The sequence below is a fragment of the Rhizorhabdus sp. P4_G5 genome (assembly GCF_056401065.1).
On record NZ_JBFUKB010000003.1, the window covers coordinates 52,747 to 166,356 of the forward strand.

Sequence of the window (113,610 nt, forward strand, 5' to 3'; positions counted from 1 at the left end):
CGGTCGATCTTCTCCGCGCGCAGATCGGTGATCTGCTCGTGGAGCAGCGCCGATCGCTCGCGCACCGCCTCGAGCTCCTCGGCCATGCGCGCGAAGCGGTCGGCGGCCTCGCGCAGGTGGATGCGGTCCTCATCCTCTATCCACCCATATTCGAGCTGCGACATCGCCTCGAGAGCCTGCCGCTGCGGCACGATGAAGCGTCGATAGCTGATCGCGGTCGAGCGCGCCTTGGCGATGTTCCGGCGCAGCGCGAAGCCGTCGGCCGACAACGCCAGCTCGCAGTCGTCGACCTGATCGCCGAGATCGGCGACAACCGGATCGAGCTGGTGGCTGATCTGGACCGCAAGCGCCGCGATGAAGTCGCCGGGATCGAGGAACTCGCCGTGCTCCATCCGCTCGCGGAGATTCTCGAGCCCGGCCATATGGCGATAGGTGACGGACACGACCCGGCCGCGTTCGGCCCAGATGCGGATCGAAACCAGTTCGTCGCCCTCGTCCTCGGCGCTCAGCCGCGGTCCGCGAAGATTGATGATCACGCCCTCGTGCAGCGGCTGGCAGCGCGGCCGGGTTTCGGCGGTGGTCAGGTTGAAGCGGGCGGTCGGCGGCAGCGCGTGGGCTTCGTCGTCGAGCCAGCGCATCGCCTCCTCGTCCCGTCCGTCGAGATGGGCCCAGCAGAAATGCCCATTGTGGCGCTCGCCGATCGTCCAGCTCGTCGTCGTCATGCGATCTCCAGGTCGATCGAGAGGCCCGGGCCAGGCTTGGCCGGCGCAGTCGCGCAACACGCGCGCAGCGCATCGGCGCGGGCACGGTCGAGGATCGCGGATGGCACGTCGGCGCGGTGGAAGATCCGGTCGGCCTGGCCGAGCAGCCTTGCCTGACCGAGGGTGAGATCGTCGGGATCGGTCGAGTGCAGGCGGATGATAACGAGCCGATCCTGCGCCGGGTCCCGCTCGCCGCCTGCCCAGGCATCCACTGCGCTTTCGCTACTGTCGCGCAAGGGATCGAGCGGGCCGCCCTCGACCAGGCCTGCATCGATCGCGCGGCGCCGCGCGTCGGCATCGGGCCAGCGCGCGCGGATCCGGCTGCGGGCGGCGAACAGCCGGTCGGCGAGCGCTCCGAGCCTGGCGGGCAGCATGGTTTCAAGCCGCTGGCGCAGCGCCTTGGCGAGTCCCGCCGATCGGCCGCCGGTGCCGATCGCGACGAGCACCGGATCGCGGTCTATGATCGCGGGGAGGGTGAAGTCGCACAAGGCCGGCCGATCCGCGACGTTGACCAGCAGCCCGCGCGCCCGTAGCCGGGCCGCTGCCGCGGCGGCTTCATCATCATCATCATCGAGCGCGACGAAAGCGATCCGGGCATCGCCGTCGTCCTCGGCCACCGGAACGGCGCCCGCCCGCTCGATGATCCGGCGCTTGGCCGCCGCCATGTCGCCATCGCCGATCAGAATCACCGGTCGCTCGGCCATGTTCAGAAAGATCGGCAGGCTGTGCATCGACCGTCTTGTCGCGCGCGCCGTGGCTTTTGCCAAGCCGGATCGCATGTGCGACATGCCTGCCCGAAGCGAGGAGAAAGCCGTGATTTCGAAACGCAAGCTGGGCCCGTTCCTGGTCAATCCGATCGGCCTTGGCTGCATGGTGCTGAGCCAGGGCTATGGCGACATCCCGGCGGCCGACTATGCCGAGCGCTTGCTCAACCAGGCTATCGATATCGGCTATGACTTTCTCGATACCGCCGCGATCTATGGCAATGGCCATAACGAGTCCCTGCTTGGCCGGGCGCTGAAGGGCCGGCGCGGGGAATTCACGCTCGCATCCAAGGCCGGCTTCAGCCTGGAACCTGGGGTCCGGGCCATCGACGGATCGCCGCAGTCGATCGCGCGCACGCTCGAGCGGAGTCTGGAGCTGCTCGGCTGCGAGCATATCGATCTCTATTATCTTCACCGTCCGGATCCCAAGGTGCCGATCGAAGAGTCGGTGGGGGCGCTGGTCCGCGCCGTCGAGGCCGGGAAAATCGGCGCGATCGGCCTGTCGGAGGTTTCGGCGGACCAGCTGCGGCGCGCGCACGCCGTCCATCCCATCGCCGCCCTCCAGACAGAATATTCGCTGTGGACCCGCAATCCCGAGATCGCCGTACTCGACGCATGCCGGGAACTGGGGACCGCCTTCGTCGCCTTCTCGCCGGTGGGCCGTGGCTTCCTGGGTGGCGCGCTCGGGGCAGGCCATGTCTTCGGCGCGAATGACATGCGCCCGGCGATGCCGCGGTTCCAGGAGCCGCATTATGATCGCAACCTCGCCTTGCTGGAGCGATTCCGCACCGCCGCCAGGACGATCGGCTGCACCCCGGCCCAGCTCGCCATCGCCTGGCTGCTACATCGCGACCCCGACCTGATCACGATCCCGGGCACCAAGAACATCGCCTATATGGAAGAGAATCTGGGCGCGGCCGATGTCCGCCTCACATCCGCTCAGATGGCCGACCTCGACACCATGATCAATCAGCGAACGGTATCGGGCGGTCGCTACGGAGCTATGATGCAGGCGACCGTAACAACCGAGGAGTTCGCCTGAACTGGCGCAGGCGAACGCCGGCGCCCGGGTTAATCAAGGTTCTTGATGAACGCGCGGATCGAGTCCGCGATCTCGGGCCGTTCCAGCGCGAGTGCGATGTTCGCCTGTATGAAGCCGGCATTGTCGCCGCAATCATGGCGATCGCCATCGAAGGTCAGCGCGTGGAAGGGCTGGACGCCGATCAGCTTGGCCATGGCGTCGGTCAGCTGGATCTCTCCGCCCGCGCCGCGTTCGCCCTTGTCGAGCAGATCGAAGATCTCGGGCTGGAGGATATAGCGGCCGACGCAGGCCAGGCGCGACGGGGCAGTCCCCGCCGCCGGCTTCTCGATCATGCGCTTCACCTCGGTGACGGGGCCCTCGGTCGTGCCGGGATCGACGATGCCATAGCGATGGGTATGGTCTTCGGGCACTTCGACGACGGCGATGACATTGCCGCCCTTGGCCTCATAGGTCTGCGCCATCTGTCGCAGGCAAGGCGATCCCGGATTCCATAGCAGCTCGTCCGGCAGCAGCACCGCGAACGGTTCGTCGCCGACCAGGTCTCGCGCGCAGCCGACGGCATGGCCGAGGCCGAGCATCTGCTGCTGACGCACGAATGCCGCCTTGCCGGGAGCCAGGCGGGTCTTCTGCATCATCTCGAAAATGGCGGTCTTGTTCTTGATGCTGAGATCATGCTCGACCTCGAAGGCGCTGTCGAAATAATCCTCGATCGCATATTTGTTGCGGCCGGTGACGAAGATCATCTGCTCGATGCCGGCCGCGCGTGCCTCGTCGACGGCATATTGGATCAGCGGCCGGTCAACGACCGGCAGCATCTCCTTGGGAACGGCCTTGGTAGCGGGAAGGAAACGGGTGCCGAAACCGGCGACGGGAAAAATGGCCTTACGGACGGGCTTCATGCGGTCTCCCTTTAGCGACTTCGATGCAGGCGGCGCTGCCGGAGCAAAAATCGCCTGGAGCGATTCAGATCCATGGCGGCAGCTTGTCGCCTGCTATCAGCACCTCGATCGGCTGCCTCTCCCTGACCACCGCCCACTGGTCGCCATGGACCAGGACTTCGGGGGTCAGCGCCCTCGAATTATAGGTGTTGGCCATCGTCGCGCCATAGGCACCCGCCGTCATGAAGGTGACGAGGTCGCCCGGTTCGACATGGTTCATAACCCGCTTCTTGGCGAATGTATCGCCGCTTTCACAGATGGGGCCGACGATGTTGGCCGTCATAGTGCCACCATTGGGCGTAACCCCGCGGATGTCGTGCCAGGCGTCGTATAGGCTGGGCCGCATCAGGTCGTTCATCGCGGCATCGACGATGACGAAGGGATCGGTGACGCCCTGCTTGACGCGAATCACGCGGCTGAGCAGCACGCCCGCATTGCCGACGATGACACGGCCGGGCTCGAACAGCAGCCGCACCTTCCAGCCGCGCGTCACCTCGCCCACCATCGCACCATAGGTTGCGGGCAGCGGCGGGATCGGCTTGGCGGGATCATAGGGCACGCCCAGCCCGCCGCCCAGATCGGCGGTGGCGATGGCATGGCCGGCGGCGCGCAGCTCGGCGATCAGCGCGCCGATCTTCTCGAAGGCGGCACGCGATGGGCCGAGATCGGTCAGCTGGCTGCCGATATGGACGGCCACGCCACGAATCTCCAGGCCCGGCAGCTCGGCCGCGCGGGCATAGGCTCGGAGCGCGCGATCATAGGCGACGCCGAATTTGTCCTCCGAGCCGCCGGTCGAGATCTTGGCATGGGTGCCGGCGACGACATTTGGGTTGATGCGGAAGGCGATCGGCGCCTTCACCCCCATCGCCGTCGCGACCTCGGACAGCATCTCGGCTTCGGGTTCGGACTCGATGTTGAACTGGAAGATGCCTTCGCCAAGCGCGAGCCGCATCTCTTCAGCGGTCTTGCCGACGCCCGAGAACACGATCCTGCCTGCCGGCACGCCGGCGGCGCGGGCGCGCAGCAGTTCCCCGCTCGACACGACATCGGCGCCGAGCCCGGCGCGCGCCATCGTCGCGAGAACCGCGCGGTTTGGATTGGCCTTTACCGCAAAGGCGATGAGCGGCCCCTCGGGGCCGGACTCCACCTCGGCCAACGCTGCCTTGAAGACCGCGACGTGGCGCTCGATCGTCGCCGTCGAATATACGTAGACGGGCGTACCGACGGCATCGGCGATCGCCGGCAGGGGCACGTCTTCGGCGTGGAGGACGCCGTCCTTGATGTTGAAATGGTCCATGGGAGTCCTGTTATTCCCGTCATCCCAGCCAAAGCCGGGATCTCAGGAGAGCATGGCAAGGCCTGATGCGGTCGCTGACGGCCGCGATCACCCCGGAGGCGGCAGGTTGAAGCGATCGTCCGGGCGTTCCTCCGAGCGGCGCAGCACGTCGTCGCTGCGGCCGGGGCGCGTCTCGACCGGCGGCGTCAGCAGCTGGTCGACGCTCGGCTGCGCGGCCGCGGTCGCCGGTTTGGGCGGCAATGCCTGGCCACCGGCGGGGTGCAGCGCATCGCGCTTGCCGCAGGCGGCCAAGCTGAGCAGCGCCAGCGCGGCGAGGATCGTGCGGGTCTTCATTCGCGGTCCAATCCCAATGCCGCCCGGGCCTCGGCTATGCGCGCGCGGACCTGTTCGGGGGCGGTACCGCCATGGCTCGCGCGGCTTGCCACCGATGCGTCGACCGACAGCGCCGCATATACGCGGTCGTCGATCCGGGCGTCTATCGCCCGCAGCGCCTCGATCGGCAATTTGTCGAGCGCCAGCCCTTCGCGCTCGGCCAGCTTCACCGCGGTCCCGGTGATGTGGTGCGCCTCACGGAAGGGGATGTCGGCGACCCGCACCAGCCAGTCGGCCAGGTCGGTCGCGGTCGAGAAGCCCGCTTCGGCGGCGGCGCGCAGCCGCGGCACGACGAACTCGCAGGTCTCGATCATTCCGGTCATCGCCGCGATCGACAGCGCGAGCAGGTCGTGCGCTTCGAACACCGGCGGTTTGTCGTCCTGCATGTCCTTCGAATAGGCGAGCGGCAGGCCCTTCATCGTCATCACCAGCGCCGTCATGCAGCCGGCGATGCGGCCGGAATGGCCGCGCACGAGCTCGGCTGCGTCGGGATTGCGCTTCTGCGGCATGATCGACGAGCCGGTCGAGTAGCTGTCGGGCAGCTTGACGAAGCCATAGGGCTGGCTGGCCCAGATGATGAACTCCTCGGCCAGCCGTGACAGGTGCAGGCTCAGCTGGGTTGCCGCCATCAGGTAATCGAGCGCGAAATCGCGGTCGGACACCGAATCGAGCGAATTGGCGGTGGGGCCGTCGAAGCCGAGCGCCTTGGCCGTCATCTCGCGGTCGATCGGAAAGCCGGTACCGGCCAGCGCGGCCGCGCCGAGCGGCGAGCGATTGAGCCGCGCGCGGGCATCGGCGAAGCGGCTGCGGTCGCGCGACACCATCTCATAATAGGCCATCAAATGGTGGCCGAGGGTGACGGGCTGGGCAACCTGCAGATGGGTGAAGCCCGGCATCACGCTGGCGGTATGCTCGCCGGCGCGGGTGACCAGCGCCGCCTGCAGCGCGGCTAGCCCGGCGTCGACCGCGTCGATGGCGTCGCGCACCCACAGCTTGAAGTCGGTCGCCACCTGGTCGTTGCGCGAACGCGCGGTGTGAAGCCGGCCGGCGGGCGCGCCGATCAGTTCTGCAAGCCGCCCCTCGGTCGCCATGTGGATGTCTTCGAGGGCCAGGTCGACCGGCACGCCCTCGGTGCGATATTCCTCGGCGATCCTGTCCAGCCCGCCGGAGATTGCGGCGGCATCGGCTTCGCTGACGATCTTCTGTCGGGCGAGCATGGCGACATGCGCCTTTGACCCGGCGATGTCCTGCTGCCAAAGCCGCTTGTCGAAGGGTATCGAAGCGTTAATCTCGCGCATCACCGCGGCGGGCCCTTCAGCGAAGCGCCCTCCCCACATCTTGTTGGAGTTATCCGTGCGGCCGTTGATCGCCTGTCTCCTCGCATTGGCGCTGGCCGCCTGCGATAGTAAACCGCAAAGCCCCCCGCAAGGCGGGGTGCCCGCTGAATCGGTCGGCAGGGTCGATATATCGCAGCGCGGCAAGGAAATGCCCGCGATTCCGTTCAGCGCCCCCGGCGGCGGACCGGCGACTCTCACCCAGTTTCGCGGCAAGCCGCTGATGGTCAACCTCTGGGCGACCTGGTGCGCGCCGTGCATTGCGGAGATGCCGGCGCTCGATGTGATCGCCGCGAAGGAGGCGGACCGCTTTCGCCTGATCACGGTCAGCCAGGACCTGGAGGGCGCCAAGGTGATCGCGCCCTTCTTCCAGAAAAAGGGGTTCAAGGCGCTTTCGCAATATGCCGACCAGCAGAATGTGCTGATGACCGCGTTCGGTACCGAAACCTTGCCGACGACGATATTCTTCGATGCCCGGGGCAAGGAGCTGTGGCGGGTCTATGGCGCGATGGACTGGAACGGCGCGCCGGCGAAGAAGCTGATCGATGATGGCGTGGGAGCGGGACGCTGAAGGGCCGCCGCTATTGCGTCGTTGTCCCGCGGGTGGCCGCTTGGGCCGACAACCAGGCTTCGGCGCTATCCACCGAGAGGAATGATTTCATCCGATCGTCAGATGTCAATCGATCGGTTTGCATCTTCGCCAGCATCGAGCCCAGCACGATCGCATAGCGATCATCGGGGCCTTCGAGCACTTCATCGGGTGATTTGAAGCGGCTCATGGTGGCAGTCGGCTGTACCAGAGACTCGCGCGCATCGACGAGAAACCGGAAGGATCCGAACCTGCGGCGAGCCGTGGAGGCGTTGGCGACCAGCTCTGCGGTGAGCCTGTCGGCCTCTTCGACCGACAGGATGCCCGAGATTGCCATACATACGAGCCGCTTTTGCTCGTCGGTTCTAAATGCGAACATTCGCCCTCTCCTTGCTTAAGGCTTAGGCCGGAAAGATTTACATAATGCTTACGCCATCGGCCGTTTGCGTCGGCGGCTCCGGTGTCGGCCCGCCGGCTCGCCCGGCTGCCAGACATCAAGAAGCGGTTGAATAACGATTCCACCACGCCATCTTGTCGTCATGAGCCAGCGTCAACCCAGCCTCTATATCCCGCATGGCGGCGGTCCCTGTTTTTTCATGGACGATCCCGCCGGACTCTGGACCCGGATGGCGGCGTTCCTGCGCGGCCTGCCGGGGCTGCTGCCGGAACGGCCCAAGGCGATCCTGATCGTCTCGGGGCATTGGGAAACCGACGGCTTCCGGTTCACCGCCGCCACGCGGCCTTCGCTGATCTTCGATTATAGTGGCTTTCCGCCGCACACCTATGAACTGCGCTACGATGTGCCCGGCGATCCGGCGCTGGCCGAGCGCGCGGCGGGGTTGCTGCGGGCGGGAGGATATGACTCGGCCATCGATCCGGACCGCGGCCTCGATCATGGCGTGTTCGTGCCGCTGAAGGTCGCCTTCCCGGAAGCCGACGTGCCCGTGGTGGAGATGTCGCTCGACATGCGGCTTGATCCTGTCCTCGCCTATCGCGCCGGGCGTGCGCTCCGGCCGCTGCGCGATGAGGGGGTACTGATCCTGGGCGCGGGCATGAGTTTTCACAACCTGTCGGCGTATCGCCGCGCCGAAGCGGCCGAGCCGTCGCTGGTCTTCGACGACTGGCTGAGCGCTGTCGTCGAGGGCGCGCCGGCCGATCGCGAGGCAGGCCTTGGCGGGTGGGTCAATGCTCCGGCGGCGCGCCTCGCCCACCCGCGCGAGGAGCATCTGCTGCCGCTGATGGTCGCGGCCGGCGCGTCGGACGGCCCCGGCCAGCGTGTCTATGGGGATATGGTCGCGGACACGATGATCTCAGGATTCCGCTTCGATTGACGGCAGGTGAAATGGCTCGTTGAGCCGTTCGCGCCGCTTCTGTTGCCGCCGGCGCCAAAGCAGCCAGAGCAGGAAGCAGGTCCCGGGGATCGGAAAGGCGATCATCAGCTCGGTCTTGTAGGGCGCGAGCGCGGCCAGCATATGATCCACCGCCGGACCGAACATGAAGCCGATGGTGGTGAACACCGCCGACCAGAGGATGCAGGCCAGCGCATTGAGCGCGGCGAAGCGCCGGAGCGGAATAGAGGTCAGCCCGATCGCGATGGGGCTCACCGTGCGCAATCCGTAGAGGAAGCGGAAGATCAGGATATAGGCGGTGGGATAGCGCTCGATGAAGCCGACCGCCCGCGCGAAGGCGGGCTTCTGGCGGGCATGGGTGACGAAGGGCCGGTCCCTGAAGCGGCGGCCGACCTGGAAGAACAGCTCGTCGGCGAAGAAGGCGCCGAAGGCGGTGGCGAGGAATGCGGCCCAGGCCGGAAAGATGCCGCGATGCGCCATCACCCCGCCGGCGATCGCGGCGGTTTCGCCTTCGAAGCCCGCGCCCAGCGCGATGGCCCAGGGGCCGATGTCCTGCACGAGCTGACCGAAACCCATATGTCCGTAATGCCCGATGCGAGGGAGGTGCTGCGCCTGAAGCGCGAGCCGACATAGCGGCTCCGGCCGGCCACGTCATCCCGGCGCGGGCCCGCCTGTCGATGAAGCGCCTAGAGCATGATCGTTTGACGTGGAAGCGCGTTGCGCTTCCGCCGAAAGCGTGAATCATGCTCTGTCAAAGGTCTGGTGAGCTTTAGAGTGATTTCGAGGCAGATGGAGTCATCTGCCGGCTCGGAAATCACGGAAAACGGACAAAATCTAGACTCGATCCGGTTCAATCTGAATTGGATCGAGTCTAGCCCGGCTCGCGCTGGTTGAAGACCGACCAGCCGGTTGCCACTGCGAGGCGTTCCAGCGCCAGCGACCCCAGTGTGGAATTGCCGCGGTCGTTCAGCCCCGGCGACCAGACGGCGATCGAGGCGACGCCGGGCACCACCGTCAATATTCCGCCGCCGACGCCCGACTTGCCCGGAATGCCGACGCGGAAGGCGAACTCGCCCGAGCCGTCATAATGGCCGCACAGCATCATCAGCGCGTTGATCCGGCGCGCGCGCATCGGCGACACGACGTTGAAGCCCGTATCGGGATGCTGGCCTTCGAGCATCAGGTAGCGGCCGGCCATCGCCAGCTGCTTGCAATTCATCGCCAGCGCGCATTGGTGAAAATAGACGCCCAGCACCTGATCGACCGGATGGTGGAGATTGCCGAAGGCCCGCATGTAATTGGCGAGCGCGGCGTTGCGGAAGCCGGTGTCGGCTTCGCCCTGCGCCACTTCATTGTCGATGGTGATGCTGTCGTCACCACTGACCTCACGCATGAAGCGCAATATCTCGGCGATGGCTTCCTTGGGCTCGTGCCCGGCCAGCACCACGTCCGACACGACGATCGCGCCGGCGTTGATGAAGGGATTGCGCGGAATGCCATGCTCGGCCTCGAGCTGGACGATCGAATTGAAGGCGTTGCCCGACGGCTCGCGGCCGACCCGCTTCCACAGCGCGTCGCCGACCTTGCCCAGCGCCATCGTCAGCGCGAACACCTTCGATACCGACTGGATCGAGAAGGACATGTCGGCGTCGCCGGCCGCATGCATTCTGCCATCATGGGTGGCGATGGCGATCCCGAAATGCTTGGGATCGACCCGGGCGAGGCCGGGAATATAGTCGGCGACCTTGCCGCGATCCTCATGGGCCGCCATTTCATCGGCGATGCGACGGACGAGCGCATCCAGATCGGGAGCGACCGTCAGCGGCATGTCAGTCCCTCCCCCCCGGTGGAAACAGCTATTCTCGTGGCGCCGCGGCGTCAGACCCGCATCGGCATGAGGACGTAGAGCGCGGACGCCTTGTCGTTTTCGCGGATCAGCGTCGGCGCTGCGGCGTCGGCCAAATGGACCTCGACCGTGTCGCCTTCGATCTGCCCGAGGATATCGAGCAGGTAGCGCGCGTTGAAGCCGATCTCGAAGCCCGTGGCGCTATAGTCGCCGGAGACTTCCTCGGCGGCGGTGCCGTTTTCGGGGCTGGTCACCGACAGCGTGATCTTGTCTCGGTCGAGCGCCATCTTGACGGCGCGGGTCTTCTCCGACGCGATCGTGGCGACGCGGTCGACGCCCTCCATGAAGCTCTTCGGATCGAGCTTGAGCAGCTTGTCGTTGGCGGTCGGGATCACCCGGTTATAATCGGGAAAGGTGCCGTCGATCAGCTTGGAGGTCAGGATCGCGGTGCCGAGGCCGAAGCGGATCTTGGTCGACGACAGCGAGATGTCGACCGAGCCGTCGACCTCGTCGAGCAGCTTGCGCAGCTCGCCCACGCATTTCCGCGGGATGATGATGTCGGGCATCCCCTCCGCGCCGTCGGGGCGGGCGATGGTGACGCGGGCGAGGCGGTGCCCATCGGTGGCCGCTGCCTTGAGCACCGGCGCGACGCCGTCGTCCTGGACGTGGAAGAAGATGCCGTTGAGATAATAGCGGGTCTCTTCGGTCGAGATCGCGAAGCGCGTCTTGTCGATCAGCTGCTTGAGCGTCTCGGCGGGCAGCTCGAACTTCGTCGGCAGCTCGCCTTCGGCGATCATCGGGAAATCGTCCTTCGGCAGCGTCTGCAGGTTGAACCGCGCGCGGCCGGCGACGACCAACATCTTGCCATCGGCGGCGGACAGCTGGACCTGGCTGCCCTCCGGCAGCTTGCGGGCGATGTCGAACAGCGTGTGCGCCGATACGGTGATCGCGCCCGGCTGGTCGATCGCGGCCGCCACCACCTCGACGATCTGCAGATCGAGGTCGGTCGCCATCAGCCTGAGCGTGCCTTCGGCGGTCGCCTCGATCAGGACGTTGGACAGGATGGGAATCGTATTGCGGCGTTCGACCACCGACTGGACATGCCCCAGGCTTTTCAGAAGCGTCGCGCGTTCGATCGTTGCCTTCATGGATTGCCCCGGCATCCCCGCTGTTCAAATGGAACCCGGTTATAGCGCGGCTTTGCCGCCTCGCCAGTGCAAAGGTGCGATTGGCCGGGGATAAATCCCGTTCGTCCGCGCCGCTGGCGCCGCAGACACGAAAAAGGGCCGGATCTCCCGCGATCCGGCCCTTCCTCGGCGGCTCGCGCCTCCGATCAGAAGCGGAAGCCGAAGCCGCCGACGACCTGGTTGCGCGAGAAGCCATTCTCATAGTTGGAATAGCGATATTCGGCCTTCACGAAGGCGTTGGTGCCGAGCGCATATTCCGCACCTGCGCCGACGCGGACGCCGTCGAGGTTGGTCTTGCCCAAGGTGGTGCGGGTGGTGCCGTCATTGGCGGTCAGCTTGGCCTGGGCGTTGGTATAGCCGGCCTTTGCGTAAAGCAGCGTCTTGCCGCCAACGACAGTGCCGATGCGGCCGCCGACATAGAGGTCGCGGCCCGCCTTGGCGCAGATGCGCGGATCCGCGACGGTCGTGGAACCGGCGCAGGTGCGAACGTCCGAATCCGAAGCTTCCGCCTCGACGCCGACCAGGCCCATCCCTGTCTGGAAATCATAGCCGGCACCCAATCCATAGTGGACGCCGTCATCATGCCCGTTGTTGGACACGCGGTCCCAGCCGGCAAGGCCTTCGACGCGGGCTCCGGTGAAGGGCGCCTTGTCCTGGGCAAGGGCGGGGGCTGCTGCGCTGGCCGCGAAGAGGGCGGCGACAACGATGCTACGCATTGTATAACTCCATCTATAACCTCGTCCCCGGAAAGATGTTGGGGACGTGGGGGGCCTAGTGCACGAACCCGAAGGCGGTTGCATGAACCTCACATAAACAACGAAAAATGTTGCATTTCTGCCACTTTCGAAAGGTTGGGGTTGACAAGAATCGGGGTCCGGATTTGGGGGCTGCTTTGCCTGCCGCTGCTCGTTTCGGCCGCGCCGCCGGGCCGGGTCGCGCTAGGAATTTTTTCCGGCTGGGGCGCCTTTCGCGACGCCGAGCCGCCGCGCTGCTATGCGATCGCGGCCCCCGAACGGCGCGGTGGCGGCCACTGGCAGAGCTTCGCCTCGGTCGCAATCTGGCCGCGCCAGCACGTCAACGGGCAGGTCCATTTCCGCCTGCGCGAGCCGCGGGCGCGCAACAGCCCGATCCGCCTGATCTTCGGCGACAGGAGCTTCCCGCTGGTGGCGGCAAGCCTCGATGCCTGGGCGCCCGACCCGCGCGCCGACGCCGCGATCATCGCGGCGATGCGCAGCGGGACGTCGATGCGGGTGGCGTGGGTGTCGAAGGAAGGCCGCGACCGATCCGACGGCTACCTGCTCAAGGGCGTCGCGACCGCGATCGACGCGGCGGCGATTGGCTGCGCGCGGCGCTGAACTTCCTCTCCCGCGGGCGGAGGGTTGAAGGTCACTCCCGCATCGCCACCGCCGCCAGCGCATCGGCCTCGATCAGCAGCACGTCGTCGGCCAGCCCCTGCGCCACCGTCTCGCGGCCGATCAGCACCAGCACCGGCACCGCCAGCGGGGAGACGCGATCGAGCTTCACATGTACGATCTTTTCCGCCGCGCGCTCGATCAGCGCGCCGAGCCGCCCGACATCGGTCATCTTGGCGCGGGCATCGGCCCAGGCGGCATCGAGCAGCAGATGGTCGGGCTCGTAGCGGCGCAGCACGTCGTAGATAAGGTCGGTCGAGAAGGTGACCTGCCGGCCCGACTTCTTCTTGCCGGGATGCTGGCGCTCGACCAGCCCCCCGATCACCGCCACCTCGCGGAAGGCGCGCTTGAGCAGCGCCGAGCGCTCGACCCAGTCGACGAACTCCTCCTCCAATATGTCCGCGGAGAACAGGCCGGCAGGATCGGCGACAGGTTCGAGCGAATAGGTGGCGATCGCATAGTCGCTCGACACGAAGCCGAGCGGCGACAGGCCCATGCTCTCCATCCGGCGGGTCAGCAGCATGCCGAGCGACTGGTGCGCGTTCCAGCCCTCGAAGCTGTAGATCACCATATAATGCCGCTTTTCGTGCGGGAAGGTCTCGACCAGCAGCTCGTCGGGAGCGGGCAGGCGCGAGCGACGGCCCTGCACTTCGAGCCATTCGCGGACATCGTCGGGGAATCGCGGCCATTGCGATGGATCGTGGAGGTAGGCACGCACCCTATCGGCGAGATGGGTCGAGATCGGCATCCGGGCGCCGCCATAGGTAGGGATGCGCGCGGGCTTCGACGTGGCGCGGACGATCAGGTCGGTGAGGTCGATCTTCAGCACCTCGAGCGCCAGGCCCATGAAGAAGAAACAGTCGCCGGGCGACAGGGTGACGCCGAACCCCTCCTCGACCTTGCCGAGCGAGCGGCCGTTCTTGAAGCGGACGTCGAGCATCGGCGCCTCGACGATGATGCCGGCGTTGAGCCGGTGCTGGTGTGCGAAATTGGGGTGGCTGATCCGCCACAGCCCGTCGGGCGTGCGGGTCAGCCGGCGATATTTGTCGTAGGCCTTAAGCGCATAGCCGCCATTGGCGATATAGGTGAGGACCCGGTCGAACTGATCCTGGCCCAGGATTGCATAGGGCGCGGCGCGGTTGACCTCGGCGAGCATGTCCTCCGCTCGGAACGGTCCGGCGCAGGCTACCGCCATCACATGCTGGGCGAGCACGTCGAGGCTGCCGGCGCGGAACGGCTCATTGTCGAGATCGCCCGCCTCGATCGCGTCGAGGGCGGCCCGACCCTCGAGATACTCGAAGCGGTTGCCGGGCACGATCACCGCCTCGCTCGGTTCGTCGAGCCGGTGGTTGGCGCGGCCGATCCGCTGCAGCAGCCGCGACGCGCCCTTGGGCGCGCCCATCTGGATGACGAGATCGACATCGCCCCAGTCGACGCCGAGATCGAGGCTGGCGGTGGCGACCAGTGCGCGCAGCCGTCCCTCCGCCATCGCCGCCTCGACCTTGCGGCGCGCCTCCTTCGACAGCGAGCCATGGTGGATGCCGATCGGCAGCCCCATCGCATTGGCCTTCCACAGGTCCTGGAAGATCAGCTCGGCGAGGCTGCGGGTGTTGCAGAAGATGATCGTCGTCTTGTGGGTCTCGATCTCGGCCATCACCTGCTCGGCGGCATAGCGCCCGGAATGGCCGGCCCAGGGGATGCGCCCTTCCGGGATGAGGATGTCAATCCGGGGCGGGGCGCCGGGCTCGCCCTCGACCAGCGCTACCTGCTCATAATCGCCATCGCCCGACAGCCAGCCGCGATAGGCATCGACATCGGCGATGGTGGCGGAGAGCGCGACCCGGCGCATGTCGGGCGCCAGCGTCGAGATCCGGGCGATCGCCAGCGCGAGCAGGTCGCCGCGCTTGGTCGTGGCGAAGGCGTGGACCTCGTCGATCACGATCGTCTTCAAGGTCGCGAACAGCGCCGCGCTCTCCGGATAGGAGAGCAGCAGGCTCAGCGATTCGGGGGTCGTCAGCAGGATCTGCGGCGGCTTTACCCGCTGCCGCGCCTTGCGGTCGGCGGGCGTGTCGCCGGTGCGGGTCTCGACCCGGATATCGAGCCCCATCTCCTCGATCGGCGTCAGCAGGTTGCGCTGGACGTCGACCGCGAGCGCCTTGAGCGGCGAGACATAGAGGCTGTGCAGCCCTTCCTGTGGAGTTTCGATCAGCTCCGCGAGCGTGGGCAGGAAACCGGCGAGCGTCTTGCCCGATCCGGTCGGCGCGACGAGCAGCGCATCACGGCCTTCCCTGGCGGCGGCGAGCATGTCGAGCTGATGCCGGCGCGGGCCCCAGCCTTTCGCGGCAAACCAGTTTTCCAGCGGCTGGGGCAGATCAGCCATGCGTACCCATCAAGTCCGTCACCCTGAACTTGTTTCAGGGTCCACTCTTCCGCTTGGCGAATCGCTCTCGCCGATGAGTGGATGCTGAAACGAGTTCAGCATGACGGCATAAAGAGGCGGGATGGGCTCAATGCCCCGCCTGCGGGCCGCGTTCCAAGCCAGATGCCGCGAGCTGCTCGTCGATCATCGCGAGCAGCCGGTCGAGCGCCGGCTGGTCCTTCGCCTCGGCGCGGGCGACGAGCACGTCCTGGGTGTTCGAGGCGCGCAGCAGCCACCAGCCATCGGGCGTGTTGACCCGCGCGCCGTCGGTGCGATCGACGGTCGCGCCGCTGGCTTCGAGGCGTTCGAGCACCTCGTCGATCACCTTGAACTTGCGGCTCTCGTCGACCTGGAAGCGCAGCTCGGGCGTGTTGACGAGCTTCGGCATCTTGTCCTTGAGCGCTGTCAGCGATCCGCCGAGCTGGCTCACCGCCTCGATCAGGCGCACCGCCGAATAGAGCGCGTCGTCGAAGCCGTACCAGCGATGCTTGAAGAAGATATGGCCGGACATCTCGCCGGCCAGCGGACTGCCGGTCTCGGCCATCTTGACCTTGATCAGGCTGTGTCCGGTCTTCCACATGCAGGGCGTGCCGCCCAGCTCGGCAACGCGGTCGAACAGCGCCTGGCTGGCCTTCACGTCGGCGATGATCGTGCCGCCGGGCACGTCCTGCAGCACCGGTTCGGCTAGGATCGAGAGGATCTGGTCGCCCCACACCACCCGGCCCTGCCCGTCGACCGCGCCGATCCGGTCGGCGTCGCCGTCGAAGGCGATGCCGAAGTCGAGGCCCTTGTCGGCGACGAGCTTCTTCAGGTCCGCGAGATTCTTTTCCTCGGTCGGATCGGGATGATGGTTCGGGAAGCGGCCGTCGATCTCGGCATAGAGGACATGGTGATCGCCGGGAATGCGGCGGACCAGCTTCTCCAGGATGCGCCCGCCCGCGCCATTGCCATTGTCCCAGCCGATCCTGAACGCGCTGCCGCTGAAATCCTGCACCAGCCGGTCGACATAGAGATCCTCGACAAAGGCGTCGCTGACCGTGCCTTCGCCCTCTTCCCAGTCGCGGTCGGCCGCCATCTGCCCGATCGACTGGATCTGCCCGGCGAAGAAGGGCTTGTGGTGGAGCACCATCTTGAAACCGTTATAGTCGGCCGGGTTGTGGCTGCCGGTGATCTGGATGCCGCCGTCGACCTCGAGCGTCGCTTCGGCGAAATAGAGCATGGGGGTGGGGCCGAGGCCGATGCGGACGACGTCCACGCCGCTCTCGGTCAGTCCGCGCACCAGTTCGTCGCGCAGCGCCTCGGACGAGACCCGCCCGTCCCAGCCGACCGCGACGCGGGTGCCGCCGGCGCGGCGGACATGGCTGGCGAAGCCGCGGCCGATCGCATAGGCATCGGCGGTTCCCAGCGTCGTCCCCACGATCCCGCGAATGTCATATTCGCGCAGCGAGGTCGGGTCGAAGCGATGGGTCAAATTGGCCTCCATATAGGGAAAAAGGGCGAGCCGAGTGGCGGCGGCTCAACGTGGATAGCGCTTCGCCAGTTCCGCCAGCAAGATGTCGCGTGCCGCGTTGACCCGTCCGGCGAGGTCGGCCGAGCCGCCCTGGTCGGGATGGACCCGCGTTACCAGCCGCCGATGCGCGGCGCGAATGCTGTCGGCATCCGCCCCGTCCGACAGGCCGAGCACCCGGCGGGCCTCGTCCGGGTCCATCGCGCGCGACGAGAGCGGGCGAGCCTGGCTGCGCGCGACCAACCATATCGCCGGCAGGAACAGCAGGATCGCCAGCCACGGATCGCCCTTGGCCAGCAATCCGAGCCCGGCAAGCGCCGAGGCGCCGGCGAACAGTTGATTGCGATCGAGCCCGCGCCCCCAGGTCCACCAGGCGACCGCGCCGGCCACCAGCAGCGCGAGGATCACCCGGCGGCTGCCTGATGCTGCGGCCATTGCGACAGCGCAAGGCCGGATACCATCTCGCGCAGCTCCTGCCGCGCCGCGACATGGGCGATGCCGGCATCGCCGCCGATCGCCTTGAGATCGAGCAGCGTCAACCCCTTCGGGAAAAGCTCGCGGTAGATGACGCGTTCGGACAGGCCCGGGATCACCCGGAAGCCGACCCGTTTGGCAAGATCCTGCATCGCGTCCGCAACGCGGCGCATGTTGCGCGCCTCGAGATGCTGGAGACGGTTGCGCAGCAGCACCCAGTCGACGGTGCCGCCATCGACCCGGCCGCGCGCCTTGCGGGCCTCCCACACCAGTTCGGCATAGAAGCTGGGGCGGCGCACCTTGAAGGTTTCGGGATCGACCTGGCCGATCAGGTCGAGGTCGACGAAGCTGTCGTTGATCGGCGTGACCAGCGTGTCGGCGCGCTCGATCGCGGCGCGGGCATGTTCGTCGTCGCGACCCGGCGTGTCGATCACCACGATGTCGTGGTCGGCCGAGAAGCCGGCGATCATGTCGAGCAGGACGTGGCCGCGCGCCGAATCGAAGGTTTCGAAGCTCGGTGTCGCGAGCGCGGTGCCGGTGCGGCGCTCGGTCGCGATCCGGTTTTCGAAATAGCGGCTCAGCGTGCGCTGGCGGGTGTCGAGGTCGATCGCGGCAACCCGCTTGCCGGCGGCGGCGAGCGCCACCGCGACATGCACCGAGGTGGTCGATTTCCCCGATCCGCCCTTTTCGTTGGCGAAGACGATCAGATGGGCATTTGGCAAAGCTACTATCCCTTTACCGCACCGCGCTTGATCCCGCGGCCGGCCTTGTCCAAGGAGCGGTCTCACACCGCGTTCGACGTTAGCGGCACATATTCAAACGGGGTCTATAGTCGGTGGAAATCGTTCGGAACATAGCCGATCTCCGCTCCGCCACCGCAAAATTGCGGATAAGTGGCAAAGTCGCGCTGGTTCCCACCATGGGGGCGCTGCACGCCGGCCATATCGCGCTGGTCGACGCGGCGCGCGCGCGCGGATTCCAGGTGGTGGCGTCGATCTTCGTCAATCCCACCCAGTTCGCCCCGACCGAGGATCTCGATGCCTATCCCCGGCGCGAGACCGCCGACGCCGCGCTGCTCGAAGCGGCCAGCGCCGCTGTGCTGTGGGCGCCCGATGTCGTCACCATGTATCCGGCCGGCTTTGCGACCAGCATCGGCGTCGGCGGCGTCAGCGATCGTTGGGATGGCGCCGCCCGGCCGGGGCATTTCGCCGGGGTGGCGACGGTGGTGACCAAGCTGTTCCAGCAGGTGCAGCCGGATGCGGCCTTCTTTGGCGAGAAGGATTTCCAGCAGCTTGCGGTGATCCGGCGCTTCACCGCCGATCTCGACATGCCGATCGAGATCGTCGGCGTGCCCACCCAGCGCGACGATGACGGCCTCGCCCTCTCCTCGCGCAACGCCTATCTCACCCCCGATGAGCGCATCGCCGCACGCGCCCTGCCGCGTGCGCTGGGAGAAGCCGCGGCGGCGATCGAACGCGGCGGCGATGTCGGGACGGTGCTTGCGACGGCCGTCGCCCGCCTGGCAGATGCTGGTTTCGACCCGATCGACTATGTCGCGCTGGTCGACGCAACGACGCTCGAACCGGTCGAACAGCTCAAAGCGCCGGCGCGGCTGCTCGCCGCCGCGAAGCTCGGCCGGACGCGGCTGATCGATAACCTCGCGGTACGTCCAGCCTAGACCTTGATCGGTCCAGGCTGAATCAGCCTGAACCGTGAATCAAGGTCTAAACCATAGATGAGAGCCTGATTCACGCTCTCGACGGAAGCGCGATGCGCTTCCATCTCAAACGATCAGGCTCTAGCTCTCCGGGCACGGCGAGGGAGGAATGAGGAACATCCCTAAAGCTCGTCCTCATCGCGCCGTTAACCCTTGTGGGACGTGGACCGCAGCAAGGATCGCCACGCTCCCAGGTTGATGGGAGCGAGGTATGACTCACAGTCTCAAGTCGCAGCAGTTCCTCACCGAATCCCGCTTGCGGGACGCGATGTCGGGCGACATCGATGCCTGCTTCGAGCTGGGCGTCTCCTTCTCGGCGGGTGCCGACGGTTGCCCGCTCGATCTGATCGCAGCCCATAAATGGTTCAACATCGCGGCCGTTGGCGGCAACAGCCGTGCGATGGAATGCCGCGCCGAGATCGCCGAGGACATGACCGCGCGCGAGATCATCGAGGCGCAGCGCCAGGCGCGGGCGATGCTGGGCTTCGCGAACCGGCTGGCCGCCTGAGGGACCTCAGCCCAGCGCGGCCCTGAGCTGCTCCCGGTCCACCGCGCCCTCCCAGCGCGCGACCACCACCGTCGCCACCGCATTGCCGACGAAATTGGTCAGGCTGCGGCATTCCGACATGAAGCGGTCGATCCCGAGGATCAGGGCCATGCCCGCCACCGGCACCGAGGGGACGATCGACAGCGTTGCCGCCAGGGTGATGAAGCCCGCGCCGGTCACCCCGGCCGCGCCCTTGGACGAGATCATCGCCAGCAGCAGCAGGCTGATCTGCTCGCCCAGCGACAGGTGGACGTCGCAGGCCTGGGCGATGAACAGCGCCGCCAGCGTCATGTAGATATTGGTGCCGTCCAGGTTGAACGAATAGCCGGTCGGCACCACCAGTCCGACCACCGGCTTGTCGCAGCCCGCCCGCTCCATCTTGGCGATCAGGTTGGGCAGAGCGCTTTCCGACGAGGAGGTGCCGAGCACCAGCAGCAGCTCGTCCTTCAGATAGGCGATCAGCCTGAAGATCGAGAATCCGGCCGCCCAGGACACCAGCCCCAGCACGACCAGCACGAAGAACAGCGAGGTCAGGTAGAAGCAGAGGATCAGCCCGCCGAGATTGGCGAGCGCGCCGACCCCGAATTTGCCGATGGTGAAGGCCATCGCCCCGAACGCGCCGATCGGCGCCGCCTTCATCAGGATCGCGACCAGCCGGAACACCACCGCGGTCAGCCGCTCGAGCAGGTCGAGCAGCGGTGCGCCGCGTTCGCCGCTCAGCGACAGGGCGATGCCGAACAGGATCGCGACGAACAGCACCTGCAGGATCTCGCCCTCGGTCAAGGCCGAGACCAGCGTGGTCGGGATGATGTTGGTGAGGAATCCGATCAGCGTCTGGTCGTGCGCCTTCTCGGCATATTCGGTGACATGGCTCGCATCGAGCGCGGCGGGCGCGATGTGCATGCCGGCGCCCGGCTGCACGACGTTGGCGACCACCAGCCCGACGATCAGCGCGAAAGTCGACATGACCAGGAAATAGCCGAAGGTCTTGGCCGCTACCCGGCCGAGATCGCCGAGCTGCCGCAGGCCGGCGATGCCGGTGACCACCGTCAGGAAGATCACCGGCGCGATGATCATCTTGACCAGTTTGATGAAGGCGTCGCCCAGCGGCTTCAGCTGCGCGCCGATATCGGGGGCAAGCCAGCCGAGCAGCACGCCCAGCGCGATCGCGGTGAGCACCTGGGCATAGAGCGAGCGCCAGAACGGCGGATGGACCGGGAGCGCGGTCTCGCTGTCGACGATCATGGAAATCCTCCCCCCTGTCGGTCGAGAATGCGCGAATTCCTCCTCCCTGCCAAGGACGAGACGCTACATCTCGTAGCGCAGCGCCACCCAGAGCGTCCGGGGCGTGGCGCGCTCGACGGTGCCGTCGGCGCCAACCGTTGCCTCGACCCGCTTGTCGGCGAGATTTTCGCCCCGCACCTCGGCGGTCAGCCCGATGCCGAGCGGCGCCGAAGCCACGGCGTCGAAGGTCAGCGCATCATCGAGGATGCGGCTATTCTGGTCGTCTTCATATTGGCGGCCGATATAACGCAGCGTGCCGCCGATCCGGGCGAAGCCCGGGCGGTTCCATTCGATCGAGGCGCTGCCCTGGTCGCGCGGGGTCTGCGCCGGGCGCAGCCCGTCGAGCGCCAGCGCCGCGCCGCTCGCCCGGACGCGGGGGGCGATATGCAAGTAGCTCGCCTGCAGCCGCCACTCGCCGAGCATGGCCTGGCCATCGATCTCCACGCCGCGGCTGCGGACCGCGTCGACATTCTGGCGTCTGCGGGTGTTGGGCGCGATCGTGACGTTGGAGATCGCATCGTCGAGCCGGTTCGAGAAGAGCGTGGCCGCCAGCCGCCAGCCGGGCAGCGGCTGATATTCGAGGCCGCCCTCGATGCCCTTGATCCGTTCGGGATCGAGCAGCGGATTGGCGATCGTCGAGTCGCTGCCGGCCCGGAATGGCCGGTAGAGTTCGTTGAGCGTCGGCAGCCGCCAGCCGGTATAGGCGGCGGCCCGCACCGTGATTGCGCCGCGCGGTTTCCAGGCAATGCCGGCGCGGCCGGTCGCCTCGCTGCCCGAGCGGTCGGGATAGGCGGCGCTGTTGGCCGCGACCAGCGCACCGGTCGCGCGGCTGACCTCGGTCCGCCGGCCATCGCGCAGCTGCCAATGGTCGATCCGGCCGCTCGCGGTCAGGGTCAGCGTGTCGAGCGGGAGGACCGCGGCTTCGGCAAAGGCGCCGTAGATCGTCTGGCTGCCGCCGGCGAGCCGGTTGACATTGGTCGAGAACACCCGCTCCTCGGTGCGGCCGCTGACATGGCGGACGTCGCCGCCCAGCCGCAGCGTCCTGCCCGCGCCGATCGCGGGCCGAACCTCGAGCCGCGCGCCGACGCCGTTCGCCGGGACATTATATTGGTCGAGCGATTCGCTGACCGTCGCCCGGCCCGCGCCGATGCTGGCGAAACCGCTGGAAAACTCGCGGTGCTGCAGCCAGGCGGTCGCTTCCCAGCCCCATGCGCCATGGCCGACCAGCCGCAGCGAACTGTCGACGGCCAGGTTGGAATTGCCGGTGAAGGGCACGCCCCGGTCGCGCCGGTCGAGCAGGAAGGAGCCGTTCGCCTGCAGCTCGGTCTCGCTGTTGACCGGGATCACCGCGCGCGCGGCCAGCCGGCTCTGCCTGTAGCGGGCGGCGCGGTCGATCGGCCCGCGATCCTCGGCGACCACGGGGATGAAGCCGTCCCCGCGCGCATAGCCGCCCGACAGCATCGCGAAGCCGCCGCCGAGCTTCGCCGTCACGGTGCCGTCGGCGTCGATCGACTCGCGGCTGCCATAGGCGACCCCGGCGCTCAGCGGCGGCGCCTCCTCGGCGGAGATGCTCGCCAGCTCGATCGTCCCGGCCAGCGCGCCGGGGCCATGGACGCCGCTGCCGCCGCCACGCATCACCCGGACATGGCCGATCCGCGCCGGATCCAGCGCAGCCCAGCTTACCCAGCCGCCGAACGGATCGATCACCGGCACCCCGTCGAGCAGGATCAAGGCGCGGGTCGAGGCATTGCCGCCGAGCCCGCGCAGGGTGGCGCCCTGGCTCGTCGGATGTGCTGAGCGCGCGTCGGAGCGGCGGAACTGCTGGAAGCCCGCGGCATCGCGCAGGATATCCTCCATGCGGCCGCTCGCGGACATTTCGAGCCGGCTGCGATCGATGCTGATCACGTCATAGGCCGCGTCGCCGGGCGATGCGGGGAGACCCTGGCCGGTGACGACGATCTCGTCGCTGTCTGCGGCCAATGCGGGCGTAAGGGACAAGGCGGCACACGCCGCCGTCAAACTTGCTCGGATAAACTGGCGCACGATCATCCACCCCGCTGTGATCGCGGGCGCTCATCACCCAATAGCGGTGGCGTCAATCGAAAATTGCAGTCGACGGTCAGGCCGCCACTTCGAAACGCTGCGCATAACGCGACGCGATCCGCGCCACCGGCATCATCACGAACACGTCGATGGTGTTGAACGCATGGTCGATATAGGCGCCGTCGCCAAGTTCGGCACCGACGCGCAGATAGGCCTTGATCAGCGGCGGCAGGCGGCGGAGCGCGTGCCGTGGGTCATAGCCGCCGATCGGCAGGCTCGCGAGCGGGATGGCATCGGCGCCGATCGCCTCGGCTCGCACGTCGAACGGCGCGAGATGGTCATGCGCGAGCAACGACAGGCCGGCAGCATGTTCGGCCGGATCTGTGCCCGGGAAGCTGCCGCAGCCGAACATATAGCCGATTCGATGGGCCTGGAGATAATCGGCGATGCCGCGCCACAGCAGCTGGATCGTGCCGGCGTCGCGATAGCGGGCATCGACGCAGGAGCGGCCCAGTTCGAGCAGTTCGACCCCTTCGCGGCGCGCATGGCCCAGCACCCGGGACAGGTCGAATTCCCGCGCCGAATAGAAACCGTCATGCGCCTCCGCCACCGTCTGGCGGAGCAGCCGATATGTGCCGACCACCGGGCTGAAGCGGCGGGCATGATCCTCGACCAGCAGGTGATCGCACAGCATGTCATAGGGATCGACGTCGCGCCCTTCGCCGCCGTCGTGGCCGCCGGCCCCCAGGTCACGGAAGAAGATATCGTGGCGCAGCCGCTGCGCCGCAACCACGTCGGCCTCGCCCGCCGCCAATCTTACCGTGAGCCTGCGCTCGCGAATTTCGATCGATTCCGACATGCCCGTCCCCTTGGTGCAACAATGGCACCCGCAAATAATGCGGCGATGCGACATGGCGGCTACCGCCTCGCGATGCTTTTGCTACAAGGGCGTTCGAGAGCCGTGACGGGCACGAACCGAATGTCACGCGCGCGGGGCAGCGACGGAAAAGGGAAAGATTGGTGACTTTACCCAGCGAGAAGCTGCTCCTGTTCGGCGCGACCGGCGATCTTTCGCAGCGCATGCTCCTTCCTTCGCTCTACGGCCTCGCAGCGGAGGGGCTGTTGCCGGCCGATCTCGCGATCGTCGCCACGGCGCGCAGCAGCCATGACGATGCCGCCTTCCGCACCTTCACGGAGACGGCGCTGCGACGCTTCGTGCCCGCGGAACGGCTGCAGGAGGACACGCTGTCCAGCTTCATCGCCCGGCTCAGCTATGTGCCGGTGGACGCCTCGAACGAGGCGGACTTCGTGGCGCTCGCCCAGGCGGTGGGATCGACCGAGAAGGGCCTGTCGATCTTCCTGTCGACCGCGCCCTCGCTGTTCGGGGCGACGATCAACGGCCTCGCCAAGGCCGGGCTGGCCGGTGGCGGCGTCCGCATCGGCCTCGAGAAGCCGCTGGGCTACGACATGGCGTCAAGCCGGCTGATCAACGACGCGGTCGCCGCGGTCTTCCCGGAGGAGCGGATCTTCCGGATCGATCATTATCTCGGCAAGGAAACCGTCCAGAACCTGCTCGCGCTGCGCTTCGCCAACAGCCTGTTCGAGCCGCTGTGGCAGGAAGGCGGTATCGAGCATGTCCAGATCACCGTCTCCGAGACGGTCGGGCTGGAAGGCCGGGTGGGCTTCTACGACGGCGCCGGGGCGATCCGGGACATGGTCCAGAATCACATGCTCCAGCTCGTCGCCATGGTGGCGATGGAGCCGCCTGCCCAGTTCAACGCGACCGCGGTGCGCGACGAGAAGGTCAAGGTGCTGCGCTCGCTGCGCCCGATCGATCGCAAGACCGCGGCGACCCATAGCGTGATCGGCCAATATGGCCCCGGCGCGATGGCGGGCGGCGCGGTGCCCGGCTATGTCGACGAGCTCGGCAAGCCATCGGACACCGAGACTTTCGTCGCGATCAAGGCCAATATCGACAATTGGCGCTGGAAGGGCGTGCCCTTCTACCTGCGCACCGGCAAGCGGCTGCCGAGCCGTCAGTCGGAGATCTTCATCCAGTTCAAAGGGGTGCCGCACTCGATCTTCGATCCGCGCGGCGCGGTGCTGCAACCCAACAAGCTGATCATCCGTTTGCAGCCCGACGAGAATGTCCGGCTGTTGCTGATGTCCAAGGAGCCGGGCCTGGACCGCGACGGAATAAGGCTGAGGGAAGTGCCGCTGGATATCTCGATGCCCAACGCCTTCGCCGACACCCGCCGCCGCATCGCCTATGAGCGGCTGCTGCTCGATCTGGTCGAGGGCGACCAGACGCTGTTCGTGCGGCGCGACGAGGTCGAGGCACAGTGGGAATGGGTCGATGCCATTCGCGATGGCTGGGCGGCCAACGGGCTGAAACCGCGCCCTTATACCGCCGGCACCTGGGGGCCATCGGCGGCGATCGCGCTCACGGAGCGCGACGGCGTGACATGGCACGACTAGAGCGACGGGGAAAACCAATGAGGATCCAGGAATGATCGAAGCCGAATGGTGGGACTATGACGATGCGGCCGAGCTTGCCGATGCGGTGGCGGGCGATGTCGGCTTCATCATCGAATCGGCGCTCGACGCGCGCGGCCAGGCGCTGATCGCGCTGCCCGGCGGCAAGACCCCGGGGCCGATCTTCGAGAAACTCGCCAAGGCCAAGATCGACTGGAAGCGGGTGACGATCATCCCGACCGACGACCGGCTGGTGGCGATGACCGATCCATTGTCCAACGCCGCGCTGATCGCGAAGGCGTTCCTGCCCAAGGGCGCGCGGGTGCTGCCGATCACCACCGACAAGGCCGCCGATCACCGCATGGCCGGCAAGGCGGCCGACGCCCGTCTGCAGGAACTGCACTGGCCGCCCGATCTGGTCTGGCTCGGCGTCGGTGCCGATGGCCACACCGCGTCGATCTTCCCGGGCCCCGATCTCGATGAGGCGCTCAATGGCCCGAAGGTGCGCCGCGCGGTCGGCGTGCTGCCCGATCCCCTGCCTGCCGAAGCCCCGGTCGCGCGCGTGACGCTGACCAAGGCGGCGATACTGTCGGCGCGCACGCTGATGCTGGTGCTCACCGGTTCCGAGAAGCGCAGGCTGCTCGAACGCGCGATCAAGGACGGCGCGTCGTCGACGATCCCGGTCGGGCGAGTGCTGGCGGATGCCGAGCAGGCGATCGATATTCACTGGAGCGAATGATCGTGCCGACCGTAACTCCGTTCGTGTCGAGCCCTTCGACTGCCTGCAAGGCAGGCGCTCAGGATGAACTTCATCCAGATGGATGAAGTCGAGACACCCCTCCGAGCGGCAGCGAGGAGCCTTCGCTTTGCTCAGGCGGGTCCCTCGACTTCGCTCGGGACGAACGGGCGTTGGGTACGGCCCTAAGCGAAGGAGTGGGGAATGGCCTTGGATCATGCCGTCGAGGCCGTCACCGCCCGCATCGTCGAGCGGTCCAGCGCCAGCAGGCGGGCTTATCTCGAGCTGATCGCGCGCGAACGCGACAGCGGGGTCGACCGCCCCACCCTGTCCTGCGGCAATCTTGCCCATGGCTTTGCTGCGGCGGGTGAGGACAAGTCGGCGATCCGAGACGGCAAGGCGATGAACATCGGGATCGTCACCGCCTATAATGACATGCTGTCGGCGCATCAGCCCTATGGCCGCTACCCCGAGCAGATGAAGCTCTATGCGCGCGAGATCGGCGCCACCGCGCAGGTAGCCGGCGGCGTGCCGGCGATGTGCGACGGCGTCACCCAGGGCCAGCGCGGCATGGAGCTGTCGCTGTTCAGCCGCGACACGATCGCGCTGTCGACCGCGGTCGGCCTGAGCCATGGCATGTTCGAGGCGGCGGCGCTGCTCGGCATCTGCGACAAGATCGTCCCCGGCCTGCTGATCGGCGCGCTGCGTTTCGGCCATCTGCCGACGATCCTGATCCCCGCCGGGCCGATGCCGTCGGGCCTCGCCAACAAGGAAAAGGTCCGCGTCCGCCAGCTCTATGCCGAGGGCAAGGTCGGCCGTACCGAGCTGCTCGAGGCCGAGTCCGCCTCCTATCATGGCGCGGGCACCTGCACCTTCTACGGCACCGCCAATTCGAACCAGATGATGATGGAGGTGATGGGCCTGCACATTCCGGGCGCGGCGTTCGTCAATCCCGGTACCAAGCTGCGTCAGGAGCTGACCCGCGCGGCGGTCCATCGGCTCGCGCAGATCGGCTGGGACGGCAATGACTATCGGCCGCTCGGCCTCTGCGTCGACGAGAAGGCGATCGTCAACGCCGCGGTCGGCCTGCTCGCGACTGGCGGTTCGACCAATCATGTCATCCACCTGCCCGCGATAGCCCGCGCGGCGGGCATCGTCATCGACTGGGAGGATATCGACCGGCTCTCCGCCGCCGTCCCGCTGATCGCGCGGGTCTATCCCAATGGCTCGGGCGACGTGAACCATTTCCAGGCGGCGGGCGGCATGGCCTATGTGATCGCCACCCTGCTCGACGGCGGGCTGCTGCACCGCGATATCCTGACCGTGTCAGGCGGCGACCTGGGCGAATATGCCAAGGATCCCAAGCTCGATGGCGACGGCCTGGTCTGGGAGGACGCGCCCGCCGCCCCGCTCGACGAGACGATGCTGCGGCCGGTCTCGAACCCGTTCCAGCCCGACGGCGGGATGCGCCTCGTCCAGGGCAATCTCGGCCGCGGCACGCTGAAGACCAGCGCCGTCGACAGGGAGCGCTGGACCATCGAGGCGCCGGTGCGGGTGTTCGACGACCAGGACAAGGTCAACGCCGCGTTCAAGGCCGGCGAGCTCGAGCGGGACGTGATCGTCGTCGTCCGCTTCCAGGGCCCGCAGGCGAACGGCATGCCCGAGCTGCACAAGCTCACCCCCGCGCTCGGCGTGCTGCAGGATCGCGGCTTCAAGGTGGCGCTGCTCACCGACGGGCGCATGTCGGGTGCGAGCGGCAAGGTGCCCGCCGCGATTCACGTCACGCCCGAGGCGCTCGCCGGCGGCGCTATCGCCAAGCTGCGCGATGGCGACATGGTGCGGCTGTGCGGCGTCAGCGGGACGATCGATGCGCTGGTCGATGCGGCGGAGTGGGCGGCCCGCGCGCCGGCCGCCTCGCCAGCCGCCCATGTCGGCACCGGCCGTGAGCTGTTCGCCTTCATGCGCCACGGCGCCGATACCGCCGAGCGTGGCGGATCGGCGATGCTGGCGGCGGCGGGACTGTGAGCGCCATGAGGCTGGAACTGACGAGCCATAAATTCGCGCGTCATCCTGAACTTGTTTCAGGATCCACCCTGTCACGGGCAAGCGCTGCGAGGATGATGGGTGGATGCTGAAACAAGTTCAGCATGACGGCAGAGTATATCGGCCGCGCGCCACCGGCCCGGTCGCATGAGGATCGTCGCAGTCGATCTCGGCGGCACTCATGCGCGCTTCGCCATCGCCGAGCTGCATGCGGACCGCCGGCCCACGCTCGGCGCGCCGCGCAAATACCGGACCGCTGACCATCCCGGTCTTGCCGCGGCCTGGGCCGCCTTCGCACGCGACGAGGGCGGGTTGCTGCCGCAGGTGGCCAGCATTGCCATCGCCGCCCCCGTCGACAGCGAACTGATCCGCTTCACCAACAACAGCTGGGTGATTCACCCCGCCACCCTTGCGCGCGAGCTCGGTGTCGAGCGGCTCAGCCTGCTCAACGATTTCGCCGCGATGGCGGCGGCGGTGGGCGTACTGGAGCCTGCCGAGCTGGCTTATGTCGGCGGTCCACAAGGCCCGCTGCCGGACCAAGGCGTGACGACCGTCATCGGTCCCGGTACCGGCCTTGGCGTCGCCCAGCTGCTGCGGCGGGATGGCCGGAATATCGTCCTCGCCACCGAAGGCGGACATATCGATTTTGCGGCGCTCGACGCTTTCGAGGAAAGGCTGCTCGGCCGGCTGCGCGAGCGCCATCGCCGGGTGTCGGTCGAGCGGGTCGTGTCCGGCCCGGCACTCGCCGATATCCGGGCGACGCTGGCGATGATCGGCAACCAGGCGATCGTGCCGATGGACGACGCCAGCTTGTGGCAGGCAGCCTGTGACGGCACCGACCCGCTCGCGGCGCAGGCGCTCGATCGGCTCGTCATGACGTTCGGCGCGGTGGCGGGCGATCTCGCGCTCGCGCAGGGCGCGAACGCAGTGGTCATTATCGGCGGTCTCGCCAATCGCTTCGGCGCGCGGCTCCGTGGGCCGCTGTTCAACGACCGCTTTCGTGCCAAGGGCCGCTTCGAACGGCGCATGGCCGAGTTCCCGATCCGCCTCGCCTGCCATGCCGAAGCCGGTTTGCTGGGCGCCGCTGCCGCATTTCAGGAGGAACAACGCCCATGAATGTCGAGCAGGTGATGACCCTCGCGCCGGTGATCCCGGTGCTGGTGGTCCATGACGCAGGCCATGCGCGGCCGATCGCCGAAGCGCTCGTGGCCGGCGGGCTACCGGCGCTGGAGGTGACGCTGCGCACCCCGGCCGCGCTCGACGTCATCCGCGAGATGGCGAAGGTAGAGGGCGCCGTGGTCGGCGCGGGCACGGTGCTCAACCCCGACGACCTCAAGGCGAGCGTCGATGCCGGCGCCCGTTTCATCGTCTCGCCGGGGCTGACCGAACCGCTGGTGCGCGCCGCGCAGGATGCCGGCATTGCGATCCTGCCGGGCACCGCCAATGCCAGCGACATCATGCGCGGCCTCGACATGGGGCTGACCCATTTCAAATTTTTTCCCGCCGCCGCCAATGGCGGCATCCCGGCGCTCAAGGCGATTGCCGCCCCGCTGTACAAGGCGCGCTTCTGCCCGACCGGCGGCATCAGCGAAGCGACGGCGCCCGAGTGGCTGGCGCTCGATGCCGTGCTGTGCGTCGGGGGAAGCTGGATCGTGCCGGCCGGGGAACCCGACGTCGCGGAGATAAGGAAAAGGGCGGCCGCAGCGGCAAGACTGCCGCGCTGACCGCCCTCAAGATGGAACCATTACTGGTTCCTGCATGATATCCAAGTCGCCAGGCGATTCGGCCTGGCCGGGAAATGCTTTAGTTCAGCTTCCACGTCAGCGGCACGACCAGCGACGCGGAGCCGCCCGGGGGAAGCGGGAAAGAACCGACCCGCTTGGCGACGGCCAGCGCCTCGCGATCGAGCACCGCCGATCCCGACGGTTCGACCAGGGAAACCGCGGCGATCGATCCATCGGTGGTGATCTCGAGCTTGATCTTTGCGGTGCCCTCGTCGCCGCGCATCTGTGCCGCGGCCGGATAGCTCTGCTTTGATGCCAGGAGCTGGCGGACCTTCAGGGTCCAGTCTGGCGTGGCCGCCGCATAGCATGCGCTCGCGGACAACAGCGTTGCGGCCAGGCCAAGCACCAGATTGCGCAGGGGATTCGTCACGGATTTACTCCTTGTTTCTACGGACGTTGAAATAGATGATTCGGGTTTCGACGCGGATAACGGCTGTGGTTAACGGCGGGCGGGCTTCAGAATTCCGCCCAGTCGTCCTCGTCGGCCTTGAGCGCGAGCGCGCCGTGGACCGCAGGCGCTGCAGCGTGGCGGGCACGCGGCGCCGGCGCATCGACGGGCCCCGCGGCATGGGCCGGCTGGTCCGCGCTGGTGCGGAAGGCGGACACCCGCTCGGCGAGACGCTGTGCCTCGGCCGACAGGCTTTGCACGCTGGCATTGGTCTCTTCGACCATCGCCGCATTCTGCTGGGTGACGCTGTCCATGGAGTTCACGCCGCCGCTGATTTCGGTCAGGCCCGAGGCTTGCTGCTCATTGGCTGCGGCGATGGCGGATACGAGATCGGTGACCTGCGCAAATTCCGCCACGATATCGCTCAGCGCCGATCCCGAGCGCTCGACGAGCTGCACGCCGGTGACGACCTGTTGGCTCGACGTCGCGATCAGGGCCCGGATCTTGCCCGCGGCTTCGGTGCAGCGCTGCGCCAGGACGCGGACTTCGGTGGCGACGACGGCAAAGCCGGCGCCTGCCTGGCCGGCGCGTGCCGCCTCGACCCCGGCGTTCAGCGCCAGCAAATTGGTCTGGAAGGCGAGATTGTCGATCGTCGAGACGATTTCTTCCATCTCCCGGCTCGATGTCTCGATGGTCTTCATCGCCGCGATCGCCTGGCCGGCGGTGCTGCCCATGGCTTCGGCGGATGACCGCGCAGCCGCGACCTTCTCGCTGGTTTCGCGGGCATTGCCAGCGGTCAGCCGGACGGTGCCCATGAACTGCTCGAGCGCAGACGCCGTGCAGGCCAGCGAATTGGCCTGGCGCTCGGTACGCTGCGACAGGTCCTGCGCTGCCTTGGCGATTTCCCCGGTGCCCGAACGGATCGTGCCGAAGCCGTCGACGATCTCGGTGATCGTCGAGGACAGGCGATCCAGTGCGTCGTTGAAGTCGCGATGGAGCTGGCCTAGCGGCCCTTCGGCATCATCGGGGACACGGACGGTGAGGTCGCCATGCGCGACGGCGGCAAGCCCGGCGCCGATCGCTTCGACCGTGCGCTGGGTGGCCTGGCTGCGCGCCTGGTCTTCGGTGGCGCGCTGCTGATCGGCGAGCGCGCGCTCCTGCTCTGCGGCGAACAGCGCCTTGAAGCCGTCGAGCGCCCGGGCGAGGCTGCCGATTTCATCGTGGCGGCGCATCGCCGGGATCGCAACCGAAAGATCGCCGTTGGACAGTGCCCTGACCGCATTGCCCATCCTCGACAGCGGCCGGGCGATACCCAGCAGCAGCATTGCCATCAGCAGCACCGCGATGAACAGCGCGGCGCCGATCGAACGGATGACGAGGAGGCGGGTCTTCGCATAGATCTCGCTGGCGGCGTGCGATGCCTGCTGGCCGCCCTTTTCGTTCAGGTCGACGAGCGCGAGGATATTGTCTTCGACCGCATAGAATCGATCGAGGCTGTCGCCGCGGAACATCGCGACGGCACCGGCCGAATCGCCGGCCTGGCTCAGCTGGACCATCTGCTGGTTGGCGGCCAGATAGTCCTGCCAGCTCGACTTGAGGGCGGCGAACGCGGCCTGCTGGTCGGCGTCCTTGGCATAGGCGGCATAGTCGGCCAGCATGGCCTTGATCGCCGTGTCGGCATTTCTGAGCTGGATGCCGGCCTTGCGCCGTCCCGCGTCATCCTCCGACATCACCTCCAGCCCCTGGCTGATGCGATATTGCGAGGTATAGGCGTGGATATCGCCGACGAGCTTGGTGGCCGGAAGCCATTGCGTGCGCATCTTGCTCGAAAGGTCGTTGACCTCGCCGATCTTGAGCACGGCGACACTGCCGAGACCTGCAATCATGCCCAGCATGGTCAGGAAGGCCAGGGCCATTTTCCCGCCGATACCGAATTTCGCCATCAAAGAACCCACCGCTCGCTCCTCCCAGTCCAGGAAGATACCTCAACCTGGAAATGATGGCGGAGCTTAGCCGTGAAATGGTTAATTCATTGTCGCCTGCCGGAGAGGCATGGGCGATTTACCGCCGCAAGCTGCGACTGCGTCGGAACTGATTGAATTCAGGATAAACTTTCAAGGCCGACACGACGCCGGCGGCGTCCCACGCCGGGGCCGCAACCCGCCGCAGGCGCGGCGGGAGCAATCGATTCGGCCGGCATCGGCGCGCCGGCCGAATCGGCTCATTCGAACTCGAGAATCACCGCATCGACGGCGAGGCTGTCGCCCGGCTTGGCCGCAACCGACTTGACCACGCCGGCCTTCTCGGCGCGCAGGATATTCTCCATCTTCATCGCCTCGACCACGGCCAGCGGCTGGCCGGCCTCGACCTTGGCGCCCTCCGTGGCATGGATCGCGGTCACCAGCCCCGGCATCGGGCAGAGCAGGAAGCGCGACATGTCCGGCGGGATCTTCTCGATCATGTGGTGCGACAGGGTCGCGACCAGCGGCGTCAGCACGCGCAGGTTATGGCTCGCGCCGCGCGTCGTGAAGCGCCAGCCGGTGCGCTTGCGCTCGACGCGCAGCGACAGTTCCTCGCCATCGACCAACGCCTCGACCAGGCGCTGGCCCGGAACATAGGGCGCATCGACGACCACGGCGGTTCCATCGACCAGCACCGAATCCCCGGAGAGTTCGATCTGGCGCTCGATGCCGTCGAGCGTCACCACCCAGCGGCTCGAGGGCTCGGCAGGGCCGTTCAGCCGGCCTTCGATCTGCGCCCCGCGCGCCGCATCGACGCTCGCAAGCACGCCCGCGATCGCGGCAAGCTGCAGGCTCAGCGTCTCGCTGGCCGGAGCGCCGGAGAAACCGTCGGGATATTCCTCGGCGATGAAGCCGGTGGTGATGTTGCCGCTGCGGAAGCGCGGGTGCTGCATCAGCGCTGACAGGAAGTCGATATTATGGCCGATGCCCTCGATCTCGAACCGGTCGAGCGCGCTGACCTGCTTGTCGATCGCGTCCTCGCGGGTCGCGCCGTAGCTGATCAGCTTGGCGATCATCGGATCGTAGAACATCGAGATCTCGGAGCCTTCATAGACTCCGTCGTCGACCCGGACATTGTCGACCTGCGCGGGCGGGCGATAGCGCACCAGGCGGCCGGTCGACGGCAGGAAGCCGCGATAGGGATCCTCGGCATAGACCCGGTTCTCGACCGCCCAGCCTTGGAGCTTCACCTGCTCCTGGGTGAGGGCGAGCTTCTCGCCATAGGCGACGCGGATCATCTGCTCGACCAGATCGAGCCCGGTGATGCACTCGGTGACCGGATGCTCGACCTGGAGGCGGGTGTTCATCTCGAGGAAGTAGAAGCCCTCGCCGCTGGTGTCGGCGCCGCTGACGATCAGCTCGACGGTGCCTGCGCTGTAATAGCCCACCGCGCGCGCCAGCGCGACGGCCTGCTCGCCCATCGCCTTGCGCATCTTGGGGGTGACGAAGGGCGACGGGGCCTCCTCGACCACCTTCTGATGGCGGCGCTGGATCGAGCATTCGCGCTCGTGCAGGTAGAGGATGTTGCCATGCTTGTCGCCGAGCACCTGGATCTCGATGTGGCGCGGGCTCTCGATGAATTTCTCGATGAAGACGCGGTCGTCGCCGAAGCTGCTGAGCCCCTCGCGCTTCACGCTCTCGAAATTCTCGCGGACGTCCTTCTCGCTATAGGCAAGGCGCATGCCCTTGCCGCCGCCGCCGGCCGACGCCTTCATCATCACCGGATAGCCGATGCCGTTGGCGATCTCGACGGCATGGTCGGTCGAGTCGATCTCGCCGACATAGCCGGGGACGACGTTGACGCCGGCCGCCTTGGCGAGCTTCTTCGATTCGATCTTGTCGCCCATCGCCGCGATCGCGCCGATCGGCGGGCCGATGAAGGCGATGCCGGCATCCTCGAGCGCCTGGGCGAAGCTGGTCCGCTCCGACAGGAAACCATAGCCGGGATGCACCGCCTCGGCGCCGGTGTCCTTGCACGCCTGGATGATCCTGTCGGCGATCAGGTAGGATTCCGACGCGGGCGGCGGCCCGATATGGACGGCTTCGTCCGCCATCTCGACATGCGGCGCCCGCGCATCGGCGTCCGAATAGACCGCAACGGTCTTTATGCCCATGCGCCGGGCCGTCTTGATCACGCGGCATGCGATTTCGCCGCGATTGGCGATCAGGATCTTCTTGAACATCTCGTCCCTTTGTCAGTCTTTTGCCGTCATCCTGAACCTGTTTCAGGATCCACCGGGACCGCCGAGCGCGCTCCCGTGGATAAGTGGATGCTGAAACAAGTCCAGCATGACGGGTGAAGTGATTACTCCGCCGCCAGAGCTTCCGGCGTGCTATTGATCGAACCCCTGAGCCCCAGCTTGGCGAACAGCCGCGAATCGGCATCGCTGCCCTGGTTGCCGGTGGTCAGCAGCCGGTCGCCGGTGAAGATCGAATTGGCGCCGGCGAGGAAGCAGAGCGCCTGGGTGGCCTCGCTCATGCTCTCGCGCCCCGCCGAAAGCCGCACGACCGAGCCCGGCATCGTGATCCGCGCGACGGCAACGGTGCGGACGAACTCGATATCGTCGATCCGCGCCTCGGGCAGGCCCTCCAGCATGTCGCCGAGCGGCGTGCCCTTGACCGGCACCAGCGCATTGATCGGCACGCTGCCCGGATGTTCGGGCAAGGTGGCCAGCGCATGGAGGAAGCCGACGCGGTCGGCGCGGTCCTCGCCCATTCCGACGATCCCCCCCGAGCAGACGTTGATCCCCGCCTTGCGGACGCGCTCCAGCGTGTTCAGGCGGTCGTCGAAGGTGCGGGTGGTGACGACCTTGTCATAATATTCCGGCGAGCTGTCGATATTGTGGTTGTAATAGTCGAGCCCGGCCTCGGCGAGCTTCTCGGTCTGCTCGTCGCTGAGCATGCCCAGCGTCATGCAGGTCTCCAGGCCCATCGCCTTGACGCCCTCGACCATCGAGACGATCGCGTCCATGTCGCGGTCCTTGGGGGAGCGCCAGGCGGCCCCCATGCAGAAGCGCTCGGAGCCCGATGCCTTGGCCTCGCGCGCCGCCGCCAGCACCTCCTCGACCTGCATCAGCTTGGTCGCCTGGAGGTCGGTGTCGTTGCCCGCCGCCTGGCTGCAATAGCCGCAATTCTCCGCACAGCCGCCGGTCTTGATCGACAGCAGGGTCGACAGCTGGACGGCGTTGGCGTCGTGATATTCGCGGTGTGAGGCCTGCGCCTGCCAGAGAAGGTCGTTGAACGGCAGTTCGAACAGCGCCGCGATCTCGCTGCGGGTCCAGTCGTGACGGATCATTCCGCGGCCTCCTCGAAGCCTTCGGGCGGCTGGTTGTGCCCGAGGAGCCTGAGCACCTCGGTCGCCGCGCCGACGAGGTTGGTGCCGGGGCCGAAGATGCCCTGCACGCCCGCGTCGCGCAGGAACTGGTAGTCCTGCGCCGGGATCACGCCCCCGGCGATGACCTTGATGTCGGTGCGGCCGGCCTCCTTGAGGTGGCCGATCAGCTCGGGGATCAGCGTCTTGTGCCCGGCGGCCAGGCTCGACGCGCCGACCACGTCGACATCGGCCTTGATCGCGAGCTCGGCGGCTTCCTTCGGAGTCTGGAACAGCGGCCCGGCCACCACCTCGAAGCCCAGGTCGCCGAACGCCGACGAGACGAGATTCGCGCCGCGGTCATGGCCGTCCTGACCCATCTTGGCGACCAGCATGCGCGGCTTGCGGCCCTTGCGGCGCTCGATCGCGGACACGCCCTCGATCAGGCCGGTCCAGCGCGCATCGTCGCCATAGGCGCCGCCATAAACCCCCTTCACCGGGGTTGGATTGGTGCCGTAGCGGCCGAACACCTGCTCCATCGCCGACGAGATCTCGCCCAGCGTGGCGCGGGCGCGCGCGCAGTCCACCGCCAGCGCGAGCAGGTTCTCGCTGCCTTTGGCGCCTTGGGTCAGCGCGGCGAGCGCCGCCTGGCATCTGGCCTCGTCACGGCCGGCCTTGACCTTGGCGATGCGGGCGACCTGCGATTCCCTTACCGCGACATTGTCGACGTCGAGGATGTCGATCGGGTCTTCCTGCGCGAGCTTGTACTTGTTGACCCCGACGATGACTTCATCGACCCGGTCGATCCGCGCCGCCTTGGCGGCCGAGGCCTCCTCGATCATTGCCTTGGGCCAGCCGGCGGCGACGGCCTTGGCCATGCCGCCCTCGGATTCGACCTTCTCGATGATCTCCCAGGCCTTGTCGACCAGCTCCTGGGTCAGCGCCTCGACATAATAGGAGCCGCCGAGCGGATCGACCACCTTGGTCATCCCGGTCTCTTCCTGGATGACGATCTGGGTATTGCGCGCGATCCGGGCCGAGAAATCGGTCGGCAGTGCGATCGCTTCGTCGAGCGCGTTGGTGTGGAGCGACTGGGTGCCGCCCAGCATCGCCGCCATCGCCTCGATCGTGGTGCGCATAACGTTGTTGTACGGATCCTGCTCGGTCAGCGACACGCCAGAGGTCTGGCAATGGGTGCGCAGCATCTTCGAGCGCTCGTCCTTCGCGCCCAGCTTCGTCATCACCCGATGCCACAGCACGCGCGCGGCGCGCAGCTTGGCGATCTCCATGAAGAAATTCATGCCGATCGCGAAGAAGAAGCTCAGCCGGCCCGCGAAGGCGTCGATGTCGAGCCCCGAGGCTACGCCATATTTCACATATTCCATGCCGTCGGCGATGGTGAAGGCGAGCTCCTGGACCTGCGTCGCCCCGGCTTCCTGCATGTGATAGCCCGAGATCGAGATCGAGTTGAACTTGGGCATGTTCTGCGAGGTGAAGGCGAAGATGTCCGAGATGATCCGCATGCTCGGCTCGGGCGGATAGATATAGGTGTTGCGGACCATGAACTCCTTGAGGATGTCGTTCTGGATGGTCCCGTCGAGCTGGGCCTGCGAAACGCCCTGCTCCTCGCCCGCGACGATGAAGAAGGCCAGGATCGGGATCACGGCGCCGTTCATCGTCATCGACACCGACATCTGGTCGAGCGGGATGCCGTCGAACAGGATCTTCATGTCGTCGATCGTATCGATCGCGACGCCGGCCTTGCCGACATCGCCCGTCACCCGCGGATGATCGCTGTCATAGCCGCGGTGGGTGGCGAGGTCGAAGGCGACCGACAGGCCCTTCTGGCCGGCCTTGAGGTTGCGATGATAGAAGGCGTTGGAGGCCTCGGCAGTCGAGAAGCCGGCATATTGGCGGATCGTCCAGGGACGCCCGGCGTACATCGATGCGCGCACGCCGCGGGTGAACGGCGCGAAACCCGGCAGGCCGGGATTGATGTCGGCCACGTCCTCGGCGGTGTAGAGCGGCTTGACGGCGATACCTTCCGGCGTGTTCCACGTCAGGTCCTTGCCCTTGACCTCCTTGGTGGCGGCCGCTTCCCATTTTGCCAGGTCCGGCGTCTTGTCGCTCATCGAAGCTTCCTCAGTGATTCGCGCCAGCCTTAGGCGTTTCCATGATCTCGGTCAGCACGCCGCCCATGTCCTTGGGGTGGACGAAGAAGATCGGCGTGCCATGCGCTCCGATGCGGGGCTCGCCCAGCACTTTCGCCCCCTTGGATTCGAACCAGGCCTTGGCGGCATGGATGTCGGGCACTTCATAGCAGAGATGATGCTGGCCACCCGCCGGGTTCTTGGCGAGAAAGCCGTGGATCGGCGAAGCTTCGCCCAGCGGCTCGATCAGTTCGATCTGGCTGTTGGGCGTGTCGACGAAGCACACCTTCACGCCCTGCGCGGGCAGGTCGAATGGTGCGCGGATCACCTCCGCGCCCATGACGTCGCGATAGAAGGCGATGCTCTCCTCGATCGAGGGCGTCGCGACCCCGACATGATTGAGGCGGCCCAGCTTCATCAGACCCGCTCCACCACCATCGCGATGCCCTGGCCACCACCGATGCACATCGTGATCAGGCCGTAGCGGCCGCCGGTGCGCTGCAGCTCATAAATGGCCTTGACCATCAGGATCGCGCCGGTCGCGCCGACCGGGTGGCCGAGCGCCACGCCAGAGCCGTTCGGGTTGAGCTTCTCGCGATCGAAGCCGAGCGTCTTGGCGACCGCGAGCGCCTGCGCCGCGAACGCCTCGTTCGCCTCGATGACGTCCATGTCATCGAGCTTCAGGCCCGCGCGCTTGAGCGCGACGGGGACCGCCTTGATCGGGCCTTCGCCCATATATTCGGGCTCGACGCCGGCATGGCCCCAGGCGATGATTTTCGCCATCGGCTTGAGGCCGCGCTTCTCGACTTCGCTGCCTGTCGCCAGCACGACCGCGGCCGCGCCGTCATTGATGCCCGAGGCATTGGCGGCGGTGACGGTGCCATCCTTCTTGAAGGCCGGCTTCATCTTGGCGAGGGTTTCGCCGTTGGTGTCGGCGCGCGGATGCTCGTCGGTATCGAACACGGTCACGCCCTTGCGGGTCTTGATCTCGATCGGAAGGATCTGCGCCTTGAAGCGGCCCTCCGCGATCGCGCGGCTAGCGCGCTGATGGCCCTCGAGGGCAAGCGCATCCTGCTCTTCGCGGGTGATCTGGTGGCGCTCGGCGCAATTTTCGGCGGTGATGCCCATATGATAGCCGCCCGAGGCGTCCTGCAGTCCCTGGACGAGCGCATCGGTCAGGACATTGTCGCCCATCTTGGTGCCCCAGCGGATGCCATGGTCATGATAGGGCACGTTCGACATCGACTCCGCGCCGCCCGCGACGGTGATGGATGCTTCGCCAAGCTGCATCATCTGCGCCGCCGATACGATCGCCTGCACACCCGAGCCGCACAGCCGGTTGAGCGTGAAGGCGGGCACCTCGAAGGGGATGCCGGCATTGAGCGCGATGGTGCGCGAGAGCATGCCATCCTTGGCGCTGGTCGGCATTACCTGCCCGATGACGACGTGCTGCACGTCGGTCGGCGCGACGCCGGCGCGGCCGATGGCCTCCGCCACCACCTTGGTGCCGAGATCCGACGGGAAGAAGCTCTTGAGCGATCCGCCGAAGTCCCCGATCGCGGTGCGAACGCCGCTGACGATATAGATTTCTTCCATCTTCACTCCCTCTCCCGCTGGCGGGGGAGGTTCGGGGAGAGGAGCCGAGCGTTAGCCAGGCTGTCCATCCGATCCGGTCCGCGGCGGCAAAAATTAAAAAAACCTCTCCCTGGCCTCTCCCGCAAGCGGGAGAGGCCGGAAGTCACAACGGTATATTATCGTGCTTCTTCCATGGATTTTCGAGGCTCTTGTTGCGGAGCTTGCGAAGGCCCAGGGCGATCCGCCGCCGTGTCGAATGCGGCATGATCACTTCGTCGATGAATCCCTTCGAGGCGGCGACGAACGGATTGGCGAAGCGATCCTCATATTCCTTGGTGCGCGCGGCGATCTTGTCCTTGTCGCCGATATCCTTGCGGAAGATGATCTCGACCGCGCCCTTGGCGCCCATCACCGCGATCTCCGCGGTCGGCCAGGCATAGTTTAGGTCGCCGCGCAGATGCTTGGAGGCCATGACGTCATAGGCGCCGCCATAGGCCTTGCGGGTGATCACGGTGATCTTCGGGACGGTGGCCTCGCCATAGGCGAACAGCAGCTTGGCGCCATGCTTGATGATGCCGTTATGCTCCTGCGATGTGCCGGGCAGGAAGCCGGGCACGTCGACGAAGGTGATGATCGGGATATCGAAGGCGTCGCAGAAGCGCACGAACCGCGCAGCCTTCTTCGAGGAGTTGATGTCGAGGCAGCCGGCCAGCACCATTGGCTGATTGGCGACGATCCCCACCGGCCGGCCCTCGATGCGGCCGAAGCCGATCACGATATTGGCGGCATGATTGGGCTGGACCTCGAAGAAATCGCCTTCGTCGACGACCTTGTTGATCAGCTCCTTGATGTCATAGGGCTTGGCCGCGCTGTCGGGGATCAGCGTGTCGAGGCTGGCGTCGAGCCGGTCCCACGGATCGTCGGTCGGACGCACCGGCAGCTCGTGGCGGTTCGACAGCGGCAGGAAATCGACGAAATCGCGAACCGAAAGCAGCGCCTCGATGTCGTTCTCGAAGGCGTTGTCGGCCACCGAGGTCTTGGTGGTGTGGGTCACGGCGCCGCCGAGGTCCTCCTGGGTCACCACCTCGTTGGTGACCGTCTTGACCACGTCGGGGCCGGTCACGAACATGAAGCTGCTGTCCTTCACCATGAAGATGAAGTCGGTCATCGCCGGTGAATAGACCGCGCCGCCCGCGCAGGGGCCCATGATCACGCTGATCTGCGGAATCACCCCGGAGGCGAGGATGTTGCGCTGGAACACCTCGGCATAGCCGGCAAGGCTGGCGACGCCCTCCTGGATGCGGGCGCCGCCCGAATCGTTGAGGCCGATCACCGGGGCGCCGACCTTCATCGCCATGTCCATGACCTTGCAGATCTTCTGGGCATGCCGCTCGCTCAGCGCGCCGCCATAGACCGTGAAGTCCTGGCTGAACAGGAACACCAGCCGGCCGTTGATCGTGCCCGATCCGGTGACGACGCCGTCGCCCGGGATATGCTCCTGCTCCATGCCGAAATCGGTGCAATTATGCTCGACATACATGTCGAGCTCCTCGAACGAGCCTTCGTCGAGCAGCACCTGGACGCGCTCGCGCGCGGTCAGCTTGCCCTTCTTGTGCTGCGCGTCGATGCGCTTGCTGCCGCCGCCCAGCCGCGCGGCCGTGCGTTTTTCTTCGAGCTTCTGCAGGATCGCCAGCATTTTGGGCACTCTGCTCCCTTGGATGATTCTGCGCGCCCCCTTTCCAAGCTTTGCGGGATAACGCAAATGTGAAATTGCGGAATTGCGAAATGGAGATTTGCAAATAGCCTCGGCGCAGGCCTCTTCACCAGCCCTCAGTGCTGTGCCAAGCTATTTGCGGATTAAGATCTGCATTTTGCAAAATGAGAGCTGAAGATGGCGAGGCGCACCGGAACCAGATTATTCGCGGGGCACGAGCTGAAGGCTCTTCGCCAGCGTGCCGGGCTCGGTCAGGCCGCGATGGCGCAGCGTGTCGGGCTGTCGGTATCCTATCTCTCACAGCTCGAAAATGACGACCGGCCGGTCACGCCGGCGGTGACCGAATCCTTTGCCCGCGCCTTCCCGATCGACTGGAATGGCGCGCAGGCCGACGATGCCGACCGGCGGCTGGCCGCGCTGCGCGAGGCCTTTGCCGATCCGCTGTTCGCGGCGGCGGGCCTGGGCGGGCCGGCGCTACATCGCGCGGTGGAGCAGCAGCCGCTTTTCGCCGACCATTTCGTCCGGCTGCATGATGCCTATCGCCGCATCGAGGGCCGGTTGCAGATGGTCGATGACCGGATCGCGATCGGCGTGCCCGGCGATGACCGGCTGCCCTGGGAAGAAGTGCGCGACTGGTTCCACGAGGAGGGCAATTATGTCGACAGCATCGACCGCGCCGCGGAGACGCTGGCGCAGGAACTTGACGCCGAGCCGTTGACCGAGGGCCTGATCGCGCATGTGCTGAAGGAGCGCCACGGCGTCGATGTTCTCGTAGCGAGCGACGATGGCGGCATGCTGCGCCGATTCGACCGCGCGCGCGGGCTGCTGACGATCGGTACCGCCCAGCCGCCCGAGACCCGGCGCTTCATGATGGCGCACCAGCTCGCCCTGCTCGAATTCCGCTGGCAGATCGCCGTCGTGGCCGGCAAGGCGCAGCTGCGCGCGGCCGAGGCGCACCCGCTGCTCTCGGTCGGCCTCGCCAATTATGCGGCCGGCGCGCTGCTGATGCCCTATGGCCGGTTCCGCGAAACCGCGCGGGCGATGCGCCACGACATCGACCGGCTGTGCCAGCGCTTCGGAGTCAGCTTCGAACAGGCTTGCCATCGGCTGTCGACCTTGCAGCGCCCGGCCGAGCGCGGCGTGCCCTTTTTCTTCTGCCGGGTGGACATGGCCGGCAACATCACCAAGCGCCACTCCGCGACGCGGCTGCAGTTCGCGCGCTTCGGCGGCGCCTGCCCGCTATGGATCGTGCATGAGGCGGTGGCGATTCCCGACCGGATCCTGGTCCAGATGGCGGAGATGCCCGACGGCGCGCGCTATGTCTCGATGGCCAAGGGCCTGGTGAAGCCTTCGGGCTCTTTCACCCGCGCGCCGCGTCGCTTCGCCGTAGCGCTCGGCTGCGAGGTCGAGCACGCCCGCGACTTCATCTATGCCGACGCGCTGGACATCGCCAATGTCGAGGCGGCGATGCCGATCGGCATTTCCTGCCGGCTCTGCCCACGCCAGCATTGCGACCAGCGCGCCTTCCCGCCGGCCGGCCGTGAGATCACCGTCGATGCGGATCGTCGCGACGTGGTGCCCTACCGGGTGGGCTAGGGTCTGTTCCACTTAGACTCGATCCAGTTCAGATTGAACCGGATCGAGTCTGGATTTTGTCAGTTTTCCGTGATTTCCGAGCCGGCAGATGACTCCATCCGCCTCGAAATCACTCTAGGCTGAACCGCTCATCCCGAGTAGCCGTTGAGCGAAGTCGAAATGGCGTATCGAAGGACTGTCCTTCGATACGGGTCTTCGCCAAGCTCAGCCCCTACTCAGGATGAGCGGGTGACGATTCGATCTGAACGGGGTCGAGCCCAGCGTTGTTTCAGTGCTCGAACGCGGGGCGCGGATGCGCCCGCCGGCGCCTGACGTTAAAAGCTCGGTACCGGCGTTTCTCCCGAATAGTCGTAGAAGCCCTTGCCGCTCTTGCGGCCGAGCCAGCCGGCTTCGACCATCTTGAGCAGGATCGGCGCGGGGCGGTATTTCGGATCGCCGAAGTCACCCTGAAAGACGCGCAGCACCTCGAGGATGGTATCGAGGCCGATCATGTCGCACAGCGTCAGCGGGCCCATCGGATGGCCGGCGCCGAGCTTCAGGCCGGCGTCGATGTCGGGGATCGACGCAAGCCGTTCGCCGGCGGCGAAACATGCCTCGTTGAGCAGGGGCACCAGGATACGGTTGACCACGAAACCGGGGCTGTCGACGGCGATGATCGTCGTCTTGCCGGTACGCCGGCCGAACTCCTGCGCCGCGGTGATCGAGCTGTCGCTCGTCGCGAGCCCCTTGATCAGTTCGAGCAGCGGCATCAGCGGCACGGGATTGAAGAAGTGCATGCCGATGAAGCGCGCCGGATCGGGCGCCGCCTGGGCGAGCCGCGTGATCGAGATCGACGAGGTGTTGGTGGCGAGGATCGCGGTGGGGCTCAGCACCTTGCCGATGCTATCGAAGATCGTCCGCTTGACTGCTTCACGCTCGGTCGCGGCCTCGATGATCAGGTCGGCCGCCCGCATCGGCTCGAGATCGGCGACCGGCACCAGCAGATCCACGGCGCGATCGCGCTTCTCGGCTTCCAGCTTGCCGCGCTCGACCGCCTTGTCGAGCATCTTGACGATTCCGGCCTTGCCCTTGGCGGCGACGTCGAGCGACACGTCCGACAGGAGCACCTTCATGCCGGCCTGCGCGGCGATCTGGGCGATTCCGGCTCCCATCTGTCCCGCGCCGACCACTCCGATGATGTCCATATGCTGCCTCCGCCATGATGCTTCGCCGCCTGTTATCGGGCGGACGCCTCCGCCGCAATCGGCATGTCCCATTCGGAGAGGACGGCGGGATCCTGCTCCACGGGCCGCCGTCTCGCCCGTTCGTCGCCGAAGCCGGACGGGTCGAGTCGCGACAGCGCCCAGATGGCGGCGCCCCGCACGATCGGCGCGGGATCGTCGAGCAGGCGCCGGATCGCCGGCAGCAGCGCCGGCAGCGTGCTGTTGCCCGCGGCGATGGCGGCGTTGCGGACCATCCGGTCCCGGCCAATCCGCTTGATCGGTGAACCTGCGAAGATCGCGCGGAAGCTGGCATCGTCGAGGCGGAGCAGGTCGGCAAGCTCGGGAGCGGCCAGTTCGGCGCGGCCGGCAAAGGCCCGGTTCGCGGCGGCATGTTCGGCGAATTTGTTCCAGGGGCAGACGGCGAGGCAATCGTCGCAGCCATAGATGCGATTGCCGATAGGCGCGCGGAATTCCGGCGGAATCGGGCCGCGATGCTCGATGGTGAGATAGGAGATGCAGCGGCGCGCATCGACGACATAGGGGCTGGGGAAGGCGTCGGTCGGGCAAGCGGCCTGGCAGGCATTGCAGCTGCCGCAGCGATCGTCATGCGCCTCGTCGGGCGGCAGGTCGAGCGTCGTCATGATCGCGCCGAGGAACAGCCAGTTGCCGAAGTCGCGCGAGACGACATTGCTGTGCTTGCCCTGCCAGCCGAGTCCCGCCGCCGTCGCGAGCGGCTTCTCCATCACCGGCGCGGTATCGACGAACACCTTCAATTCGCCGCCGCCGCGCTCGATCAACCAGCGCGCGAGCGCCTTGAGCGCCTTCTTCACGATATCGTGATAGTCGGCCCCCTGCGCATAGGCCGAGATTCGCCCGATGCCAGGCTCGCCGGCGAGCCGCATCGGGTCCTCGCGCGGGGCGTAGCTCATGCCGAGCATGATCAGGCTGGCGGCTTCGGGCCACAGCGCCTGCGGCCGGCCGCGCTGCCCCTTGCGCGCTTCCATCCAGTCCATCGAACCATGTGCGCCCGACGCCAGCCAGGCATCCAGCCGGGCCGCGCTCTCCGGGGCGGCATCGGCGCGCGCAAAGCCGCAGGCGGCAAAGCCAAGTGCCAGCGCCTCGGCGCGGATCGCTTCGCGCAACGCGAACGGGTCGTCGATGGTCATCGGCTCCTATTCTAGGGATGTTGCGTAACCTTCGCCAAGGTTGATGCGTATCTGCTCCATTCCCACATGGGCGCGAGAGGAGAGGCCGGATGATCGATCGCAGGACAGTGCTGGGCGCAGGGATGACGACGGCGGTTGCGGCCATCATCGCGGGCAGGGCTATGTCGGCGCCACAGGAGCGGTTCGAGGTCAGTCTCAGCGACGCCGAATGGCGCAAGCGGCTGAGCCCGGCCGCCTACCAGACCCTGCGCCACGAGGCGACCGAACCGCCCTTTTCGAGCCCGCTCAACAAGGAGCATCGCGTCGGCACCTTCACCTGCGCGGGCTGCGCGCTGCCGCTGTTCGCGTCGCGCACCAAGTTCGACAGCGGCACCGGCTGGCCCAGTTTCTGGGCGCCGCTGCCCAAGGCGGTTGAAACCAGTACCGATCATCTGCTCGGCTTTGCCCGCACCGAGGTGCATTGCCGCCGCTGCGGCGGCCATCTCGGCCATGTCTTCGACGACGGCCCGCCACCCACCGGCAAGCGCTATTGCATGAACGGCGTGGCGCTGGCGTTCGTGCCGAAAAGCTGAACCACCTTCGACCTCTGCCTCGTCGTCATCCCGGCGAAGGCCGGGATCTCAGGAGAATAGCGCGGCGCGTAACCTACCGCGATCCCGGTCTCCGCCGGGATGACAGACCCTCCTTGGACAGGACACGAAAAACCCGGCCTCCTTGCGGAAGCCGGGCTTTTTCTCGTCTGATCCGGGGATCAGCTGAGCGGGGTGAGGTTCACCGCGGCATATTTGCCGCGACGATCGACCTCGAGTTCGAACTCGAGTCGGTCGCCCTCGTTGAGGTTGGTCATCCCCGCGCGTTCGACCGCCGAGATGTGGACGAAGGCGTCCGGCTGTCCATCGTCGCGCTGGATGAAGCCGAAGCCCTTCATCGCGTTGAAGAACTTGACCGTTCCGCTCGCCTTCTCGCCGGTGAGCTGCCGCGAAGGGCCGCCACGCGGAGCGCCGCCGGCGGCGCCAGGACCACCGAAGCCGCCTTCGCGAGGCTCGCGCGGGGCGCGTTCCTCGACGGCCATCGGCTCGCCGTCGATCTTGAGATCGGTCGCCGAGACCCGGCCGCCGCGATCGACGAGGGTGAACTCGAGCGGCTGGCCATCGGCCAGACCGGTCAGCCCCGCCTGCTCGACCGCGGAGATGTGAACGAACACATCCTCGCCGCCATCATCGCGGACGATGAAGCCGAAGCCCTTCTGGCCATTGAAGAATTTTACGACGCCTTTGCCTTCGCCGATGACCTGGGCAGGCATGCCGCCACGGGCTCCGCCGCCGCCACCGCCGAAACCACCGCCGCCGCCGCCGCCGCGGAAACCGCCACCGCCGCCGCCGCCGAAGCGATCACCGCCGCCGCCACCGCCGCCGAAACGGTCACCGCCGCCTCCATAACCGCCGCCGCCACCGAAGCGATCACCGCCACCGCCGAAACCGCCTCCACTATAGCCGCCGTAACTCTCGTCACCGAAGCCGTCGCGCTTGTCCCTGCCGCCGCGCGGACCGCGCTTACCTCTATCGAAACCCATGCCTTGCAGTTCTTCCCGAATCTCGCCCCATATCTCGAAAGGATCATGCGCCGGGCGCGGGCGCATCATCCTCCGGGCGTGAAAACCAGTCGCGCCAAAGATAAGCCATAAAGCAATTAGCGACCGGCTGCGAGCGGTTTCACGGCCGATAGCCCCCCGAAGTTACGCCGACAGGACCGAAAGTGAGGCCGGATCGAGAATGTTACCGTGTTTTCTCACGGTTCCCGGCTTCGCTTGGCGCACGATTCGCCGCAAGGGGCTTGCCGAGTCGCAGGACGTATCCGACGTCCGGCGAAACTCCCGGCTTATCCCCCGCTGAACGACCTGAAGGACATCATGCCCGATCTCGCCGCCATTTTCGCCGACCCCGCCAACTGGGCGGCGCTGGCCGCCCTGGTGACGATGGAGGTGGTGCTCGGCATCGACAACCTCATCTTCATCTCGATCCTCACCAACAAGCTGCCCGAGCAATATCGCGCGCGGGCCCGGATGATCGGCATCGGCCTCGCGCTGGGCCTGCGGCTGGTGCTGCTCAGCCTGATCGCCTTCATCGTCACGTTGACGCGGCCGGTGTTCGAGGCGTTCGGCCATCCGCTGTCGTGGCGTGACATGATCCTGATCGCAGGCGGCCTGTTCCTGGTCTGGAAGGCGACCAAGGAGATCCACCACAACGTCGACCATGACGACGAAGGCGACATGTTCGACGCGAAGAGGGCCGGGCTCGGCTTCGGTGCCGCGATCGTCCAGATCATCCTGCTCGACCTGGTCTTCTCGATCGATTCGATCATCACCGCGGTCGGCATGACCGATCATGTCCCGATCATGTTCATTGCCGTGATCGCCGCCGTCGGCGCGATGATGACCGCGGCCGGCCCGCTGTCGCGCTTCATCGAGAAGAATCCCACGGTGGTGATGCTCGCGCTCGCCTTCCTCTTCATGATCGGCATGACGCTGATCGCCGAGGGCTTCGGCGTCCATGTGCCGAAGGGCTATATCTATGCAGCGATGGCTTTCTCGGCGCTGGTCGAAAGCCTGAACATGGTCCAGCGCAAGGCCCGCAGGAGGCGGGCGCAATAGCGCCGTGGCGCGCGCCGCCGGCGCGGGGGTTCTTGCCCTGCCCCCGTCGGAGCCTTAAGGCGGCGCGATGACAGTTTATTTGCACCAGGAGGACCTGCCCGAAGGCGTTCTCGCGCCCGGGCCGGTTGCGGTCGATACCGAGACGATGGGGCTGGTCACGCCGCGCGACCGGCTGTGCCTCGTCCAGATCTCGGATGGCGGCGGCGACGAGCATCTCGTCCGTTTCGCCGCCGGCAGCGACTATGCCGCGCCGAACCTGCGCGCCGTCCTGGCCGATCCCGAACGGATCAAGCTCTACCATTTCGCGCGGTTCGATCTCGCCGCGATCAAGCATTATCTCGGCGTGGTGGCCGCGCCGGTCTACTGCACCAAGACCGCGTCGCGGCTGATCCGCACCTATACCGATCGCCACGGCCTCAAGGAGCTGGTCCGCGAGCTGCTCGGCCAGGAAGTGTCGAAGCAGCAGCAAAGCTCCGACTGGGGCGCGGCCGAGCTGTCCGACGCGCAGAAGGACTATGCCGCATCCGACGTGCGCTATCTCCATGCGATGCGCACGATCCTCGACGAGCGGCTGGTCCGCGAGGGCCGCATGGCGCTGGCCCAGGCCTGTTTCGACTTCCTGCCCGCCCGTGCCGAGCTCGATCTCGCCGGCTGGCCCGAGATCGACATCTTCGCGCATGTCTGAACTGGCCGATCGCGCCAGGAGCGAACGCCAGCTCTGGGCCGCGACCGGCAGCAGCCATGACCGCGTCATCGCGATCCTGCGGCTGGTCCTGCCGGTGGCGATCGTCGCGCTGGTGATCCTGCTCGCCCTCGCGCCGCTCACCGTCGGCCGGGACATCAGCTTCGTGCTGTCCAAGGACCGGGTCGACGTCGCGCGCGAGCGGATGCGCGTCACCGCCGCCACCTATCGCGGCCAGGATTCGAAGGGTCAGCCCTTCGAGCTCAACGCCGCCTCGGCGGTGCAGGTCTCGTCGCGCGATCCGGTGGTGCGGCTGCAGAAGCTCGCCGCGACGATCCGGCTTGAGGATGGCCCGGCACGGGTCGACGCCGGGCATGGCCGCTACGACATGGACAGCGAAAAGGTCGCGATCGACGGTCCGGTGCTGTTCCGCTCGGCGGACGGCTACCGCATCGAGACGCGCGACGTCGGCATCGATCTCAAGAGCCGCACCGCCGCGAGCAAGGGCCCGGTCGACGGACGGATGAACATCGGGACCTTTTCAGGCGACCGCTTCACCGCCGATCTGAACTCGAGGGTGGTTGTGCTGGAGGGGCGCGCGCGCTTGCATATCGACCAGCGGCGGGCCAAGTGAGCGGCGACATGACGAGCGGAAGGAACGATGGAATGCAGCGTGCGGTGCTGGCGAAAACGCTGCTGGTCGCGCTTCTCGCCGGGGCGGCGGCGTCCGCTTCGGCGCAGGCCGTGTCCGCCCTCAAGAATCATGATGCCGGCGCCCCGGTCGATTTCGCCGCGGACCGGATCGAATTGCAGGACCGTGCCGACCGTGCGGTGCTGACCGGCAATGTCGACATCACCCAGGGCGACATGCGGCTGCGCGCCAGCCGCGTCACCATCGCCTACACCTCTGCCAACCAGACCCAGGTCACCCGCATGGACGCCTCGGGCGGCGTCACCCTGACGAGCCGCACCGAAACCGCGCGCGCCCAGTTCGGCATCTATGACCTGCGCAGCCGGCTCGTCACGATGATCGGCGGCGTCGTGCTGTCGCGACCCGGCCAGGGCGAGACCCGCGGCAACCGCATGGTGCTCAATATGAATACCGGCCTGGCCACGCTCGACGGCGGCGCGGTCGGCGGCAGCGGTGGCGGCCGCGTGACGGGCCGCTTCACGCCCCCGCCCCGTGCGGCGGCAGCGCCCAGCAAGAACTAGCGCCCTTTTTTCAAGTAAACCGCTCATCCTGAGTAGGGGCTGAGCTTGGCGAAGACCCGTATCGAAGGACGGTCCTTCGATACGCCACTTCGCCAAGCTCAGTAGCTCCTCAGGACGAGCGGTGTCTTGCTCAGCTCGAACAAAACAGACCCTAGCCTCTCAACGCCCGCAGCCCCGCGCGGTAGTCCGGGTAGCGCGGCGTCCAGCCGAGCAGGCGTTTCGCCTTGCCATTGGCGACGCGCCGGTTCTCGCCATAAAAAGCGCGGGCGGCGGGCGACAAGCCGGCGTCTTCAAGTGCCAGCAGCGGCGGATAGGGCAGGCCGAGCAGGTCGCACGCCGCCTCGATCACCCGGTTCTGGGCGACCGGCAGGTCGTCGGCAAGATTATACGTGCCCGCCGACCCCCGCTCCAGGCTGGCCAGCACCCCGCCGACGATGTCATCGACATGGACGCGGCTGAACACCTGTCCGGGCAGGTCGATGCGATGCGCCGCGCCGGCCGTCACCCGGTCGAGCGGCGAGCGGCCGGGGCCGTAAATGCCGGGCAGCCGGAATATGCGGGCTTCGCGGTGGAGCGCCGCCCAGGCGCGGTCGGCGGCGGCGCGGGCGCCGCGCCGGCCGGTGCCGATCGGCGCGCTTTCGTCGACCCAGGCGCCGCCGGTATCGCCATAGACGCCGCTCGACGACAGATAGCCGATCCACGTCGCGCGGCAGCGTGAGAGCGCCGCCGCATAGCGTGCGAGCACCGGATCGCCGTCGCCATCGGGTGGCACCGAAGACAGGATATGGCTGGCTCGGCCGATCGCCGCGAGCACCCGGTCTCCCCGCTCGATCTCTGCACGGCCAACCGTTTCGACAACGAAACCACGACCTTGCACGGCTGCTGATATGTGCGATGCTGTATAGCCGGGGCCGAAGATCAGAAATGTCGCCATGGCGTCGCTGTAGACAGGTTTGCGGATCGCCGCAGCATTGTTTGTCCAACCGGAGGGGCTTAGACTGTGGCCATGCTCGACATCCAGAACGCAGCCGCCAATCCCCCGGTCATCCGTCGCGCGGATTATCGCAAGCCCGACTGGCTGATGCCGGACGTGTTCCTCGATTTCTCGCTGGACCCGGCCAGGACCCGGGTGACGGGCCGGCTCGAGGTGACCCGCAACGGATCGCACAACCACCCGTTGCGGCTGTACGGCGACGGGCTCACCCCGCTGGTCGTGCTGATCGATGGAGAATCGCAGGCCGATGCCTGGCGGATGGACGGGGCCGACCTCGTGATCGACCTGCCCGGCAATGCCCATAGCATCGAGACCCAGGTCGAGATCAGCCCGGAGTCGAACCTGCAGCTGATGGGGCTCTACGCTTCGGGCGGCAATCTGTGCAGCCAGTGCGAGCCCGAGGGCTTCCGCCGGATGACCTTCTTCCTCGACAGGCCGGATGTGCTGAGCCGCTATCGAGTCCGCATGGACGCCGACAAGGCGCGCTTCCCGGTGCTGCTGTCGAACGGCGACCTGACCGCGAGCGGCGGCATGCCCGGCGGCCGCCACTTCGCCGAGTGGACCGATCCCTTTCCCAAGCCGAGCTATCTGTTCGCGCTGGTCGCGGCCGACCTCGCCGCCAATGTCGACAGCTTCACCACCAAGAGCGGCCGCGAGGTCAAGCTGGCCATCTGGGTGGTCGAGAGCGACCTGCCCAAGACCGGCCATGCGATGGCGGCACTCAAGGCGTCGATGGCGTGGGACGAGAGGGTCTATGGCCTGGAATATGACCTGGGCGAGTACAACATCGTCGCGGTGAGCGATTTCAACTTCGGGGCGATGGAGAACAAGAGCCTCAACATCTTCAATTCGCGCTATATCCTCGCCGATCCGGACACCGCCACCGACATCGATTACGACGGCGTCTCGGGCGTCGTCGCCCATGAATATTTCCACAACTGGTCGGGCAACCGCGTCACCTGCCGCGACTGGTTCCAGCTGTCGCTGAAGGAAGGCTTCACCGTCTTCCGCGACCAGTGCTTCAGCGCCGACCAGGGCTCTGCCGCGGTCAAGCGGATCGAGGATGTCCGGCTGCTGCGCGCCGCGCAATTCCCCGAGGATGCCGGCCCGCTCGCGCATCCGATCCGTCCGGAAAGCTACATGGAGGTTTCGAACTTCTATACCGCGACCGTCTACAACAAGGGCGCCGAGGTGATCCGCATGCTCCACACCTTGCTGGGGCCGCAGAAATTCCGGGCAGGATCAGACCTCTATTTCGCCCGCCATGACGGCACCGCCGCCACCTGCGAGGATTTCGTGCTGGCCATGGAGGAAGCGAGCGGCATCGACCTGGCCCAGTTCCGCCTATGGTATTCGCAGGCCGGCACCCCCCGCGTCCGCGCCACGCTGACCCATGAGCCCGCCGGCGGGCGGGCGCTGCTGACGCTGGAGCAAACCGTGCCGCCGACGCCGGGCCAGCCCGACAAGCAGCCGATGCTGATCCCGCTCAAGATATCGCTGTTCGGCGAACTCAGCGCCAAGCCGTTCGAGGAAGAGCGGCTGGTGCTGCTCGACAGCGACCGCCACGAGATTTTGTTCGAAGGCATCGCCGAGCGACCGGTGCTGTCGATCAACCGCGGTTTTTCGGCGCCGGTGGTGATCGACGCCGACCGCTCCGCCGCCGATCTCGCCTTCCTGTCCGCGCATGACGACGATCCCTTCGGTCGTTACGAGGCGATGCAGCAGCTGATGGTCGACACGATGCTCGCCGCCGTTTCGACCGGCGAGGCCGATCACGGCCCGGTGATCGACGCGGTGCGCAACACGCTGACCGACCCGCGGCTCGACTTCGCCTTCATCGGCGAGACGATGCTGCTGCCGTCCGAATCCTTCATCGGCGACCAGATGCCGATGGTCGATCCGGTCGCGATCCACCGCGCCCGCGAAGCGTTGCGCCGCGATCTGGGCGCCGCGCTGGAGGATGAGTGGCGCCACGCCTATGACCGCACCCAGGCGAACCGCTTCGAGCTGTCGCCGCAGGCCAAGGGCGCGCGCCGGCTGCGGTCGATCGCGCTGGGTTTCATCATGGCGAGCGGGGCGGAGGATGCGCCGGCGCTGGCGCTCAAGCAATTCGACGCAGCCGATAACATGACCGACCGCCAGGGCGCGTTCGGCATTCTGGCCAACAGCATGACCCCGGAGCGGGACATCGCCATCGCCGCCTTCTACGAGCGTTTCCGCGCCAATGGGCTGGTGATGGACAAATGGTTCTCGACCCAGGCCTTCTCGATCCGGCCCGATACGCTCGACCGCGTCGAGGAACTGGTGCGCCATCCCGACTTCACCATTGCCAATCCGAACCGGCTGCGCTCGGTGGTCGGCGCGATGTCCGGCAATCAGCTGATCTTCCACGAGGCGAGTGGCCGCGGCTATCGCTTCCTGGCCGACATGCTGTTGAAGGTCGATGGCCTCAATCCGCAGACCGCGGCCAAGCTCGTCCCCCCGCTCGGCCGCTGGCGCCGCTTCGACGAAGCGCGCGCAAGGCTGATGAAGGCCGAGTTGCAGCGGATGATGAACACGCCGGGCCTGTCGAAGGACGTGTTCGAGCAGGTATCGAAGAGCCTGGCGTAATTCCCGCCGGCTTCAGGCCTGGCGGCGCAATCGCACCAGCGCGGCATCGAGCGCCGACAGGAAACGCGACCGATCGGTCTTGGCGAAGGGCGCGGGGCCGCCGATGCCGTCGCCCACTGCTCCGGCGCGCAGATCGGCCATGATCGCGCGGGTCGCCACCGCCGCGCCGATCGAATTGGCGGTAAACGGCTTGCCGGTCGGCGAGATCACCGTCGCGCCGGCCTTCAGGCAGCGATCGGCGAGCAGGATATCGGCAGTGACCACCACCGAACGGGCATCGCTGGCCTCGGCGATCCAGTCATCGGCGGCATCGAAGCCGCTGCCGACCACCACCTTGTCAATCAACGGATGCGCGGGGATGCGCAGGTGCGAATTGCTGACCAGCGTCACCGGCACCTCGAGGCGCCAGGCGACCTTGTAGATCTCGTCCTTCACCGGGCAGGCGTCGGCGTCGACCAGGATGCGGAGCGCGCCGTTCATCGCTCGTCGGCGCCTGACCGAACACCAGATTGGATGCGATTGGTAGTTCGCCGGCTTCGCCAAGGTTGATGCGTCGACATGCTTCCGCTTAGTCTCAAGCGGGGAATGAGGGGAAGCAAAATGACCGGGGACAGCGCCGTGGCGGCCGACGATGTGCCGACTGCCGCCATCGAGGAGCAGGATGATTATGTCGCCGAAGCCTGGCCCTGGGCGCGGTTTTGTGCACGGATATTCGATTATTATCTCCTGTCACTGGTGCTGGGCGGGGCGCTCGGCCTCGTCGCTCCCGCCGTGACGGACCAGCCGATATTTTCCGGCCGGCTCGGCGATTATCTGCTCGGCCTGGTGACCCTGCCCTTTGCCTTGCTGATCGACGCGCTGAATCAAAGCGTGATCGGCACCACGCCGGGCAAGGCGATCGCCGGCATCAGGGTGGAAACGCTCGACCATGGCATGCTTAGCCTGGGGCAGGCGGTCCGCCGGAACCTGCTCGTCTATCTGCGCGGTTTCATGCTGGGTTTGCCGATCCTGGTGCTGGTGGGCTATAGCAACGGCTATCAGCGGGTCAGCAATTTCCAGCCCACCAGTTGGGACGAGGAGCTCGGCACGCGCGTCTACGAGCGCGGCAGCAACATCATCCGAACTTTCATCACCGGCGTACTGGTGGTCGGCATTGTCGTCGGCAGCCTTTTGGCGGGCGAAACGATGAAGGCCAAGGCACCCGACATGCGGGCGGCGGAAATCCAGGCGGCCCTTCCCATGCTCAACAAGGGCCTGCCGACCTTCATCGATGACGTCACCCGGCTCGACCGCGTCACCTATGCGGCGGAACAGGATGAGATGTTGTTCTCCTACACGCTGGTCCATCGCGATGCTTCGCCGGTGAAGGATAGCGAAATCACCGGCCTAGACGCTATCGCGCCCAGGCTGAAGGCGACCTATTGCAGCCCAGGAATGAAGGCTTTTCGCGATACGAACCTGCCCGTCCGGCATCTTTATCAGCGTATCGACGGGCGGGTGGAACAGGATTATCGCGTCGCCCCCGCGGACTGCCCCTGATCCGCGATATTGGCGAACCGGCCGGACTCGTCGCTTATCGGCGCGCATCGCACAAGCGGCCCGACATCTGCCGGGTCACCGCTAATGCCGCCTGTGTATGTGTGATCCAATAAAGAGCTTCAAACGTCCAGATTGGCGACGTTCAGCGCATTTTCCTGGATGAACTCGCGGCGCGGTTCGACCACGTCGCCCATCAGCCGGGTGAAGATCTCGTCGGCGACGTCGGCCTGCTCGACCTCGACCTGCAGCATCGCGCGGTTGGCGGGATCGAGCGTGGTCTGCCAGAGTTGTTCGGCGTTCATTTCGCCGAGGCCCTTGTAGCGCGAGACCGACATGCCCTTGCGACCCGCCGCAAGGATCGCGTCGAGCAGGTCGGACGGCTGGTTGATCGCAGTGCCCTTGGTATCGACGATCGGGGCGTCCTCGTCCTCGTCCGCCGCGGCTGCTGCTGCCGCGCTCTTGATCGCCACCAGCCGGGCGGTCGCGCCATAGGCTTCGGCCTGTTCGGCGGAGAGGGCGTGGAGCTTGCGCGCCTCGGCGGAACGGATGAAGGCGGCGTCGATGATGTGGTGATCGGTCACGCCGCGCCACAGCCGGCGCAGATGATAGCCGCCCTCTTCGGACACGTCGCCGGACCAGGCTGCCTCGGGATCGATCCGGCCCATCCACGCGGCGATCTTGCCGGCGGCGGCGCGGTGCCCGGCTTCGTCGGCGGCCGGGTCCAGCGCGCCCGTCAGCGACAGTGCCTCGATGATCACCGGATCGTAGCGGCGCGGCACGAAGCGCATCAGCGAGCGCATCCGCCGGGCATGTTCGACCAGCTGGCGCAGGTCGTCGCCCGAACGCGCCCCGCCCGCAGTCTCGAGCACCATCAGCCCGAGCCCCGCGGTGACGAGATATTCGTCGAGCGCGGCATCGTCCTTGAGGTAGACTTCGGAGCGGCCCTTGGTGACCTTATAGAGCGGCGGCTGGGCGATATAGAGATGGCCCGCCTCGATGATCGGCTTCATGTGCCGATAGAAGAAGGTGAGCAGCAGCGTGCGGATATGCGCGCCGTCGACGTCTGCGTCGGTCATGATCACGATCTTGTGATAGCGCAGCTTTTCGAGGTTGAAGTCGTCGCGGCCGATGCCTGTGCCCATCGCCTGGATCAGCGTGCCGACCTCCTTGGAGGACAGCATGCGATCGAAGCGGGCGCGCTCGACATTGAGGATCTTGCCCTTGAGCGGCAGGATCGCCTGATAGACACGGTCGCGACCCTGCTTGGCCGAGCCGCCGGCCGAGTCACCCTCGACCAGGAACAGTTCGCATTTGCTCGGATCGCGCTCCTGGCAGTCGGCCAGCTTGCCGGGCAGCGAGGCGATGTCCATCACTCCCTTGCGCCGGGTCAGCTCGCGCGCCTTCTTGGCGGCCTCGCGCGCGGCGGCGGCGTCGATCACCTTCTGGACGATCGAGCGGGCATGATGCGGGTTTTCCTCGAGCCACTCGGCGAGCTTGTCGGCCATCAGGCTTTCGAGCGGCTGGCGGACTTCGGAGGAGACCAGCTTGTCCTTGGTCTGCGACGAGAATTTGGGGTCGGGCAGCTTGACCGAGACGATCGCGGTCAGGCCCTCGCGCATGTCGTCGCCGGTGAGGCTGACCTTCTCCTTCTTCAGCGCGCCCGACTTCTCGGCATAATTGTTGAGCGTCCGGGTCAGCGCGGCGCGGAACGCGGCGAGATGGGTGCCGCCATCGCGCTGCGGGATGTTGTTGGTGAAGCAGAGGACCTGCTCATAATAGCTGTCGTTCCATTCGAGCGCGACATCGATGCCGACATCGTCGCGCTGGCCGTTGATCGCGACCGGATCGGGCATCAGCGGCACCTTGGTGCGATCGAGATATCTGACGAAGGCGGCGATCCCGCCCTCGTAGAACAGCTCGACCTCCTTGCGCTCGGCATGGCGCTCGTCGACCAGGAACAACCGCACGCCCGAATTGAGGAAGGCGAGCTCGCGATAGCGATGCTCGAGCTTGTCGAAATCGAACTCGGTGATCTTGAAGGTATCGGCGGAGGGCAGGAAGGTGACCTTGGTGCCCTTCTTGCCGTTGGCGGGGCCGACGACCTTGAGCGGGGCGACCGCGTCGCCGCGCGCGAACTGCATGTAATGTTCGAGATCGTCGCGCCAGATCGTCAGGTCGAGCACGTCGGACAGCGCGTTGACCACCGACACGCCGACACCGTGCAGGCCGCCCGAGACCTTGTAGGCGTTGGCGTCGTTGGTGTTGTCGAACTTCCCGCCGGCGTGGAGCTGGGTCATGATCACTTCGGCGGCGGAAACGCCCTCTTCCGAGTGGATGCCGGTCGGAATGCCGCGGCCATTATCCTCGACCGACACCGAGCCGTCGGGGTTCAGCGTGATGATGATCCGGTCGCAATGGCCGGCCAGCGCCTCGTCGATGGCGTTGTCCGAAACCTCGAACACCATGTGGTGGAGACCCGATCCGTCGTCGGTATCGCCGATATACATGCCGGGCCGTTTGCGAACCGCATCGAGGCCCTTGAGGACCTTGATCGAATCGGCGCCATAGCTGTTGGTGTTCGGGGTGTTTTCGTTTTCGCTCGTCATGCCGAGCATATAGCGACGGCCGTCACAAAACCCAACAAAAAGCGGTCTGATGGCGTTCGGCATCGGTTGCGCGGCGGATATGATCGGCTGGGCGTGAGAGTCTGGCCGGCAGCCCGCCAGGGGGTGAAGCTGTGAATTCTGCTGCCAGCGTCATCCTGAACTTGTTTCAGGATCCACCGCGCCACGGGAACGCCCTCCAGGCTGCCGAGTGGATGCTGAAACAAGTTCAGCATGACGATCGGAAACGCATGTGGTTTCAAACGATCTCCACCACGCCCGCGCGCACCGTCAGCCAGGTGGCGTCGCCGATCCCGTCGAACAGCGCGCGCTCGGTGCCGGTCAGCCAGATCTGGCCCCCGCTCGCCGCCAGCCGCTCGAACAACGCGGCGCGGCGCAGCGGATCGAGATGCGCGGCAATCTCGTCCATCAGCAGCACCGGCCGGCTGCCACGCCGCCCGGCGACCAGATCGGCATGGGCGAGGACAATGCCGAGCAGCAGCGCCTTCTGCTCGCCGGTCGAGGCGCGCGCGGCGGGCTGCGCCTTGGCGGCGTGCACGACGGCGAGGTCCTGGCGGTGCGGGCCGGCCAGCGTCCGCCCCGCCGCGGCATCGCGTGCGCGGCCCTGGCGCAATTCGTCGGCAAGCGGCGCGGCGCTGGGCGTCCAGCCCTCGATCGCCAGTGCCGCCCGGGCAAAGGGGGCGTCCGGCTCATGGGCGATGCGCTCTGCCAGCGCGGCGACGGTGCGGGCGCGGGCTTCGGCGATCATTGCGCCATGGTCGGCCATCTGGGCTTCGAGTGCCTCGAGCCAGGCCATGTCGGGACGGCCGTCCTGCCCCAGCAGCTTGTTGCGCGCCCGCATCGCCGCGTCGTAGCGGCTGGCATGATGGGCATGGCCGGGCTCGATCGCGAACACCAGCCGGTCGAGGAAGCGCCGCCGCCCCTCGGCGCCCTCGGTGAACAGCCGGTCCATCGCCGGGGTCAGCCACAGCAGCGACATCCATTCGCCGAGCGAGGCCGCCGATGCGGTCGCGCCGTTGACCCGCACCTGCCGGCGATCGGGCGCGCCGGCGCTGGTGCCGGTGCCGATGCGCACCCCGGCGCCGAGTTCGGCCGCGACCGAGAAGCCGCCGGGGCCGCCCTCGCGCGCCATCTCGCCCAGCGCCGCGCCGCGCAGGCCCCGGCCCGGGCCGAGCATCGATATGGCTTCGAGTATGTTGGTCTTGCCCGCGCCATTCTCGCCGGTCAGCACGACGAACCCCGCGCCCGCCGCGATCGTCGCCGAGGGATAGGAGCGGAAGTCGGTTAGCATCAGGCGGGCAACGGTCATCGCCACCTTGTTGCCCAGCTCGTCATTCCAGCGAAAGCCGGAATCTCCCTTCTCTTCCGTTTCGCTGCCTCTAATGTCGGTGAGGCAGTGAGATCCCGGCCTTCGCCGGGGTGACGATGGGGGTGGGTGGATGCGTCGCATCGCAATGTTGGCCGCAGCCACGATAATGGGGATCGCCAACCCCGCCGATGCCGGGTTGCGCGCGGTCTATGTCGACATCGGCAAGGCCAAGCAGCTCCAGATCGATGTGTTCGACAATGGCGATGCGCGGATCGCGGAGGTCGGGAGCGAGGATTATGGGCTGCTGATCGACGGCCAGTTCTACATCGTCGACATCGAGGGCGGAAAGCCGACCGTGGCCCGGTTGGCCGATGTCGCCACCGCCATCGACAAGGTCCTGCCGCCGATCTTCAAGGGGCTGTTCGACCAGCCGGCCGCGGCGATGCCGACGACCCGGCTGGCGATCGAGGCGGGCGAGGCGGGCAGCGCCGGCGGCCGCGACGGGCGCGTCTATCATGTCAAAGGGCTCGACAGCAGCAACCCCGACAAGGCCACCGACTATCTGATCAGCGAGGATCCCGAGCTGAAGCCGGTCGGCGCGGCGCTGGAGCAGTTCATGAACGCGGCGCTGGTTCCGGCCGCGCCGCTGATCGGGGCGATGGCGCCCGAGATGATCGCCGAGACCCGCGCGATCTTCGCGCTGGGCACGCCGATCGACGTCGGCGGCCGTTTCCGGCTCAACCTGGCCGGCAAGGCGGCCTTCCCGGCGGCCTATTTCCGCCTCCCGGCGCAGCCGCAGACGGTGCAGCAGCTGGTGGCGGCGATGAAGCTGTCGATGGAGAAGAAATAGCAGCCCGGCAGCCCCTCTCCGCGCGGAAGAGGGGCGAACGGAATCAGTGCGCGATGCCGGCGGCGGCCAGGATCGCCAGCGTCAGCAGCTCGGCGGCGGTCGAGGACATCGTCGCGATCTGGACCGGTTTTTCCATGCCGACCAGCATCGGCCCGATCATCGAGCCGCGGCCGAGTTCGCGCAGCAGCTTGGCCGAGATGTTGGCCGACTGCAGGCCCGGCATCACCAGCACATTGGCGGGCGCCGACAGGCGGTTGAACGGATAGAGCTTCATGATCGACGGGTTGAGCGCCGCGTCTGGCGCCATTTCGCCCTCATACTCGAAGCTCGCGCCGCGCTCGTCGAGCAGGCTTACCGCGCCGCGCACCGTCTCGAGCCAGTTGCCCGGTGGGTTGCCGAAGGTCGAATAGCTCAGGAAGGCGACGCGCGGCTCATGGCCCATGCGCCGTGCGACCGCGGCGGTCGCCTCGGCGATGTCGGCCAGTTCGACCGCCGACGGGCGTTCGGTGACGGTGGTGTCGGCGATGAAGGTGGTGTGGCTCTGTCCGACGAACAGGTGGATGCCGCACGGCTTCTTGCCCTCGACCGGATCGAGCACGCGGCGGATCTGGCGGAAGGTGCCGCTATAGGTGCGGGTGGTGCCGGTCACCATCGCATCGGCCTCGCCGAGCGCGAGCAGCAGCGAACCGAAGATGTTGCGATCCTGGTTGACCATCGCCTCGACCTCGCGGCGCAGCGTGCCGCGGCGCTTCAGCCGGTCGTAGAGATAGTCCACCATGCGCTCGATCAGCGGCGAGTTGCGGCTGTTGTGCAGCTCGTAGCTCTCGGGATCGTCGACGCCGAGCGCGCGCAGCTTGTCGGGGACGTCGTCGCGCCCGACCAGCACCGGGGTGCCATAGCCGAGATTCTTGAACTGGATCGCGGCGCGCAGCACCACCTCCTCCTCCGCCTCGGCGAAGACGACGCGCTTGGGATGGGCGCGCGCCGTTTCCGATGCGAGCGTCAGCACCGAGGTGGTCGGGTTGAGCCGCGCCTTCAGGCTGTCCTTATAGGCGGCCATGTCGAGGATCGGCTTGCGGGCGACACCGGTGTCCATCGCGGCCTGGGCAACCGCCGCGGGGATGATCTCCATAAGCCGCGGATCGAACGGCGCCGGAATGATATAGTCGCGGCCGAAACGCGGCGCGGCGCCGCCATAGGCCGCGGCAACCTCCTCGGGCACCTGCTCGCGGGCGAGCTCGGCGAGCGCGCGGGCGGCGGCGATCTTCATCTCCTGGTTGATGCCGGTCGCGCGCACGTCGAGCGCGCCGCGGAAGATGAAGGGGAAGCCGAGCACGTTGTTGACCTGGTTCGGGAAGTCCGACCGGCCGGTCGCGACGATCACGTCGTCGCGCACCGCCTTGGCATCGGGCGGCAGGATCTCGGGATCGGGATTGGCCATCGCGAAGATGATCGGATGCGGCGCCATCGTCCTGACCATCTCGGGCGTCAGCGCGCCCTTGACCGACAGGCCCAGGAACACGTCGGCGCCGTCGACCGCCTCGGCCAGGGTGCGCTTGTCGGTCTTGGTGGCGTGGGCCGATTTCCACTGGTTCATGCCTTCGGTGCGGCCCTGGTAGACGACGCCCTTGGAGTCGCACAGCAGCACCTTGTCGGGCGAGACGCCGACCGCCTTGACCAGCTCGGTGCAGGCGATCGCGGCGGCGCCGGCGCCGTTGACGACGACGTTCATGTCCTTGAGGTCGCGCTTGGTCAGGAAGGCGGCGTTGATGAGACCCGCGGCGGCGATCATCGCCGTGCCGTGCTGGTCGTCATGCATCACCGGGATGTTCATCCGCTCCTTGAGCGCCTGCTCGATGATGAAGCATTCGGGCGCCTTGATGTCTTCCAGGTTGATGCCCCCGAAGCTCGGCTCCATCAGCGCCACCGCGTTGATGAAGGCTTCGGGATCCTCGGTGTTCAGCTCGATGTCGATCGAATCGACGTCGGCGAAGCGCTTGAAGAGGACGGCCTTGCCTTCCATCACCGGCTTCGAGGCGAGCGCGCCGAGATTGCCCAGGCCGAGGATCGCGGTGCCGTTCGAGATGACCGCGACCAGATTGCCCTTGGCGGTATAGTCATAAGCGGTCGCGGGATCGGCGGCGATCGCCTTCACCGGCACCGCGACGCCGGGGGAATAAGCGAGGCTGAGGTCGCGCTGCGTCGCCATCGGCTTGGTGGCGACGATCTCGATCTTGCCGGGCCGGCCGGTCGAGTGGAAGAAGAGCGCCTCGCGGTCCGAAAACTGCACCCTGCTGTCGTTGCTCATCTGATTCTGCCCCCTCGGTGGCTTCTTGTCTGCCCGCGACGCTTGTGGGGCATGGCCGGGGAGTCGACAAGCCGCTATCAGCCGGATCATGGCGCAAAACGCAAAAATCGATACGGCCCCGGCGCATCCGCCGGCGAGCCCGGCGACCACCCCGATGATGGCGCAATATCTCGCGCTCAAGGCCGCGGCCGAGGATTGCCTGCTCTTCTACCGGATGGGCGATTTCTTCGAGCTGTTCTTCGACGATGCCAGGATCGCCTCGGCCAGCCTCGACATCGCGCTCACCGCGCGCGGCGAGCATGACGGCGCGCCGATCCCGATGTGCGGCGTTCCGGTCCATGCCGCCGAGGGCTATCTGGCGCGGCTGATCAAGGCGGGACACCGCGTCGCCATCGCCGAGCAGACGGAGAGTCCCGCCGAGGCCAAGAAGCGCGGCGGTTCCAAGGCGCTGGTCGGACGGGCGATCGTCCGGGTCGTGACCGCCGGCACCCTGACCGAGGAAGCCTTGCTCGATGCCCGCGCTGCCAACTGGCTGGTTGCGGTGGCGAGCGCGGGGCAGGGTGCGGACCGCCGGCTGGGGATCGCCGCGGCGGACATCTCGACCGGCCGCTTCGAGATCGCGGCGCTGCTGCCGTCCGCCCTCGATGCCGAACTGGCGCGGCTCGCCGCCGCCGAGATCGTCGTCCCAGAGGCGTTCGAGGATAGCCCCGCCGGAGCGGTGCCCTGGCCGCGCGAGCATTTCGATTCGGCGCGCGGCGAGGAACGGCTGAAGCGGCTGCTCGGCGTGGCGACGCTCGACGGCTTCGGTGCCTTCGGCCGCGCCGAACTGGCCGCGGCGGGCGCCCTGATCGCCTATCTCGACCGGGCGGGGCAGGGCAGCCTGCCCTTCCTCCAGCCGCCACGCCGCCGCGTCGTGGCCGATCATATGATGATCGACGCCGCGACCCGCGAAAGCCTGGAGATCACCGTCTCGCAAGGCGGCGGGCGCAAGGGCAGCCTGCTCGATGCAGTCGACCGCACCGTGACCGGCGCGGGCGCACGGCTGCTCGGCGCGGACCTGTCGGCGCCCCTCACCGACGTTGCCGCGATCATCCAGCGGCTCGACCTCGTCGCCTTGTTCGAAGGGGACGGCGCGGTGCGCGAGCGGTTGCGCGCGGCGCTGCGCGCCCTGCCCGACATCGGCCGCGCGCTCGGGCGGCTGGTCGCCGGCCGTGGCAGCCCGCGCGATCTCGGCCAGCTGCGCGAAGGGCTAGAACAGGCAATAATGCTGCACGCCATGCTGCAGCAGGCGGAGCCGATGCCGGGCCTGCTGGCGAGCCTGCTCCCCGCACTGGTCGGCCATGATCAACTGGTCGGCCTGCTCCGGCGCGCGCTGGTCGCCACCCCGCCGATCGATGCGGCGCAGGGCGGCTATATCGCCGAAGGCTATGATGCGGCATTGGACGTGCTGCGCGGCCAGGGCGGCGAAGGGCGCAAGGCGATCGCCGCGCTCGAGGCGCGCTACCGCGCCGAAACCGGCGTCGCCTCGCTGCGCATCCGCCACAATGGCGTCCTCGGCTATCATATCGAGGTCCAGGCCAGGCATGCCGATCCGCTGATGGCGGCGGATTCGGGCTTCACCCACCGCCAGACGCTCGCCGGGGTGGTGCGCTTCAACGCGCCCGACCTGCACGAACAGGCGATGCGGGTCGGCCAGTCGGGAGCGCATGCGCTCGCCGCGGAAGCCGCGCATCTGGAGGAGCTTGTCGGTGCAGCATTGGCGCGCACCGCACCCATTGCTGCGACCGCGGACGCGCTCGCGCGGCTCGACGTCGCGGCGGGGCTCGCCGAGCGCGCCGTGGAGGGCGGTTGGACCCGGCCGCATTTCGAAACGCACAGCTGCTTCGACGTCCGCGGCGGGCGGCATCCCGTGGTCGAGGCGGCGGTCGCCGCGCAGGGATCGCGCTTCGTCGCCAATGATTGCTGCTTGTCCGAACAGGAGCGGCTGTGGCTGGTGACGGGCCCGAACATGGGCGGCAAGTCGACCTTCCTGCGCCAGAATGCCGCTATCGCGATCCTCGCCCAGGCCGGCAGTCCGGTGCCCGCGGCGGGCGCGCGGCTCGGCATCGTCGACCGGCTGTTCAGCCGGGTCGGCGCCTCGGACAACCTCGCGCGCGGACGGTCGACCTTCATGGTCGAGATGGTCGAGACCGCAGCAATTCTTGCACAAGCGACCGAGCGCAGCTTCGTCATCCTCGACGAGGTCGGGCGCGGCACATCGACCTATGACGGCCTAGCCATCGCCTGGGCGGTGGTCGAGGCGGTGCACGACATCAACAAATGCCGGTGCCTGTTCGCCACCCATTATCACGAGCTGACCCGCCTCGCCGAGCGGCTCGACGGGCTGTCGCTGCACCATGTCCGCGCGCGCGAATGGAAGGGCGAGCTGGTGCTGCTGCACGAGCTCGCCAAGGGGCCGGCCGATCGCAGCTACGGCATTGCCGTCGCCAAGCTCGCCGGCCTGTCGCCACCGGTGCTGGCGCGCGCGCGCGAGGTGCTCAGGAAACTCGAGGCGGGCAAGGCCGCGACCGGCGGGCTGGCGGCGGGGCTGGACGATCTGCCGCTGTTCGCCGCGGCGGCCCAGGCCGAGGAGCCGGCACCCGATCCGCTGCGGCAGGAGATCGAATCCGTCGACGCCGATGCGCTGTCGCCGCGCGAGGCGCTCGAACTGGTCTATCGCCTGAAGGCGATCGCGCGCGAGGCCGGGACATGACCGTGCCGCCGCCCGTTGGTCCAACCCGCTCGTAGGTTCATCGAAACCGCGTTGCCGCTCCGGCCTGCGCCGCCGATCCTGCCGCCGACCCGCAGATCGGAGGATCGATATGAGCACGCCCCTGCCCGCAGCACGCCGCCTGGCGACAGGCGCTGCGCTAGCCGCACTCGCGATCGGCGGTGCCGCCGTCGCCCTCTCCGCCGCGGCGCCGACCGCGCCTTATGCCGCACCGGTGCCGCGGGCTCCCGCGACACCCCCGGTCCCGCCCGCACCCGTGATTGCCTTGACACCACCCGCTCCCCCGTCGCCGCCGACCCGGCCCGCACCGCCCGCCGCCCCTGACGCGGTTCGCCATGGCGGGCTCAGCGCCGCCGATCGCGCCGAGATCGAGGAGGCGGTCGCCGAGGCGCGCGCCGAGGCCCGCGAGGCCGCCCGCGAAGCCGTTGAGGAACGGCGTGAGGCGCTGCTCGAGGCTGCCGAAGCGCGCCGCGAAGCATTGGCCGGGATGTCGCATGAGATGCGCGCCGTACCATCCTATGTCCGCATGGCGCTGATCGATGTCCGCGCCACCATCGCCGCGGCACGCGGGCTGACCGATGCAGAGCGCGACCGGGCGCTCAGTGGAATCGACCGCGCGCTGTCGCGTCTCGACCGGCCGCGCGAGCCGGTCATGCAGTGACGGCAGCTCTACCCACGGCGGCGCGTAGCCGTTCGAACGCGCGACCGAGGCGCAGGTGATCGAGCGCGCCGCCGATCGAGATGCGGACCGCCGGCCCGGCCGCGGCCGGGTCCACCGCGAAGGCGGAACCCGGGACGATCGACAGGCCCTCGGAGCGGATTCGCGCGGCGAGGCCGGCGGGGTCGATCCCGGCCGGCAGCCGCAGCCAGATATGATAGCCCTCGGGATGGGCGGCATAGTCGAGGCCGGAGAGCCACGGCGCTGCGATACGCTGTCGCGCGACGCCCTCGTCGCGCACCTTGCCGATCAGTTCGGCGAACAGGCCGTCGCGCAGCCATAACGTGATCAGCGCCGCATTGAGCGGGGGCGGCATGATCGCCGTCTCATGGATGTCGGCGATCAAGCGCCGCGCAGCCTCGACCGAGGGCGCGCGGACATGCGCGACCCGCAGCACCGGCGATATGATTTTCGATACGCTGGCGATATGCCAGCTCAGCTCGGGCGCGAGGCTGGCCAGCGGTGGCAGCGGCGCGGCCGGCAACAATCCATAGGCATCGTCCTCGATCAGCAGCAGCCCGTGGCGGCGCGCCGCCGCGGCGATCGCGTGGCGGCGCTCAAGGCCGAGCGTCGCCGTGGTGGGATTGTCATTGGTCGGAACGACGTACAGCGCCCTGGCGCCCTGCCGCGCGGCCTGCTCGACCGCGTCGGGATCGACGCCTTCCGCGTCGCCGCCCAGCGCCTGCACGGCCAGCCCGAACCGCCGGGCCAGCGCGAGCATGCCGGGATAGGTCGCCTGGCCGGCGCAGACGATATCGCCGGGCGCCAGCACCGTGCCGAGGATCGCATGGAGCGCATTCTGCCCGCCGGCGGTGACGATCGCCATATCCTCCGTCGTTGCCATGCCGCGCCCGGTCAACGCGCGCGCCGCCTCCTGCCGGTCGCGGATCGCGCCGCCGCTTGGCTGATATTGCAGCAGCGGCGATTGGCCGCCGGCGCGCAACAGCTTGACCAGCCCGTCGCGCATCGCCGTCGGCAGCAGCGCCGATCCCGGCTGCGGCGGCATGATCATGCCGTTGTCGCCGGTCAGGTCGGCGAGCGGCAGGGCGGTGCTGTTGCGGACATAGCTGCCCAGCCGGCCGGCCCCTTCGATCAGCCCGGCATCGCGGGCGATTCCATAGGCGCGGGTGATGGTGGTGAGGTCGACCCCGAGCGACCCGGCCAATGCGCGCTGCGGCGGCAGGCGCTCGCCGGGCCGCAGGCCGCCGCTCCGTATCGCCTGCTCGATGGCATCGGCGATGGCGAGATATTTGGGGCCGCCGGTCTCGGGCAGCCGTTCGAGCCAGCTTTGCATGGAGGGCACCGCCGTTATGTATGGTTGTGTTGCCCATACAATGTCCTAGCTGAAGGGCCAAGGCCGATAGGAGTCGCGTCATGCCCCAACTGATCGAAAAGCAATGGCCAAGGCTGGAGCCGATTCGCACCGGCCTGCGCGGCCGCTGCCCACGCTGCGGCCAGGGACGCCTGTTCGAGGGGTTCCTCGCCCTGGCCAAGGGCTGCGACGCGTGCGGGCTGAGCTACGACTTCGCCGACCCCGCCGACGGCCCGGCTTTCTTCGTGATCTGCTTCGGCTGCATCCCGGCGGTGTTGTTCGCGCTGATGCTGGAGATCTGGGCGAGCCCGCCGCTGTGGGTCCAGCTCGCGACATCGGTGCCGCTGCTGCTCGTCACCTGCATAGCGCCGCTGCGGCCGCTCAAGGGCTGGCTGGTCTGCAGCCAATATTTCTTCAAGGCCGGGGAGGGGCAGATCAGCCGGCCCTGGTATCCCTATGGCGCCGACGGCCCCACGGTGATGCCGAGGCGCCGGCCGTGAATACGGCGCGGCGCCGTCGCCGACCTGCGCACCGCCGCCCGGCGCTCGCACGCCGCCTGGCCGGCGAGGAATGCTGAGCGCGCAGGTGATCCTGCTGCTGCGGGACAAGCGGTGCGGCGCGGCGTTGGCCGTGGGATCCGGGGAAATCCCTCCACATCGGTCACGATGTTCGGTTGAGTATAACCGGCCGTCTGCGTAGGCTCGATCGGCATCGGGGGATCCATTTCAATGAAGGCTCAGCTCTTTAATGGCCTGTTGGCCAGCATGTTTCTCGCAAGTTCGTCAGTGGCGGCCCAAGCGCCGCAACTGCCCGATCCTGCGACACCGGCGCCAGTGGCGAACGGCAAGGAGCCTTCGCTCTATGTTCGCTGCGACGGTAATCCGAACAATATGAGTCAGGGTGAAACGGCGTTGCGCGTCATTTCGCTGATTGCGGTGGTGGGGCTGTTAGCGCCACCGCCCGAAACTGCTGATGCCAGCAAACGGTTGACCGGCAAGGCTGGCATCGATGCGTGCACACAACTGATCGATCAGCCCCCCACCGCTGAGGGCAATGTCGAACGCAGAATCGAGCTGATCTTCGCGCGGGCAATCCACCGGATAGAAATAGGCGATTACGGCGGGGCAATCGCCGACACGCGGCTGCCCGCGACTTATGCGCCGACGCTGGTGGCAACCCGGACCTATAAGATCGGGCTGGGCCTCTCCGCTCTTAATATCGAGGCATTAGCGCTGGTGGGGAAAGGCGATCCCGAGGCGGCCGCTGACTGTGCGCTAACTATGGTTGAAGCGGCGCCCTATGACATCGTCAATCTTGTCCGTGCGACTCCGCTGCTCGCCCTGACTGACCGATATGGTCCGCGAGAGCAGGCGGCGTGGCAAGCGATCGTGCACGCCCGACCGGAGGCGCTGATCATGCGGTCCGAGAGCCGTCGCCGCGCGGGCGACTTTGCGGGCGCCGCTAGCGATGTCGAGACCATCCACGCTCTGATGCTGACGATGACGAAGGATTCCTACCCGGCTCTGGCGGCAGCGGCGGCGCTTGACCATGCCTTTGCCGGTGATGCGGCGGGTGCCGAAAGCCGCATGGTTGAAGCGCGTAGGCAAGCTGCGGCGCTAGCGGCCAAGGGTGACGGCAAGGGGGCCGGCGCTATCGCTGAATATGAGGACTTTTACGGCATTTGGAAACTTGTCCAGGACGGCGACCTTAGGCAGGCTCGCCTGCTGTTCGCCGGTCGTGGCCGGTGGACGGTAATCTCGCCCATCATGGTGGGTAGGCTCGCATCGGCGCTGCGTGCCGGGCTTGGCGGTGACGAAATGGTCGGATCGCTGGCCAAGGATCCTGCCAGCTATCGCAAAGAGCAGCGCGACACGCTGGTTGCCGCGTTACAGAACGCGGATGACGGAAAGAGCCGCTACTTTGCGATCCGCCCGGCGATCCATGAGAGCGACTTCACCCCCTTCGTCTCGAATGTTTGGCGCGCTAAGGAGTCCAAATATCTGACTGCCAAACCCAATGCCGAGTGGAAAGCTCAGATGGTCTCGAGCATCCGTAACGGCGGAGGCCCGGCGAGCGGCTATGCCCTGTTGTTGGACAATGCGCGCACCGCGCAGAAGCTCGGGAAGGCCGGCTTCGTCTCAATGCCCTTCCGCAAATATCTATATGGCCATTTCTTTCGTTTTGGAGATGCGGCGGCGCCGGAACTGCCGGCTGCGCTGCTTTATGACGCGAACAAGGTGATCGCCGACCTCCAGTCCTATTTCCCTCGTCCGGTAAAGCAGTAGTGCACCGTCGCCGACCTAGCTCTTTACCCGAATCATCCTTATGTCCGCAGCATGGTCACCAAGTTCGAACTGCTGCCAAACCGCCGCGCGATCATAGATCGACGGGCGATCGGCGATGCGCTGGCGGCGCTGCTGCCCGGCAGCAACGATAGCGCCGCCTTGCGGGGCGATGGCACGGCGATTCTCAAGGCGGCGCTCGATGAGGGCCGCGCGGAGATTGCCCGGCGGCTGGAGGCCACACCGACGCGCGGCTCCGAAACCGCAGCAGCCTATGCCTTCCTGACCGACCAGATCCTGCGGCTGATCTACGACTTCACCGTCGAGCGGCTTTATCCGATCAACAATCCGTCGGCCGCCGAACGGCTGAGCCTGATGGCGGTCGGTGGCTATGGTCGCGGCGAGATGGCGCTCCATTCGGATGTCGACCTCGCCTTCCTCACCCCGTGGAAGCAGACCAGCTGGTCCGAGCAGGTCATCGAATCGATGCTCTATTCGATGTGGGATCTCGGCCTGAAGGTCGGCCATTCCAGCCGCTCGCTCGACGAAATGCTGCGCATGGCGAAGAGCGACCTGACTATTCGCACCGCCTTGCTGGAAGGACGGTTCGTGTGGGGCGACGAGGCGCTGTACGACGAGGCGGCGGGCCTGTTCGCGCGCGAGATCGTCAACGGCACGGCGAAAGGCTTCGTCACCGACAAACTTGCCGAGCGCAACGAGCGCCATCGCCGGATGGGTGACAGCCGCTATGTCGTCGAGCCCAATCTGAAGGAGGGCAAGGGTGGGCTGCGCGATCTTCATACGCTGTTCTGGATCGGCAAATATGTCTATCAGGTGCGCTCGGTGCCGGAGCTGGTCGACAAGGGCCTGCTGACCCGCGCCGAGCTCCGCCAGTTCCAGAAGGCCGAGAATTTCCTGTGGGCGGTGCGTTGCCACCTCCACATCGTCGCCGGGCGTCCCGAGGAGCGGCTGACCTTCGACGTCCAGCCCGAGATCGCCCGCCGGATGCGCTATGCCGAGCGGCCGGGCAAATCCGCGGTCGAGCGCTTCATGCAGCATTATTTCCTGACCGCGAAGCGGGTCGGCGACCTGACCGCGATCTTCCTCGCCCATATCGACGACAGCTTTGCGAGCCGGGGACGCCGTTTCGGCCTGCCGTCGCTGCGCCGCAAGCCGACCAAGCTCGACGGCTTCTCGCTCGATCGCGGGCGGCTGGCGATCCCGAGCGACGATTTTTTCGCGCAGGATCCGGTCCGGCTGCTGCAGATGTTCGTCATCGCCGATCGCCACGGCCTCGACATCCATCCGCTGGCGATGCGCGCGGCGGGGCGCGATGCCCGGCTGATCGACAATGCCGTCCGCCGCGATCCTCGCGCCAACGCCTATTTCATGGACGTGCTGACCTCGCACCATAGCCCCGAAAAGGTGCTGCGCTGGATGAACGAGGCCGGCGTGTTCGGTCGCTTCGTGCCTGATTTCGGCCGTGTCGTCGCGCAGATGCAGTTCGACATGTACCATCATTACACGGTCGACGAGCATTCGATCCGGGCGATCGGCCTGCTCTCGCAGATCGAGAAGGGCGAGCTCAAGGAAGACCACCCGCTGGCATCGGGGATCATCCCCAACATCGTCTCGCGCCGCGTGCTTTATGCGGCGGTGCTGCTCCATGACATCGCCAAGGGGCGCGGCGGCGATCACAGCGTGCTGGGGGCGGACGTCGCCGAGAAGCTGTGCCCCCGCTTCGGGCTGAGCGCGGCGGAGACCGAAACCGTGGCCTGGCTGGTGCGCCATCATCTCGTCATGTCGGACACGGCGTTCAAGCGCGACCTCAGCGACTTCAAGACGACCCTCGATTTCGCCGAGACGGTGCAGAGTCCGGAACGGCTGCGCCTGTTGTTCTGCCTGACGATCGTCGATATCCGCGCGGTCGGCCCGGCGGTGTGGAACAGCTGGAAGCGCCAGCTGCTCGGCGACCTCTATGGCGCGGCCGAGGAAGTGCTGCGGCTCGGCCACAAGCAGACCGGCCGGCGCGAGCGGATCTCGGCCAAGCACGCCCAGCTGCGCGACCGGCTCGGCTGGAGCGACGAGCGCTTCGCCGCCTATGTCACCCGCTTCCCCGAGGCCTATTGGGTGGCTGAGAGCGTCGACATCCTCGAGGGCAACGCCCGGCTGATCGAGGCCGCCGATGGCGCCGCCAAGCCCCTGTCGATCGTCGCCGCGCCCGATCCGGACCGCGGCGCGACCTTGGTCAGCATCTATGCGGGCGATCATCCCGGCCTGTTCTACCGGATCGCCGGCGCGATCCATCTCGCCGGCGCCAATGTGATCGATGCGCGCATCCACACCACCCGCGACGGCATGGCGATCGACAATCTGCTCGTCCAGGATCCGTTCGGACAGCCGTTCGACGAGCAGGACCGGATGAAGCGGCTCGGCATCGCCATCGAGGATGCGCTCCACAACCGCAATCGCATGGCCGACCGGCTGCTCGCCAAGCCGCATGCCCGGCCGCGCGCCGACGCCTTCACGATCGAGCCCGCGGCACTGATCGATAACCGCGCGTCGAACCGCTACACCGTGATCGAGGTCAACGCCCGCGACCGGCCGGCGCTGCTCTATGCGCTGGCCCATGCGCTGTTCCAGGCAAAGGTGATGATCCATTCCGCCCATATCGCCACCTATGGCGAGCGCGCGGTCGATGTGTTCTACGTGGCCGACCTGACCGGCGACAAAATCACCAGCACCGCGCGGCTTAAGACGCTGGAGCGGCTGGTGGTCGACGCGGCGGCCGGGGCGCCGGTGCGGAAAGCGGCTTAGCCGATATAGATGCGAGGCGTGTGCCTTGCCGGAAAAGGGAGGGCGAGATGGGCGTGCTCGGCATCGGCGGCATCTTCTTCCGCGCGCGGGATCCCGACGCGCTGAACGCCTGGTATCGCGATCATCTCGGCGTCGGCGCCGGCTGCAACGCGACCGGCGAAGGCGAGTCGTCCGAATGGTACTGGCAGACCAATGGCGGCCCGGTGGTGTTCGCGCCGTTCAAGGAGACCACCGACTATTTCGCCGCCGACAAGCAGTTCATGATCAACCTGAGGGTCTGCGGGATCGCAGGGCTGATCGAGTCGCTGAGGGCTGCGGGAATCGCCGTCGAGACCCGCGCCGAGTGGGATGCGCCCGAGACCGGCCGCTTCGCGCGCATCCACGATCCCGAAGGCAACGCCATCGAATTGTGGGAACCGCCGGCGGCGCCATGACCGCCAGTCGTGCCGCGCATCTCGGCGTCGCCCTGTCGGCGATGGCCGGGCTCGCCTGCCACTATGCGATCGTGCTGGGCCATCCGGGCGAGATCGCCCTGCGGTCGTTGCGCTTCCTCAGCTTCTTCACGATCCTGACCAACGCGCTGGTCGCGGTCGCGGCGATCGGTTTCGCGCTGCCGGGCGGGCGACTGCACCGCTGGGCGATCCGTCCGGAGACCCGCGCCGCGGTGACGCTCCACATCCTCGTGGTCGCGCTGATCTTCCACGCCCTGCTGCGGCACATGGTGCTGCCGGGCGCGCTCGGCTGGTGGGGCAACCTGCTGGTCCACCAGATCGTCCCGGCCGGCTGGGCAATGTGCTGGCTGGCGTTCGGCAAGCATGGCCGGATCGACGCGATGGCGCCGCTGCGCTGGCTGCTCTTCCCGCTCGGCTTTGCCGGATGGACGCTGATCCATGGCGCGGCGACGGGCTGGTATCCCTATCCGTTCATGAACGTCGCGCGCTTCGGCTATCCGGCGGTGCTCGCCAACATGGCGGTGATTGCGCTGGTGTTCCTGGCGCTGGGATATGCGTTGCGGTGGATGGATTACCAACTCGGATGCCGAATCCGATTGCTTCGTTAGGCAAGGCGAGGAGATCCCAGCTTTCGGCGGATGACGCTGATGGGAGCTGAGACCCCTCTCCACGTCATTCCTGCCAAAGCTGGAATCTCTCTTGTTCGGTTCGGATGCCGCTTGCCTTCAGATCAGGACGGTCTCGACGGCGATATTGCCATGCACGGCCTTCGAATAGGGGCAGATCTCATGCGCGAGCCGGATCAGCGCCTCGGCGACGTCGCGCTCGATCTGAGGAATGCTGACGCTGAGCCGTGCGGCGAGGAAATAGCCACTCTGGCCAAGGTTGAGGTCAATCTCGGTTTCGACCGACGGATGGACCGGGAGCTTCACCTTCTTCTGCGCGGCGGCAACCTCGATCGCCCCGAGATAGCAGGCCGACCAGGCGGCGCCGAACAGGTTCTCGGCGGCGGGATGCGGTTGCGGAAGCTTGAGATCGAACAGGCCGTCGCTGCTGCGCGCTGCGCCATCGGGGCCGCTGCTGTTGTACGTCTTGCCGGTGAAAAGAGTCTTGGCTGTCATGATCGGGGTTCCTTCTATTTAGAGCGTATCCGCTTAGATCGGATGCGATGTAAATAGAGGCGAATCGGCGCGAGAGTCAACCCCTTCCGATTTAATCGTACACGATCTATATAGGGCCTACCAAGCGACGGAGATCGACAATGCCCGCACCCACCCCGCCCGACGGCGAACGCCGGAAGCTATCCGACTTCATCTGCTTCGCGGTCTATTCCGCCAACCTGGCCTTCGGCCGTGCCTATAAGCCGATTCTCGACGAGCTTGGGCTCACCTACACCCAATATATCGCGCTGGTCGCGCTTGCCGAGGGCGACGAGCAGACGGTGAGCGCCCTCGGAGAGAAACTGTTCCTCGAGTCGAACACGCTGACTCCGATCCTCAAGAAGCTCGAGTCGCTGGGTTATGTGGTCCGGCGCCGCGCCGCGGTCGCGATCCGGGGGCTGCGCTGTTCGACGCCACCGGGCTCGGCGACGATTTCGCGACCATGCAGAAGGCGGTCGTGACGCTGCGCGACAATCTGCTGCGCGCAGGCAAGGCCAGGCCGGCCGCCTGATCAGGCAGATCGCCGCACAAAGACCGCAGGAAAATACCGGGGCACGTCAAAACGCGCCGGCCGAATCCCGCAGCCGCTTATTTCGGCGCAAGCACCATCAGCATCTGGCGGCCTTCCATGCGCGGGAACTGCTCGACCTTGGCGGTCTCGATCATGTCCGCCTGGACGCGCTGGAGCACCTGCATGCCGAGCTGGCCGTGCGCGAGTTCGCGACCGCGGAAGCGCAGGGTGACCTTCACCTTGTCGCCCTCGTCGATGAACTCGTGGATCTTCTTCATCTTGGTGTCATAGTCATGGTCGTCGATGTTCGGACGCATCTTGATCTCCTTGATCTCCTGCGTCTTCTGCGACTTCCGGGCGAGATTGGCCTTTTTCTGGGCCTCGTACTTGAACTTGCCGACATCGAGGAACTTCGCCACCGGCGGATCGGCGTTGGGGGAAACCTCGACCAGATCGAGCCCGACCTCCTGGGCCTGCTCCATCGCCTCTCGCGTGTACATCACGCCCAGATTCTCGCCAGCCTCATCGATCACCCGGACCTTGGGCGACTGGATGAACTCATTGTAGCGCGGGCCGTTAAGCGGCATCGGCTGCTGCCCCAAGGGGCGGCGCATCATCGGCGGACGTATAGCGAAATCTCCTGTCGTGGACTCAGGGGCGCGATATAGGCATTCGCGCTGGGTTTTGGAAGATGGCTAGCAGCCTTTTACGCGCGGCTTCGTCGCAGGGCGCTAGCCATCCCTACCCCGTTCGCATCGAGCGCAGTCGAGATGCCCTTCCAAGCGTAAGCGAGGAGCACATTTCCATTCAAATTGATCCCGCTCATCCGGGTATGGGCTGAGCTTGGCGAAGCCTGTCCTGAGCGCCTGCCTTGGCAGGCAGTCGAAGGGCCCCGTATCGAAGGACGATCCTTCGATACGCCATTTCGACTTCGCTCAATGGCTACTCAGGATGAGCGGTAGTCTTGTTCAGCTCTAACGACAGATTCCAGACCGAACGGAAAGAAAAAGGACCCGCCTCAGCCCCGCAAATCCGGCGGGGTCGCCTCCGCCCTCAGCGCGGCGATCGCCTCGTCGAGCGGCAGCACGGTCTGCGCCTGGTCGCCCAGCCGCCGGATCGCGACCGTGCCCTCCTCGGCCTCGCGCTTGCCGACCACCAGCAGCGCCGGGACCTTGGCGACCGAATGCTCGCGCACCTTGTAGTTGATCTTCTCGTTGCGCAGGTCGCTCTCGGCGCGCAGCCCCGCCGCCGTCAGCTTGGCCTCGACCGCGCGGGCATAATCGTCGGCGTCCGACACGATCGTCGCGACCACCGCCTGCACCGGCGCCAGCCACAGCGGGAAGCGCCCGGCATGATGCTCGATCAATATGCCGATGAACCGCTCGAACGTGCCCAGGATCGCGCGATGGAGCATCACCGGCCGATGACGCTCGCCATCCTCGCCGACATAGGAGGCGTCGAGCCGGTCGGGCAGCACCGTATCGGCCTGGATCGTGCCGACCTGCCAGGTGCGGCCGATCGCGTCGGTCAGGTGGAATTCGAGCTTCGGCGCATAGAAGGCGCCCTCGCCGGGCAGCTCCTCCCAGCCGAACGCCTCGGTCGCGCGGCCCGCGGCGGCGACCGCGTCGCGCAGCGTCTGCTCGGCCTTGTCCCACATCGCGTCCGACCCGAAGCGCGCCTCCGGGCGCAGCGCCAGCTTGATCGCATAGCTGTCGAAGCCGAGATCGCGATAGACCGCGTCGAGCAGGTCGCAGAAATCCTTGATCTCGGGGATCAGCTGGTCCTCGCGGACGAAGATGTGCGCGTCATCCTGGGTGAACTGGCGCACCCGCATGATGCCGTGCAGCGCGCCATGCGGCTCGTTGCGATGGCAGCAGCCGAACTCGGCCATGCGGATCGGCAGGTCGCGATAGCTCTTGATCCCCTGCTTGAAGATCAGGATATGCGCGGGGCAGTTCATCGGCTTGAGCGCCATCAGGTCGCCCTCGCCCGACAGCACCGGGCCCTCCTCTTCGGCATTGGGGATCTCGTCGGGGACGACGAACATATTCTCGCGATATTTGCCCCAATGGCCGGACTGCTCCCACTGGCGCGCGTCCATCAGCTGCGGCGTCTTCACCTCTTCATAGCCGGCCGCGTCGAGCCGCCGGCGCATATAGGCCTCCAGCTCGCGCCACAGGCGGAAGCCCTTGGGATGCCAGAACACCGATCCCTGCGCTTCCGACTGGAGATGGAACAGGTCCATGTCCTGGCCGATGCGGCGATGGTCGCGCTTGGCGGCCTCCTCCAGCCGCGTCAGATGCGCGTCGAGCTGCTTCTTGTTGAGCCAGCCGGTGCCGTAGATGCGGCTCAGCATCGCGTTCTTCTGGTCGCCGCGCCAATAGGCGCCCGATACGCGCGTCAGCTTGAACGCCTGCGGGTCGAGCTTGCCGGTCGAGGGCAGATGCGGCCCGCGGCACATGTCGAGCCAGTCGCCACCCGACCAGTAGACCGTCAGCGGCTCATCGCCGGGCAGCTCGGCGGCCCATTCCGCCTTGAAGCTTTCGCCCTGCTGCTTCCAGCGCGCGATCAGGTCCTCGCGCGACCAGACCTCGCGCTTCAGCGGCTTGTTCGCGGCGATGATGCGGCGCATCTCCGCCTCGATCGCGGGCAGGTCCTCTTCGGTAAAGGGCCGATCGCGCCCATCGATCTTGGGCGGCGCGAAGTCATAATAGAAGCCGTCGTCGGTCGACGGGCCGAAGGTGATCTGCGTGCCGGGGAACAGGCCCTGCACCGCCTCGGCCAGCACATGCGCATAATCGTGCCGCGCCAGCTCCAGCGCGTCGGCCTCGTCGCGCGCCGTCACCAGCGCGAGGGCGGCATCGGCCTCCAGCGGCCGGTCGAGATCGCGCAGCTCGCCGTCCACCCGCGCCGCGATCGCCGCCTTGGCCAGCCCCGGCCCGATCGCCGCGGCGATCTCCCCGGGCGTAGTGCCCGCCGCCACTTCGCGCACCGAGCCGTCGGGAAGCGTGATGTGAAGCAGATCGGACATGGGAGAAATGGATTCCTTGGCTTGAAGAGCGCGGCTTATGCCCGCGATGTAGGGCAAGGGGCAAGCCCGCCTCGCTGCCGATCCAGGCTTGAGGAGTAAAGGAGATTCCAGCTTTCGCTGGGATGACGTGGAGAGGGTATCTCCGCCCCGCCCCACGTCATCCCAGCGAAAGCTGGGATCTCCCTTCAACCTTGAACCACCTCGAACAGGTCGAGCCACCGAGGATTGGAGGCTTCGACGAGTTCGATCTTCCAGGCGCGCTTCCACGCCTTGAGCATCTTTTCGCGAGCAATGGCGTCCTCGATCGAGCCATGCGGTTCGACCAGGACAAGCCTCGTCAGCTTGTACCGCTTGCAGAAGTCGGACCCCTGGCCGCTGCGATGCCGCCAGATCCGCGCCGCGAGGTCCGCCGTCACGCCGACATAGAGCACACCGCGCGCCCGATTGGTCATGATGTAGGTCCAGCCGCCCCGCATGATCCGAGCCTAACGGAAGAAAAGAGAGATTCCAGCTTCCGCTGGAATGACGGATAGAAGGCCATCTCCGCCCATCAGCGTCATCCCAGCGAAAGCTGGGATCTCCCTTCAACCTTCCGAGCCGCGAACGAACCGCGCCCGCTCTCCCCCACATCGGATCGAAATCTGCTTGACGCCCCCGACCGCCCATAGTCCCATCGCGCCGGGCACGGGGGGAAAAGCCATGGCGGACGAGCAGGCGGGCAGCGCATTCCAGTTCCATGGCAGCTGGCGCGAGTTCGCGCCGATCGCCTTCACCAATTTGCTGCTGATCATCGTCACGCTCGGCTTCTACCGCTTCTGGGCCAAGACCCGCGAGCGCCGCTATCTGTGGAGCCGCACCGATTTCATCGGCGATCCGCTCGAGTGGACCGGCACCGGCAAGGAGCTGTTCATCGGCTTCCTGCTGGTGGCGCTGCTCCTGTTCGTGCCGGTCGCCGTGCTGCAGTTCGTGGTGCAGGGCCTGGTGATGCGCGGCCAGTTCGGCAGCGCCGTGGCGCTCAGCACGGCGGCCTATGTCGCGCTCGTCTATCTCTACGGCCTCGCCCGCTATCGCACCCTGCGCTATCGGCTCAGCCGTACCCTGTGGCATGGCATCCGCGGCGGCAGCGACGATCAGGGCTGGGGCTATGCGCTCACCGCGCTGTGGAGGACGGCGCTCGGCGTCTTCATCCTGGGCGTGCTCATGCCCTGGTCGATGACGAGCCTGTGGAACGAACGGTGGAATCGCCTGAGCTTCGGCAGCAATAGCTTCGCCGCGAACGCCAGCTGGCGCCCGATCATCGGCCGCTTCCTGCTCTTCTATCTCCTGCCGATCGTCGGCTGCGTCGGCGGCATCGCCGCCTTCGCCGGCTCGGCCTCCAGAGCCGCCGCGCCCGATCCCGCCATGTTTGTGACGATCTTCCTCGGCGTGATCGCCGCCTATTTCGCGATGGGGATCATCGCGATCCTCTATTATGCCGCCTATCTGCGCGAGGCGATCGGCGCGCTCACGCTCGACAGGATCGGCTTCGCCTTCACCGCGCGCTCGGTGGACTGGTTCAGGTTCATCTTCGCCACCATCGCGCTCGTCATCGTCACCTTCGGGATCGCGCTGGTCTTCCTCGGCTATCGCAATTGGGCCTTCTTCATCCGCCATCTCGAAGCGACCGGGGAAGTGACCCTGGCCGATCTGACGCAGTCGACCACGGCGATGCCGAAGCAGGGCGAGGGGCTGCTGGACGCACTCGATGTCGGAGCCTTCTGACCCGCCAGCGATGCGCGCGGCGGCGTGGCTCTACGATGGCCGATCGGCCGTCCGCCACGCCGTTTCCGTGGCGCTGGCGGGCGACAGCCTCGCCATCGATGGATGTCCCGCCGTCGCGCTCGGCCTGCTGCTGCGCCTCGATGGCCCGCTCCTCCACTTCGGCCGTTCCGATATCCCCGGGTGGAGGCTCGGTTTCGAGCAGGATCCACCGGCGGAATGGCTGGCGCGGCTGCCCGGGCCGGTCCGCTATGGCCGGCTGATCGATCGCCTCGGGCTGTGGCGCGCCGCCATCGCCGGCGCCGTGCTGTCGGCACTGATCCTGCTCGGCGTCATCTCCGGTCTCGATCTGCTGGCGCGCGCGATCCCCTTCGCCTGGGAACAGCGGCTGGGCGACAGCATCAGCGGCGACTTCGAAGCCCATGCCTGCCATGCGGCGGCGGGGCAAAAGGCGCTCGACGGCCTCGCCCGGCGGCTGTCGCCGGCGAGCCGCCCGATCCGCGTGACGGTGCTCGATGTTCCGGTGGTCAACGCCGTCGCGCTGCCCGGCGGGCGGATCCTCATCTTCGATCGGCTGATCGCCGAGGCGCGCTCGCCCGACGAAGTCGCCGGCGTGCTGGCGCATGAGATCGGCCATGTCGATCATCGCCATGTGCTCGTCGCGATGATGCGCCGCTTCGGGATCGGCCTGCTGCTCGGCTCGGGCGGCAACAGCGCCCAATATGGCCAGGCGCTGCTCGATTCGCGCTACAGCCGCGCCGCCGAGGCGCAGGCCGACGACTATTCGATCGAGCATCTCCGATCGGCCGGGATCAGCCCGATGGCCACCGCCGCGCTGTTCGCCCGGCTCGGGCGCGACGAGAGCGCTGATCCCGGCATCTTCGCCTATCTGGCCAGCCACCCGCCCTCGGCCGATCGCCGCCGCCGCTTCGCCGCGGCGGCCCGCACCCTGCGCCACCCATCGCCCGCCCTGCCGCCGGCCGCGTGGCAGGCCGTCCGCGCCATGTGCGACAAGGCAAAGGCCGCGCCTGCGAGCAAGAGTTTCTTCCGGTTCTGAGCGGGGGGAGGTGAGGCAAGCCATGATGGCAGGGGCATGATCCGCAATGCAGCCCCGCTGATCGAAGCTAATGGCGCTCATTGGGCCGTCAGCGGAATGGCAGGTTCCGTGGCGCGGGAGGCGCTTAGCTGCCTTTCCCGTCCGCCACTCAGCGGCAGCAGCTTCCGACCAAACCTCGTCGTTCGCGTTACTCGCGTCGACTGTCCGGATCGGGCAGAAGCTGCCGTCCGCTTTTCATAAAACGCCGGTCGGCAATCTTCCCACTCAGGCCCCGCGCGGTTTCTGCTTGAGCTGGTCAGCGCGGACCTGGCTCTGGAAATTGAAGACCCAGCCTGGATATTCCACGGGCAGCTCACTGACCTCGTTGAGTGCGCTCAGTTCCGCGTCGGTCAGCACCACCTTGGCCGCAGCAATGTTATCATCGAGTTGCTCGGGCTTCTTGGCGCCGATGATCACGGTGGAGACGGCCTTTTGGTGCAGTAGCCAGGCAAGTGCGATTTGAGTGGTCGAAACGCCCTTGGCTTCGGCGATCGGCTTCATCGCGTCGATGACATTATAGCCCCGTTCCTCATCTACCGGCGGAAAGTCGAAAGTAGCGCGGCGGTTCGGGCCTTCCTTGGCGCCGTCGCGGCTATATTTGCCTGACAGAAAACCGCCAGCCAGCGGACTCCACACCATCAATCCGATGCCTTCGGATTGCATCATCGGCACCAGTTCGCGCTCCAGGTCGCGCCCGGCAAGCGTATAATATGCTTGAACCGACGCGAAGCGGGCCAGGTTGAACTGGTTCGAGATACCAACCGCTTTTGCGATCTGCCAGGCGGCCCAATTGGAGACGCCGATATAGCGGACCTTGCCCTGCTGGACGACCGTATCGAGGGCGCGCAGCGTCTCTTCGATCGGCGTGATCGTATCGAATCCGTGGATCTGGTAAAGATCTATATGGTCGACCTGTAAGCGCTTGAGGCTGGCCTCCAGGCTGTAGAGCAAATGCGAGCGGGAAGTGCCGCGCGCGTTCGGGCCTTTGCCCATCGGCCCGAAGAATTTGGTGGCAATGATGACATCTTCTCGCGGGATACCGATGTTGCGCAATGCCTGGCCGGTGATCTGTTCGGAAAGACCCTGCGAGTAGACGTTGGCTGTATCGATAAAGTTGATACCGGCATCGATCGCGATCTTGACCAGATCGTCAGCTTCTTCCTGCTGTAAGCCGCCCATGCTGTCATAAATGCCGCCTCCGCCGCCAAAGGTCATGGTGCCGAGGCAGAGTTCGGAAACGAACAGGCCGGTGCGGCCAAGGATATTGTAGCGCATGGGAATCTCCTGCTTGAATTGAAGCGGGTACGCGGATGGCGCGGGCGTTCGAACCGAATGGGCTTCGTTGCCAAAGAATTGCGTGAAGTCTCTCGTTGGAGCGTCGGCTCCCCTCTTGTAATAGGGGCTGACTGTGCCTTCTCGAAGCCTGATCGCCGCAAATCCTTGCCCGATCCGATCAAATGCAGAAAGCATCGCTCACGAAACTTGCACTTGGGCAAGGCGGAAACGATTATGGCGAATGCACGAATCGCTCGCCAACCTCGCATACCGCCATGTTACGTCGCCGAGTGGGAATGTCCTTCCCCGCGTCAGCCTCCACACCGCCCAGGAGCCGAGTTGGCCGATCCCGACGCTATATCGCCCCATGTTCGGCATGGTCCTGCGCGGCGCGAAGCGCGTGACCATCGGAGACCGCACGCTCAATTACGACGCCGCGCACTACTTCATAGGCTCGATCGATCTGCCGGCAGAGGTCGCGATTACCAAGGCATCTCCGGAGACGCCCTATGTCGCGGTCAGCTTGGCGATCGACCAGCAAATGCTGGCCGACCTCGCCGTGGATATGACGAGCGATACAGATGGCGAGACCATGGCCTTCGCGGTAGAAACGGTGACCCCGGAGTTGCACGATGCCTGGCGCCGGATGCTGCAGTTCCTTGATGCGCCGGACGAAATCGCCGCCCTGGCGCCATTGGTGGAGCGGGAAATCCTGTTTCGTATCCTGCGTGGTCCACGGGGGACGGTGCTGCGGCAGGCGGCGGGCGCCGACAGTCGCCTCGCGCAGATCAGGCATGCTATCACGCACCTGCGGGAAAATTTTGCCCGGCCAGTCCGCATTGATGAACTGGTCAAGATTGCGGGTATGAGTGCGGCAACGTTCCACCGCCATTTCCGCGCCGCAACCGCGATGAGTCCCTTACAATATCAAAAAGCGCTTCGCCTGCAGGAGGCGCGACGGCGGTTGATTGCTGACAACGATGCCGCCGGTGCGGCCTATGCCGTAGGGTATGAGAGCACGTCGCAGTTCAGCCGCGAATACACCCGCATGTTTGGCACATCTCCCGGGCGCGATGCCGCTAAGCTGCGAGCGAGCGTGCGCTAGTCTAGGGCAACGCTATGGCTTAAATCGGAACCGGTGACACCGCCCAAGGTCAGGCAAATCGTGCAGATGTTGCCGAGCAGGCAATCACCTGCTTGAGAATTTCCAAATCTCGATCGTTTGCGGGGCATTCGTCAAGGGCAGCTAGCCCAGTTTAGCCCTTGGAAGCTACCCGAGCGATGTCCACCAGAGTTGCGCATCGCATCGCTTCACCGCACGCCCCGCTCGCATCAACCGCCCACCCACCGGCACGGCGGCCCGCGTTCACGCGGCAGACAGGTTCGTCCGAACAGGCAGGTTGGACTGGGGAGGTTAGAAGGAGTCATCCCATGCACATCATTTCGAAAAGACCAGCTGTTCGCGTCATGCTTGCCATGCTGGCCCTGCCCATGGCGGGCAGCCTGTCCGCGCAGCCGCAAGGCGCGTCCGAATCCGGCATCGTCGTCGATGGCGCCGTGCCGCAGCCGCCGGTGATGACGGCCGGGCCCGAGATCAAGGGCATCATCTCCGCGCGCAGCGGCGACAAGCTGAAGGTCACCGCCGCCGACGGCACCAGCACGGTCATCGCCGTCAATGACGCGACGCGGATCAAGACCGGCGGCGGGCTGTTCAGCGCCAACCGCAGCAAGCTTGCCGCGGCCTCGCTGCTCAACGGCCTGCCCGTCACCGTCAAGACGATGCAGCCGGCCGGCGGGCAACCGGGCGATGGCCTGGTCGCGAGCCAGATCGTGTTCCGCAACAACGATCTCAAGACCGCGACGATGATCCAGAACGCCACCGCCCAGCGCTTCGACGAACAGACCGCGGCAACCGAGTCGCTGCGCGGCCGCCTCGGCGACATCGACAAATATAATATCAAGGCCACGACGAACGTGCACTTCGATACCGGCAAGGCGGAGTTGTCCGCCGAGGACAAGGCCGCTCTCTGCAACACGGCAACCACGGCGCAGGGAACCGAAAACGCCCTGATGCTGGTGGTCGGCTACACCGATTCGGTCGGCGGCGACGAGTTCAACCAGCAGCTGAGCGAAAAGCGCGCCGGTCGCGTCATCAACTATCTCCAGCAGGCCTGCGGCTGGAAACCCTATCGCATGCTCACCCCGACCGGCATGGCCAAGGCCGATCCGGCGGCGAGCAACGACACCGAGGAAGGCAAGGCGCAGAACCGCCGCGTCGCGGTGAATATCCTTGTCAGCAAGAGCGTCGACGAGATGGCTTCGAACCAGCATTTCTAGACAGCTTGCGCGATCGGGCCGGACGTGGACAGTCCACGCCCGGCCCGGCGTCGACCCTGCGACCGTGCTGTGCGGGTCCGGGGTTCCGGCTGATATGTTCCTGTTTCGTTCTTGCTTTTCAGCCCGGTTTTCGCTAGGCGCGCGGTGTCAGATTGAATCATCCGCTCATCCTGAGCAGCCACTGAGCTTGGCGAAGGGGCGTGTCGAAGGACCTCCTTCGATGCGGGCTTCGCCAAGCTCAGCCCTTACTCAGGATGAGCGGATCGATCTCATTCCAATGTGCTCTAGCCAATCGCGTGCCGATGACGACCCGTCCCCGCCAGATCAGCTATCGTGATGCCTTCCCAAGCCGCAGGGCAGCCGCGCGATCGCGCGTGCCTGTCGGCCGCCCCGATGCGCCTGGCCGTGTGCGGTTCACCACGCTGACGGGAGGGCGCTGGAATCGAAAAAACAGAAAAACGGCCGAACAACCCCATGCACCCGGATTTTTGTCACTTATAGCTTGTCATGTCCCGCGCGCCGATCTCCGCTATAGGGCCATCGCATGACCGCTTATCTCACTCGCCCGGACAAGCCCGCGCTTGCCTATCGCTATCGGCCCGGACGCGGGCCGGTGATCGTCTTCCTGCCCGGCTACAGGTCCGACATGGAGGGCGAGAAGGCGACCGCGCTCGATGCCTGGGCGGGCCGCGAGGGGCGGGCGATGCTGCGGCTCGACTATTCGGGCTGCGGCGCCAGCGAGGGGCGCTTCGCCGATTTCACCCTCGATCATTGGCGCGACGACGTGCTCGACGCGATCGCGGCCTTCGCGGCCGGCGGGCCGCTGCTACTGGTCGGCTCGTCGATGGGCGGCTGGCTGGCGCTGCTGGTGGCGCTCGCGCTGCCTGGCCGGGTCCAGGCGCTGGTCGGTATCGCCGCCGCGCCCGACTTCACCGACTGGGGCTTTTCCGAGGACGTCGTCGCGCTGCTGCGCGAGGAGGCGAAGATCGAGCAGCCCGGCGACTATTCGGACGAGCCCCATGTGACGACCTATGCCTTCTGGGAATCGGGGCAGGCCAACCGGCTGCTCGCCAAGGGAGAGCGGGCCGAGATCGCCTTTGACGGCCCGGTCCGGCTGCTGCAGGGGCAGTTGGACGATACTGTCCCCACCTCGATCGCGCTGCGGCTGTCGCGTGCGATCCGTTCAGCCGATGTGCAGACCATATTGGTCAAGGACGGCGATCATCGCCTGTCGCGGCCGGGGGATATCGCCCTGCTGCTGGGCGTCGTCTCGCAGCTGATGGAGCCCTGATGCTGATCCTGCTCATGGCCGCCGCCGCCGCCGTTGCTGCCCCTGCTGCCGCTCCTGCCGCTGCGCCGCCCACTCAGGCCGAGCATGCGGCGCGCGGCGCGAAATGCGCGGCTCTGGCCAAAAACGATCCCGCCAAGGCCGAGGCCGAGGCGCGCGGCTGGATCGCGGGCGGCGGCGGCATGGCGGCGCGGCAGTGCCTCGGTGTCGCCCAGTCGGGCCTCGAGCAATGGCCGGCCGCCGCCACGACCTTCGAGGGCGCCGCCCGCGATGCGCAGATCGCGCAGAACCCGATGGCGGTGGTGCTGTGGATGCAGGCGGGCAACGCCGCGCTGGCGGGCGACGAGCCGGCCCGCGCGCGCGCCGATTTCGACAGGGCGCTGGCCCTGCCCGGCCTCTCGAACGAGATGAAGGGCGAGGTCTATCTCGATCGCGCCCGCGCCGGCGTGTCGGTCAACGACCTGCCCGGCGCCAGGGTCGATCTCGAACAGGCGACGAAGCTGGTGCCGCGCGATCCGCTAGGCTGGCTGTTGCGCGCCAATCTCGCCCGCCGGATGAAGGAGATGCCGCTGGCCTATGGCGCGATCCGCGAGGCGGCGGCGCTGTCGCCCGGAGACCCCGCGATCAGCTACGAAGCCGGCAACATCGCCGCGGCGGCCGGGCAGATGGACGACGCCCGCGCCGCCTGGACCCGCGCCGCGCAGGCCGCGCCGGACAGCGACGCGGGTCAGGCGGCGGCGCTGGCGCTCAAGGACGCGGCGAGGCCGCGCCCTTGAGTTTTATTTGTTCTGCCTCAGACGCCGGGCGCGGGGCATCCGCCCCGCTTGGCTTCCTCGCAATAAGCTCGGGCGGTCGTTCGGCCTTGCGGGTCACTGACGTGCCCCGGTGCCGAGCTCTGCGTCGGAGCCTGTCGAGGCTCCGCAAGGCCGAACGGCCGCCGCGCCTTATTGGCGCGAAGCCAAGCAGGACGGATGTCCTGCGCCCGGCGTCTGAGGGCCAAACAAAAAACTCATCGGCCCTTCGCGCGGTCACCGGCAGCGCAGCTTCCGTTCCAGGCGTTGCATCGCCGATCGCGGCCCCTAGATTAGGCCGATGAAGTATTTGCACACCATGATCCGCGTCTCCGATCCCGACGCCACCATCCGCTTCTTCGAGCTGCTCGGGCTGCGCGAGACCAGGCGCTTCGACAATGAGGCGGGCCGCTTCACCCTGATCTTCCTGGCGGCGCCCGGCGACGAGGACGCGCAGGTCGAGCTCACCCATAATTGGGGCGAGAAGGGCTATGAGGGCGGCCGCAATTTCGGCCATCTCGCCTATCGCGTCGACAATATCTACGAGACCTGCCAGCGGCTGATGGACGCCGGGGTGACGATCAACCGGCCGCCGCGCGACGGCCATATGGCGTTCGTGCGGACCCCCGATAACATCTCGGTCGAGCTGCTCCAGGACGGCAAGCTCGAGCCCGCCGAGCCCTGGGCTTCGATGCCGAACGTCGGGAGCTGGTGAGCATGGCGGTCGAGATCCTTCGCCTGCCGGTGCTCAGCGACAATTATGTCTGGCTGATGCACGATCCGGCCTCGGGCGAGACGGTCGTGGTCGATCCGGCGGTGGCGGAGCCGGTGCTCGACGCCGCGGCGGCGCGCGGCTGGACGATCGGCCAGATCTGGAACACCCACTGGCATCCCGACCATATCGGCGGCAACGCGGCGATCAAGGCGGCGACCGGCTGCATCGTCAGCGGCCCCGCCGCCGAGGCCGCCAAGATCCCGACTCTCGATGTGCCGCTGCGCGAGGGCGATATCGTCCGGATCGGCGCGATCGAGGGGCATGTCATCGAGGTCCCCGCGCACACCGCCGGGCACATCGCCATCCACCTGCCGACCGAGGGCGCCGCGTTCGTCGGCGACACCCTGTTCGCGATGGGCTGCGGCCGGTTGTTCGAGGGAACGCCGGCGCAGATGTTCGCCAACATGGCGCGGCTGTCGGCCTTGCCGGCCGAGACGCGGGTCTATTGCGCCCATGAATATACCCAGTCCAACGGCCGCTACGCGCTGGTCGCGGAGCCCGACAACCTCGCGATCCGCCAGCGGATGAGCGAGGTCGACGCGGCCCGCGCGGCCGGCGAGGCGACGGTGCCGAGCACCATCGCGCTCGAGCGCGCCACCAATCCGTTCATGCGGGCCGCCAGCGTCGAGGAACTCGCTGGCCGCCGCGCCGCGAAGGACGCCTTCAGGGGCTGATCGTTGCGGGTGGTGCCGGGGCGCAGTTGCTGGTCGGCTCATACCAAGCTCGATAAACTGCGACTCTTCCCCCTCCCCTTCAGGGGAGGGGACGGGGGTGGGGCGTATCCCCAAGGTCGGTCCATGAGGCGAGGCCCCACCCCAACCCCTCCCCTGAAGAGGAGGGGCTTGGTAGGGTCCGATCAGCCCAACGCGGTATCAGTCGCGCAGCAGCTCGTTGATGCCGGTCTTCGAGCGGGTCTGCGCGTCGACCCGCTTGACGATCACCGCGCAGTAGAGGCCGGGGCCGCCGTCCTTGCCGGGCAGCGTGCCGGGCACGACCACCGCATAGGATGGCACGCGGCCGACGAAGACCTCGCCGGTGGCGCGGTCGACGATCTTGGTCGAGGCGCCGAGATAGACGCCCATCGACAGCACCGCGCCTTCCTCGACGATCACCCCCTCGGCGACCTCCGAGCGCGCGCCGATGAAGCAGTTGTCCTCGATCACGACCGGGCCCGCCTGCAGCGGCTCGAGCACGCCGCCGATGCCGACGCCGCCCGACAGATGGACGTTCTTGCCGATCTGCGCGCAGCTGCCCACCGTCGTCCAGGTGTCGACCATCGTGCCTTCGCCGACGAAGGCGCCGAGATTGACGAAGCTCGGCATCAGTACCGCGCCCTTGGCGATATGCGCGCCGCGCCGCACGATCGATCCCGGCACCGCGCGGAAGCCGGCGCTGCGATATTCCGCCTCGCCCCAGCCGGCGAACTTCGACGGCACCTTGTCCCACCAGCTCGCGCCGCCGGGCGCGCCGGGGATCAGTTCCATGTCGTTGAGGCGAAAGGAGAGCAGCACCGCCTTCTTGAGCCACTGGTTGACCGTCCAGCCGTCGGCCCCCTTCTCCGCGACGCGGCGGGTGCCGGCGTCGAGCGACAGCAGCGCTTCCTCGACCGCATCGCGCACCGCGCCCCTGGTCGAAAAGCCGATCGCGTCGCGATCTTCCCAGGCCTGTTCGATGGTCTTCTGCAGATCGCCGCTCATTGCATACCCCCTGTGATTTCGTGCAGCCATTGGCCGACGTCATGGATTTCATAGTCGATGAAGCTCAGGTCGACCTCATGGCTGCCGAGTTCGGAGCCGTTGTTCACCCACACCGTGGTCATGCCGATCGCCTTGGCCGGCTTGAGGTTGCGGGCCATGTCCTCGACGAACAGCGATGTGGTCGGCTCGATCCCGAATGCCTTCACCATCGACTCGTAGCTCGCGACATGCGGCTTGGGCTGGTAGGCGCAGGCGTGGATGTCGTGGATCGCCTCGAAGCTCTTCGACAGGCCGAGCCGTTCGAGCACCCGCTCCGCATAGACGGCATCGCCATTGGTGAAGATCAGCTTGCGCCCCGGCAGCCTGGCCACCGCCTCGACCAGCCGCCGGTCCTCTTCCAGCGCGTCCATCTCGACATCGTGGACGAAGGCGAGGAATTCATGCGGGTCGATCTCGTGGTTCTTCATCAGCCCCGACAGGGTGGTGCCATGCTCGCGAAACAGCCGCTTCTGGATCTGGTGCGCCTCCTCGGCATCGACGCCGAGCAGTCGCTGGACGTACAGCCCCATGCGCACGTCGATCAGCCCGAACAGATCGGCCGTCGCCGGATAGAGGGTGTTGTCCAGATCGAAGATCCAGGCGTCGATATGGTCGAGGGCGGCAAGCATGGCGGGCGAGTAGCGGTTGGGGGGAGGCGAGGCAACCCGCCGGCCTTCCCAGCCGCGATAAGGGGAGGAGGCTTAAACGGTAAAGCTCTCGCCGCAGCCGCAGCTGCCCTTGGCGTTGGGATTGGCGAACACGAAGCCGGCCGAGAAGTCGTCCTCGACCCAGTCCATGCGCGAGCCGATCAGGTACAGGATCGAGCCGCCGTCGACATAGAAGTCGCCCCCCGGGGTCATGATCTTCTCGTCGAACGGATCGGCCTGGCTGACATAGTCGACCGAATAGGCCAGGCCGGAGCAGCCGCGGCGCGGCGTCGACAGCTTGACGCCGATCGTCCCCTCGGGCGCCGACGCCATCAGATGCGCGATGCGCGCCTCGGCCGATGCGGTGAGCGTCAGCGCGGCGGGGCGGGCGCGGGTTTTCACGTCACTCATGGTTCGTCTCCAGACCTTCCCGTTCAGGGAGGGTAGATTACAACATTCCAAGTTCCAGCTTCGCCTCGTCGGACATCTTCGCCGGATCCCATGGCGGATCCCAGACGAGGTTGACCTCGGCCGATCCGACCCCCGGGACCGCGCCGACGCGCAGCTCGACCTCGCCCGGCATCGATTCGGCCACCGGACAATGCGGCGTGGTCAGCGTCATCGTCACCACGACATGGCTGTCGGGGGTGACGTCAACGCCGTAGATCAGCCCGAGCTCATAGATGTTGACCGGGATCTCGGGGTCGTAGATCTCCTTGAGCGCGTCAATCACGCCCTCGTAGAGATCGCCGCCCGGCTCCCCTGCACCCGCGGACGCCGGTTTTTGCGCCAGGAAGCCTTCGAGATAATCGGGCTTGTGGCCCACATCGTCGAGATCGACGCGTGCCTTGGGCGGCGCCGCGACGGCGGTGACCTCCTCGATCTCGATCTTGCCTGGTTCGTTCATTGGTTCGCCTTGCTCGCTATCTGGCATCATCCGAAAATCCGCGTCACCCGTTCGATTCCCCGCGCCAGCGCCGCAACATCGCTCTCGTCATTGTAGATGCCGAAGCTCGCGCGCGCGGTCGCGGGGATATCGAGGTGTTCCATCAGCGGCTGGGCGCAATGATGCCCGGCCCTGATCGCCACCCCTTCCTCGTCCAATATGGTGCCGATGTCGTGCGGATGCACCCCTTCGATCGCGAAGGAGACGATGCCCGCGGCATCCTCCGGTCCGAACAGCCGCACGCTGTTGATCGCCGACAGCGCGTCGCGCGCTTGCGTCACCAGCGCCACTTCGTGGGCGTGGATCACCGGCAGGCCGATCGCCTCGACATAATCCATCGCGGCATGGAGGCCGAGCGCGCCGACGATGTTGGGCGTGCCCGCCTCGAAACGCTGCGGCGCGGGCGCCCAGCTCGTCTTCTCGAACGTCACCTTGTCGATCATCGACCCGCCGCCCTGCCAGGGTGGCATCGCGTTCAGCAGCGCCCCCTTCGCCCAGAGCGCGCCGATACCGGTCGGTCCATAAAGCTTGTGACCGGAAAAGGCGTAGAAGTCGCAGCCGATCGCCTGCACGTCGACCGCGATCCGCGGCACCGCCTGGCACCCATCGAGCAGGATCTTCGCGCCGACCGCATGCGCGAGCCCAGTCGCGCGCTTTGCGTCGAGCAGCGATCCGAGCACGTTGGAGACATGCGCGAAGGCGACCAGCTTGTGTCGCTCGGTGAGCATGCGTTGGGCCGCATCGAGGTCGATCCGGCCGTCCTCGGTGAGCGGGCAGACGTCGATAGCCACGCCGGTGCGGTCCTGGATCAGCTGCCAGGGGACGATATTCGAATGATGCTCGAGCTTGGACAGCAATATGCGGTCGCCGGGGCGGAGATTGGCAACGCCCCATGTCTGCGCGACGAGGTTGATCGCCTCGGTCGCGCCGCGGACGAACACCACTTCGTCCGAGCTGTGGGCGTGGAGGAAGCGCGCGACCCGCTGGCGTGCCGCCTCATAGGCGATCGTCATATCGGCGGAGCGGCGATAGACGCCGCGATGCACGGTCGCATAATCGCGGCCATAGGCCTGGTCGATCGCGTCGATCACCGCCTGCGGCTTCTGCGCGGTTGCCGCGGTGTCGAGATAGTGCCAGCCCTCGGGGATGGCGGGGAAATCCCGGGTCCACGCGTTCATGCGCGTCCCTCCAGCCAGCGCTCGGCGTCGGCCTGGAACATGTCGCGCGCGCGCTGCTCGCCGATCCGCGAGATCGCGTCGGCGATGAACGCCTGGGTCAGCAGTGCGCGGGCGCGATCGGGCGTGATCCCGCGCGACATCATGTAGAACAGCGCGCGCTCGTCGAGCTCGCCGACGGTCGCCCCATGGGCGCATTTCACGTCGTCGGCGAAGATTTCGAGCTCGGGCTTCAGGTTCACGGTCGCGGTGCGCTTGAGCATCAGCCCGCGCAGGCTCTGCTCGCCATCGGTCTTCTGCGCATCGCGCGCCACCTCGACCCGCGCCGCCATGCTGACGGTCGCCCTGTCGTCGGCGACGGCGCGCCACAACTGCCGGCTGGTGCCCTCTTCGCAGGCGTGGCGGACGACAATCGCCGCTTCGTGGCGCTGCTCGTCGCGCGCGAGCAATGCGCCGCCATGCTCGGCATAGGCGCCCGGTCCGTCGAGCAGGATCGCACCATCGATGCGGCTGCTGCCCTGACCGGTGCCGAGCACGGTGGTGACGAGGCTCGCCCCCGCGTCCAGCCGCGCTTCGTCGCGCAGCGAGGTGAAGCCGGACGATTGCGAAATACGGATCGCCCGCATCAGCCGCGCCGAGCGGCCGAGCCCGATGCTGGTGAGCCGGTTGGCCCAGCCGTCGCCGACATAGGTCTCGACGATGCTCGCCTGCGCGTCCTCGGCCATGACGATGCGCGCGGGCAGGTGGCTGGCGCCGCCGGTCGCTACATGGACGATCTCGATCAGGTCCTCGGCCCCGTCCTCATGGACGGCGAGCGTCCAGCCAGAGCCAGTGGCGAGCGCCGCCAGCGGATGCGTGGAGCCGATTCCGGTCGGGCCGACGGCAATCGGGCCGGGGCGGCTGCGCGCCTCATCGAACCTGCCGTCGACGAACAGCAGGCGCGGGCCGTCGCCGATCCAATGTGCATCGAGATCGCGCGCGCCGGCGGCGGGTGCGGCGGCGGCGAGTCCAGGCAGCGCCGACAGGTCGGACCAGCGCCACGCTTCCTCGCGGGGAGAGGGGAGCGACAGGCTCACGCCGCGATCGCTCCGTAACCCTCGCGCTCGAGTTCGTGGGCGAGCTCGGGGCCGCCGGTGCGGACGATGCGGCCGTCGGCGAGGACATGGACGAAGTCAGGTTTCACATAGTCGAGCAGGCGCTGATAATGGGTGATCAGCAGCACCGCCTTGTCGGGCTTGCGCATGATCATGTTGATGCCGCCGCCGATGGTGCGCAGCGCATCGATGTCGAGGCCAGAATCGGTCTCGTCGAGGATCGCCAGCCTGGGGTCGATGATCCCCATCTGCACCATCTCGTTGCGCTTCTTCTCGCCGCCCGAGAAGCCGACATTCACCGGCCGCTTGAGCATGTCCATGCTCAGCCCGAGCGCGTCGGCCTGCGCCCGCGCGCGCTTGAGGAAATCGCCGCCGGACAGCGGTTCCTCGCCACGCAGCCGCCGCTGGGCGTTCAGCGCCTCGCGCAGGAACTGCACGTTGGAGACGCCGGGGATCTCGACCGGATATTGGAAGCCCAGGAACAGCCCGGCCGCGGCGCGCTCATGCGGCGCCAGCGCGAGCAGGTCGACGCCGTCGAAGGTCGCCGATCCCTCGGTCACCTCATAGCCGGGCCGCCCGCTCAGCACGTAACTGAGCGTCGACTTGCCCGCGCCATTCGGCCCCATGATCGCATGGATCTCGCCCGGGTTGAGCGTCAGCGACAGCCCCTTGAGGATCGGCTTGCCGTCGACTTCGGCGTGGAGGTTATTGATGTTGAGCATTGACGATACCGTTTCCGTAAATTGCCTCGGCTTCAGACAAGGTGAGCCTTTTGTGCATTAGCGACATGGCGGCGGAAATTTCCTTTTCCGTCATCCGACCGACCCCTTCCAGCTTCTCCCCAGCAGCTTGTGCGGCACGGCCTTCTCAAGCCCCTCCGCTGAAGGGGAGGGGAGTCGAGGCGGCGATCCTGATCGCGAGGCGAAAGCTCAGCCAACCGAGCCCTCCAGGCTTATCCCGAGCAGCTTCTGCGCCTCGACCGCGAACTCCATGGGGAGCTGCTGGAGCACCTCCTTGGCGAAGCCGTTGACGATCAGCGCCACCGAGGCTTCCTGGTCGAGCCCGCGCGACATCGCGTAGAACAGCTGGTCGTCGCTGATCTTCGAGGTGGTCGCCTCATGCTCGATCTGTGCCGAGGGGTTCCTCACCTCGATATAGGGCACGGTGTGCGCGCCGCATTTGTCGCCCAGCAGCAGCGAATCGCACTGGGTGTGGTTGCGCGCATTCTCGGCGGTCGGGCCGACGCGCACGAGCCCGCGATAGGTGTTGTTGCTCTTGCCGGCCGAGATGCCCTTCGAGACGATCGTCGAGCGGCTGTTCCTGCCCAGATGGATCATCTTGGTGCCGGTATCGGCCTGCTGGCGGTTGTTGGTGACCGCGACCGAATAAAATTCGCCGACGCTGTTCTCGCCGGCAAGGACGCAGCTCGGATATTTCCAGGTGATCGCGCTGCCGGTCTCGACCTGGGTCCAGCTGACCTTGCTGTTCCGGCCCTGGCACAGCGCGCGCTTGGTGACGAAATTATAGATGCCGCCCTTGCCCTCGGCATCGCCCGGATACCAGTTCTGGACGGTCGAATATTTGATCTCGGCATCGTCCAGTGCGACCAGCTCGACCACCGCGGCATGGAGCTGGTTCTCGTCGCGCATCGGCGCGGTGCAGCCTTCCAGATAGGAGACGTGGCTGCCCTTGTCGGCGACGATCAGCGTGCGTTCGAACTGGCCGGTATTCTCCGCGTTGATGCGGAAATAGGTGCTCAGCTCCATCGGGCAGCGCACGCCCTCGGGGATATAGACGAAGGTGCCGTCGGAGAAGACCGCGCAGTTGAGCGTCGCGAAATAATTGTCGTGCATCGGCACGACCTTGCCGAGCCACTTGCGCACCATCTCGGGATATTCGCGGATCGCCTCGCTGATCGACCGGAAGATGACGCCGGCCCGCTCGAGCTCGGCGCGGAAGGTGGTGGCGACCGAAACCGAATCGAACACCGCGTCGACGGCGACCTTGCGCGCGCCCTCGACGCCGGCGAGCACCTTCTGCTCCTCGATCGGAATGCCGAGCTTCTCGTAGACGCGCAGGATCTCGGGATCGACCTCGTCGAGCGAGCCCAGCTCCTTCTTCGCCTTGGGCGCCGCATAATAATAGGCGTCCTGATAATCGATCGGCGGCACGTCGAGCTTGGCCCAGTCGGGCGGCGTCATCGTCAGCCAGTGGCGATAGGCCTTGAGTCGCCAGTCGAGCATCCATTCGGGCTCGTTCTTCTTGGCAGAGATGAAGCGCACGGTGTCTTCGGACAGGCCTTTCGGCGCGAAATCCTGCTCGATGTCGCTGGTGAAGCCCCATTCGTAATTGGAGGCCTTGTCGGCGGCGTCGATCGCGGCGCGATTCTTTTCGGTGCGAGTGTCGGTCATGCCGACACTCCCCTAGAATTGCCCGACAGCATTGCAAGGCTGACCCCTCCGAGCGCGCCGCGAATCGTGTCGTTGACCACGCCCCAGTGCGGCTTGACCAGGCACGAGCCCTCGAGCCCGCAGTCGTGGCGATGGTCGTCGACGCAGGCGGTCATCGCGATCGGCCCCTCGACGGCTTCGACGATGTCGGCCAGGCTGATCTCGGCTGCCGGGCGGGCGAGGCGGACGCCGCCGCCGGTGCCGCGCGCCGAGGCGAGAAGGCCCGCCTGCGCGAGTCGGCCCATCAGCTTCTGCGCGGTGGGCAGCGGCACGCCGGTTTCATCGGCGATCAGCGTCGCCGTGAGCCGCTCGCCCGGCGCGTGACGCGCGGCGGCGGACAGCATCACGACCGCATAATCGGCTAGGCTGGACAGGCGCATGACAAGTTCTACTTTCAATCGGATTGATTCGGTCCAATTGGGCAGATGGCCCCGGCACGGCCCGGCGTCAAGGCTGCTTCCCGCAATTAGGCCGCCAGCGCGGGCGCGATGTCCCGGCCGCGTTGGGCGAACACGACCGGGACATCTCGGGCTACGGGTCGGATCGACCCGGGGCACGATCGCGTACATTGCCTTCGGGGGGATGGACGCTGCGGGGGTAACGAACGGCGGCGCCGGTTTAATCCCGCGCGGACATATTTTCGGAACCGGCAGATCGCACGGTGCGGGCGCGCTCCGTTGTCAGCCGGGCGGCGCTGCTCTATGGCCCGCGCCGATATGACCGAGCAGATCATCATCGCCGTTCCCAAGGGCCGCATCCTCAAGGAGGTGCTGCCGCTGTTCGCGGCGGTCGGCATCCTGCCGGAGCCGGCGTTCGGTGACGAGGACAGCCGGCTGCTGCGCTTCGCCACCAACCGCGCCGACATCGGTCTGATCCGGGTGCGTGCGTTCGACGTTGCGACCTTCGTCGCGCACGGCGCCGCGCAGCTCGGGATCGTCGGCTCGGACGTGCTGATGGAGTTCGACTATTCGGAGCTCTACGCCCCGGTCGACCTGGATATCGGCCATTGCCGGATCTCGGTCGCCGAACCGGTGGCAATGGCGGCGAGCGACGATGTCCGCGAGTGGAGCCATGTCCGCGTGGCGACCAAATATCCCAACATCACCCGCCGCCATTTCGAGGCGCGCGGCGTGCAGGCCGAATGCGTCAAGCTCAACGGCGCGATGGAAATCGCCCCGGTGCTCGGCCTGTCGAGCCGGATCGTCGACCTGGTTTCGACCGGGCGCACGCTCAAGGACAATGGCCTCGCCGAGGTGGAGAAGATCGCCGATGTCTCGTCGCGGCTGATCGTCAACCGCGCGGCCTTCAAAACCCGCGCAGGCGAGATCGCGCCGCTGGTCGAGGGATTCCGCCGTGCCGTCGAGTCCAGGGGGGTGGGCCCCGATGCCGCTTCGGCTCGATAGCCGCGATCCCGGCTTCGCGGCGGCGTTCACGGCGCTGGTCGAGGGCCGGCGCGAGGCCGACGAGGATGTTTCGCGCGACGTGACCGCGATCATCGCGGCGGTGCGGGCGCAGGGCGACGCTGCGCTCGCCGACTATACGCGCCGGTTCGACCGGCACGATCTCGACGCATCGGGCTGGCGGATCGATCGTGCCGCCTGCGACGCCGCGCTCGCGGGGCTGGATGCCGAACTGCGAGCGGCGCTCGACCTCGCGGCGGAACGCATCCGCGCCTATCATGCCGAGCAGCGCCCTGCCGACAGCGCGCGCACCGACGCTGCGGGTGTGCGGATGGGTGCGCGCTGGGGTGCGGTCGAGGCGGCGGGGCTGTATGTGCCTGGCGGCCGGGCGGCCTATCCCTCGTCGGTGCTGATGAACGCGATTCCCGCAAAGGTCGCCGGCGTCGACCGGCTGGTGATGGTGACGCCGACCCCCGATGGCGCGGTCAATCCGCTGGTCCTCGCCGCGGCGGCGCTGGCGGGCGTGGACGAGGTCTGGCGGATCGGCGGTGCGCAGGCGATCGCGGCGCTTGCCTATGGCACCGATCGAATCAGGCCGGTGGATGTGATCGTTGGCCCCGGCAATGCCTGGGTGGCCGAGGCCAAGCGCCAGCTTTACGGCGTGGTCGGCATCGACATGGTGGCGGGCCCGTCCGAAATCGTCGTCGTCGCCGACGGCGACAATGATCCGGCCTGGATCGCCTCGGACCTGCTGAGCCAGGCGGAGCATGATCCGACCAGCCAGTCGATCCTGATCACCGACGATGCCGCCTTCGCCGATGCCGTCGCCGTCGAGGTGGAGGCGCAGCTCGGCCGTCTCCAGACCGAGGCGACCGCACGGGCCAGCTGGGCCGACAACGGCGCGATCGTCACCGTCGCCAGCCTCGGCGAGGTGCCCGCGCTGTCAGACCGGCTCGCGCCCGAGCATCTCGAACTGGCGATTGCCGATCCGCAGGACCTGTTCGATCGCATCCGCCATGCCGGCTCGGTGTTTCTCGGCCGCCATGCGCCCGAGGCTGTCGGCGATTATGTCGCGGGGCCCAACCATGTGCTGCCGACCGGGCGGCGCGCACGTTTCGCGTCGGGCCTGTCGGTGCTCGACTTCATGAAGCGCACCAGCTTCATCGCGCTCGATCCGGCGGCCATTGCTGCCATCGGGCCGGCGGCGGTTGCGCTCGCCAATGCGGAAGGACTGCCCGCGCATGCGGCGTCGGTCGCCGCGCGACTGGGACGATAGATTATGACCAAGATCAACGAACGCTCGCGCTCGCGCAGCGCCGCCCGGCTCGCCGCCGCGCAGGCGCTCTATCAGCAGGAGATGGAGCAGACCCCGCTGGCTTCGCTGCTCGACGAGTTCCACCAGCACCGGCTGGGCGCGACGATCGAGGATGTCGAATATGCCGCGGCCGAAGTCAGCTTCTTCGACGATCTGGTGAAGGGCGTCGATGCCCGCCGTGCCGAGATCGACGCCGCGATTGCCGCCCGGCTTGCCAGCGGCTGGACGCTCGAGCGGCTCGACCGCCCGATGCGGCAGATATTGCGCGTCGGCGCCTATGAGCTGATCGCCCGGCCAGACGTGCCGACCGCGACGGTGATCAGCGAATATGTCGATGTCGCGGACGCCTTCTACGATCGCCGCGAAAAGGGCTTCGTCAACGGACTGCTCGACGGCATCGCGAGGGACGTGCGCGCTTGATCGAAGGCGCCGCGATCGTCCACGACCCGTTCTTCTGGCTGCTCGGGATACCGGCCGTCGTCTTGCTGGGCCTCGGCAAGGGCGGCTTCATCGGGGTCGGCACGCTGGCCATTCCGCTGATGGCGCAGGCGGTGCCGCCGGTACAGGCCGCCGCGGTGCTGCTGCCGCTGCTCATCGTCCAGGATGCGGTAGGCGTCTGGTCGTTCCGCGCCAGCTGGGACCGGCGCATCATGGTCGTCATGCTGCCGGGGGCGGTGATCGGCATCGGGCTGGGCTACTGGTTCGCCGCCAGCTTGTCCGAAGCCTGGGTGCTGGTCGCGGTGGGGCTGATTTCCTTCCTGTTCGGACTCCAGCGGCTTTGGGTCGAGCGTGGCGGGCAAGCGACGCCGTCGCATCGGCTGCCCGACTGGATCGGCGCGATATGCGGGGTCTGCTCGGGCCTTTGCAGCCAGATTGCGCATGCCGGCGCGCCGCCATATCAATTGTGGGTGATGCCGCAGCGGCTGGATCGCGACAGCTTCGTCGGCACCACCGTGATATTCTTCGCGGTGATGAACTGGATCAAGGTTCCCGCTTATGCCGCGCTCGGGCAGTTCTCCACCGCCAACCTGCTCGCCTCGGCCGCGCTGCTGCCGGTGGCGACCGCCTCGACCTTCGCGGGCGTGTGGCTGGTGCGCAGGGTCGATGGCGAGCGCTTCTACACGATCATATACGGGCTCACCGTGCTGCTCGGGGCGAAGCTGCTGTGGGACGGGGCGGTTCAGCTTGCCGCCTGAACCGGCACGACCTGGGCTTCCCTCCCGGAAACGGGCGTGAACGAATGGCGATGAGCGACGAGAAGCGCCTGGTCGATGCCCTGCGCGGCCTTGCCACGCATCCTGGCGCGCGCGCGCTGCTGGACGACGCTGCGGTGTTGCCCGCGCCGATCGGCCGCGATCTCGTCTTCACCCACGACATGCTGGTGGAGGGGGTTCATTACCTGCCCGGCGACCCGCCCGGCGACGTCGCGTGGAAGCTGCTTGCGGTCAATCTGTCGGATCTCGCGGCGAAGGCGGCCCAACCGGTCGGCGTGCTGATGGGCTATGGCCTGACCGGCGCGCACGATTGGGATGCGGCGTTCGTCGAAGGGCTCGGCCGCGCGCTTACGCATTTCGGCGTGCCGCTGCTCGGCGGCGATACGGTCGCGCAGCCGTCGGGCGATGCGCGCGTGCTGGGGCTGACCGCGATCGGGCAGGTCGCGCCCGGCGGCGCGCCCGACCGGCGAGGGGCGCAGCCGGGCGACCTGCTGTTCGTCACCGGCACGATCGGCGATGCGGGCTTGGGCCTGCGCATTGCACTGGGCGAGATCGAGGGCCCTCGCCGCCTGCTGAAGGCCTATCGGCTGCCGATGCCGCGGCTCGTCGAGGGGCGGGTGCTCGGCGGTCTGGCCCATGCCATGGCCGACGTGTCGGACGGGCTGCTGATCGATGCGCAGCGCATGGCGGCCGCGTCGAATCTTGCGGTCGAGGTCGATCTCGATGCGCTGCCCCTGTCGGCGGAGGCGCGCGGCTTCGGCGAGGATCGCCCAGCGCGGCTCGCCGCAGCCATAGCGGGCGACGATTATCAGCTGCTCTGTGCCGTCCCGCCGGGTGATCGCGATGCCGCCGCGGCGGTCGCGGTCGAAATCGGCCGTTTCGAGGCGGGGGCGGGGCTCGCCGTCCGCGATCGCGATGGCGCGGTGCCGTTGCCCGCGCATCTCGGTTACGAGCATCGCTGAACCGCAGCTGAAGGCCTGAATTACGGGCCTTGCGGCGCGCCGACATCCCGGACATACAGAACGCCCACGCGTCTTGAGGTCAAAAAAGGGCGGAAAAGCCCGATCCGAACGCGAACGGAGCGAAGGGAGTCAGGATGCTCATCATAGAAGTCGCGATCGGCTGCGGGCTGCTCGCCATATTATACGGGCTGTTCACCAGCCGTCAGGTGCTGGCCGCATCGGCCGGCAATGAGAAGATGCAGGACATCGCCGCAGCCATCCAGGAAGGCGCGCAAGCCTATCTCGGACGGCAATATCGCACCATAGCCATCGTTGGCGTGATCGTCGCGGCGCTGGTCTTCTATTTCCTCGGGCTGACCTCGGCGACCGGTTTCGTGATCGGCGCGCTGCTTTCCGGTTCTGCCGGCTATGTCGGCATGAACATCTCGGTGCGCGCCAATGTCCGTACTGCCGAAGCGGCGCGGACCAGCCTGCAGAGCGGCCTCACCGTCGCCTTCCGGGCCGGTGCCGTGACCGGTGTGCTCGTCGCCGGCCTCGCGCTTCTCGCGATCTCGGTGTTCTACTGGTATCTCACCGGGCCGCGCGGCTACGCCCCCAATGACCGGGTCGTCATCGACGCGCTGGTAGCGCTGGCGTTCGGCGCATCGCTGATCTCGATCTTCGCGCGCCTCGGCGGCGGCATCTTCACCAAGGCGGCCGACGTCGGCGCCGATCTGGTGGGCAAGGTCGAAGCGGGCATTCCCGAGGACGACCCCCGCAACCCAGCCACCATCGCGGACAATGTCGGCGACAATGTCGGCGACTGCGCCGGCATGGCGGCCGACCTGTTCGAAACCTATGTCGTCACCGTCGGTGCGACGATGGTGCTGATCGCGCTGCTCGTCACCGGCGACGCGGCTTGGATCGGCAAGCTGATGTCGCTGCCGCTGCTGATCGGCGGCGTCTGTATCGTCACCTCGATCATCGGCACCTATATGGTCCGCCTCGGTTCGAGCCAGTCGATCATGGGCGCGCTCTACAAGGGCTTCTGGACCACCGCGATCCTGTCGGTTCCGGCGATCTACTTCGCCACCGACTGGGTGCTCGGCGACATGACCAGCGCGGTCGGGGTCGGCGATACCAGCTTCCCGATCATCAACATCTTCTATTCGGCGCTCGTCGGCCTGGCGGTCACCGGGCTGCTGGTGTGGATCACCGAATATTATACCGGCACCAACTATCGCCCGGTCCGCTCGATCGCCAGGGCGTCCGAGACCGGCCATGGCACCAACGTCATCCAGGGCCTGGCGGTCAGCCTCGAGTCGACCGCGCTGCCGACGCTGGTGATCTGCGTCGGCATCGTCGTCGCCTATCAGCTGGCGGGCCTGATCGGCATCGCCTTCGGCGCGACCGCGATGCTGGCGCTGGCCGGCATGGTCGTCGCCCTCGACGCCTATGGCCCGGTCACCGACAATGCCGGCGGCATCGCCGAGATGGCCGGGCTCGACGACAGCGTGCGCGTCAAGACCGACGCGCTCGATGCGGTCGGCAACACCACCAAGGCGGTGACCAAGGGCTATGCCATCGGTTCGGCAGGCCTTGCCGCGCTGGTGCTGTTCGGCTGCTACACCACTGATCTGACGCATTATTTCCCGAACCTGGCGGTCAACTTCTCGCTCAGCAATCCCTACGTCATCGTGGGCCTGCTGCTGGGCGCGCTGCTGCCCTATATCTTCGGGGCGTTCGGCATGACTGCGGTCGGCCGTGCGGCCGGTGCGGTGGTCGAGGAGGTGCGCGCGCAGTTCCGGGACAATCCGGGCATCATGGCCGGTACCAGCCGTCCCAACTATGCCCGCACCGTCGATCTCGTCACCAAGGCGGCGATCAAGGAGATGATCGTCCCGTCCCTGCTGCCGGTGCTCGCGCCGATCCTGGTCTATTTCGTGATCAGCCAGGTCGCGGGTCAGGCCAACGGCTTCGCGGCGCTGGGCGCGTTGCTGCTGGGCGTGATCGTCTCCGGCCTGTTCGTCGCCATCTCGATGACCTCGGGCGGCGGCGCATGGGACAATGCCAAGAAATATATCGAGGACGGCAATCATGGCGGCAAGGGATCGGAAGCCCATAAGGCGGCCGTGACCGGCGACACCGTCGGCGATCCCTACAAGGACACGGCCGGCCCCGCGGTCAACCCGATGATCAAGATCACCAACATCGTCGCCCTGCTGCTGCTCGCGGCACTCGCCCACGCGATGTGATCGGAAGCGGCAATCGGTTGAAAGAGGCCCGTCCGGAGCGATCCGGACGGGCTTTTTCATTCCCTCTCCCACTTGGGGAGAGGGAGGGGTCCGCGCCGAAGGCGTGGGAGGGTGAGGGCACGATATGTCAGGCGCAAATGCATCGACAGGAATGAACGAAGTCGACCAGTTGCGGACGTTAGCTGAGACGGTAGGATCAATGGCATGTCCTGCCGAATAGCGATCATCATCGCCTGTCTAGGCAGCACGGCCACAGCCCAACCTGTCTCTGACTGGCCGTCAGCCATTACGTGCATCGGAACATCCCGGCTACTCTGCACTGAAGACGCGCGCTGCGAAGTTAGTCGCTTCGGCAAGTTTCCGCTCAAATACGTTTTCAATCTTTCTGCAAAAACATTCGCAACAAGCAATGTCTTCGAGGGCCAAGATGTGCCGAACTTCGCTGGCAAGATCATCTGGCAGCACGAACGGGTGCCAAACCATGATTATCGTCAACTGGCCTTGATGCTGGATGCTGGACAGCTCGTGACGTTCTCCCCAGCGCGGGATAAACAATACCGCAATCTTCGTGGCAAATATCTCGCAGTAGTCCAGTATGGAATGCCCGGTGGAAGTGCGACCGATTGGTTCGATTGCACGTCTGACATGAGCGTTCGCTAGCAACCCAACACAGCCATTCCCTTGCGTATGCAGTTCCCCCGCGCCCTCACCCTCCCACCGCTGCGCGGCGGGCCCCTCCCTCTCCCCTGAGGGAGAGGGGTTTCACGGGGCCTTCTTCCTGATCAGGTAGCGGTAGACGCCGATCAGGTTGATCACCAGCAGGACGATGTTCTGGGTGCCGATCCCCTCCGCGTCGGGCTTGAGGAATCCCCAGGCGATCAGGGCGATCGACGAGGTCACGAAGATCACGAAGGCGATGCCGGTCCAGCGGCGGCCGAGATCGAGCGAGACGAGGAGCGCGGCGATGGCGCCCGCGACCGCGCCGTACCATTGCAGCGCGGCAGTCAGCATAGCGAAAGCATCCTCTTGTCATTGGCGCATGAAGGGCCTCTAACCCGCGTGTTGCGGGTGCGTTCCAGAACCCGGTGCGACGGACCTTGGCAGCATGCACGACCAGCCGATCTTCTTCGATGCCTCCGGACGGCGGCGGCGGCGCTTCGCGCTGGCGCTGATCGCCTTCGTCCTGCTCGTCCTGCTGTCGATCGCCGCCTTCTTCGGGTCGATCGTCGAGGTGGAGCCGCAGCCGCCGCTGCCGTTCGAGGTCGAGCGGCCCGATATCGCGCCGCTGGCCGGCCATGATCACGCGCTGGTCAAGACCAGCGCCCGCCCGATCAAGGATATGTGGCGCGATTTCCGCCATCTGATCGAGCGCGGGCGGCCCGCGCAGGGGCTGCCGCCGACGACCTATGCCTTTCACGCGCCCTGGGACGACGCCTCGGCTGCCTCGCTGGCCCGCCATGTCGACGATATCGACTGGCTGATCCCGGGCTGGATCTCGATCACCGGTGCCGATCACAAGGTGACGAGCTTCGCCGACCCGCGCGGCAAGGCGATCATCAGCAATGCCCAGCACCGGCCCAGGCTGATGCCGATGGTCCAGAACGCGCTCGACGGCGCCTGGGACGGGCCGGGCATAGCCGCTCTGCTGCGCGACCCGGCGCAGACCCGCGCCACGCTCGACAGGGTTGCGCAGCTGCTCGCCGCGAATCAGGCCAGCGGGATATTCTTCGATTTCGAGGAGCTGCCGCCCGACGCGCACCGGACCTATCTCGCCTTCCTGCGGCAGGCGCGCGCGCGCCTGCCCGGCATGACCATCGCCATCGCGGTGCCGGTCGCCGATTCCGACTGGGATCTTCGGGCCTATGCGAAGGTGGCCGACCGGCTGTTCCTGATGGCCTATGACGAGCATTCGGAGCCAGGCGATCCAGGGCCGATCGCCTCGCGCGCCTGGTTTGCCGATTCGGTGGCGCGGGCGGTGCGCGGCCTGCCGCCGGAGAAGGTGGTCGTGGCGCTCGGCTCCTATGCCTATGACTGGGAGAAGGGCGGCGACACCATCGCCCATTCCGTCGAGGACGCCTGGCTGACGGCGCGCGAAAGCGGCGTGGCGCCCCACTATGATCCGCAGAGCGGCAACAGCAGCCTGGCCTATGTGGAGGGCGGCGTCCGCCACGACATCTGGCTGCTCGATGCCGCCGCCATGCACGGCGAGCTCACCACGCTCCGCACGCTCGGCCTGCAATCGGTGGCGCTGTGGCGGCTCGGGACCGAGGATCCGTCGATCTGGACGATGTTCGGGCGCAAGCGCGGCCTGCCCGAGGCGAGTGCGATCGAGGCGATTCCGGCCGGTACCAATGTCGACATCGAGGGCTCGGGCGAGATCCTGCGGATTGGTGCGGTGCCGGTGCCCGGCTATCGCCATGTCGCCACCGACCGGCAGGGCGCGATCACCAATGTGCGGTTCGATCGGCTGCCCAGCCCCTATCAGATCCAGCGCACCGGCTATCGTCCCGGCCTCGTCGCGCTGACCTTCGACGATGGTCCCGATCCGGTCTGGACGCCCCGGATCCTCGATATCCTCAAAGCCGAAAAGGTGCCCGCCACCTTCTTCGTCGTCGGCGAGAATGCGCTGACCCAGCGCGCCCTGCTCGAACGCGAGATCGCCGAAGGGCACGAGGTCGGCAGCCACACCTATACCCATCCCAACCTGGCCGACGCGACGCCGGCACAGACCGCGCTGGAGCTCAATGCCAATCAGCGGCTGTTCCAGGCCTATACCGGGCGGTCGCTGCGGCTTTTCCGTGCGCCCTATTTTGGCGACGCCGAACCGACCACCGCCGACGAGATCACCCCCGTCGCCGAAGCGCAGCGGCGCGGCTATCTGTCGGTCGGCCTGCATGTCGATCCCGATGACTGGAAGCGGCCCGGCGTGGCGCAGATCGTCCAGGGCACCATCGACGGGGTCGAGGGCGGCAATCCCGACTTCTCCACCCAGATCGTGCTGCTCCACGATGCCGGCGGCGATCGCTCGCAGACCGTGGCGGCGCTGCCGCTGCTGATCCATGAGCTTCGCGCCCGGGGCTTTCGCTTCGTGCCGGTGTCCGAACTGGCCGGGCTTCCGGCGCTTCAGGTCAACCCGCCGATCTCGAAGAGCGACCGTCTCGCGGCGGAGACCGATCTCGCCCTGTTCAGCACGCTCGGCGGAATGACGATCGCGATCCGGTGGATCTTCCTGGTCGCGATCAGCCTCGGCATCGCACGCGCCGTGCTGCTGTCCGGGCTGGCGCTGGTCCAGGCCCGGCGCGAATCGCGCACCGTGTTTCCGCCGATCGATCCCGGCCGCTTCGTCACCGTGCTGATCCCCGCCTATAATGAGGAGCGGGTGATCGAACGCTCGGTCCGCCGCGTGCTCGACAGCAGCGAGGTGGAGATCGAAATCATCGTGATCGACGACGGCTCGAGGGACCGCACCAGCGCGGTGGTCCGCGAGGCGTTCGCCGACGAACCGCGGGTGCGGCTGCTGACCCTGGAGAATGGCGGCAAGGCGCGCGCGCTCAACCGCGCGCTTGAACTGGTGCGCGGCGAGATCGTCATCGCGCTCGACGCCGATACCCAGTTCGAACCCACCACCATCGCCCGGCTGGCGCGCTGGTTCGGCGACGAGCGGCTGGGCGCGGTCGCGGGCAATGCCAAGGTCGGCAACCGCGTCAACCTGGTCACCCGCTGGCAGGCGCTCGAATATATCACCGCGCAGAATCTGGAGCGGCGGGCGCTGGCGCGGCTCGATGCGATGACGGTGGTGCCCGGCGCGGTCGGCGCCTGGCGGCTGGCGGCGATCCGCGGCGTCGGCGGCTATCCCCCCGACACGCTGGCCGAGGACCAGGATCTCACCATCGCCATCCAGCGCGCCGGCTGGAAGATCCATTATGATCAATATGCGGTTGCCTGGACTGAGGCTCCGGAAAGCGTCCGCGCGCTCGCCAAGCAGCGCTTCCGCTGGGCCTTCGGCACGCTGCAATGCCTGTGGAAGCACCGTGCGGTGCTGGCCAGCGGACGGCCGCGCGGGCTGGCCCGGATCGGCCTGCCCCAGGCGATATTGTTCCAGATCATGCTGGCCGCGATATCGCCCGTCATCGATCTTGCGCTGTTGCTCAGCCTGGTCGCCACCTGGTTCGAGGTGGAGGCGCATGGCTGGGCGCAGAGCAGCACCGACATCGACAAGATGCTGACCTATTGGCTGGTCTTCACCGCGATCGACCTGCTCGCCGGCTTCGTGGCCTTTGCCCTGGAGCGGCGCGAACGGTGGCGGCTGCTGTGGCTGCTCGTGCCGCAGCGCATCGGCTATCGCCAGATCATGTATTATGTCGTGCTCAAGGCGCTCGCCCAGGCGATGCGCGGGCCGCGGGTCGGCTGGGGCAAGCTGGAACGGTCGGGACGTGTCACCCAGAGCTGAGGTCGAGCGGCATCCGCGCGCCGCACTCGCCCTGCTTTGCATCGCGCTTGCCCTGGTCCAGCTCTACGCCTTCCACTGGGGCGTCATAACGCCCGATAGTGTCGTCCAGTACGGCCAGGCGCTGAGCGGGCGTTACGACGACTGGCACCCGCCGGTCACCGCCTGGCTATGGCGGCAGCTGCTCCGGCTCGGACCCGGCGGGGCGCCGTTCCTGCTGCTCGACGTCGCGCTCTACTGGGGGGCGATCGGGCTGATCGCGGACAGCCTGCGTGCGCGCCATGGCTGGCGCGCGGCGGTGCTGCCGATCCTGCTCGCGCTGCTGCCGATCCCGTTCGGACAGGTCGGCGCGATCCTGAAGGATCCGCTGATGGCGTGCCTGATGCTGATGGCGGCGGCATTGCTGGTCCGCCGCGCGGCGGGCGGGCCGGCATGGCTGGCGGCGGTTGCGGTGCCGTTGATCCTGATCGCCGCGGCGACGCGCATCAACGCGCTGTTCGCGGCGCTGCCATTGCTGCTGCTCGTGCTGCCGGCGCGGTGGACGGCGAGTCCGCTGCGTCTGTCCGCCGCCGCGACGGCGTCGCTGGCGCTGCTGCTGGCGAGCAACTGGGCGATCAACGAGGCCATGCTGAGGCCCAGCCATTCGCATCCGCTCTATTCGCTGATCAATTTCGATCTCGCGGGGATCGTCGCGCAGGGCGGCGGCAATGGCTATCCGGGGCTAAGCGACGCGCAGGCCCGCGCCGCCACGGCGCATTGCTATACCCCGCGGCTCTATGGCGGCGGCGATGAGCCCGGCTGCACCATGGCCGAGGACAGCCTGGCCGAGCATGTCTCGCGCACCGGCGACAGCCCGATCGGCATCTGGCTCAACGCCGTGATCGCCTCGCGCGCCGCCTATGCCCGGCACCGGCTCGCCCATCTCGACTGGAACTGGCGCTTCCTGCTCCGCGAGGTGCCGGGCGACGCGGTCTACCTGATGAGCCAGCCCAACGAACTGGGGCTCCGCTTCACCCCGAACGGCGCGACCCGCACCATCGTGAAGGCCTCGATGTGGCTGGCCTGGTCGCCGCTGGGCCGCCCGGCCACCTGGCTCGCGGTCGCGCTCGGCCTGATGATCGCCGCGCCGGGCCTGCCCAGCCGGCGCATCGTCGCGGCGCTTGCCGCCTCGGCGCTCTGCTATGGCGGTGCCTATGCGCTGATCAGCGTCGCACCCGACCTCCGCTATAATCTGTGGACGATGCTGGCCGTCATCATCGGGCTGGCCATCGCGCTGCCCGAGCGGGCGGCGCTCGGGGCAGGCCGCCGGCTCGTGGCCGTCGCGCCCGCCATCGCCGCAATGCTGATGGAGACCATGGCCTTGCTGGGGGTTAGCGGCTGAGGCCGATTGCGGTATAGCGAAGCAGCGTGAACGGCTGGCGATCCCGTCGGTTCGTGACAGGAATGGAGAGGATCGGATCGTGGACAATGAAAGGCGAAAGCTTCGCGAAACCGTCGACCTGCTCGGCTTCCGCGCGCAGGCGACCGCCGTCGGGCTGGTGCAGCTGGCGGTGGAGCTCAAGGCCGTCGGCGTCCTCGACGCGGCCGCGGTCGGGCGGATCAAGGATGCCATTTGCGGCGACCTCATGCTGTCGCGGCCCAGCTGCGTGGAGCGCGCCGAATATGAGCGGACGTTGCGGCGCCGGCTCGACGGACTGTTCGATGGCGGAGAGCGCATGGGGGCGGTGCCGCCGCCGCAGCTCGGCCACACGCAGGATGCGGCCTGATAGCCATTGACTTCGCCGACGCGGCATCTGCAATTCGCCGATGCGCTTCTTCTCCGATAATGCCGCCAGCGTCTGCCCCGAAGTCATGGCGGCGCTCGGCCGCGCCAATTCGCCCGATACCGCCTATGACGGTGATGCGCTGAGCGCGTCGCTCGATGGCGCTTTCTCGGATCTGTTCGGCACCCAGGTCGCGGCGCTGTGGGTGTCCAGCGGAACGGCCGCGAATGCCCTGGCGCTCGCGGCGATGGTACAGTCGCACCAGGCGGTGATCTGCCATGCGGACGCCCATATCCAGGCCGACGAATGCGGCGCACCCGAATTCTACACCGGCGGGGCCAAGCTGATGCTGGCAAGCGGCGTGGGCGCGAAGCTCGATCCGGCGGGCCTGGAGGCTCTCGCCGCCTCTGTCCGCAACGATGTCCACCAGACCCAGCCGGCGGCGGTGTCGATCACCAACGCCACCGAATATGGGCTGGTCTACACGCCCGACGAGGTCGCCGCGATCGGCGAAGCGGCGAAGCGGCGCGGGCTCGGCCTGCATATGGACGGTGCCCGTTTCGCGAACGCCGTCGCGACGCTCGGCTGCTCGCCGGCCGATCTCACCTGGCGGGCCGGGGTCGATGCGCTGAGCTTCGGCTTCATCAAAAATGGTGGCATGTCGGCCGAGGCGCTGCTGTTCTTCCGGCCGGAGCTTGCCCAGGCGACGCGGTATCGCCGCAAGCGCGCCGGGCACCTGCTGTCGAAGGGCCGTTTCGCCGCGGCACAGATATTGGCGATGCTCGATGGCGGCGTCTGGCTGCGCAACGCCCGCGCTGCCAATGCCGCCGCCGCGCACATCGCCAACGCCGCGCGCGGCCGGCTGCTGCACTCGGTGGAGGCCAATGAAATATTCCTGCGGCTGACGGCGGCCGAGGCCGAGTCGTTGCGGGCACAGGGCTTCGAATTCTACGACTGGACGCCCGGCGTCGCCCGGCTGGTGTGCAGCTGGGACCAGCCTGCGGGCGAAGTCGACGCGCTGGCCGCGGCGATCATGGCGCTGACCTGATCGCGGCTCCCGCACGCTGTCGGCCGCAGCGGCGCGGCGGCTCGTGCCGGCTTTTCAGCCGGCTTACCGCCCGGTTAGACGTCATGCACGAAGCTTGCCAGTTTCCTTGACCATCGGCTTTCGCTAATCAGGGCGACCTTCACCGCGCCGACAGGACAAGCCTGCATGAACGACACCGCCACGCTCCAGCGTCCGACCGGCCCCGAAGCGGCCAGTGTCGCACGCGGCCTGTCGGTCGTGTCCATCGCCAAGACCTACGACAAGCGCCAGGTGCTGTCGGATATTTCGCTCGATGTCGCGCGGGGCGAAGTCGTCGGGCTGCTCGGCCCGAACGGCGCCGGCAAGACGACATGCTTCTATTCGGTGATGGGTCTGGTGAAGCCCGACGCCGGTCGTATCCTGCTCGATGGCGACGACATCACCACCCTGCCGATGTATCGGCGGGCTATCCTGGGGCTCGGTTATCTGCCGCAGGAAACCTCGATCTTCCGCGGCCTCACCGTCGCGCAGAACCTGCTCGCGGTGCTCGAGCTGGTCGAACCCGACAGGGCGCAGCGCGGCGAGCGGCTGGAGGAGCTGCTCAGGGAGTTCCACCTGACCCATCTGCGCGATTCGCCGGCGATGGCGCTGTCGGGCGGCGAGCGCCGCCGCTGCGAGATCGCCCGCGCGCTGGCCGCCGATCCGTCGATCATGCTGCTCGACGAACCTTTTGCCGGCATCGACCCGATTTCGATCTCCGACATCCGCGAGCTGGTGCGCGACCTGAAGCGCCGCGACATCGGTGTGTTGATCACCGATCACAATGTTCGCGAAACGCTCGACATCGTCGATCGCGCCTGCATCATCTATGACGGCAAGGTGCTGTTCCAGGGCAGCCCGGCAGCCCTGGTGGCCGATCCCAACGTCCGGCGTCTATATCTGGGCGAAGGTTTCTCGCTCTGACGCCATGGTTTCAATGAAATTGAAACCGAGCGGTACCGGCCCRCGCCTCGATCTCCGGCAAAGCCAGTCGCTGGTCATGACGCCGCAGCTCCAGCAGGCGATCAAGCTGCTGGCGCTCTCCAATCTCGAGGTCGAAGCTTTCATCGCCGAGGAGATCGAGAAGAACCCGCTGCTGGAGAGCGGCGCGAACGAACCATCCGAGCGGGACGCCGACGACCGTTCCGACGACGGTGCTGGCTTCGAAGATGAGGGAATCGGCGATGGCGAGGGATATGACGGCCCGACTGCCGACCGGCTGATCGAGGCCGGCGATGCCGTGGCCGATGCCCCGCTGGACGTCGACTATGCGGCGGAGACCTTCCACCATGACAGCGCCGCCGATTCGATGCGCGGCATGGATGGCGGGCTCGGCCTCGAAGGCGACGCCAGCGGATCGGCCGAAGCGCCCGATCTCGACGACTATGCCACCGCGACGCTGTCGCTGCGCGATCATCTCACCGCCCAGGCCGGCGAGTTGCTGCCGGGATCGGATATGGTCATCGCCGCGCAGCTGATCGACCTGATCGACGAGGCCGGCTATTTCGAGGGCGACACCGCCGAGCTCGCCCGCCAGCTGGACGTGCCGCTGTTCCATGTCGAGCGCGTGCTCGGGGTGATCCAGACGCTCGATCCCAGCGGGGTCGGCGCGCGGTCGCTGGCCGAATGTATCGCCATCCAGGCCCGGGAGGCCGACCGCTACGATCCGGCGATGGCGAAGCTGATCGACAATCTCGACCTGCTCGCGCGCGGCGCGATCCCGCAGCTGCGCCGGCTCTGCGGGGTGGACGAGGAGGACATGGCGGACATGATCCGCGAGCTCCGCAATTACGATCCCAAGCCGGGGCTGCGCTTCGGCGGCGAGCCGCCGGCGCCGGTGACGCCCGATATCTTCATCGCGCGCACGGGCACCGGCTGGGCGATCGAGCTCAATGGCGCGACCTTGCCCCGGCTGCTCGTCAACCGCGCTTATTATACCGAATTGTCGAGCGGGGCGCAGGACAAGGGCAGCAAGGCATGGCTCAGCGAATGCCTCGCCTCGGCCAATTGGCTGGTCAAGGCGCTCGACCAGCGCGCCCGCACGATCGTCAAGGTCGCCAGCGAGATCGTGAAGCAGCAGGAGGCGTTCTTCCTCCACGGCGTCGAGCATCTCCGCCCCTTGACCCTCAAGGCGGTGGCCGACGCGATCGGCATGCACGAATCGACGATCAGCCGCGTCACCTCGAACAAATATCTGATGTGCGAGCGCGGGCTCCACGAGCTCAAATATTTCTTCACGAGCGGCGTCGCCGCGTCGGACGGCGGCGACAATGTCTCGGCCGAGGCGGTGAAAAGCCAGATCGCCAAGCTGATCGCCGTCGAAGGCGACGACATATTGTCCGACGACAAGCTGGTCGACCTGCTCAAGGACAAGGGCTTCGACCTGGCCCGGCGGACGGTGGCCAAATATCGCGAGGCGATCGGACTGGGATCGTCGGTGCAGCGCAGGCGCCAGCGGGCGATGAAGGCGGCGTAGCAGGCCGCGGCGGTCACATCGGGATCAGCAGCCCGGCCAACGCCGCCGACATCAGGTTCGCCAGGCTGCCCGCCACCAGCGCCTTGATTCCCAGCCGGGCGATGGTCGGTCGCTGGTTGGGCGCGAGGCTGCCGGCGGACGCCATCTGGATGGCGATCGACGAGAAATTGGCGAAGCCGCACAGCGCGAAGGTGACCACCGCGACGCTGTGGGGGCTGAGCGTCGCCCTGATCTGGCCGAGGTGGATATAGGCGACGAACTCGTTGAGCGCGACCTTCTCGCCGAACAGCCCGCCGGCGACCTGCGCCTGATCCCAGGGGATGTTGAGCAGGACCATCACCGGCGCGAACAGCAGGCCGAGCAACTGCTGGAAGCTGGCCTGCGGAAAGCCGAACCAGCCGCCGACCGCACCGAGCATGCCGTTCGCCAGCGCCACCAGCGCGACGAAGGCGAGCACCATCGCGCCGACCGAGACCGCGATCCTCACCCCGGTCTGCGCGCCGAGCGAGGCGGCCATGATGATGTTTTCAGGCCGTGCACCGGCCTCGTGCGCTTCGGCGACCGCGATCACTTCGTCCTCGGGCGCGTCGCCGAGCGGCAGTTCGCCCTCGACTGTGCGGGGATCGGGCATGATGATCTTCGCCATCAGCAGCGCGCCGGGCGCCGACATGAAGCTGGCGGCGAGCAGCAGGTCGATGCTGATTCCCATCGCGGCATAGGCCGCCAATATGGTGCCCGCGACGCCGGCCATGCCCGATGTCATCACCGCGAACATCTGGTGCGGCCTAAGTTCCGCGAGATAGGGGCGGATCACCAGCGGAGATTCGCTCTGGCCGACGAAGATGTTCGCCGCCGCGCAAAGCGATTCGATCCTGGAGACGCCGATGACCGCCTCGATCGTGCCGCCGACCCAGCGGATCACGAACTGCATGACGCCGAGATAATAGAGGATCGACACCAGCGCCGCGAAGAAGATGATCACCGGCAGCGCCGCGATCGCGAAGCTGGTGCCGCCGATCGCAGGACTCGCGATCGAGCCGAACAGGAAATCGGTGCCGGCCTGGGCATAGCCGAGCAGGCTCGACACGCCGCCGGAGAGCCAGGCCAGCGCCGCCCGGCCCCAGGGGACGTAGAGCGCGAGCACGGCGATGCCTGCCTGCAAGGCGAAGGCGGCCCCCACAACGCGCAGGCGGATCGCCTTGCGGTCCGACGACAGCGCCACCGCCACCAGCAGGATGAGCGCGATGCCGGCGACGCCGGTCAGCAATTTGGTCATGCGGGGGCATCTCGCGGTGCAGAGGGCTGACGCCGCACCTTGGCGTGCGGTGTCCAGCGGTCAAGCGCTGCTTTTGCCGCTGCCTGGGGCCTGTCCATTCTCTCCTGGCGATCGGGCGGCGGCCGGATGCGCCCCCGGCCGCGCGATGGCCGGCGCGACGATAGCCTTTCTAACGCCACGGACCTCGGCTAAGGGCCGCGCATGCCGACAGACTACAGCCCCGATCCGATCCTCCTGGCCAAGGCCGAAACCCTCACCGAGGCGCTGCCCTATATGCAGCGCTATGCCGGCGAGACTTTCGTCGTGAAATATGGCGGCCACGCCATGGGCGATCCCGAGCTGGCGCACGACTTCGCGGAGGATATCGTCCTGCTGAAGGCGGTTGGGATCAATCCGGTCGTCGTCCATGGCGGCGGGCCGCAGATCGGCAGGATGCTGAAGACGCTGGGCGTCGAGAGCAGCTTCATCGACGGGCTGCGCGTCACCGATGCCGAGACCGCCAGGATCGCCGAAATGGTGCTGTGCGGATCGATCAACAAGGAGATCGTCTCCTGGATCGCGCATGCCGGCGGCCGCGCGGTCGGCATGTCGGGCAAGGACGGCCGCATGGTGGTGGCCGAGAAGGTCCGCCGCACCCGGATCAACCCCGACACCAGTGCCGAGGAACCCGTCGATCTCGGCTTCGTCGGCGAGCCCGCGGATATCGACCGGCGGGTGATCGACACCATCTCCAAGGCCGGCATGATCCCGGTCATCGCCCCGATCGCGATCGGCGAGGACGGCCACACCTACAATGTCAACGCCGATACGATGGCCGGTGCGATCGCGATCGCGCTGGGCGCGGCGCGGCTGTTCCTGCTCACCGACGTGCCCGGCGTGCTCGACAAGGAAAAACAGCTGATCCGCGACCTGACGCCCGAGCAGATCGGCGCGCTCCGCATCGACGGCACGATATCGGGCGGCATGATCCCCAAGCTGGAAACCTGCGTCGACGCGGTGGAAGGCGGCGTCGATGCTGCCGTCATCCTCGACGGCCAGGTGCCGCACGCGATGCTGATCGAAGCCTTCACCCGCCGCGGTGCCGGCACGCTGGTGCGGATAGGGTAAGTTTTTTTGTTGTGCCCTCAAACGCCGGGCGGCAGGCATCCGCCTGCCTTGGCTTCGCGCCAATAAGGCGCGGCGGCCGTTCGGCCTTGCGGAACACTGGCGCGTTCCG

At 67.0% G+C, this 113,610-nt stretch carries 101 protein-coding genes (1 of these 101 only partly in view); 50 read left to right on the top strand and 51 right to left on the bottom strand.

Annotated elements, in window-relative coordinates:
- Nucleotides 1–722 carry the 5' portion of a zinc transporter ZntB gene (locus tag AC1DQK_RS04575; RefSeq protein ID WP_477867873.1) on the bottom strand. 196 nt of this gene lie to the left of the window's left edge, so the window shows 722 of its 918 coding nt (coding positions 1–722); it begins with the start codon at nt 720–722; the stop codon falls past the left edge of the window.
- The gene (locus AC1DQK_RS04580) at nt 719–1,492 is read right to left on the bottom strand and encodes a precorrin-2 dehydrogenase/sirohydrochlorin ferrochelatase family protein (RefSeq protein ID WP_477867875.1); all 774 of its coding nucleotides are present in this window, start codon (nt 1,490–1,492) and stop codon (nt 719–721) included. Before AC1DQK_RS04580 ends, AC1DQK_RS04575 begins: the two co-directional genes overlap by 4 nt.
- 55 nt (nt 1,493–1,547) lie before the next feature.
- Here AC1DQK_RS04580 and AC1DQK_RS04585 point away from each other — a divergent pair, with 55 nt between their 5' ends.
- A complete protein-coding gene (locus AC1DQK_RS04585) occupies nt 1,548–2,567 on the top strand; it encodes an aldo/keto reductase (RefSeq protein WP_477869223.1) in 1,020 nt (339 codons plus the stop codon).
- Between the two features lie 29 nt (nt 2,568–2,596).
- Here AC1DQK_RS04585 and galU read toward each other — a convergent pair whose 3' ends face one another.
- The 4 genes from galU to argH form a co-directional block, all read right to left on the bottom strand.
- Nucleotides 2,597–3,466 (bottom strand): UTP--glucose-1-phosphate uridylyltransferase GalU, encoded by an 870-nt coding sequence (gene galU / locus AC1DQK_RS04590; RefSeq protein ID WP_477867877.1) that lies wholly within the window; start codon nt 3,464–3,466, stop codon nt 2,597–2,599.
- Between the two features lie 64 nt (nt 3,467–3,530).
- Entirely contained in the window at nt 3,531–4,802 is a 1,272-nt protein-coding gene (gene lysA, locus AC1DQK_RS04595) for a diaminopimelate decarboxylase (RefSeq protein ID WP_477867879.1), read from the bottom strand.
- 87 nt (nt 4,803–4,889) lie between these two features.
- Nucleotides 4,890–5,135, bottom strand: coding sequence for a hypothetical protein (locus AC1DQK_RS04600; protein ID WP_477867881.1), 246 nt, complete (start codon nt 5,133–5,135; stop codon nt 4,890–4,892).
- Nucleotides 5,132–6,511 (bottom strand): argininosuccinate lyase, encoded by a 1,380-nt coding sequence (argH, locus tag AC1DQK_RS04605; protein WP_477867883.1) that lies wholly within the window; start codon nt 6,509–6,511, stop codon nt 5,132–5,134. Before argH ends, AC1DQK_RS04600 begins: the two co-directional genes overlap by 4 nt.
- A gap of 97 nt (nt 6,512–6,608) precedes the next feature.
- On the opposite strand from argH, the gene AC1DQK_RS04610 reads away from it, so the two are divergent.
- The gene (locus tag AC1DQK_RS04610; protein ID WP_477867885.1) at nt 6,609–7,079 is read left to right on the top strand and encodes a TlpA family protein disulfide reductase; all 471 of its coding nucleotides are present in this window, start codon (nt 6,609–6,611) and stop codon (nt 7,077–7,079) included.
- A gap of 10 nt (nt 7,080–7,089) precedes the next feature.
- Here the strand turns inward: AC1DQK_RS04610 and AC1DQK_RS04615 are convergent, their stop codons facing one another.
- Nucleotides 7,090–7,476 carry a hypothetical protein gene (locus AC1DQK_RS04615; RefSeq protein WP_477867887.1) on the bottom strand — a complete coding sequence of 129 codons (387 nt, stop codon included), beginning with the start codon at nt 7,474–7,476 and terminating at the stop codon, nt 7,090–7,092.
- Nucleotides 7,477–7,636: 160 nt separating this feature from the next.
- On the opposite strand from AC1DQK_RS04615, the gene AC1DQK_RS04620 reads away from it, so the two are divergent.
- Entirely contained in the window at nt 7,637–8,428 is a 792-nt protein-coding gene (locus tag AC1DQK_RS04620; RefSeq protein WP_477867889.1) for a DODA-type extradiol aromatic ring-opening family dioxygenase, read from the top strand.
- Here AC1DQK_RS04620 and AC1DQK_RS04625 read toward each other — a convergent pair.
- The 4 genes from AC1DQK_RS04625 to AC1DQK_RS04640 form a co-directional block, all read right to left on the bottom strand.
- Nucleotides 8,408–9,022 carry a DedA family protein gene (locus tag AC1DQK_RS04625; protein WP_477867891.1) on the bottom strand — a complete coding sequence of 205 codons (615 nt, stop codon included), beginning with the start codon at nt 9,020–9,022 and terminating at the stop codon, nt 8,408–8,410. The two genes, AC1DQK_RS04620 and AC1DQK_RS04625, sit on opposite strands and share 21 nt — an antisense overlap.
- A 295-nt stretch (nt 9,023–9,317) precedes the next feature.
- Entirely contained in the window at nt 9,318–10,274 is a 957-nt protein-coding gene (locus AC1DQK_RS04630) for a glutaminase (RefSeq protein ID WP_477867893.1), read from the bottom strand.
- Between the two features lie 50 nt (nt 10,275–10,324).
- Nucleotides 10,325–11,440 (bottom strand): DNA polymerase III subunit beta, encoded by a 1,116-nt coding sequence (dnaN, locus tag AC1DQK_RS04635; protein ID WP_477867895.1) that lies wholly within the window; start codon nt 11,438–11,440, stop codon nt 10,325–10,327.
- Nucleotides 11,441–11,625: 185 nt separating this feature from the next.
- A complete protein-coding gene (locus AC1DQK_RS04640) occupies nt 11,626–12,195 on the bottom strand; it encodes an outer membrane protein (RefSeq protein WP_477867897.1) in 570 nt (189 codons plus the stop codon).
- A gap of 141 nt (nt 12,196–12,336) precedes the next feature.
- Here AC1DQK_RS04640 and AC1DQK_RS04645 point away from each other — a divergent pair, with 141 nt between their 5' ends.
- Nucleotides 12,337–12,834, top strand: coding sequence for a hypothetical protein (locus AC1DQK_RS04645; protein WP_477867899.1), 498 nt, complete (start codon nt 12,337–12,339; stop codon nt 12,832–12,834).
- A 31-nt stretch (nt 12,835–12,865) separates the two neighbouring features.
- Here the strand turns inward: AC1DQK_RS04645 and AC1DQK_RS04650 are convergent, their stop codons facing one another.
- From AC1DQK_RS04650 to AC1DQK_RS04665, 4 genes are all read right to left on the bottom strand, one after another.
- A complete protein-coding gene (locus tag AC1DQK_RS04650; RefSeq protein WP_477867901.1) occupies nt 12,866–15,271 on the bottom strand; it encodes a ligase-associated DNA damage response DEXH box helicase in 2,406 nt (801 codons plus the stop codon).
- A gap of 127 nt (nt 15,272–15,398) precedes the next feature.
- Nucleotides 15,399–16,781, bottom strand: coding sequence for a phosphoglucomutase/phosphomannomutase PgmG (gene pgmG, locus AC1DQK_RS04655; RefSeq protein ID WP_477867903.1), 1,383 nt, complete (start codon nt 16,779–16,781; stop codon nt 15,399–15,401).
- A gap of 45 nt (nt 16,782–16,826) precedes the next feature.
- Nucleotides 16,827–17,252: a J domain-containing protein gene (locus AC1DQK_RS04660; RefSeq protein ID WP_477867905.1), complete on the bottom strand. Its 426-nt coding sequence runs from the start codon at nt 17,250–17,252 to the stop codon at nt 16,827–16,829.
- On the bottom strand, nt 17,222–18,013 hold the full coding sequence (locus tag AC1DQK_RS04665) for a division plane positioning ATPase MipZ (RefSeq protein WP_477867907.1): 792 nt from the start codon (nt 18,011–18,013) through the stop codon (nt 17,222–17,224). The genes AC1DQK_RS04660 and AC1DQK_RS04665 overlap by 31 nt, the downstream gene beginning before the upstream one ends.
- Before the next feature lie 113 nt (nt 18,014–18,126).
- Between AC1DQK_RS04665 and panC the strand changes: the two genes are divergently transcribed.
- Together panC and AC1DQK_RS04675 are read left to right on the top strand one after the other, a co-directional pair.
- Nucleotides 18,127–18,969 carry a pantoate--beta-alanine ligase gene (gene panC / locus AC1DQK_RS04670; protein WP_477867909.1) on the top strand — a complete coding sequence of 281 codons (843 nt, stop codon included), beginning with the start codon at nt 18,127–18,129 and terminating at the stop codon, nt 18,967–18,969.
- Nucleotides 18,970–19,219: 250 nt separating this feature from the next.
- On the top strand, nt 19,220–19,516 hold the full coding sequence (locus tag AC1DQK_RS04675) for a hypothetical protein (RefSeq protein ID WP_477867911.1): 297 nt from the start codon (nt 19,220–19,222) through the stop codon (nt 19,514–19,516).
- Nucleotides 19,517–19,522: 6 nt separating this feature from the next.
- Here the strand turns inward: AC1DQK_RS04675 and AC1DQK_RS04680 are convergent, their stop codons facing one another.
- The 3 genes from AC1DQK_RS04680 to AC1DQK_RS04690 form a co-directional block, all read right to left on the bottom strand.
- Nucleotides 19,523–20,800, bottom strand: a complete 1,278-nt coding sequence (locus AC1DQK_RS04680; protein ID WP_477867913.1) for a dicarboxylate/amino acid:cation symporter — start codon at nt 20,798–20,800, stop codon at nt 19,523–19,525.
- Nucleotides 20,801–20,863: 63 nt separating this feature from the next.
- Nucleotides 20,864–22,888: a TonB-dependent receptor plug domain-containing protein gene (locus AC1DQK_RS04685; RefSeq protein WP_477867915.1), complete on the bottom strand. Its 2,025-nt coding sequence runs from the start codon at nt 22,886–22,888 to the stop codon at nt 20,864–20,866.
- A 70-nt stretch (nt 22,889–22,958) separates the two neighbouring features.
- Nucleotides 22,959–23,741, bottom strand: coding sequence for a GNAT family N-acetyltransferase (locus tag AC1DQK_RS04690; RefSeq protein ID WP_477867917.1), 783 nt, complete (start codon nt 23,739–23,741; stop codon nt 22,959–22,961).
- A gap of 161 nt (nt 23,742–23,902) precedes the next feature.
- Here AC1DQK_RS04690 and zwf point away from each other — a divergent pair, with 161 nt between their 5' ends.
- The 5 genes from zwf to eda all read left to right on the top strand — a co-directional run bounded on the left by zwf (nt 23,903) and on the right by eda (nt 29,860).
- The gene (zwf, locus tag AC1DQK_RS04695) at nt 23,903–25,360 is read left to right on the top strand and encodes a glucose-6-phosphate dehydrogenase (RefSeq protein WP_477867919.1); all 1,458 of its coding nucleotides are present in this window, start codon (nt 23,903–23,905) and stop codon (nt 25,358–25,360) included.
- A gap of 31 nt (nt 25,361–25,391) precedes the next feature.
- Entirely contained in the window at nt 25,392–26,096 is a 705-nt protein-coding gene (gene pgl, locus AC1DQK_RS04700) for a 6-phosphogluconolactonase (protein ID WP_477867921.1), read from the top strand.
- A gap of 201 nt (nt 26,097–26,297) precedes the next feature.
- A complete protein-coding gene (edd, locus tag AC1DQK_RS04705; RefSeq protein WP_477867923.1) occupies nt 26,298–28,118 on the top strand; it encodes a phosphogluconate dehydratase in 1,821 nt (606 codons plus the stop codon).
- A gap of 165 nt (nt 28,119–28,283) precedes the next feature.
- Nucleotides 28,284–29,252 carry a glucokinase gene (locus AC1DQK_RS04710; protein ID WP_477867925.1) on the top strand — a complete coding sequence of 323 codons (969 nt, stop codon included), beginning with the start codon at nt 28,284–28,286 and terminating at the stop codon, nt 29,250–29,252.
- Nucleotides 29,249–29,860, top strand: a complete 612-nt coding sequence (gene eda, locus AC1DQK_RS04715) for a bifunctional 4-hydroxy-2-oxoglutarate aldolase/2-dehydro-3-deoxy-phosphogluconate aldolase (RefSeq protein ID WP_477867927.1) — start codon at nt 29,249–29,251, stop codon at nt 29,858–29,860. Before AC1DQK_RS04710 ends, eda begins: the two co-directional genes overlap by 4 nt.
- Nucleotides 29,861–29,939: 79 nt before the next feature.
- On the opposite strand, the gene AC1DQK_RS04720 is transcribed toward eda, so the two are convergent.
- The 8 genes from AC1DQK_RS04720 to AC1DQK_RS04755 form a co-directional block, all read right to left on the bottom strand.
- On the bottom strand, nt 29,940–30,290 hold the full coding sequence (locus AC1DQK_RS04720) for an energy transducer TonB family protein (RefSeq protein ID WP_477867929.1): 351 nt from the start codon (nt 30,288–30,290) through the stop codon (nt 29,940–29,942).
- Between the two features lie 86 nt (nt 30,291–30,376).
- A complete protein-coding gene (locus tag AC1DQK_RS04725) occupies nt 30,377–32,263 on the bottom strand; it encodes a methyl-accepting chemotaxis protein (protein ID WP_477867931.1) in 1,887 nt (628 codons plus the stop codon).
- Nucleotides 32,264–32,529: 266 nt separating this feature from the next.
- Nucleotides 32,530–34,512, bottom strand: a complete 1,983-nt coding sequence (locus AC1DQK_RS04730) for an acetyl-CoA carboxylase biotin carboxylase subunit (RefSeq protein WP_477867933.1) — start codon at nt 34,510–34,512, stop codon at nt 32,530–32,532.
- A 122-nt stretch (nt 34,513–34,634) separates the two neighbouring features.
- On the bottom strand, nt 34,635–35,624 hold the full coding sequence (bioB, locus tag AC1DQK_RS04735; RefSeq protein ID WP_477867935.1) for a biotin synthase BioB: 990 nt from the start codon (nt 35,622–35,624) through the stop codon (nt 34,635–34,637).
- Nucleotides 35,621–37,771 carry a methylmalonyl-CoA mutase gene (gene scpA, locus AC1DQK_RS04740; protein ID WP_477867937.1) on the bottom strand — a complete coding sequence of 717 codons (2,151 nt, stop codon included), beginning with the start codon at nt 37,769–37,771 and terminating at the stop codon, nt 35,621–35,623. The genes bioB and scpA overlap by 4 nt, the downstream gene beginning before the upstream one ends.
- A 10-nt stretch (nt 37,772–37,781) precedes the next feature.
- Nucleotides 37,782–38,207 (bottom strand): methylmalonyl-CoA epimerase, encoded by a 426-nt coding sequence (gene mce / locus AC1DQK_RS04745; RefSeq protein ID WP_477867939.1) that lies wholly within the window; start codon nt 38,205–38,207, stop codon nt 37,782–37,784.
- Nucleotides 38,207–39,385 carry a beta-ketothiolase BktB gene (gene bktB, locus AC1DQK_RS04750; protein WP_477867941.1) on the bottom strand — a complete coding sequence of 393 codons (1,179 nt, stop codon included), beginning with the start codon at nt 39,383–39,385 and terminating at the stop codon, nt 38,207–38,209. The genes mce and bktB overlap by 1 nt, the downstream gene beginning before the upstream one ends.
- Before the next feature lie 142 nt (nt 39,386–39,527).
- Nucleotides 39,528–41,060, bottom strand: coding sequence for an acyl-CoA carboxylase subunit beta (locus AC1DQK_RS04755; protein ID WP_477869226.1), 1,533 nt, complete (start codon nt 41,058–41,060; stop codon nt 39,528–39,530).
- A 195-nt stretch (nt 41,061–41,255) separates the two neighbouring features.
- On the opposite strand from AC1DQK_RS04755, the gene AC1DQK_RS04760 reads away from it, so the two are divergent.
- Nucleotides 41,256–42,674 carry a helix-turn-helix domain-containing protein gene (locus AC1DQK_RS04760; RefSeq protein ID WP_477867943.1) on the top strand — a complete coding sequence of 473 codons (1,419 nt, stop codon included), beginning with the start codon at nt 41,256–41,258 and terminating at the stop codon, nt 42,672–42,674.
- Nucleotides 42,675–42,988: 314 nt separating this feature from the next.
- On the opposite strand, the gene AC1DQK_RS04765 is transcribed toward AC1DQK_RS04760, so the two are convergent.
- Both AC1DQK_RS04765 and queG read right to left on the bottom strand, forming a co-directional pair.
- Nucleotides 42,989–43,858: a 3-hydroxyacyl-CoA dehydrogenase family protein gene (locus tag AC1DQK_RS04765; RefSeq protein WP_477867945.1), complete on the bottom strand. Its 870-nt coding sequence runs from the start codon at nt 43,856–43,858 to the stop codon at nt 42,989–42,991.
- Nucleotides 43,859–43,890: 32 nt separating this feature from the next.
- Entirely contained in the window at nt 43,891–45,042 is a 1,152-nt protein-coding gene (queG, locus tag AC1DQK_RS04770; protein WP_477867947.1) for a tRNA epoxyqueuosine(34) reductase QueG, read from the bottom strand.
- 89 nt (nt 45,043–45,131) lie between these two features.
- On the opposite strand from queG, the gene msrB reads away from it, so the two are divergent.
- Nucleotides 45,132–45,614 carry a peptide-methionine (R)-S-oxide reductase MsrB gene (msrB, locus tag AC1DQK_RS04775; protein WP_477867949.1) on the top strand — a complete coding sequence of 161 codons (483 nt, stop codon included), beginning with the start codon at nt 45,132–45,134 and terminating at the stop codon, nt 45,612–45,614.
- Between the two features lie 179 nt (nt 45,615–45,793).
- Here the strand turns inward: msrB and AC1DQK_RS04780 are convergent, their stop codons facing one another.
- On the bottom strand, nt 45,794–46,615 hold the full coding sequence (locus AC1DQK_RS04780) for a cold-shock protein (RefSeq protein WP_477867951.1): 822 nt from the start codon (nt 46,613–46,615) through the stop codon (nt 45,794–45,796).
- A gap of 336 nt (nt 46,616–46,951) precedes the next feature.
- Here AC1DQK_RS04780 and AC1DQK_RS04785 point away from each other — a divergent pair, with 336 nt between their 5' ends.
- The 4 genes from AC1DQK_RS04785 (at nt 46,952) to AC1DQK_RS04800 (ending at nt 49,586) form a co-directional block, all read left to right on the top strand.
- The gene (locus tag AC1DQK_RS04785) at nt 46,952–47,692 is read left to right on the top strand and encodes a TerC family protein (protein WP_477867953.1); all 741 of its coding nucleotides are present in this window, start codon (nt 46,952–46,954) and stop codon (nt 47,690–47,692) included.
- A gap of 67 nt (nt 47,693–47,759) precedes the next feature.
- On the top strand, nt 47,760–48,377 hold the full coding sequence (locus AC1DQK_RS04790) for a ribonuclease D (RefSeq protein ID WP_477867955.1): 618 nt from the start codon (nt 47,760–47,762) through the stop codon (nt 48,375–48,377).
- Nucleotides 48,370–49,008 (top strand): LPS export ABC transporter periplasmic protein LptC, encoded by a 639-nt coding sequence (gene lptC, locus AC1DQK_RS04795; RefSeq protein ID WP_477867957.1) that lies wholly within the window; start codon nt 48,370–48,372, stop codon nt 49,006–49,008. The genes AC1DQK_RS04790 and lptC overlap by 8 nt, the downstream gene beginning before the upstream one ends.
- 8 nt (nt 49,009–49,016) lie before the next feature.
- Nucleotides 49,017–49,586 carry an LptA/OstA family protein gene (locus AC1DQK_RS04800; RefSeq protein ID WP_477867959.1) on the top strand — a complete coding sequence of 190 codons (570 nt, stop codon included), beginning with the start codon at nt 49,017–49,019 and terminating at the stop codon, nt 49,584–49,586.
- 151 nt (nt 49,587–49,737) lie between these two features.
- On the opposite strand, the gene AC1DQK_RS04805 is transcribed toward AC1DQK_RS04800, so the two are convergent.
- On the bottom strand, nt 49,738–50,520 hold the full coding sequence (locus AC1DQK_RS04805; RefSeq protein WP_477867961.1) for a Rossmann-fold NAD(P)-binding domain-containing protein: 783 nt from the start codon (nt 50,518–50,520) through the stop codon (nt 49,738–49,740).
- A gap of 72 nt (nt 50,521–50,592) precedes the next feature.
- Here AC1DQK_RS04805 and pepN point away from each other — a divergent pair, with 72 nt between their 5' ends.
- A complete protein-coding gene (gene pepN / locus AC1DQK_RS04810) occupies nt 50,593–53,190 on the top strand; it encodes an aminopeptidase N (protein ID WP_477867963.1) in 2,598 nt (865 codons plus the stop codon).
- Nucleotides 53,191–53,202: 12 nt separating this feature from the next.
- Here pepN and AC1DQK_RS04815 read toward each other — a convergent pair whose 3' ends face one another.
- On the bottom strand, nt 53,203–53,670 hold the full coding sequence (locus AC1DQK_RS04815) for a YaiI/YqxD family protein (RefSeq protein WP_477867965.1): 468 nt from the start codon (nt 53,668–53,670) through the stop codon (nt 53,203–53,205).
- 120 nt (nt 53,671–53,790) lie between these two features.
- On the opposite strand from AC1DQK_RS04815, the gene AC1DQK_RS04820 reads away from it, so the two are divergent.
- A complete protein-coding gene (locus AC1DQK_RS04820; protein WP_477867967.1) occupies nt 53,791–54,729 on the top strand; it encodes an RDD family protein in 939 nt (312 codons plus the stop codon).
- Nucleotides 54,730–54,848: 119 nt separating this feature from the next.
- Here AC1DQK_RS04820 and gyrB read toward each other — a convergent pair whose 3' ends face one another.
- Together gyrB and recF are read right to left on the bottom strand one after the other, a co-directional pair.
- Nucleotides 54,849–57,344 (bottom strand): DNA topoisomerase (ATP-hydrolyzing) subunit B, encoded by a 2,496-nt coding sequence (gyrB, locus tag AC1DQK_RS04825; protein WP_477867969.1) that lies wholly within the window; start codon nt 57,342–57,344, stop codon nt 54,849–54,851.
- A 247-nt stretch (nt 57,345–57,591) separates the two neighbouring features.
- The gene (gene recF, locus AC1DQK_RS04830; RefSeq protein WP_477867971.1) at nt 57,592–58,662 is read right to left on the bottom strand and encodes a DNA replication/repair protein RecF; all 1,071 of its coding nucleotides are present in this window, start codon (nt 58,660–58,662) and stop codon (nt 57,592–57,594) included.
- 130 nt (nt 58,663–58,792) lie between these two features.
- On the opposite strand from recF, the gene AC1DQK_RS04835 reads away from it, so the two are divergent.
- Nucleotides 58,793–59,512 (top strand): hypothetical protein, encoded by a 720-nt coding sequence (locus AC1DQK_RS04835; RefSeq protein WP_477867973.1) that lies wholly within the window; start codon nt 58,793–58,795, stop codon nt 59,510–59,512.
- A gap of 43 nt (nt 59,513–59,555) precedes the next feature.
- Here the strand turns inward: AC1DQK_RS04835 and AC1DQK_RS04840 are convergent, their stop codons facing one another.
- Nucleotides 59,556–61,820 (bottom strand): NADP-dependent malic enzyme, encoded by a 2,265-nt coding sequence (locus tag AC1DQK_RS04840; protein WP_477867975.1) that lies wholly within the window; start codon nt 61,818–61,820, stop codon nt 59,556–59,558.
- 154 nt (nt 61,821–61,974) lie between these two features.
- On the opposite strand from AC1DQK_RS04840, the gene mutS reads away from it, so the two are divergent.
- Together mutS and AC1DQK_RS04850 are read left to right on the top strand one after the other, a co-directional pair.
- Entirely contained in the window at nt 61,975–64,572 is a 2,598-nt protein-coding gene (mutS, locus tag AC1DQK_RS04845) for a DNA mismatch repair protein MutS (protein ID WP_477869228.1), read from the top strand.
- A 109-nt stretch (nt 64,573–64,681) separates the two neighbouring features.
- The gene (locus tag AC1DQK_RS04850; protein ID WP_477867977.1) at nt 64,682–65,251 is read left to right on the top strand and encodes a hypothetical protein; all 570 of its coding nucleotides are present in this window, start codon (nt 64,682–64,684) and stop codon (nt 65,249–65,251) included.
- Here AC1DQK_RS04850 and AC1DQK_RS04855 read toward each other — a convergent pair.
- A complete protein-coding gene (locus tag AC1DQK_RS04855) occupies nt 65,241–66,602 on the bottom strand; it encodes an aminotransferase-like domain-containing protein (RefSeq protein WP_477867979.1) in 1,362 nt (453 codons plus the stop codon). The two genes, AC1DQK_RS04850 and AC1DQK_RS04855, sit on opposite strands and share 11 nt — an antisense overlap.
- An 80-nt stretch (nt 66,603–66,682) precedes the next feature.
- Between AC1DQK_RS04855 and AC1DQK_RS04860 the strand changes: the two genes are divergently transcribed.
- The 5 genes from AC1DQK_RS04860 (at nt 66,683) to AC1DQK_RS04880 (ending at nt 72,779) form a co-directional block, all read left to right on the top strand.
- On the top strand, nt 66,683–67,120 hold the full coding sequence (locus AC1DQK_RS04860; RefSeq protein WP_477867981.1) for a DUF983 domain-containing protein: 438 nt from the start codon (nt 66,683–66,685) through the stop codon (nt 67,118–67,120).
- A 228-nt stretch (nt 67,121–67,348) separates the two neighbouring features.
- A complete protein-coding gene (locus tag AC1DQK_RS04865; protein WP_477867983.1) occupies nt 67,349–68,905 on the top strand; it encodes a hypothetical protein in 1,557 nt (518 codons plus the stop codon).
- A gap of 51 nt (nt 68,906–68,956) precedes the next feature.
- A complete protein-coding gene (locus tag AC1DQK_RS04870; protein WP_477867985.1) occupies nt 68,957–71,719 on the top strand; it encodes a [protein-PII] uridylyltransferase in 2,763 nt (920 codons plus the stop codon).
- Nucleotides 71,720–71,766: 47 nt separating this feature from the next.
- A complete protein-coding gene (locus AC1DQK_RS04875; RefSeq protein ID WP_477867986.1) occupies nt 71,767–72,153 on the top strand; it encodes a VOC family protein in 387 nt (128 codons plus the stop codon).
- The gene (locus AC1DQK_RS04880; RefSeq protein WP_477867988.1) at nt 72,150–72,779 is read left to right on the top strand and encodes a Pr6Pr family membrane protein; all 630 of its coding nucleotides are present in this window, start codon (nt 72,150–72,152) and stop codon (nt 72,777–72,779) included. Before AC1DQK_RS04875 ends, AC1DQK_RS04880 begins: the two co-directional genes overlap by 4 nt.
- A gap of 117 nt (nt 72,780–72,896) precedes the next feature.
- Here the strand turns inward: AC1DQK_RS04880 and AC1DQK_RS04885 are convergent, their stop codons facing one another.
- The gene (locus tag AC1DQK_RS04885) at nt 72,897–73,292 is read right to left on the bottom strand and encodes an Ohr family peroxiredoxin (RefSeq protein WP_477867990.1); all 396 of its coding nucleotides are present in this window, start codon (nt 73,290–73,292) and stop codon (nt 72,897–72,899) included.
- A gap of 140 nt (nt 73,293–73,432) precedes the next feature.
- Here AC1DQK_RS04885 and AC1DQK_RS04890 point away from each other — a divergent pair, with 140 nt between their 5' ends.
- Nucleotides 73,433–73,792, top strand: coding sequence for a MarR family winged helix-turn-helix transcriptional regulator (locus AC1DQK_RS04890; protein ID WP_477867992.1), 360 nt, complete (start codon nt 73,433–73,435; stop codon nt 73,790–73,792).
- Nucleotides 73,793–73,919: 127 nt separating this feature from the next.
- Here AC1DQK_RS04890 and infC read toward each other — a convergent pair whose 3' ends face one another.
- The 3 genes from infC to AC1DQK_RS04905 form a co-directional block, all read right to left on the bottom strand.
- Nucleotides 73,920–74,459, bottom strand: coding sequence for a translation initiation factor IF-3 (gene infC, locus AC1DQK_RS04895; protein ID WP_340317333.1), 540 nt, complete (start codon nt 74,457–74,459; stop codon nt 73,920–73,922).
- 401 nt (nt 74,460–74,860) lie between these two features.
- Entirely contained in the window at nt 74,861–76,873 is a 2,013-nt protein-coding gene (gene thrS, locus AC1DQK_RS04900) for a threonine--tRNA ligase (protein WP_477867995.1), read from the bottom strand.
- Between the two features lie 185 nt (nt 76,874–77,058).
- The gene (locus AC1DQK_RS04905; RefSeq protein ID WP_477867997.1) at nt 77,059–77,349 is read right to left on the bottom strand and encodes a GIY-YIG nuclease family protein; all 291 of its coding nucleotides are present in this window, start codon (nt 77,347–77,349) and stop codon (nt 77,059–77,061) included.
- 223 nt (nt 77,350–77,572) lie between these two features.
- On the opposite strand from AC1DQK_RS04905, the gene AC1DQK_RS04910 reads away from it, so the two are divergent.
- Both AC1DQK_RS04910 and AC1DQK_RS04915 read left to right on the top strand, forming a co-directional pair.
- A complete protein-coding gene (locus AC1DQK_RS04910; RefSeq protein ID WP_477867999.1) occupies nt 77,573–78,634 on the top strand; it encodes a YjgN family protein in 1,062 nt (353 codons plus the stop codon).
- Complete coding sequence (locus tag AC1DQK_RS04915; protein WP_477868001.1) at nt 78,618–79,688, top strand: M48 family metallopeptidase; 1,071 nt, start codon at nt 78,618–78,620, stop codon at nt 79,686–79,688. Before AC1DQK_RS04910 ends, AC1DQK_RS04915 begins: the two co-directional genes overlap by 17 nt.
- 264 nt (nt 79,689–79,952) lie before the next feature.
- On the opposite strand, the gene AC1DQK_RS04920 is transcribed toward AC1DQK_RS04915, so the two are convergent.
- The gene (locus AC1DQK_RS04920) at nt 79,953–81,002 is read right to left on the bottom strand and encodes an aldo/keto reductase (protein WP_477868003.1); all 1,050 of its coding nucleotides are present in this window, start codon (nt 81,000–81,002) and stop codon (nt 79,953–79,955) included.
- A 241-nt stretch (nt 81,003–81,243) separates the two neighbouring features.
- On the opposite strand from AC1DQK_RS04920, the gene AC1DQK_RS04925 reads away from it, so the two are divergent.
- From AC1DQK_RS04925 to gloB, 6 genes are all read left to right on the top strand, one after another.
- Nucleotides 81,244–82,107 (top strand): AraC family transcriptional regulator, encoded by an 864-nt coding sequence (locus AC1DQK_RS04925; protein ID WP_477868005.1) that lies wholly within the window; start codon nt 81,244–81,246, stop codon nt 82,105–82,107.
- A 326-nt stretch (nt 82,108–82,433) separates the two neighbouring features.
- Entirely contained in the window at nt 82,434–83,339 is a 906-nt protein-coding gene (locus AC1DQK_RS04930; protein ID WP_477868007.1) for an OmpA family protein, read from the top strand.
- A 544-nt stretch (nt 83,340–83,883) separates the two neighbouring features.
- Nucleotides 83,884–84,630 carry an alpha/beta hydrolase gene (locus AC1DQK_RS04935; protein ID WP_477868009.1) on the top strand — a complete coding sequence of 249 codons (747 nt, stop codon included), beginning with the start codon at nt 83,884–83,886 and terminating at the stop codon, nt 84,628–84,630.
- Entirely contained in the window at nt 84,630–85,403 is a 774-nt protein-coding gene (locus AC1DQK_RS04940) for a hypothetical protein (RefSeq protein ID WP_477868011.1), read from the top strand. The genes AC1DQK_RS04935 and AC1DQK_RS04940 overlap by 1 nt, the downstream gene beginning before the upstream one ends.
- Nucleotides 85,404–85,719: 316 nt before the next feature.
- Nucleotides 85,720–86,133 (top strand): VOC family protein, encoded by a 414-nt coding sequence (locus AC1DQK_RS04945; protein WP_477868013.1) that lies wholly within the window; start codon nt 85,720–85,722, stop codon nt 86,131–86,133.
- 2 nt (nt 86,134–86,135) lie between these two features.
- A complete protein-coding gene (gene gloB, locus AC1DQK_RS04950) occupies nt 86,136–86,867 on the top strand; it encodes a hydroxyacylglutathione hydrolase (RefSeq protein WP_477868015.1) in 732 nt (243 codons plus the stop codon).
- A gap of 198 nt (nt 86,868–87,065) precedes the next feature.
- Here the strand turns inward: gloB and dapD are convergent, their stop codons facing one another.
- The 9 genes from dapD to AC1DQK_RS04995 form a co-directional block, all read right to left on the bottom strand.
- Entirely contained in the window at nt 87,066–87,890 is an 825-nt protein-coding gene (dapD, locus tag AC1DQK_RS04955; RefSeq protein ID WP_477868017.1) for a 2,3,4,5-tetrahydropyridine-2,6-dicarboxylate N-succinyltransferase, read from the bottom strand.
- Entirely contained in the window at nt 87,887–88,558 is a 672-nt protein-coding gene (locus AC1DQK_RS04960) for a pyrimidine 5'-nucleotidase (protein ID WP_477868019.1), read from the bottom strand. Before AC1DQK_RS04960 ends, dapD begins: the two co-directional genes overlap by 4 nt.
- A gap of 72 nt (nt 88,559–88,630) precedes the next feature.
- Nucleotides 88,631–88,987, bottom strand: a complete 357-nt coding sequence (locus AC1DQK_RS04965) for a HesB/IscA family protein (protein ID WP_477868021.1) — start codon at nt 88,985–88,987, stop codon at nt 88,631–88,633.
- A gap of 37 nt (nt 88,988–89,024) precedes the next feature.
- Nucleotides 89,025–89,483, bottom strand: coding sequence for an SUF system Fe-S cluster assembly protein (locus AC1DQK_RS04970; RefSeq protein WP_477868023.1), 459 nt, complete (start codon nt 89,481–89,483; stop codon nt 89,025–89,027).
- 26 nt (nt 89,484–89,509) lie between these two features.
- Nucleotides 89,510–90,700: a cysteine desulfurase gene (locus AC1DQK_RS04975; protein ID WP_477868025.1), complete on the bottom strand. Its 1,191-nt coding sequence runs from the start codon at nt 90,698–90,700 to the stop codon at nt 89,510–89,512.
- On the bottom strand, nt 90,697–91,773 hold the full coding sequence (locus AC1DQK_RS04980) for a SufB/SufD family protein (protein ID WP_477868027.1): 1,077 nt from the start codon (nt 91,771–91,773) through the stop codon (nt 90,697–90,699). Before AC1DQK_RS04980 ends, AC1DQK_RS04975 begins: the two co-directional genes overlap by 4 nt.
- A complete protein-coding gene (gene sufC, locus AC1DQK_RS04985) occupies nt 91,770–92,513 on the bottom strand; it encodes a Fe-S cluster assembly ATPase SufC (protein WP_477868029.1) in 744 nt (247 codons plus the stop codon). Before sufC ends, AC1DQK_RS04980 begins: the two co-directional genes overlap by 4 nt.
- A 207-nt stretch (nt 92,514–92,720) precedes the next feature.
- A complete protein-coding gene (sufB, locus tag AC1DQK_RS04990; protein WP_477868031.1) occupies nt 92,721–94,202 on the bottom strand; it encodes a Fe-S cluster assembly protein SufB in 1,482 nt (493 codons plus the stop codon).
- Nucleotides 94,199–94,621 (bottom strand): SUF system Fe-S cluster assembly regulator, encoded by a 423-nt coding sequence (locus tag AC1DQK_RS04995; protein WP_477868033.1) that lies wholly within the window; start codon nt 94,619–94,621, stop codon nt 94,199–94,201. The genes sufB and AC1DQK_RS04995 overlap by 4 nt, the downstream gene beginning before the upstream one ends.
- A 336-nt stretch (nt 94,622–94,957) precedes the next feature.
- Here AC1DQK_RS04995 and hisG point away from each other — a divergent pair, with 336 nt between their 5' ends.
- The 7 genes from hisG to AC1DQK_RS05030 all read left to right on the top strand — a co-directional run bounded on the left by hisG (nt 94,958) and on the right by AC1DQK_RS05030 (nt 102,026).
- Nucleotides 94,958–95,644 (top strand): ATP phosphoribosyltransferase, encoded by a 687-nt coding sequence (gene hisG, locus AC1DQK_RS05000; protein WP_477869230.1) that lies wholly within the window; start codon nt 94,958–94,960, stop codon nt 95,642–95,644.
- Nucleotides 95,625–96,917 carry a histidinol dehydrogenase gene (gene hisD, locus AC1DQK_RS05005; protein ID WP_477868035.1) on the top strand — a complete coding sequence of 431 codons (1,293 nt, stop codon included), beginning with the start codon at nt 95,625–95,627 and terminating at the stop codon, nt 96,915–96,917. The genes hisG and hisD overlap by 20 nt, the downstream gene beginning before the upstream one ends.
- A gap of 3 nt (nt 96,918–96,920) precedes the next feature.
- A complete protein-coding gene (nusB, locus tag AC1DQK_RS05010; protein ID WP_477868037.1) occupies nt 96,921–97,376 on the top strand; it encodes a transcription antitermination factor NusB in 456 nt (151 codons plus the stop codon).
- A complete protein-coding gene (locus tag AC1DQK_RS05015; protein ID WP_477868039.1) occupies nt 97,373–98,152 on the top strand; it encodes a sulfite exporter TauE/SafE family protein in 780 nt (259 codons plus the stop codon). The genes nusB and AC1DQK_RS05015 overlap by 4 nt, the downstream gene beginning before the upstream one ends.
- A 50-nt stretch (nt 98,153–98,202) precedes the next feature.
- Nucleotides 98,203–99,132 (top strand): thiamine-phosphate kinase, encoded by a 930-nt coding sequence (gene thiL / locus AC1DQK_RS05020; RefSeq protein ID WP_477868041.1) that lies wholly within the window; start codon nt 98,203–98,205, stop codon nt 99,130–99,132.
- A gap of 134 nt (nt 99,133–99,266) precedes the next feature.
- Nucleotides 99,267–101,366 carry a sodium-translocating pyrophosphatase gene (locus AC1DQK_RS05025; protein WP_477868043.1) on the top strand — a complete coding sequence of 700 codons (2,100 nt, stop codon included), beginning with the start codon at nt 99,267–99,269 and terminating at the stop codon, nt 101,364–101,366.
- Between the two features lie 204 nt (nt 101,367–101,570).
- Entirely contained in the window at nt 101,571–102,026 is a 456-nt protein-coding gene (locus tag AC1DQK_RS05030; protein ID WP_477868045.1) for a hypothetical protein, read from the top strand.
- A gap of 102 nt (nt 102,027–102,128) precedes the next feature.
- On the opposite strand, the gene AC1DQK_RS05035 is transcribed toward AC1DQK_RS05030, so the two are convergent.
- Nucleotides 102,129–102,377 (bottom strand): hypothetical protein, encoded by a 249-nt coding sequence (locus tag AC1DQK_RS05035; protein WP_477868047.1) that lies wholly within the window; start codon nt 102,375–102,377, stop codon nt 102,129–102,131.
- Nucleotides 102,378–102,471: 94 nt separating this feature from the next.
- On the opposite strand from AC1DQK_RS05035, the gene AC1DQK_RS05040 reads away from it, so the two are divergent.
- The 6 genes from AC1DQK_RS05040 (at nt 102,472) to rpoN (ending at nt 111,118) form a co-directional block, all read left to right on the top strand.
- Nucleotides 102,472–105,816, top strand: coding sequence for a glycosyltransferase (locus tag AC1DQK_RS05040; RefSeq protein ID WP_477868049.1), 3,345 nt, complete (start codon nt 102,472–102,474; stop codon nt 105,814–105,816).
- Entirely contained in the window at nt 105,800–107,194 is a 1,395-nt protein-coding gene (locus tag AC1DQK_RS05045) for a hypothetical protein (protein ID WP_477868051.1), read from the top strand. Before AC1DQK_RS05040 ends, AC1DQK_RS05045 begins: the two co-directional genes overlap by 17 nt.
- A gap of 79 nt (nt 107,195–107,273) precedes the next feature.
- Complete coding sequence (locus AC1DQK_RS05050; RefSeq protein ID WP_477868053.1) at nt 107,274–107,579, top strand: hypothetical protein; 306 nt, start codon at nt 107,274–107,276, stop codon at nt 107,577–107,579.
- A gap of 40 nt (nt 107,580–107,619) precedes the next feature.
- Nucleotides 107,620–108,624, top strand: a complete 1,005-nt coding sequence (locus AC1DQK_RS05055; protein ID WP_477868055.1) for a threonine aldolase family protein — start codon at nt 107,620–107,622, stop codon at nt 108,622–108,624.
- Nucleotides 108,625–108,789: 165 nt separating this feature from the next.
- The gene (gene lptB, locus AC1DQK_RS05060) at nt 108,790–109,566 is read left to right on the top strand and encodes an LPS export ABC transporter ATP-binding protein (RefSeq protein ID WP_477868057.1); all 777 of its coding nucleotides are present in this window, start codon (nt 108,790–108,792) and stop codon (nt 109,564–109,566) included.
- A gap of 13 nt (nt 109,567–109,579) precedes the next feature.
- Nucleotides 109,580–111,118: an RNA polymerase factor sigma-54 gene (rpoN, locus tag AC1DQK_RS05065; protein ID WP_477868059.1), complete on the top strand. Its 1,539-nt coding sequence runs from the start codon at nt 109,580–109,582 to the stop codon at nt 111,116–111,118.
- Between the two features lie 13 nt (nt 111,119–111,131).
- Here the strand turns inward: rpoN and AC1DQK_RS05070 are convergent, their stop codons facing one another.
- Entirely contained in the window at nt 111,132–112,394 is a 1,263-nt protein-coding gene (locus AC1DQK_RS05070) for a NupC/NupG family nucleoside CNT transporter (protein WP_477868061.1), read from the bottom strand.
- Nucleotides 112,395–112,595: 201 nt separating this feature from the next.
- Here AC1DQK_RS05070 and argB point away from each other — a divergent pair, with 201 nt between their 5' ends.
- Entirely contained in the window at nt 112,596–113,501 is a 906-nt protein-coding gene (argB, locus tag AC1DQK_RS05075) for an acetylglutamate kinase (RefSeq protein WP_477868063.1), read from the top strand.
- Nucleotides 113,502–113,610 lie beyond the last annotated feature (109 nt).

Coding starts and splice junctions, on each gene's coding strand:
- argB (WP_477868063.1), top strand. CDS start 112,596: ATGCCGACAGACTACAGCCCCGATCCGATCCTCCTGGCCAAGGCCGAA.
- AC1DQK_RS05025 (WP_477868043.1), top strand. CDS start 99,267: ATGCTCATCATAGAAGTCGCGATCGGCTGCGGGCTGCTCGCCATATTA.
- AC1DQK_RS04760 (WP_477867943.1), top strand. CDS start 41,256: ATGGCGAGGCGCACCGGAACCAGATTATTCGCGGGGCACGAGCTGAAG.
- AC1DQK_RS04680 (WP_477867913.1), bottom strand. CDS start 20,800: ATGATCGTCGACAGCGAGACCGCGCTCCCGGTCCATCCGCCGTTCTGG.
- AC1DQK_RS04855 (WP_477867979.1), bottom strand. CDS start 66,602: ATGCAAAGCTGGCTCGAACGGCTGCCCGAGACCGGCGGCCCCAAATAT.
- AC1DQK_RS04935 (WP_477868009.1), top strand. CDS start 83,884: ATGACCGCTTATCTCACTCGCCCGGACAAGCCCGCGCTTGCCTATCGC.
- queG (WP_477867947.1), bottom strand. CDS start 45,042: ATGACCATCGACGACCCGTTCGCGTTGCGCGAAGCGATCCGCGCCGAG.
- pgl (WP_477867921.1), top strand. CDS start 25,392: ATGATCGAAGCCGAATGGTGGGACTATGACGATGCGGCCGAGCTTGCC.
- AC1DQK_RS05030 (WP_477868045.1), top strand. CDS start 101,571: ATGTCCTGCCGAATAGCGATCATCATCGCCTGTCTAGGCAGCACGGCC.
- AC1DQK_RS04650 (WP_477867901.1), bottom strand. CDS start 15,271: ATGGCTGATCTGCCCCAGCCGCTGGAAAACTGGTTTGCCGCGAAAGGC.
- AC1DQK_RS04800 (WP_477867959.1), top strand. CDS start 49,017: ATGACGAGCGGAAGGAACGATGGAATGCAGCGTGCGGTGCTGGCGAAA.
- AC1DQK_RS04615 (WP_477867887.1), bottom strand. CDS start 7,476: ATGTTCGCATTTAGAACCGACGAGCAAAAGCGGCTCGTATGTATGGCA.
- AC1DQK_RS04885 (WP_477867990.1), bottom strand. CDS start 73,292: ATGACAGCCAAGACTCTTTTCACCGGCAAGACGTACAACAGCAGCGGC.
- AC1DQK_RS05035 (WP_477868047.1), bottom strand. CDS start 102,377: ATGCTGACTGCCGCGCTGCAATGGTACGGCGCGGTCGCGGGCGCCATC.
- scpA (WP_477867937.1), bottom strand. CDS start 37,771: ATGAGCGACAAGACGCCGGACCTGGCAAAATGGGAAGCGGCCGCCACC.
- mce (WP_477867939.1), bottom strand. CDS start 38,207: ATGAAGCTGGGCCGCCTCAATCATGTCGGGGTCGCGACGCCCTCGATC.
- argH (WP_477867883.1), bottom strand. CDS start 6,511: ATGTGGGGAGGGCGCTTCGCTGAAGGGCCCGCCGCGGTGATGCGCGAG.
- AC1DQK_RS04630 (WP_477867893.1), bottom strand. CDS start 10,274: ATGCCGCTGACGGTCGCTCCCGATCTGGATGCGCTCGTCCGTCGCATC.
- AC1DQK_RS04730 (WP_477867933.1), bottom strand. CDS start 34,512: ATGTTCAAGAAGATCCTGATCGCCAATCGCGGCGAAATCGCATGCCGC.
- AC1DQK_RS04685 (WP_477867915.1), bottom strand. CDS start 22,888: ATGATCGTGCGCCAGTTTATCCGAGCAAGTTTGACGGCGGCGTGTGCC.
- AC1DQK_RS04975 (WP_477868025.1), bottom strand. CDS start 90,700: ATGAACGCGTGGACCCGGGATTTCCCCGCCATCCCCGAGGGCTGGCAC.
- AC1DQK_RS04850 (WP_477867977.1), top strand. CDS start 64,682: ATGAGCACGCCCCTGCCCGCAGCACGCCGCCTGGCGACAGGCGCTGCG.
- hisG (WP_477869230.1), top strand. CDS start 94,958: ATGACCGAGCAGATCATCATCGCCGTTCCCAAGGGCCGCATCCTCAAG.
- edd (WP_477867923.1), top strand. CDS start 26,298: ATGGCCTTGGATCATGCCGTCGAGGCCGTCACCGCCCGCATCGTCGAG.
- thiL (WP_477868041.1), top strand. CDS start 98,203: ATGAGCGACGAGAAGCGCCTGGTCGATGCCCTGCGCGGCCTTGCCACG.
- AC1DQK_RS04600 (WP_477867881.1), bottom strand. CDS start 5,135: ATGAAGACCCGCACGATCCTCGCCGCGCTGGCGCTGCTCAGCTTGGCC.
- AC1DQK_RS04945 (WP_477868013.1), top strand. CDS start 85,720: ATGAAGTATTTGCACACCATGATCCGCGTCTCCGATCCCGACGCCACC.
- lptC (WP_477867957.1), top strand. CDS start 48,370: ATGTCTGAACTGGCCGATCGCGCCAGGAGCGAACGCCAGCTCTGGGCC.
- thrS (WP_477867995.1), bottom strand. CDS start 76,873: ATGTCCGATCTGCTTCACATCACGCTTCCCGACGGCTCGGTGCGCGAA.
- sufC (WP_477868029.1), bottom strand. CDS start 92,513: ATGCTCAACATCAATAACCTCCACGCCGAAGTCGACGGCAAGCCGATC.
- AC1DQK_RS04860 (WP_477867981.1), top strand. CDS start 66,683: ATGCCCCAACTGATCGAAAAGCAATGGCCAAGGCTGGAGCCGATTCGC.
- nusB (WP_477868037.1), top strand. CDS start 96,921: ATGACCAAGATCAACGAACGCTCGCGCTCGCGCAGCGCCGCCCGGCTC.
- AC1DQK_RS04660 (WP_477867905.1), bottom strand. CDS start 17,252: ATGGCCGCAGCATCAGGCAGCCGCCGGGTGATCCTCGCGCTGCTGGTG.
- AC1DQK_RS04755 (WP_477869226.1), bottom strand. CDS start 41,060: ATGCTGGCGATCCTGCAGAAGCTCGAAGAAAAACGCACGGCCGCGCGG.
- AC1DQK_RS04920 (WP_477868003.1), bottom strand. CDS start 81,002: ATGCGCTACAATATCCTTGGCCGCACCGGCCTGTTCGTTTCCGAACTC.
- AC1DQK_RS04970 (WP_477868023.1), bottom strand. CDS start 89,483: ATGAACGAACCAGGCAAGATCGAGATCGAGGAGGTCACCGCCGTCGCG.
- AC1DQK_RS04765 (WP_477867945.1), bottom strand. CDS start 43,858: ATGGACATCATCGGAGTGGTCGGCGCGGGACAGATGGGAGCCGGAATC.
- AC1DQK_RS04585 (WP_477869223.1), top strand. CDS start 1,548: ATGCCTGCCCGAAGCGAGGAGAAAGCCGTGATTTCGAAACGCAAGCTG.
- AC1DQK_RS04690 (WP_477867917.1), bottom strand. CDS start 23,741: ATGTCGGAATCGATCGAAATTCGCGAGCGCAGGCTCACGGTAAGATTG.
- AC1DQK_RS04905 (WP_477867997.1), bottom strand. CDS start 77,349: ATGCGGGGCGGCTGGACCTACATCATGACCAATCGGGCGCGCGGTGTG.
- galU (WP_477867877.1), bottom strand. CDS start 3,466: ATGAAGCCCGTCCGTAAGGCCATTTTTCCCGTCGCCGGTTTCGGCACC.
- bktB (WP_477867941.1), bottom strand. CDS start 39,385: ATGGAAGAAATCTATATCGTCAGCGGCGTTCGCACCGCGATCGGGGAC.
- infC (WP_340317333.1), bottom strand. CDS start 74,459: ATGATGCGCCGCCCCTTGGGGCAGCAGCCGATGCCGCTTAACGGCCCG.
- AC1DQK_RS04620 (WP_477867889.1), top strand. CDS start 7,637: ATGAGCCAGCGTCAACCCAGCCTCTATATCCCGCATGGCGGCGGTCCC.
- bioB (WP_477867935.1), bottom strand. CDS start 35,624: ATGATCCGTCACGACTGGACCCGCAGCGAGATCGCGGCGCTGTTCGAA.
- gloB (WP_477868015.1), top strand. CDS start 86,136: ATGGCGGTCGAGATCCTTCGCCTGCCGGTGCTCAGCGACAATTATGTC.
- AC1DQK_RS04785 (WP_477867953.1), top strand. CDS start 46,952: ATGCCCGATCTCGCCGCCATTTTCGCCGACCCCGCCAACTGGGCGGCG.
- AC1DQK_RS04780 (WP_477867951.1), bottom strand. CDS start 46,615: ATGGGTTTCGATAGAGGTAAGCGCGGTCCGCGCGGCGGCAGGGACAAG.
- AC1DQK_RS04840 (WP_477867975.1), bottom strand. CDS start 61,820: ATGAGCAACGACAGCAGGGTGCAGTTTTCGGACCGCGAGGCGCTCTTC.
- AC1DQK_RS04835 (WP_477867973.1), top strand. CDS start 58,793: ATGCGTCGCATCGCAATGTTGGCCGCAGCCACGATAATGGGGATCGCC.
- AC1DQK_RS04875 (WP_477867986.1), top strand. CDS start 71,767: ATGGGCGTGCTCGGCATCGGCGGCATCTTCTTCCGCGCGCGGGATCCC.
- AC1DQK_RS04930 (WP_477868007.1), top strand. CDS start 82,434: ATGCACATCATTTCGAAAAGACCAGCTGTTCGCGTCATGCTTGCCATG.
- AC1DQK_RS04880 (WP_477867988.1), top strand. CDS start 72,150: ATGACCGCCAGTCGTGCCGCGCATCTCGGCGTCGCCCTGTCGGCGATG.
- sufB (WP_477868031.1), bottom strand. CDS start 94,202: ATGACCGACACTCGCACCGAAAAGAATCGCGCCGCGATCGACGCCGCC.
- AC1DQK_RS05055 (WP_477868055.1), top strand. CDS start 107,620: ATGCGCTTCTTCTCCGATAATGCCGCCAGCGTCTGCCCCGAAGTCATG.
- AC1DQK_RS05070 (WP_477868061.1), bottom strand. CDS start 112,394: ATGACCAAATTGCTGACCGGCGTCGCCGGCATCGCGCTCATCCTGCTG.
- AC1DQK_RS04995 (WP_477868033.1), bottom strand. CDS start 94,621: ATGCGCCTGTCCAGCCTAGCCGATTATGCGGTCGTGATGCTGTCCGCC.
- AC1DQK_RS04865 (WP_477867983.1), top strand. CDS start 67,349: ATGAAGGCTCAGCTCTTTAATGGCCTGTTGGCCAGCATGTTTCTCGCA.
- AC1DQK_RS04820 (WP_477867967.1), top strand. CDS start 53,791: ATGACCGGGGACAGCGCCGTGGCGGCCGACGATGTGCCGACTGCCGCC.
- AC1DQK_RS04965 (WP_477868021.1), bottom strand. CDS start 88,987: ATGAGTGACGTGAAAACCCGCGCCCGCCCCGCCGCGCTGACGCTCACC.
- AC1DQK_RS04870 (WP_477867985.1), top strand. CDS start 68,957: ATGGTCACCAAGTTCGAACTGCTGCCAAACCGCCGCGCGATCATAGAT.
- AC1DQK_RS04815 (WP_477867965.1), bottom strand. CDS start 53,670: ATGAACGGCGCGCTCCGCATCCTGGTCGACGCCGACGCCTGCCCGGTG.
- AC1DQK_RS04915 (WP_477868001.1), top strand. CDS start 78,618: ATGTCGGAGCCTTCTGACCCGCCAGCGATGCGCGCGGCGGCGTGGCTC.
- hisD (WP_477868035.1), top strand. CDS start 95,625: ATGCCGCTTCGGCTCGATAGCCGCGATCCCGGCTTCGCGGCGGCGTTC.
- AC1DQK_RS05040 (WP_477868049.1), top strand. CDS start 102,472: ATGCACGACCAGCCGATCTTCTTCGATGCCTCCGGACGGCGGCGGCGG.
- AC1DQK_RS04960 (WP_477868019.1), bottom strand. CDS start 88,558: ATGCTTGCCGCCCTCGACCATATCGACGCCTGGATCTTCGATCTGGAC.
- AC1DQK_RS04675 (WP_477867911.1), top strand. CDS start 19,220: ATGACTCACAGTCTCAAGTCGCAGCAGTTCCTCACCGAATCCCGCTTG.
- pepN (WP_477867963.1), top strand. CDS start 50,593: ATGCTCGACATCCAGAACGCAGCCGCCAATCCCCCGGTCATCCGTCGC.
- gyrB (WP_477867969.1), bottom strand. CDS start 57,344: ATGCTCGGCATGACGAGCGAAAACGAAAACACCCCGAACACCAACAGC.
- mutS (WP_477869228.1), top strand. CDS start 61,975: ATGATGGCGCAATATCTCGCGCTCAAGGCCGCGGCCGAGGATTGCCTG.
- AC1DQK_RS04890 (WP_477867992.1), top strand. CDS start 73,433: ATGCCCGCACCCACCCCGCCCGACGGCGAACGCCGGAAGCTATCCGAC.
- AC1DQK_RS04580 (WP_477867875.1), bottom strand. CDS start 1,492: ATGCACAGCCTGCCGATCTTTCTGAACATGGCCGAGCGACCGGTGATT.
- AC1DQK_RS04940 (WP_477868011.1), top strand. CDS start 84,630: ATGCTGATCCTGCTCATGGCCGCCGCCGCCGCCGTTGCTGCCCCTGCT.
- AC1DQK_RS04910 (WP_477867999.1), top strand. CDS start 77,573: ATGGCGGACGAGCAGGCGGGCAGCGCATTCCAGTTCCATGGCAGCTGG.
- AC1DQK_RS04625 (WP_477867891.1), bottom strand. CDS start 9,022: ATGGGTTTCGGTCAGCTCGTGCAGGACATCGGCCCCTGGGCCATCGCG.
- dnaN (WP_477867895.1), bottom strand. CDS start 11,440: ATGAAGGCAACGATCGAACGCGCGACGCTTCTGAAAAGCCTGGGGCAT.
- dapD (WP_477868017.1), bottom strand. CDS start 87,890: ATGAGCGGCGATCTGCAGAAGACCATCGAACAGGCCTGGGAAGATCGC.
- AC1DQK_RS04805 (WP_477867961.1), bottom strand. CDS start 50,520: ATGGCGACATTTCTGATCTTCGGCCCCGGCTATACAGCATCGCACATA.
- eda (WP_477867927.1), top strand. CDS start 29,249: ATGAATGTCGAGCAGGTGATGACCCTCGCGCCGGTGATCCCGGTGCTG.
- lptB (WP_477868057.1), top strand. CDS start 108,790: ATGAACGACACCGCCACGCTCCAGCGTCCGACCGGCCCCGAAGCGGCC.
- msrB (WP_477867949.1), top strand. CDS start 45,132: ATGATCGATCGCAGGACAGTGCTGGGCGCAGGGATGACGACGGCGGTT.
- AC1DQK_RS04790 (WP_477867955.1), top strand. CDS start 47,760: ATGACAGTTTATTTGCACCAGGAGGACCTGCCCGAAGGCGTTCTCGCG.
- recF (WP_477867971.1), bottom strand. CDS start 58,662: ATGACCGTTGCCCGCCTGATGCTAACCGACTTCCGCTCCTATCCCTCG.
- lysA (WP_477867879.1), bottom strand. CDS start 4,802: ATGGACCATTTCAACATCAAGGACGGCGTCCTCCACGCCGAAGACGTG.
- AC1DQK_RS04640 (WP_477867897.1), bottom strand. CDS start 12,195: ATGCGTAGCATCGTTGTCGCCGCCCTCTTCGCGGCCAGCGCAGCAGCC.
- AC1DQK_RS04925 (WP_477868005.1), top strand. CDS start 81,244: ATGCACGAATCGCTCGCCAACCTCGCATACCGCCATGTTACGTCGCCG.
- AC1DQK_RS04710 (WP_477867925.1), top strand. CDS start 28,284: ATGAGGATCGTCGCAGTCGATCTCGGCGGCACTCATGCGCGCTTCGCC.